At 66.3% G+C, this 111,286-nt stretch carries 119 protein-coding genes and 1 riboswitch (2 of these 120 only partly in view); of the genes, 53 read left to right on the top strand and 66 right to left on the bottom strand.

Annotated elements, in window-relative coordinates; translation table 11 throughout:
- The 4 genes from metH to EEB18_RS15690 all read right to left on the bottom strand — a co-directional run.
- Positions 1-535, bottom strand: partial view of a methionine synthase gene (metH, locus tag EEB18_RS15705; protein ID WP_187140956.1) — the start only. The gene continues 2,093 nt to the left of window position 1, outside the view; 535 of the gene's 2,628 nt are visible here — the first part of the coding sequence; the start codon lies at positions 533-535; the stop codon falls past the left edge of the window.
- Positions 536-656: 121 nt separating this feature from the next.
- Entirely contained in the window at positions 657-1,709 is a 1,053-nt protein-coding gene (locus EEB18_RS15700; protein WP_187140880.1) for a homocysteine S-methyltransferase family protein, read from the bottom strand.
- On the bottom strand, positions 1,706-2,647 hold the full coding sequence (gene metF, locus EEB18_RS15695) for a methylenetetrahydrofolate reductase [NAD(P)H] (RefSeq protein WP_187140881.1): 942 nt from the start codon (positions 2,645-2,647) through the stop codon (positions 1,706-1,708). The genes EEB18_RS15700 and metF overlap by 4 nt, the downstream gene beginning before the upstream one ends.
- Positions 2,644-3,630, bottom strand: a complete 987-nt coding sequence (locus EEB18_RS15690) for an ArsR/SmtB family transcription factor (protein ID WP_187140882.1) — start codon at positions 3,628-3,630, stop codon at positions 2,644-2,646. Before EEB18_RS15690 ends, metF begins: the two co-directional genes overlap by 4 nt.
- 236 nt (positions 3,631-3,866) lie before the next feature.
- Between EEB18_RS15690 and EEB18_RS15685 the strand changes: the two genes are divergently transcribed.
- The 4 genes from EEB18_RS15685 (at position 3,867) to EEB18_RS15670 (ending at position 5,791) form a co-directional block, all read left to right on the top strand.
- The gene (locus EEB18_RS15685) at positions 3,867-4,184 is read left to right on the top strand and encodes a hypothetical protein (RefSeq protein WP_056346370.1); all 318 of its coding nucleotides are present in this window, start codon (positions 3,867-3,869) and stop codon (positions 4,182-4,184) included.
- Positions 4,185-4,371: 187 nt separating this feature from the next.
- Positions 4,372-4,668 (top strand): hypothetical protein, encoded by a 297-nt coding sequence (locus tag EEB18_RS15680; RefSeq protein WP_056346368.1) that lies wholly within the window; start codon positions 4,372-4,374, stop codon positions 4,666-4,668.
- Positions 4,669-4,749: 81 nt separating this feature from the next.
- Complete coding sequence (locus tag EEB18_RS15675) at positions 4,750-4,962, top strand: hypothetical protein (RefSeq protein WP_187140883.1); 213 nt, start codon at positions 4,750-4,752, stop codon at positions 4,960-4,962.
- Between the two features lie 35 nt (positions 4,963-4,997).
- Positions 4,998-5,089: riboswitch (ZMP/ZTP riboswitch) on the top strand.
- Positions 5,090-5,110: 21 nt separating this feature from the next.
- Positions 5,111-5,791, top strand: a complete 681-nt coding sequence (locus EEB18_RS15670; protein ID WP_187140884.1) for a DJ-1/PfpI family protein — start codon at positions 5,111-5,113, stop codon at positions 5,789-5,791.
- On the opposite strand, the gene EEB18_RS15665 is transcribed toward EEB18_RS15670, so the two are convergent.
- The 7 genes from EEB18_RS15665 to EEB18_RS15635 form a co-directional block, all read right to left on the bottom strand.
- Positions 5,788-6,600 (bottom strand): glutaminyl-peptide cyclotransferase, encoded by an 813-nt coding sequence (locus EEB18_RS15665; protein ID WP_187140885.1) that lies wholly within the window; start codon positions 6,598-6,600, stop codon positions 5,788-5,790. The two genes, EEB18_RS15670 and EEB18_RS15665, sit on opposite strands and share 4 nt — an antisense overlap.
- Positions 6,597-7,781, bottom strand: coding sequence for an aspartyl beta-hydroxylase (locus EEB18_RS15660; protein ID WP_187140886.1), 1,185 nt, complete (start codon positions 7,779-7,781; stop codon positions 6,597-6,599). The genes EEB18_RS15665 and EEB18_RS15660 overlap by 4 nt, the downstream gene beginning before the upstream one ends.
- A gap of 122 nt (positions 7,782-7,903) precedes the next feature.
- Complete coding sequence (groL, locus tag EEB18_RS15655) at positions 7,904-9,547, bottom strand: chaperonin GroEL (RefSeq protein ID WP_056346359.1); 1,644 nt, start codon at positions 9,545-9,547, stop codon at positions 7,904-7,906.
- Between the two features lie 78 nt (positions 9,548-9,625).
- Positions 9,626-9,916: a co-chaperone GroES gene (gene groES / locus EEB18_RS15650; RefSeq protein ID WP_056346358.1), complete on the bottom strand. Its 291-nt coding sequence runs from the start codon at positions 9,914-9,916 to the stop codon at positions 9,626-9,628.
- Between the two features lie 133 nt (positions 9,917-10,049).
- A complete protein-coding gene (locus tag EEB18_RS15645) occupies positions 10,050-11,447 on the bottom strand; it encodes an MATE family efflux transporter (protein WP_187140887.1) in 1,398 nt (465 codons plus the stop codon).
- 99 nt (positions 11,448-11,546) lie between these two features.
- Complete coding sequence (locus EEB18_RS15640; RefSeq protein ID WP_187140888.1) at positions 11,547-12,740, bottom strand: TIR domain-containing protein; 1,194 nt, start codon at positions 12,738-12,740, stop codon at positions 11,547-11,549.
- Between the two features lie 23 nt (positions 12,741-12,763).
- Positions 12,764-13,354: a Pycsar system effector family protein gene (locus EEB18_RS15635; RefSeq protein ID WP_187140889.1), complete on the bottom strand. Its 591-nt coding sequence runs from the start codon at positions 13,352-13,354 to the stop codon at positions 12,764-12,766.
- Between the two features lie 162 nt (positions 13,355-13,516).
- Here EEB18_RS15635 and EEB18_RS15630 point away from each other — a divergent pair, with 162 nt between their 5' ends.
- The 3 genes from EEB18_RS15630 (at position 13,517) to EEB18_RS15620 (ending at position 17,125) form a co-directional block, all read left to right on the top strand.
- On the top strand, positions 13,517-13,753 hold the full coding sequence (locus EEB18_RS15630) for an acyl carrier protein (protein WP_077148728.1): 237 nt from the start codon (positions 13,517-13,519) through the stop codon (positions 13,751-13,753).
- Positions 13,754-13,847: 94 nt separating this feature from the next.
- Positions 13,848-15,050, top strand: a complete 1,203-nt coding sequence (gene spt / locus EEB18_RS15625; RefSeq protein WP_187140890.1) for a serine palmitoyltransferase — start codon at positions 13,848-13,850, stop codon at positions 15,048-15,050.
- Between the two features lie 113 nt (positions 15,051-15,163).
- Positions 15,164-17,125: a response regulator gene (locus tag EEB18_RS15620; RefSeq protein ID WP_187140891.1), complete on the top strand. Its 1,962-nt coding sequence runs from the start codon at positions 15,164-15,166 to the stop codon at positions 17,123-17,125.
- Between the two features lie 206 nt (positions 17,126-17,331).
- On the opposite strand, the gene EEB18_RS15615 is transcribed toward EEB18_RS15620, so the two are convergent.
- Genes EEB18_RS15615 through EEB18_RS15605 form a run of 3 tightly spaced genes read right to left on the bottom strand, consistent with a single transcriptional unit; the run spans position 17,332 to position 19,658 of the window.
- Positions 17,332-18,195, bottom strand: coding sequence for a hypothetical protein (locus tag EEB18_RS15615; protein ID WP_187140892.1), 864 nt, complete (start codon positions 18,193-18,195; stop codon positions 17,332-17,334).
- An 8-nt stretch (positions 18,196-18,203) separates the two neighbouring features.
- Positions 18,204-19,178 carry a diacylglycerol/lipid kinase family protein gene (locus tag EEB18_RS15610; protein ID WP_056346343.1) on the bottom strand — a complete coding sequence of 325 codons (975 nt, stop codon included), beginning with the start codon at positions 19,176-19,178 and terminating at the stop codon, positions 18,204-18,206.
- A gap of 6 nt (positions 19,179-19,184) precedes the next feature.
- Entirely contained in the window at positions 19,185-19,658 is a 474-nt protein-coding gene (locus EEB18_RS15605) for a DUF2141 domain-containing protein (protein WP_056346341.1), read from the bottom strand.
- 121 nt (positions 19,659-19,779) lie between these two features.
- Between EEB18_RS15605 and lptF the strand changes: the two genes are divergently transcribed.
- Genes lptF through EEB18_RS15590 form a run of 3 tightly spaced genes read left to right on the top strand, consistent with a single transcriptional unit; the run spans position 19,780 to position 22,468 of the window.
- Entirely contained in the window at positions 19,780-21,000 is a 1,221-nt protein-coding gene (gene lptF / locus EEB18_RS15600) for an LPS export ABC transporter permease LptF (protein ID WP_187140893.1), read from the top strand.
- Positions 21,000-22,097, top strand: coding sequence for an LPS export ABC transporter permease LptG (gene lptG, locus EEB18_RS15595; RefSeq protein ID WP_187140894.1), 1,098 nt, complete (start codon positions 21,000-21,002; stop codon positions 22,095-22,097). Before lptF ends, lptG begins: the two co-directional genes overlap by 1 nt.
- Before the next feature lie 23 nt (positions 22,098-22,120).
- Positions 22,121-22,468, top strand: coding sequence for a hypothetical protein (locus EEB18_RS15590; protein WP_187140895.1), 348 nt, complete (start codon positions 22,121-22,123; stop codon positions 22,466-22,468).
- On the opposite strand, the gene EEB18_RS15585 is transcribed toward EEB18_RS15590, so the two are convergent.
- Positions 22,465-23,571: a fatty acid desaturase family protein gene (locus tag EEB18_RS15585; RefSeq protein WP_187140896.1), complete on the bottom strand. Its 1,107-nt coding sequence runs from the start codon at positions 23,569-23,571 to the stop codon at positions 22,465-22,467. The two genes, EEB18_RS15590 and EEB18_RS15585, sit on opposite strands and share 4 nt — an antisense overlap.
- A gap of 118 nt (positions 23,572-23,689) precedes the next feature.
- Between EEB18_RS15585 and EEB18_RS15580 the strand changes: the two genes are divergently transcribed.
- The 4 genes from EEB18_RS15580 to EEB18_RS15565 all read left to right on the top strand — a co-directional run bounded on the left by EEB18_RS15580 (position 23,690) and on the right by EEB18_RS15565 (position 28,500).
- Positions 23,690-24,859 (top strand): N-acetyltransferase, encoded by a 1,170-nt coding sequence (locus EEB18_RS15580; RefSeq protein ID WP_187140897.1) that lies wholly within the window; start codon positions 23,690-23,692, stop codon positions 24,857-24,859.
- A gap of 93 nt (positions 24,860-24,952) precedes the next feature.
- Positions 24,953-26,383: a DUF1800 family protein gene (locus EEB18_RS15575; protein ID WP_187140898.1), complete on the top strand. Its 1,431-nt coding sequence runs from the start codon at positions 24,953-24,955 to the stop codon at positions 26,381-26,383.
- 3 nt (positions 26,384-26,386) lie between these two features.
- Complete coding sequence (locus EEB18_RS15570; RefSeq protein ID WP_187140899.1) at positions 26,387-27,505, top strand: DUF1501 domain-containing protein; 1,119 nt, start codon at positions 26,387-26,389, stop codon at positions 27,503-27,505.
- Positions 27,506-27,573: 68 nt separating this feature from the next.
- Positions 27,574-28,500: a class II glutamine amidotransferase gene (locus EEB18_RS15565; RefSeq protein ID WP_187140900.1), complete on the top strand. Its 927-nt coding sequence runs from the start codon at positions 27,574-27,576 to the stop codon at positions 28,498-28,500.
- Between the two features lie 59 nt (positions 28,501-28,559).
- Here EEB18_RS15565 and EEB18_RS15560 read toward each other — a convergent pair whose 3' ends face one another.
- The 6 genes from EEB18_RS15560 to EEB18_RS15535 all read right to left on the bottom strand — a co-directional run bounded on the left by EEB18_RS15560 (position 28,560) and on the right by EEB18_RS15535 (position 33,957).
- Positions 28,560-29,111, bottom strand: a complete 552-nt coding sequence (locus EEB18_RS15560; protein WP_187669013.1) for a hypothetical protein — start codon at positions 29,109-29,111, stop codon at positions 28,560-28,562.
- A 13-nt stretch (positions 29,112-29,124) separates the two neighbouring features.
- Entirely contained in the window at positions 29,125-29,856 is a 732-nt protein-coding gene (locus EEB18_RS15555) for a peptidase (protein ID WP_056346325.1), read from the bottom strand.
- 37 nt (positions 29,857-29,893) lie between these two features.
- Entirely contained in the window at positions 29,894-30,697 is an 804-nt protein-coding gene (locus EEB18_RS15550; RefSeq protein WP_056346324.1) for a transglutaminase domain-containing protein, read from the bottom strand.
- Between the two features lie 12 nt (positions 30,698-30,709).
- The gene (locus tag EEB18_RS15545; RefSeq protein ID WP_187140902.1) at positions 30,710-31,651 is read right to left on the bottom strand and encodes an alpha-E domain-containing protein; all 942 of its coding nucleotides are present in this window, start codon (positions 31,649-31,651) and stop codon (positions 30,710-30,712) included.
- Positions 31,651-33,048: a circularly permuted type 2 ATP-grasp protein gene (locus EEB18_RS15540; RefSeq protein ID WP_187140957.1), complete on the bottom strand. Its 1,398-nt coding sequence runs from the start codon at positions 33,046-33,048 to the stop codon at positions 31,651-31,653. The genes EEB18_RS15545 and EEB18_RS15540 overlap by 1 nt, the downstream gene beginning before the upstream one ends.
- 174 nt (positions 33,049-33,222) lie before the next feature.
- A complete protein-coding gene (locus EEB18_RS15535) occupies positions 33,223-33,957 on the bottom strand; it encodes a sulfite exporter TauE/SafE family protein (protein WP_187140903.1) in 735 nt (244 codons plus the stop codon).
- Positions 33,958-34,032: 75 nt separating this feature from the next.
- Between EEB18_RS15535 and EEB18_RS15530 the strand changes: the two genes are divergently transcribed.
- A complete protein-coding gene (locus tag EEB18_RS15530; RefSeq protein ID WP_187140904.1) occupies positions 34,033-34,461 on the top strand; it encodes a hypothetical protein in 429 nt (142 codons plus the stop codon).
- Between the two features lie 183 nt (positions 34,462-34,644).
- On the opposite strand, the gene EEB18_RS15525 is transcribed toward EEB18_RS15530, so the two are convergent.
- The 4 genes from EEB18_RS15525 to EEB18_RS15510 all read right to left on the bottom strand — a co-directional run bounded on the left by EEB18_RS15525 (position 34,645) and on the right by EEB18_RS15510 (position 39,243).
- On the bottom strand, positions 34,645-34,989 hold the full coding sequence (locus tag EEB18_RS15525) for a winged helix-turn-helix domain-containing protein (RefSeq protein WP_187140905.1): 345 nt from the start codon (positions 34,987-34,989) through the stop codon (positions 34,645-34,647).
- Positions 34,989-37,724: a preprotein translocase subunit SecA gene (secA, locus tag EEB18_RS15520; protein WP_056346314.1), complete on the bottom strand. Its 2,736-nt coding sequence runs from the start codon at positions 37,722-37,724 to the stop codon at positions 34,989-34,991. Before secA ends, EEB18_RS15525 begins: the two co-directional genes overlap by 1 nt.
- A 115-nt stretch (positions 37,725-37,839) precedes the next feature.
- Complete coding sequence (locus tag EEB18_RS15515; RefSeq protein WP_262407953.1) at positions 37,840-38,106, bottom strand: hypothetical protein; 267 nt, start codon at positions 38,104-38,106, stop codon at positions 37,840-37,842.
- Between the two features lie 96 nt (positions 38,107-38,202).
- The gene (locus tag EEB18_RS15510) at positions 38,203-39,243 is read right to left on the bottom strand and encodes an energy transducer TonB (protein ID WP_262408247.1); all 1,041 of its coding nucleotides are present in this window, start codon (positions 39,241-39,243) and stop codon (positions 38,203-38,205) included.
- A 159-nt stretch (positions 39,244-39,402) separates the two neighbouring features.
- Here EEB18_RS15510 and EEB18_RS15505 point away from each other — a divergent pair, with 159 nt between their 5' ends.
- Positions 39,403-40,206, top strand: coding sequence for an SDR family oxidoreductase (locus EEB18_RS15505; RefSeq protein WP_187140907.1), 804 nt, complete (start codon positions 39,403-39,405; stop codon positions 40,204-40,206).
- Between the two features lie 33 nt (positions 40,207-40,239).
- Here the strand turns inward: EEB18_RS15505 and EEB18_RS15500 are convergent, their stop codons facing one another.
- Genes EEB18_RS15500 through EEB18_RS15465 form a run of 8 tightly spaced genes read right to left on the bottom strand, consistent with a single transcriptional unit; the run spans position 40,240 to position 45,325 of the window.
- Positions 40,240-40,950 (bottom strand): head GIN domain-containing protein, encoded by a 711-nt coding sequence (locus EEB18_RS15500; RefSeq protein WP_056346309.1) that lies wholly within the window; start codon positions 40,948-40,950, stop codon positions 40,240-40,242.
- Between the two features lie 43 nt (positions 40,951-40,993).
- Entirely contained in the window at positions 40,994-41,758 is a 765-nt protein-coding gene (locus tag EEB18_RS15495) for a head GIN domain-containing protein (protein ID WP_187140908.1), read from the bottom strand.
- A 58-nt stretch (positions 41,759-41,816) separates the two neighbouring features.
- The gene (locus EEB18_RS15490) at positions 41,817-42,467 is read right to left on the bottom strand and encodes an NrsF family protein (protein ID WP_187140909.1); all 651 of its coding nucleotides are present in this window, start codon (positions 42,465-42,467) and stop codon (positions 41,817-41,819) included.
- A 1-nt stretch (position 42,468) separates the two neighbouring features.
- The gene (locus EEB18_RS15485; protein WP_187140910.1) at positions 42,469-42,990 is read right to left on the bottom strand and encodes a sigma-70 family RNA polymerase sigma factor; all 522 of its coding nucleotides are present in this window, start codon (positions 42,988-42,990) and stop codon (positions 42,469-42,471) included.
- Positions 42,987-43,445: a DoxX family protein gene (locus EEB18_RS15480; RefSeq protein WP_187140911.1), complete on the bottom strand. Its 459-nt coding sequence runs from the start codon at positions 43,443-43,445 to the stop codon at positions 42,987-42,989. Before EEB18_RS15480 ends, EEB18_RS15485 begins: the two co-directional genes overlap by 4 nt.
- Positions 43,433-44,155, bottom strand: a complete 723-nt coding sequence (locus tag EEB18_RS15475; RefSeq protein ID WP_187140912.1) for a putative DNA-binding domain-containing protein — start codon at positions 44,153-44,155, stop codon at positions 43,433-43,435. Before EEB18_RS15475 ends, EEB18_RS15480 begins: the two co-directional genes overlap by 13 nt.
- A complete protein-coding gene (locus EEB18_RS15470) occupies positions 44,148-45,017 on the bottom strand; it encodes a DUF692 family multinuclear iron-containing protein (RefSeq protein ID WP_187140913.1) in 870 nt (289 codons plus the stop codon). Before EEB18_RS15470 ends, EEB18_RS15475 begins: the two co-directional genes overlap by 8 nt.
- Before the next feature lie 11 nt (positions 45,018-45,028).
- Entirely contained in the window at positions 45,029-45,325 is a 297-nt protein-coding gene (locus tag EEB18_RS15465; protein WP_056346295.1) for a DUF2282 domain-containing protein, read from the bottom strand.
- A 159-nt stretch (positions 45,326-45,484) separates the two neighbouring features.
- Here EEB18_RS15465 and EEB18_RS15460 point away from each other — a divergent pair, with 159 nt between their 5' ends.
- From EEB18_RS15460 to EEB18_RS15440, 5 genes are all read left to right on the top strand, one after another.
- The gene (locus EEB18_RS15460; RefSeq protein WP_187140914.1) at positions 45,485-45,961 is read left to right on the top strand and encodes a GreA/GreB family elongation factor; all 477 of its coding nucleotides are present in this window, start codon (positions 45,485-45,487) and stop codon (positions 45,959-45,961) included.
- The gene (locus tag EEB18_RS15455) at positions 45,958-46,137 is read left to right on the top strand and encodes a hypothetical protein (RefSeq protein WP_082545001.1); all 180 of its coding nucleotides are present in this window, start codon (positions 45,958-45,960) and stop codon (positions 46,135-46,137) included. Before EEB18_RS15460 ends, EEB18_RS15455 begins: the two co-directional genes overlap by 4 nt.
- A 6-nt stretch (positions 46,138-46,143) precedes the next feature.
- Entirely contained in the window at positions 46,144-47,322 is a 1,179-nt protein-coding gene (locus EEB18_RS15450; RefSeq protein ID WP_187140915.1) for an NAD(P)/FAD-dependent oxidoreductase, read from the top strand.
- 128 nt (positions 47,323-47,450) lie between these two features.
- Complete coding sequence (locus EEB18_RS15445) at positions 47,451-49,295, top strand: DEAD/DEAH box helicase (RefSeq protein ID WP_187140916.1); 1,845 nt, start codon at positions 47,451-47,453, stop codon at positions 49,293-49,295.
- A 182-nt stretch (positions 49,296-49,477) separates the two neighbouring features.
- Positions 49,478-50,455, top strand: coding sequence for a quinone oxidoreductase family protein (locus tag EEB18_RS15440; protein ID WP_187140917.1), 978 nt, complete (start codon positions 49,478-49,480; stop codon positions 50,453-50,455).
- A gap of 90 nt (positions 50,456-50,545) precedes the next feature.
- Here EEB18_RS15440 and fghA read toward each other — a convergent pair whose 3' ends face one another.
- A complete protein-coding gene (gene fghA / locus EEB18_RS15435; RefSeq protein ID WP_187140918.1) occupies positions 50,546-51,409 on the bottom strand; it encodes an S-formylglutathione hydrolase in 864 nt (287 codons plus the stop codon).
- 71 nt (positions 51,410-51,480) lie between these two features.
- Here fghA and EEB18_RS15430 point away from each other — a divergent pair, with 71 nt between their 5' ends.
- Positions 51,481-52,614: a serine hydrolase domain-containing protein gene (locus EEB18_RS15430; protein ID WP_262407952.1), complete on the top strand. Its 1,134-nt coding sequence runs from the start codon at positions 51,481-51,483 to the stop codon at positions 52,612-52,614.
- Between the two features lie 214 nt (positions 52,615-52,828).
- A complete protein-coding gene (locus tag EEB18_RS15425; RefSeq protein WP_187140919.1) occupies positions 52,829-53,071 on the top strand; it encodes a hypothetical protein in 243 nt (80 codons plus the stop codon).
- Positions 53,072-53,132: 61 nt separating this feature from the next.
- On the opposite strand, the gene EEB18_RS15420 is transcribed toward EEB18_RS15425, so the two are convergent.
- The 13 genes from EEB18_RS15420 to EEB18_RS15360 form a co-directional block, all read right to left on the bottom strand.
- Positions 53,133-53,636: a prolyl-tRNA synthetase associated domain-containing protein gene (locus tag EEB18_RS15420; RefSeq protein ID WP_187140920.1), complete on the bottom strand. Its 504-nt coding sequence runs from the start codon at positions 53,634-53,636 to the stop codon at positions 53,133-53,135.
- A gap of 9 nt (positions 53,637-53,645) precedes the next feature.
- A complete protein-coding gene (locus tag EEB18_RS15415) occupies positions 53,646-54,026 on the bottom strand; it encodes a VOC family protein (RefSeq protein WP_056346275.1) in 381 nt (126 codons plus the stop codon).
- 32 nt (positions 54,027-54,058) lie between these two features.
- Positions 54,059-54,535: a hypothetical protein gene (locus tag EEB18_RS15410; protein ID WP_187140921.1), complete on the bottom strand. Its 477-nt coding sequence runs from the start codon at positions 54,533-54,535 to the stop codon at positions 54,059-54,061.
- A gap of 54 nt (positions 54,536-54,589) precedes the next feature.
- On the bottom strand, positions 54,590-55,450 hold the full coding sequence (gene purU, locus EEB18_RS15405; RefSeq protein WP_187140922.1) for a formyltetrahydrofolate deformylase: 861 nt from the start codon (positions 55,448-55,450) through the stop codon (positions 54,590-54,592).
- Positions 55,451-55,457: 7 nt separating this feature from the next.
- Positions 55,458-56,570, bottom strand: a complete 1,113-nt coding sequence (locus tag EEB18_RS15400; RefSeq protein ID WP_187140923.1) for an S-(hydroxymethyl)glutathione dehydrogenase/class III alcohol dehydrogenase — start codon at positions 56,568-56,570, stop codon at positions 55,458-55,460.
- A 232-nt stretch (positions 56,571-56,802) separates the two neighbouring features.
- The gene (locus EEB18_RS15395; RefSeq protein WP_187140924.1) at positions 56,803-57,360 is read right to left on the bottom strand and encodes a T6SS immunity protein Tdi1 domain-containing protein; all 558 of its coding nucleotides are present in this window, start codon (positions 57,358-57,360) and stop codon (positions 56,803-56,805) included.
- Between the two features lie 63 nt (positions 57,361-57,423).
- Positions 57,424-58,803 carry an L-serine ammonia-lyase gene (locus tag EEB18_RS15390; RefSeq protein WP_187140925.1) on the bottom strand — a complete coding sequence of 460 codons (1,380 nt, stop codon included), beginning with the start codon at positions 58,801-58,803 and terminating at the stop codon, positions 57,424-57,426.
- The gene (locus EEB18_RS15385; RefSeq protein ID WP_056346265.1) at positions 58,800-60,668 is read right to left on the bottom strand and encodes an acyltransferase family protein; all 1,869 of its coding nucleotides are present in this window, start codon (positions 60,666-60,668) and stop codon (positions 58,800-58,802) included. The genes EEB18_RS15390 and EEB18_RS15385 overlap by 4 nt, the downstream gene beginning before the upstream one ends.
- A gap of 116 nt (positions 60,669-60,784) precedes the next feature.
- A complete protein-coding gene (locus EEB18_RS15380) occupies positions 60,785-61,396 on the bottom strand; it encodes a superoxide dismutase (protein WP_187140926.1) in 612 nt (203 codons plus the stop codon).
- Between the two features lie 200 nt (positions 61,397-61,596).
- Positions 61,597-63,165, bottom strand: a complete 1,569-nt coding sequence (locus EEB18_RS15375) for a cisplatin damage response ATP-dependent DNA ligase (RefSeq protein ID WP_056346260.1) — start codon at positions 63,163-63,165, stop codon at positions 61,597-61,599.
- Positions 63,162-64,175, bottom strand: coding sequence for a ligase-associated DNA damage response exonuclease (locus EEB18_RS15370; RefSeq protein ID WP_187140927.1), 1,014 nt, complete (start codon positions 64,173-64,175; stop codon positions 63,162-63,164). The genes EEB18_RS15375 and EEB18_RS15370 overlap by 4 nt, the downstream gene beginning before the upstream one ends.
- Entirely contained in the window at positions 64,175-65,590 is a 1,416-nt protein-coding gene (locus EEB18_RS15365; RefSeq protein WP_262407951.1) for a UdgX family uracil-DNA binding protein, read from the bottom strand. Before EEB18_RS15365 ends, EEB18_RS15370 begins: the two co-directional genes overlap by 1 nt.
- Positions 65,591-65,598: 8 nt before the next feature.
- A complete protein-coding gene (locus EEB18_RS15360) occupies positions 65,599-66,849 on the bottom strand; it encodes a putative DNA modification/repair radical SAM protein (RefSeq protein WP_187140929.1) in 1,251 nt (416 codons plus the stop codon).
- On the opposite strand from EEB18_RS15360, the gene EEB18_RS15355 reads away from it, so the two are divergent.
- The gene (locus EEB18_RS15355; RefSeq protein ID WP_187669012.1) at positions 66,848-67,456 is read left to right on the top strand and encodes a hypothetical protein; all 609 of its coding nucleotides are present in this window, start codon (positions 66,848-66,850) and stop codon (positions 67,454-67,456) included. The two genes, EEB18_RS15360 and EEB18_RS15355, sit on opposite strands and share 2 nt — an antisense overlap.
- Positions 67,457-67,463: 7 nt before the next feature.
- Here EEB18_RS15355 and EEB18_RS15350 read toward each other — a convergent pair whose 3' ends face one another.
- Together EEB18_RS15350 and EEB18_RS15345 are read right to left on the bottom strand one after the other, a co-directional pair.
- Complete coding sequence (locus EEB18_RS15350) at positions 67,464-68,201, bottom strand: Crp/Fnr family transcriptional regulator (protein ID WP_187140931.1); 738 nt, start codon at positions 68,199-68,201, stop codon at positions 67,464-67,466.
- Positions 68,202-68,220: 19 nt separating this feature from the next.
- Positions 68,221-69,696, bottom strand: coding sequence for a GAF domain-containing protein (locus EEB18_RS15345; RefSeq protein ID WP_262407950.1), 1,476 nt, complete (start codon positions 69,694-69,696; stop codon positions 68,221-68,223).
- 254 nt (positions 69,697-69,950) lie between these two features.
- On the opposite strand from EEB18_RS15345, the gene EEB18_RS15340 reads away from it, so the two are divergent.
- Complete coding sequence (locus tag EEB18_RS15340) at positions 69,951-70,745, top strand: response regulator (RefSeq protein WP_187140933.1); 795 nt, start codon at positions 69,951-69,953, stop codon at positions 70,743-70,745.
- Between the two features lie 41 nt (positions 70,746-70,786).
- Here the strand turns inward: EEB18_RS15340 and EEB18_RS15335 are convergent, their stop codons facing one another.
- Both EEB18_RS15335 and EEB18_RS15330 read right to left on the bottom strand, forming a co-directional pair.
- Positions 70,787-71,401 (bottom strand): sigma-70 family RNA polymerase sigma factor, encoded by a 615-nt coding sequence (locus tag EEB18_RS15335; RefSeq protein ID WP_262407949.1) that lies wholly within the window; start codon positions 71,399-71,401, stop codon positions 70,787-70,789.
- A 136-nt stretch (positions 71,402-71,537) separates the two neighbouring features.
- Entirely contained in the window at positions 71,538-71,933 is a 396-nt protein-coding gene (locus EEB18_RS15330) for a BLUF domain-containing protein (RefSeq protein WP_262408246.1), read from the bottom strand.
- 242 nt (positions 71,934-72,175) lie between these two features.
- Here EEB18_RS15330 and EEB18_RS15325 point away from each other — a divergent pair, with 242 nt between their 5' ends.
- The 5 genes from EEB18_RS15325 to EEB18_RS15305 all read left to right on the top strand — a co-directional run bounded on the left by EEB18_RS15325 (position 72,176) and on the right by EEB18_RS15305 (position 75,571).
- A complete protein-coding gene (locus EEB18_RS15325) occupies positions 72,176-72,376 on the top strand; it encodes a NepR family anti-sigma factor (protein ID WP_187140935.1) in 201 nt (66 codons plus the stop codon).
- Entirely contained in the window at positions 72,373-73,005 is a 633-nt protein-coding gene (locus EEB18_RS15320) for a sigma-70 family RNA polymerase sigma factor (protein WP_056346241.1), read from the top strand. The genes EEB18_RS15325 and EEB18_RS15320 overlap by 4 nt, the downstream gene beginning before the upstream one ends.
- 67 nt (positions 73,006-73,072) lie before the next feature.
- Positions 73,073-74,251 carry a PQQ-dependent sugar dehydrogenase gene (locus EEB18_RS15315; RefSeq protein WP_222943107.1) on the top strand — a complete coding sequence of 393 codons (1,179 nt, stop codon included), beginning with the start codon at positions 73,073-73,075 and terminating at the stop codon, positions 74,249-74,251.
- A gap of 118 nt (positions 74,252-74,369) precedes the next feature.
- Positions 74,370-75,110: an esterase/lipase family protein gene (locus EEB18_RS15310; protein WP_187140936.1), complete on the top strand. Its 741-nt coding sequence runs from the start codon at positions 74,370-74,372 to the stop codon at positions 75,108-75,110.
- Entirely contained in the window at positions 75,107-75,571 is a 465-nt protein-coding gene (locus EEB18_RS15305) for a hypothetical protein (protein ID WP_187140937.1), read from the top strand. The genes EEB18_RS15310 and EEB18_RS15305 overlap by 4 nt, the downstream gene beginning before the upstream one ends.
- Positions 75,572-75,613: 42 nt before the next feature.
- On the opposite strand, the gene EEB18_RS15300 is transcribed toward EEB18_RS15305, so the two are convergent.
- Both EEB18_RS15300 and EEB18_RS15295 read right to left on the bottom strand, forming a co-directional pair.
- A complete protein-coding gene (locus tag EEB18_RS15300) occupies positions 75,614-76,126 on the bottom strand; it encodes a GNAT family N-acetyltransferase (RefSeq protein ID WP_187140938.1) in 513 nt (170 codons plus the stop codon).
- 195 nt (positions 76,127-76,321) lie between these two features.
- Positions 76,322-77,671: a hypothetical protein gene (locus tag EEB18_RS15295; protein WP_187140939.1), complete on the bottom strand. Its 1,350-nt coding sequence runs from the start codon at positions 77,669-77,671 to the stop codon at positions 76,322-76,324.
- Between the two features lie 131 nt (positions 77,672-77,802).
- Between EEB18_RS15295 and EEB18_RS15290 the strand changes: the two genes are divergently transcribed.
- Positions 77,803-78,261, top strand: coding sequence for an RrF2 family transcriptional regulator (locus EEB18_RS15290; protein ID WP_187140940.1), 459 nt, complete (start codon positions 77,803-77,805; stop codon positions 78,259-78,261).
- Positions 78,254-78,949, top strand: a complete 696-nt coding sequence (locus EEB18_RS15285; protein WP_187140941.1) for a class I SAM-dependent methyltransferase — start codon at positions 78,254-78,256, stop codon at positions 78,947-78,949. The genes EEB18_RS15290 and EEB18_RS15285 overlap by 8 nt, the downstream gene beginning before the upstream one ends.
- A gap of 6 nt (positions 78,950-78,955) precedes the next feature.
- Here the strand turns inward: EEB18_RS15285 and EEB18_RS15280 are convergent, their stop codons facing one another.
- Positions 78,956-79,384 carry a VOC family protein gene (locus EEB18_RS15280; RefSeq protein ID WP_187140942.1) on the bottom strand — a complete coding sequence of 143 codons (429 nt, stop codon included), beginning with the start codon at positions 79,382-79,384 and terminating at the stop codon, positions 78,956-78,958.
- Positions 79,385-79,551: 167 nt separating this feature from the next.
- Here EEB18_RS15280 and EEB18_RS15275 point away from each other — a divergent pair, with 167 nt between their 5' ends.
- Positions 79,552-80,871 (top strand): S41 family peptidase, encoded by a 1,320-nt coding sequence (locus EEB18_RS15275; protein ID WP_187140943.1) that lies wholly within the window; start codon positions 79,552-79,554, stop codon positions 80,869-80,871.
- Complete coding sequence (locus tag EEB18_RS15270) at positions 80,855-81,334, top strand: MarR family winged helix-turn-helix transcriptional regulator (RefSeq protein WP_187140944.1); 480 nt, start codon at positions 80,855-80,857, stop codon at positions 81,332-81,334. The genes EEB18_RS15275 and EEB18_RS15270 overlap by 17 nt, the downstream gene beginning before the upstream one ends.
- Here the strand turns inward: EEB18_RS15270 and EEB18_RS15265 are convergent, their stop codons facing one another.
- From EEB18_RS15265 to EEB18_RS15255, 3 genes are all read right to left on the bottom strand, one after another.
- Positions 81,335-81,823 (bottom strand): GNAT family N-acetyltransferase, encoded by a 489-nt coding sequence (locus EEB18_RS15265; protein WP_187140945.1) that lies wholly within the window; start codon positions 81,821-81,823, stop codon positions 81,335-81,337. It abuts the gene before it with no gap.
- The gene (locus EEB18_RS15260) at positions 81,820-82,221 is read right to left on the bottom strand and encodes an acyl-CoA thioesterase (protein ID WP_187140946.1); all 402 of its coding nucleotides are present in this window, start codon (positions 82,219-82,221) and stop codon (positions 81,820-81,822) included. Before EEB18_RS15260 ends, EEB18_RS15265 begins: the two co-directional genes overlap by 4 nt.
- A 150-nt stretch (positions 82,222-82,371) precedes the next feature.
- The gene (locus EEB18_RS15255) at positions 82,372-83,622 is read right to left on the bottom strand and encodes a threonine ammonia-lyase (RefSeq protein WP_187140947.1); all 1,251 of its coding nucleotides are present in this window, start codon (positions 83,620-83,622) and stop codon (positions 82,372-82,374) included.
- A gap of 60 nt (positions 83,623-83,682) precedes the next feature.
- On the opposite strand from EEB18_RS15255, the gene EEB18_RS15250 reads away from it, so the two are divergent.
- The 5 genes from EEB18_RS15250 to EEB18_RS15230 all read left to right on the top strand — a co-directional run bounded on the left by EEB18_RS15250 (position 83,683) and on the right by EEB18_RS15230 (position 89,547).
- Positions 83,683-84,561 (top strand): NAD(P)-dependent oxidoreductase, encoded by an 879-nt coding sequence (locus EEB18_RS15250; RefSeq protein ID WP_187140948.1) that lies wholly within the window; start codon positions 83,683-83,685, stop codon positions 84,559-84,561.
- The gene (locus tag EEB18_RS15245) at positions 84,558-86,204 is read left to right on the top strand and encodes an amidohydrolase (protein ID WP_187140949.1); all 1,647 of its coding nucleotides are present in this window, start codon (positions 84,558-84,560) and stop codon (positions 86,202-86,204) included. The genes EEB18_RS15250 and EEB18_RS15245 overlap by 4 nt, the downstream gene beginning before the upstream one ends.
- Positions 86,205-86,208: 4 nt before the next feature.
- A complete protein-coding gene (locus tag EEB18_RS15240; protein WP_187140950.1) occupies positions 86,209-87,027 on the top strand; it encodes a class I mannose-6-phosphate isomerase in 819 nt (272 codons plus the stop codon).
- Complete coding sequence (locus EEB18_RS15235; RefSeq protein WP_187140951.1) at positions 87,024-88,280, top strand: FAD-dependent oxidoreductase; 1,257 nt, start codon at positions 87,024-87,026, stop codon at positions 88,278-88,280. Before EEB18_RS15240 ends, EEB18_RS15235 begins: the two co-directional genes overlap by 4 nt.
- A 118-nt stretch (positions 88,281-88,398) precedes the next feature.
- Positions 88,399-89,547 (top strand): alpha-hydroxy acid oxidase, encoded by a 1,149-nt coding sequence (locus EEB18_RS15230; RefSeq protein ID WP_187140952.1) that lies wholly within the window; start codon positions 88,399-88,401, stop codon positions 89,545-89,547.
- A gap of 94 nt (positions 89,548-89,641) precedes the next feature.
- Here the strand turns inward: EEB18_RS15230 and creD are convergent, their stop codons facing one another.
- Positions 89,642-91,045: a cell envelope integrity protein CreD gene (gene creD / locus EEB18_RS15225; protein ID WP_262407948.1), complete on the bottom strand. Its 1,404-nt coding sequence runs from the start codon at positions 91,043-91,045 to the stop codon at positions 89,642-89,644.
- A 215-nt stretch (positions 91,046-91,260) separates the two neighbouring features.
- Between creD and EEB18_RS15220 the strand changes: the two genes are divergently transcribed.
- Positions 91,261-92,823, top strand: a complete 1,563-nt coding sequence (locus EEB18_RS15220) for a toll/interleukin-1 receptor domain-containing protein (RefSeq protein WP_187142099.1) — start codon at positions 91,261-91,263, stop codon at positions 92,821-92,823.
- 200 nt (positions 92,824-93,023) lie between these two features.
- Here the strand turns inward: EEB18_RS15220 and EEB18_RS15215 are convergent, their stop codons facing one another.
- Positions 93,024-93,758 carry a TorF family putative porin gene (locus EEB18_RS15215; RefSeq protein ID WP_056346198.1) on the bottom strand — a complete coding sequence of 245 codons (735 nt, stop codon included), beginning with the start codon at positions 93,756-93,758 and terminating at the stop codon, positions 93,024-93,026.
- Positions 93,759-93,988: 230 nt separating this feature from the next.
- Entirely contained in the window at positions 93,989-94,717 is a 729-nt protein-coding gene (locus EEB18_RS15210) for a TorF family putative porin (protein ID WP_187142100.1), read from the bottom strand.
- Between the two features lie 215 nt (positions 94,718-94,932).
- Here EEB18_RS15210 and ispG point away from each other — a divergent pair, with 215 nt between their 5' ends.
- The 8 genes from ispG (at position 94,933) to EEB18_RS15170 (ending at position 100,855) form a co-directional block, all read left to right on the top strand.
- Positions 94,933-96,084, top strand: a complete 1,152-nt coding sequence (ispG, locus tag EEB18_RS15205; RefSeq protein ID WP_056346194.1) for a flavodoxin-dependent (E)-4-hydroxy-3-methylbut-2-enyl-diphosphate synthase — start codon at positions 94,933-94,935, stop codon at positions 96,082-96,084.
- Positions 96,081-96,296 (top strand): hypothetical protein, encoded by a 216-nt coding sequence (locus tag EEB18_RS15200; protein ID WP_262407947.1) that lies wholly within the window; start codon positions 96,081-96,083, stop codon positions 96,294-96,296. Before ispG ends, EEB18_RS15200 begins: the two co-directional genes overlap by 4 nt.
- Entirely contained in the window at positions 96,293-96,739 is a 447-nt protein-coding gene (locus tag EEB18_RS15195) for a hypothetical protein (RefSeq protein ID WP_187142101.1), read from the top strand. Before EEB18_RS15200 ends, EEB18_RS15195 begins: the two co-directional genes overlap by 4 nt.
- Entirely contained in the window at positions 96,736-97,485 is a 750-nt protein-coding gene (locus EEB18_RS15190) for a polysaccharide deacetylase family protein (protein WP_187142102.1), read from the top strand. The genes EEB18_RS15195 and EEB18_RS15190 overlap by 4 nt, the downstream gene beginning before the upstream one ends.
- A complete protein-coding gene (locus EEB18_RS15185) occupies positions 97,482-98,228 on the top strand; it encodes a hypothetical protein (RefSeq protein WP_187142103.1) in 747 nt (248 codons plus the stop codon). Before EEB18_RS15190 ends, EEB18_RS15185 begins: the two co-directional genes overlap by 4 nt.
- The gene (locus EEB18_RS15180; RefSeq protein ID WP_222943106.1) at positions 98,225-98,662 is read left to right on the top strand and encodes a hypothetical protein; all 438 of its coding nucleotides are present in this window, start codon (positions 98,225-98,227) and stop codon (positions 98,660-98,662) included. The genes EEB18_RS15185 and EEB18_RS15180 overlap by 4 nt, the downstream gene beginning before the upstream one ends.
- A 313-nt stretch (positions 98,663-98,975) precedes the next feature.
- Positions 98,976-100,268, top strand: coding sequence for a murein L,D-transpeptidase catalytic domain-containing protein (locus EEB18_RS15175; RefSeq protein WP_187142104.1), 1,293 nt, complete (start codon positions 98,976-98,978; stop codon positions 100,266-100,268).
- A 107-nt stretch (positions 100,269-100,375) separates the two neighbouring features.
- Positions 100,376-100,855: a GNAT family N-acetyltransferase gene (locus EEB18_RS15170; protein WP_187142105.1), complete on the top strand. Its 480-nt coding sequence runs from the start codon at positions 100,376-100,378 to the stop codon at positions 100,853-100,855.
- A 96-nt stretch (positions 100,856-100,951) separates the two neighbouring features.
- Here EEB18_RS15170 and EEB18_RS15165 read toward each other — a convergent pair whose 3' ends face one another.
- The 5 genes from EEB18_RS15165 to EEB18_RS15145 form a co-directional block, all read right to left on the bottom strand.
- On the bottom strand, positions 100,952-101,704 hold the full coding sequence (locus tag EEB18_RS15165; RefSeq protein WP_056346180.1) for a class I SAM-dependent methyltransferase: 753 nt from the start codon (positions 101,702-101,704) through the stop codon (positions 100,952-100,954).
- A 198-nt stretch (positions 101,705-101,902) separates the two neighbouring features.
- Positions 101,903-102,970, bottom strand: coding sequence for a S41 family peptidase (locus EEB18_RS15160; protein WP_162248560.1), 1,068 nt, complete (start codon positions 102,968-102,970; stop codon positions 101,903-101,905).
- Between the two features lie 128 nt (positions 102,971-103,098).
- Entirely contained in the window at positions 103,099-103,299 is a 201-nt protein-coding gene (locus EEB18_RS15155) for a hypothetical protein (RefSeq protein ID WP_056346175.1), read from the bottom strand.
- A gap of 12 nt (positions 103,300-103,311) precedes the next feature.
- Positions 103,312-104,445 carry an acyltransferase family protein gene (locus tag EEB18_RS15150; protein WP_187142106.1) on the bottom strand — a complete coding sequence of 378 codons (1,134 nt, stop codon included), beginning with the start codon at positions 104,443-104,445 and terminating at the stop codon, positions 103,312-103,314.
- Between the two features lie 93 nt (positions 104,446-104,538).
- A complete protein-coding gene (locus EEB18_RS15145) occupies positions 104,539-106,056 on the bottom strand; it encodes an acyl-CoA carboxylase subunit beta (RefSeq protein WP_187142107.1) in 1,518 nt (505 codons plus the stop codon).
- Positions 106,057-106,112: 56 nt separating this feature from the next.
- Here EEB18_RS15145 and EEB18_RS15140 point away from each other — a divergent pair, with 56 nt between their 5' ends.
- From EEB18_RS15140 to EEB18_RS15125, 4 genes are all read left to right on the top strand, one after another.
- Entirely contained in the window at positions 106,113-106,619 is a 507-nt protein-coding gene (locus tag EEB18_RS15140) for a thioredoxin family protein (RefSeq protein WP_187142108.1), read from the top strand.
- Between the two features lie 10 nt (positions 106,620-106,629).
- Positions 106,630-107,409 (top strand): SDR family NAD(P)-dependent oxidoreductase, encoded by a 780-nt coding sequence (locus tag EEB18_RS15135; RefSeq protein ID WP_187142109.1) that lies wholly within the window; start codon positions 106,630-106,632, stop codon positions 107,407-107,409.
- Positions 107,409-107,963 (top strand): hypothetical protein, encoded by a 555-nt coding sequence (locus tag EEB18_RS15130; RefSeq protein ID WP_187142110.1) that lies wholly within the window; start codon positions 107,409-107,411, stop codon positions 107,961-107,963. Before EEB18_RS15135 ends, EEB18_RS15130 begins: the two co-directional genes overlap by 1 nt.
- A gap of 70 nt (positions 107,964-108,033) precedes the next feature.
- Positions 108,034-108,936: a DMT family transporter gene (locus tag EEB18_RS15125; protein WP_187142111.1), complete on the top strand. Its 903-nt coding sequence runs from the start codon at positions 108,034-108,036 to the stop codon at positions 108,934-108,936.
- Positions 108,937-108,965: 29 nt separating this feature from the next.
- Here the strand turns inward: EEB18_RS15125 and EEB18_RS15120 are convergent, their stop codons facing one another.
- The gene (locus tag EEB18_RS15120; RefSeq protein WP_187142112.1) at positions 108,966-109,925 is read right to left on the bottom strand and encodes an L-threonylcarbamoyladenylate synthase; all 960 of its coding nucleotides are present in this window, start codon (positions 109,923-109,925) and stop codon (positions 108,966-108,968) included.
- Positions 109,926-110,244: 319 nt separating this feature from the next.
- Here EEB18_RS15120 and EEB18_RS15115 point away from each other — a divergent pair, with 319 nt between their 5' ends.
- A protein-coding gene (locus EEB18_RS15115; protein ID WP_187142113.1) for an acyl-CoA dehydrogenase crosses the window boundary here: on the top strand, positions 110,245-111,286 show its 5' portion. It continues 692 nt past the right edge of the window; the window shows 1,042 of its 1,734 coding nt (coding positions 1-1,042); the start codon lies at positions 110,245-110,247; its stop codon lies off the right edge, out of view.

Genomic DNA, 111,286 nt, shown 5'->3' with positions numbered 1-111,286 from the left:
TGGGATCGAAGATGATGTCCTCGGGCGGAAAGCCGATACCCACGAGCAGCTTGTAGGCGCGCTCGCAGATCTCGATCTTGCGTTCCATCGTGTCGGCCTGCCCGACCTCGTCGAACGCCATGACGACGACCGCGGCGCCATAGGCCATGCATTTGCGCGCATGTTCCAGGAAGGGTTCTTCGCCCTCCTTCATGCTGATCGAATTGACGATCGGCTTGCCGGGGACGCATTTCAGCCCCGCCTCGATCACGCTCCATTTCGAGCTGTCGATCATCACCGGAACCCGCGCGATATCGGGTTCGGCGGCGATGAGCTTGAGGAAGGTCGTCATCGCATATTCGGCGTCGAGCAGCCCTTCGTCCATGTTGACGTCGATGATCTGCGCGCCATTCTCGACCTGCTGGCGCGCGACCTCGACCGCCGCGGTATAGTCGTCGGCGAGGATCAGCTTCTTGAACGCCGCCGAGCCGGTGACGTTGGTGCGCTCGCCGATATTGACGAAATTGGTGGCGGAGGAGGAGGCGGTTTCGGTCATCTGATCCATCTTCTCCCCTCCCGCTTGCGGGAGGGGTCGGGGGAGGGCTTGTTCAATCATCGTCGGTCGGTGCGGGGTGAGACAGGCCCTCCCCTAACCCCTCCCGCAGGCGGGAGGGGGACTATGCCGCCATCGTGAAGGGTTCGAGGCCGGCGAGGCGCGTGCGCACGGGCACCTGCGGCAATGCGCGCGGCGTGAGGCCGGTCACCGCCTTTGCCATCGCCGCGATATGCGCCGGGGTCGAACCGCAGCAGCCGCCGAGAATATTGACCTGGCCGTGCTCGGCCCATTCGCCGACAAGGCCCGCGGTGGTATCGGGCATCTCGTCATATTCGCCAAGTTCGTTGGGCAGGCCGGCGTTGGGATAGACCATCACCAGCGCGTCGGCGATTTCCGATAGCACTTTCACATGCGGGCGCAGCTGCGCCGCCCCGAACGAACAGTTGAGCCCGATCGTAAGAGGCTTGGCGTGGCGCACCGCGTACCAGAAGGCCTCGACCGTATGCCCCGACAGGTTGCGCCCCGACAGGTCGGTGAGCGTCATCGAGATCATCAGCGGCAGCTCGCGCCCGACCTTCGCCTCGGCCTCGATCACCGCGGCGATGCCCGCCTTGGCGTTGAGCGTGTCGAAGATCGTCTCGATCAGGATGAAGTCGGCGCCGCCCTCGGCCAGCGCGATCGTTTGCTCAAGATAGACGGTCTTGAGATGGTCGAAGTCGATCTCGCGAAACCCGGGATCGTTGACGTCAGGCGACAGGGACAAGGTCTTATTGGTCGGCCCGATCGCTCCGGCGACAAAGCGCGGGCGCCCGTCCCTCGCGGCATATTCGTCGGCGAGCCGCCGCGCTATCTTTGCACTCTCGACATTGATATCGCGGACCAGATGCTCGGCCCCGTAATCCGCCTGGCTGATCATATTGGCCGAGAAGGTGTTGGTCGAGACGATGTCCGATCCGGCGTCCAGATAGGCGCGGGTGATCGTCTCCGGTACCTCGGGCCTGGTGATCGCGAGGATGTCGTTGTTGCCCTTCTGGTCGTGGCTCAGCCCGAGCGACCCGGCATAATCCGCCTCGGCCAGCTTCCAGTTCTGAATCTCGGTCCCGAACGCACCATCGGTGAGCAGGATGCGTTTCTTGGCGGCAGCGATCAGGGCTTCGCGGGCGGTGGTCGTCATGCGGCTTTCTCCGTCGCGGGCGCCGCCGGACGAACCCCCAGCATATGGCAGATCGCATAGCTGAGTTCGGCGCGGTTGAGCGTGTAGAAATGGAAATCGCGAACCCCGCCCGCGTACAGCCGGCGGCACAATTCGGCGGCGGTCGTCGCGGCGACGAGCTGGCGCGCGGCGGGGAGGTCGTCGAGCCCCTCGAACAATGAAGCCAGCCAGCGCGGCACGTCGGTGCCGCACATCGCCGACATGCGCTGGATCGCGGCGAAATTGCTGACCGGCATGATCCCGGGCAGGATCGGCGCGGTGATCCCCGCCGCCGCCGCGGCATCGCGGAAACGGAAGAAGGTATCGGGTTCGAAGAAGAATTGCGTCATCGCGCGGGTCGCCCCGGCGTCGAGCTTGCGCTTGAGATTGTCCAGATCGGCCTGCGGACTCAGCGCCTCGGGGTGCATCTCGGGATTGGCGGCGACCGAGATCTCGAACGGCGCAATCTCGAGCAGGCCCGACACCAGATCGGCGGCGCAGCCATAACCATCGGGGTGGGCGCGGAAGCTCTCGCCCTTCACCGGCGGGTCGCCGCGCAGCGCGACGATGTGGCGGATGCCGGCATCCCAATAGGCCTGGGCGACCTCGGCGATCTCGCCGCGGCTGGCATCGACGCAGGTCAGGTGCGCGGCGGCGGGGATGCCCGTTTCCTGAACGATGCGCGCGACGGTCGCGTGGGTGCGCTCGCGCGTCGACCCGCCCGCGCCATAGGTCACCGATACGAAGCGCGGACCGAGCGGTTCGAGCGTGCGGATCGAGTCCCACAAAGTCTCGCCCATCTTCTCGGTCTTGGGCGGGAAAAATTCGAAGCTGATGCCGATGTCGCCGGCGAGTCCGGCAAACAGGGGCGACGCGGCGGCGCGATGCGCCTCTGCCAGCGAGTTGAGATTGGTCGTCATGCCGCAAGCCTTTTGCGCTGCCCGTCCTCGCGAACGGGGGATTGATCTTCGTCCGAGCGGCGGCGGCCGAGCCAGAGCTTGACCGCCAGATCGCCGCCTTCGAGCGTTTGCGAATTTTCGAGCACCATGCCCGCCGAGGCAAACCAGCCGCGTATCTGCGCGTCCGAAAAGCCGAGGCGCGCGTGCGCGGCGACGTTGCGCATTTCCTCGTCCTCGTGCGGCGCGAAATCGACGATCAACAGATGCCCGCCGCCCCGCAGCACCCGGCTGGCCTCGGCGATCACGCGGTCGGGTTCGTGCGCGAAGTGCAGCGCCTGATGGATCACGATGCTGTCGATCGTCGCGTCGTCGAGCGGCAGGTTCAGGAAATCGCCCTGCACCAGGTCGATCGGCACCGGCTGGTCGGCGAGCTTGGCGCGTGCGATGCGCAGCATTTCGGGGCTGCGGTCGAGCGCGGTGATACGGCGCACGCTCGGCGCAAAAATCTCCGCCATCCGACCCGTCCCGGTGCCGATATCGAGCAGATGGCCGAGCCGGCGGCCCGCCACCAGCGCGAGCATCGCCGCCTCGACTTCGCTTTCGGGAATATGGCGCGAACGGATCGCGTCCCATTCGGCGGCATGATCGGCGAAATAGCGTTCGGCAACCGCGGCGCGTTCGGTGCGCACCGCAGCAAGCCGCTGCGCGTCATAGCCGATGATCAGCGCCTCGCGCGGCGAGAAGGGCCAGAGTTCGGCGCGCGCCAGGATTTCGCCGACCGGACCACCCTCGGCGATACGCAGGAACACCCAGCTCCCCTCGCGGCGGCGCTCGATGATCCCGGCGTCGGCAAGGATACGGACGTGGCGCGATACGCGTGGCTGGCTTTGTTCGAGGACGACCGCAAGCTCGCCGATCGCCAGTTCCATCTCGCGCAGCAAGGCGACGACTCGCAGGCGGGTCGGGTCGGCCAAGGCACGGAAAATGTCGATAAGCTCGGTCACATACGCACATATAAAGATTTCTTTATATCCAGTCAACCGAGCGCGGCGCCGCATTTCCGGCGCCTTTCCCAAAGATGAACGACCGCCTCGTCTCATTTGCGCCAGACCACGCAAAAAGCCCGTTGCACCGGATTCTGCGAAATTGTAGCGGTAAGGGCGGTTGGCAACTCGCCGGGTTCGGAATGGACCGTCTCCGGAATGCTACCGATCAGTTCAATCGAGAGGGGTATTCCCATATGAAAAAGTCGATCACTCTGTCGCTCGTCCTCGCCGCCTCGCTGGGCCTCGCCGCTTGCGGCGAAAAGAAGGCTGACGAAGCCGCAACCCCCGAAGCGACGACCGAAGCCACCACCGAAGGTGCTGCCGACGGTGCGATGGACGCCGCTGCCGGTGCCGCCGACGCGACCGCCGCTGCCGCTGGCGAAGCTGCCGACGCCGCGACCGGCGCCGCCGACAAGGCTGGTGAAGCTGCCGACAAGGCCGGTGAAGCTGCCAAGGCCGCTACCGAAGCGACCGACGCTGCCAAGGCTGCTGTCGACGCTGCCAAGAAGTAAGCGTTCCGCCAGTCTTTCGACTGAAGGAATAAGGGGTCGCCGGCGCAAGCCGGCGGCCCTTTTCCGTTTTGGAACAAGGACCAGCGCCCCGCACCGCTGCTCTACGGTTGCCAAGCGCGCGACGGGGGGTTAGTCCTTGCCGTCAGGGACCGGATGCCGGTCACCTTGGCATTCGAAAGGAATTACCATGCGTAAACTCATCATCGCGTCGATCGCCGCTGCGGCTTTCAGCCTGACCGCCTGCTCGGAAAAGGCGAAGGAAGAAACCTCGGAAGCCGGCGCCGCCGTGGCCGATGACGCCGCCGCTGCCGGCGATGCCGTTGCCGCCGGTGCAGCCGATGCCGCCGACGCGACCGCCGCTGCCGCCGACAAGGCCGGCAACGCCGTCGAAGGCACCGTGAACGCCGCCGGCGACGCCGCTGCCGCCGCTGGCGACAAGATCAAGGACGAAACCGCCAAGGCAGAAGCCAACGACAAGAAGTAAGTCGTTGGCGCGCTGACGCGTGCATCAAAAAGAGGGCTCCATTCCAAAGCGGATGGAGCCCTTTTTTGCGGGAGAGAGACGATGCCGAACCGCAGGACCGCCACGCTGGCCCCCGTTGCCGCGGCGCTGATGCTGATGACCGGGTGCGGCGGCACCGACAATGAACCCGGCCCGGGCGGCGTGACCGTCGGCGAAGCCAAGGCGCTCGACGATGCCGCCGAGATGCTCGAAAGCCGCGATGGCACGGCGCCCCCCGACGCGACCGCCGCCGATCAGGATCAGGCGAAGAAATAACCGCCTTCCGTCCGCGCCACCGCGGCGCTAGAATGGAGGCGTCCCGCGACTGGCGCTGAAGATGGAGTCCCATCGGGAAGCGGGACGGACCGGTTGGTCCTGCGAGCCGCGCGCCTGGGTGATCCATCGCCAGCGCAAGGACACGCCCATGACCGATATCCGGCCGACCACCATCGTCTTCCTGCTGTTCCCCGGCATCACCCAACTCGATTTCACCGCGCCCGCTCAGGCCTTGAGCCGCATGCCCGGGGCCACACTCGTCGGTGCGGCGGCGAACCTCGATCCGATCGTCACCGACAGTGGCTTTTCAATCCTGCCGACGCATGATTTCGCCTCGGCGCCGCAAGCCGACATTCTCTGCGTTCCCGGCGGCCACGGCGTGGTCGACGCTTTGGGCGATCAGGCAACGATCGCTTTCATCGCGCGGCAGGCGGCGGGCGCGGCATGGGTGACGTGCGTGTGCACCGGCGCCTTCCTGCTCGGCCGCGCCGGGCTGCTCGCGGGCAAGCGCGCGACGACGCATTGGGGCTACACCCATCTTTTGCCGCGCGTCGGCGCCGAACCGGTGAAGGCACGCGTCGTCGAACATGGCAATATCGTCACCTGCGGCGGCGTGACCTCGGGCCTCGATTTCGCGCTCACCCTGATCGCGCGGCTGAAGGGCGAGGCGGTCGCACAGGCGATCCAGCTCGCGATCGAATATGACCCCGCACCGCCCTTCGCCGGCGGCCATCCCGACCGGACGCCCGCCGCGATTACCGCCGACCTGAAGACGCGGGTCTATGATGCCGCAGCGGCAAAGATGGAGGAAGCGCTGACGCCGCCCTAGCGGCAGTCGGTCAGCGCAATCTCGAACAGCTTCGACCAATATTTGCCCGTGACGAACAAGCGCTTCTTGTTCGCGTCCCACGCGATGCCGTTGAGCACCGCGTCGGGATCGCCAGCGCCTGCGGTCGCGCTCAATCCCGTCAGGTCGACATATGATTTGACGGTTCCCGTTGCGGGGTCGATGCGCACGATCGCGTCGGTCATCCAGACATTGGCCCAGATTTCGCCCTTGATCGTTTCGAGTTCGTTGAGCATCGCCAGCGGCCGGCCGGCGAAGCGCACCGTAACCTTGCCCTTTTCGGTCATTGTCGCGGGATCGAAAAAGCGCAGGTCGGGCGTGCCATCGCTGAGAACGAGATCGTCGCCGACCATCGTGACCCCCCAGCCCTCGCCCTTGTAGCAGAAATCGCCGATCGGTTTCAGGTCCTGAAGCCGCCAGCGATGGCCAACGCCGCCCTGCCAGGTGACGCCGATGATCTGGTCGCGCCAGCGCGTGATGCCCTCACCGAACTCGTCGACGGGCAGCTTCGTTTCGGCGAGCGCCTTGCCCGTCGCAAGGTCGAGCCGCGCGAGGCGCGAGCGGCCATATTGGCCGGTACCTTCGTAAAGATAGCCATCGTGCCAGAAGAGCCCCTGGGTGAAGCTGTCCTTGTCGTGCGGATAGGTCTCGACGATGCGATAGCCGCAGCGCGGCACCGTCGGCAGTGCGGGCTCGGCCACGGCGGGCGCGGGGGCCGGCGCGGGCGGGGTGGCGACGGCGGGCAGCGCGAGCGCCGCCGCAGCGATCAGGAGCACGCGCGACGCGATCATGCCACCGGCTCCGACGGCGTCTTGGCCGCGAGCCGCAGTTCCTCGATCCGCGCATGAGTCGCGAGCAGGGGTGCGGCGGCGGCGCGCAGCGCGGGCGACGCCTCGCGCTGCTTGGCCGCGGAATCGCCGGTGAAGGCCTGTCCGGGCGCCTTCGAATAGCGCCCACCCGCCGCGACGATCTTGTCGAGCGAGGCCGCATCGGGCGCGACCCCGAAATGCGGCAGGAGCGCGTCGGTCAAGGCGGCGGGAAGCTGGTCATAGTTGAGCAGCAGGCAATCGCCGTCGACCGCGTCCGCCGCGGCCGAGCAGATTTGTCCGAGGATCCACGCGGGATAATCCTCCGCCGCCGCGCCTTCCGCCGGATCGACACCATAGGCCTCGAGCGGCAGCACCCCGGGCCGGCAATGCATCCCCGGACGGCGCTGCTGCGATACCAGTACCTCGACGGGATCGCGGTAGAGAAAGGTCCACGGCGTGCCGGGCCATATACCGCGGAGCAGCGGCAGCACGAGAGCGTGCCAGGCGTCGAGCTTGATGAAGCGATGCCGGGCATCGCCGCCGCGGTCGCGGGTCAGCGCGCCGGCCATCGCGCGGATCGCAGCGGGCGACACCTGCCCCAGTCCGACAAGCTGGATCACCGTGTCGAGGACCGGCGGTTCGGCGAGGACGATATGGTCGGGCGCCGCGCCGAGCATCTGGCCGACGAGCGTCGAACCGCAGCGCGACATGTGGAAGACGAGTCCGTCGGGCGGCGGCGCCTCGACGAAAGGCTCGATCGCCGACAGCGGGGTCGCGGTGCGCATCAGCCGGTTGAACGGCAGCAGCCGGACCTTGCGCCATGTTTCCTCGAAAAAGGGATCGGTCAGCGGCAGGCCGGCGAAATGCAGCCATTCGATGACGATCGCACCCTGATAGGGTTTGAGTTCGACCGGCAACCAGTGGCGCGGCGGCGCCTCGGCCAGCCGCAGCGCGGGCAGTTCCTGCTCCATCTGCGGCGTCGCGGCGCGGGCAAGGCCGGCGGCAAAGGCATCGCGTGTGATCGGCAGGCCGAGCTCGGCAGCATAAGCCGTGATCGCGTCGAGAAAGGTCGCCGTATCGGCAAGCGGAGCAAGCCGGAGCTGCGCCGCCTCATCGGCCAGCAGCGCGGCGCGGAGGCGGTCGATGGGGGTGGCGGTTGTCATGCCCCTTCCATGCCCTTCCCTCGCTTGTCCCGCAAGCGCGAGGGACAAAGGGAAAGGGCCGGAGAGTTTCCTCCCCGGCCCTTCCTGTCAGCTTGCGCCGAGCGATGGGTGCAACAGGGACTTTAGAAGTCCATGCCGCCCATGCCGCCCATGCCGCCGCCGCCCATGGGCATGGCGGGCTTGTCGTCGGGCGTTTCGGCGATGCCGGCTTCGGTGGTGATCAGCAGACCGGCAACCGAGGCGGCATCCTGAAGCGCGATGCGGACGACCTTGGTCGGGTCGATGACACCGGCCTTGACCAGGTCTTCATAGACGTCGGTCGAGGCGTTGAAGCCGAAGCTCGTGTCCTTCTGGTCGAACAGCTTGCCCGCGACGACACCGCCGTCGAAGCCCGCGTTTTCGGCGATCTGGCGAACCGGAGCCTGCAACGCGCGACGGATGATGTCGATGCCGCGGGTCTGGTCTTCGTTGATGCCCGACAGGCCTTCGAGGGCCTTGGTCGCGTACAGCAGCGCCGTACCGCCGCCGGGGACGATGCCTTCTTCGACCGCAGCGCGGGTCGCATGCAGCGCGTCGTCGACGCGATCCTTGCGTTCCTTCACTTCGACTTCCGAAGCGCCGCCGACCTTGATCACCGCAACACCGCCGGCGAGCTTCGCCAGACGTTCCTGCAGCTTTTCCTTGTCGTAGTCGCTGGTCGTCGTTTCGATCTGGGCGCGAATCTGTTCGACGCGGCCCTTGATCGTCGCGGCTTCACCGGCACCGTCGACGATGGTGGTGTTGTCCTTGTCGATGGTGACGCGCTTGGCCTGGCCGAGCATGGCGAGCGTGACGGTTTCGAGCTTGATGCCCAGGTCTTCGCTGATCATTTCACCGGCGGTGAGGATCGCGATGTCCTGCAGCATCGCCTTGCGACGATCGCCGAAGCCCGGTGCCTTGACGGCCGCGACCTTCAGGCCGCCGCGCAGGCGGTTGACCACCAGCGTCGCGAGCGCTTCGCCTTCGATGTCTTCGGCGATGATCAGCAGCGGGCGACCCGACTGAACCACGGCTTCGAGGATCGGCAGCATCGCCTGCAGGTTCGAAAGCTTCTTTTCGAAGATCAGGATGTACGGATCGGCCAGCTCGACGAGCATCTTTTCCGGGTTGGTGATGAAGTAGGGCGACAGGTAACCGCGGTCGAACTGCATGCCTTCGACGACGTCGAGTTCGAAATCGAGGCCCTTGGCTTCCTCGACGGTGATCACGCCTTCCTTGCCGACCTTTTCCATCGCTTCGGCGATCTTCTCGCCGACTTCGGTGTCGCCATTGGCCGAGATGATGCCGACCTGGGCGATTTCAGCGGTGCCCGAAACGGGCTTCGACTGTGCCTTGATCGTTTCGACAACCTTGGTGACCGCGAGGTCGATGCCGCGCTTCAGGTCCATCGGGTTCATGCCGGCGGCAACCGACTTCATGCCTTCGCGCACGATCGCCTGGGCGAGAACGGTCGCGGTGGTGGTGCCGTCGCCGGCCTTGTCGTTCGCCTTCGATGCGACTTCGCGCAGCATCTGGGCGCCCATGTTTTCGAACTTGTCCTTGAGTTCGATTTCCTTGGCGACGGTGACGCCGTCCTTGGTGATGCGGGGCGCGCCGAAGCTCTTGTCGATCACGACGTTGCGGCCCTTGGGACCGAGGGTGACCTTCACCGCGTCGGCGAGGGTGTCGACACCGCGCAGGATGCGTTCGCGCGCGTCGCGCGAGAATTTGACGTCTTTAGCAGCCATGGGCTTGTTCCTTTGAAATGCACGGAAAACCGCGCAACTTTACACTGAAATCGCATCCGCAAGGGACGCGGGGACGGTTCAGGCGATGACGCCCAGAATGTCCGATTCCTTCATGATCAGCAGCTCTTCGCCGTCGACCTTGACTTCGGTGCCCGACCATTTGCCGAACAGGATGCGGTCGCCCGCCTTGACGTCGAGCGGGGTCACCTTGCCATCATCGGCGCGGGTGCCGGTGCCGACCGAGACGACTTCGCCTTCCTGCGGCTTTTCCTTGGCGGTGTCGGGGATGATGATGCCGCCGGCCGTCTTTTCTTCGGCTTCGATACGGCGGACAAGCACGCGGTCGTGCAGCGGACGAAATTGAGCCATGGGACTCCCTCCAAATGATACGAACTATAGTCCTTTAGCACTCGCCACGGGGGAGTGCTAACAGGCGGGCATATGGGTGGGAGTCAGATAGGCGTCAAGGCGACTCCCACAAGATTCTTGCGAAGTTTTTGCGTCAGGCCGGTAACAGGCCGAGCCGGGCGCGCATCCGCCACCGCAGCAGCAGCAGCCCGGCAACGAGCACCAGCCCGACCGCCAACCCGATCCACACCCCGACTCCGGCCCATGGCGTCCAGAAGCCGAGGTAGATCGCGGTGCCATAACCGCCGATCCAGTAACCGCAGATCGCGATGATCATCGGGGTGCGCGTGTCCTGCAATCCGCGCAGCGCGCCCGCCGCGACCGCCTGCGCCCCGTCGAACAGCTGGAAAGCGGCGGCGACGACCAGGAACTGCATCGCGAAGCCGACGAGCGCGGCGTTCTTCGCGGCATCGACGTCGACATAGATCGACAGCACCAGCGACGGGAACAACCACATCGTCAGCGCGGTGACGCCCATGAAGCCGATGCCGAGTATCATCGCCGCGGTACCGGCATAGGAAATGCCGCGATGGTCGCCCGCGCCATAGGCCAGGCCGACACGGATCGTCGCCGCCTGCGCGACGCCGAAGGGAATCTGGAAAGCCAGCGCCGCGACCTGCAGCGCGATCGTGTGGCCGGCAAGCTGCGCCTCGCCGATGCGGCCCATCAGGAAAGCGGCGCCGGTGAACAGCCCCGCCTCCGCCAGGATGGTCAGTGCGATCGGCGCGCCGATGCGCAACATTTCGAAAAAGCGCGTCCATTCGCTGCGCCACCAGTTGCCGAACAGGTGATAGCGCCGCAGCCGCCGGTCGGACTGGATGATGAAGACATAAGCGAGCAGCATCAGCGTGCTGGTGATCACACTGGAGATCGCCGAGCCATGAAGGCCGAGCGCGGGCATGCCGAGATTGCCGAACACCAGCATCCAGTTGCCGAGCGCGTTGACCCCGAGCGCACCAAAGGTGATCGCGGTCGCGATCGTCGGCCGGCCGAGCGCCGAGACGAAGATCCGAAGCACGCTCGCCGCGATCATCGGGAACATGCCCCACATCAAGATGAGCAGGAACCCGGCGGCGCGCGTCGACATGTCGGCGCCCTGCCCTGTCGCGATCATGATCGGCCCGCCCGCCGCACATATCCCCATGAAGACCGTGGCAACGAGCGCGCTGAGCCACAGCGCCATGCGCACCGTGCGCCGCACCTCGCGCACCGCATGTTTGCGGCGGCCGAGTTCGGCGGCGATCAGCGGCGCCGACGCCCCGACCAGTCCCGAGCCGGTCCACAACAGCAACCCGAAGATCGAAACGCCGAGCGACGAGGCGGCGAGCGCCGCGTCGCCGAGCCGCGCCACGAAGATCACGTCGATCGCATGGACGAGCATCTGCAACAGGTTCGCCGCCGCCAGCGGCCAGGCGAGCGCCAGCGTCGCCCGAAATTCGGTGCGAAGACCCGACGGAACATCCGCGGTCAGGGGGGCGGCGGTCTGCAACACAGCCGGCCCGAATAGGCGCGGCCGCAGGGGGTTTCAATCGAGCGTTGGTGCCGGGCCCAAGATTGTCGGCGATGGTGGCATATTGGCCACATTCAGCGATCAGCGCAGGCCGGGGTGATAGGGCTCCATCAGATAGATTTCGACGCGCCGGTTCGCCGCATCGCCTGGGTCGCGGCCTGGCAGCGGTGTCTCCGCGCCTTTGCCGGTCCAGGTCAATGTTCCTTCCGGAATCCCCTTCAGCGCGAGTTGTTCCGCCATTTTAATGGCCATGTTCGATGCGTCGCGGCTGTTACCGCCCTTTTCCACATGACCCTCGACAACGACCAGACCCGGACAATTCCGCCATGCGAGCCAGGCGCTGTCGGCCGCCTGCTTCCATTGCGGTTGCAGATCGGTACGCCCGGGCAAGGCGGCGATGCGAAAGGGATTGGTTCCGGGGCACCGCGCGGGTTTGTCCTTTCCCGCCACCCCGGTCGCGGCCGGGGCGGCGGCGGGATTGTTCGGCACAGGCACGCCTTGCGACGGACGTTCGGACAGCGGGCCGTCGATTGCCGCATTCTGTGCCTTGTCGCTGGTCGTGAAACGATCGAAAAGCGCGATCGTACCGAACAACAGCAGCACGGCGATTGCGACGGTCCAGCCGTGACGACCTATCCATGATAGCGGGGATACGGCGGCGGATTCGGCTGGTGCCGGTGTCGGGATGGAGGTCGCCGGCGGCGCGATATCGGCTGCGGGCGCCGTGGCTTGCGCCAGGGATAAGGCGGGCTCGGGCCGGATCAGCAGCGCCAGCCGCTGCTTCGCCTTGTCGACCAGCGGGTCATCGGGGTTGGCGGCGATCCAGCCGCGCCAGCGATCGGCGTCGGCATCCTGTTCGCAGCGAACATAGTCACCAAGTCCCGGCCGCCCGGCAAGCCGTCCGATCCGCGTCACGATCTGCCGCCAGCCCTCACCCGACTGGAAGTCGGGCGCGTCGAACAGGTCGATCGCCTGCACCGACGCGAATTCGAGCGGCGGCAGGCAATCGTCGAGCCGGATCGCGACCAGCCGGTTCGTCTGCCGCCCGGTCCGCGCCTCGGCGCGGATCCAGTCGCTGTCGGCGGCGCGTTCGGACCAGAGCACGAGCACCGCGCTGGCTCCGCGCACCTCGCGCTCGATCTCGCGGTCGAAATCGGTACCGGGTTCGATATGCGCGTCGAACCACACCGATAGTTTCAGGTCGACGAGCGCGTTGTAGATCGCGACGCAGCGCGCCCGCTCCTCGCGCTTGTAGCTGATGAAGACGTCGGTCATCTTTGGCCTAATGCTTCACGCCGTCATTTGCTCCACAGCATCGCCATTTCGACCGCAAAGGCGATGAAGGTCGCGGTCAGCCCGACAACGAACAGCCGATAGGCATAGGCCAGATAGCGATATTTGCGCCGCGCCAGCACGATGCCGTTCTGATAGGTGTCGCGCAGCATCGTTTCGTAAATATCTTCCTCGGTGCGCAGCCGCGTCTTCACCGCGTCGATAAACTCATCCTCCTCCATCTGCGAAAAGCGCCCGAAGAACAGGATATTGCTGTGGTCCTTGCCGTCGCGATAGACGATCGGCGGCGCCTTTCCCACGCGCGGCAGCACCGCCGAGATCGCGAGCAGCGCCGACAGGAAGGAAAAGGTCGCGAGGATCGCCAGCGGCACCGCGAGCGCGCCCGCCCCGGCGCGCGCCTGCCCGATCGCGAGGGTGAAGACGACGAAGGTCGCCCCCATCAGGATCGACGCCTTTTGATCGGCCATCTGCGACAGCGTCAGCGTGATCTGCTGGTTGGTGCGCACCAGATGGACCGCGTTCGGCGGAAAGCTGATCGCGGGCGGCGGCGCTGCCGCCCCGGTCGGGTTCCTGGTCTCGCTGGCCTTGTCGTCCATCGGCTTGCCCCTGCCATGCCTGTGTGGTGCGACCCGCAGCAGCGATGGCACGTCCGTCCGGCGCGGGCAAGATGCTGCCCGAATCCCGCCGCATTCGCTTGCCAAGCAGGGGACAGCGCGGCATGCCCGCGCGCAAGTTTATTTCCTTAAAGGGACGCACCCATGAGCACCGCCCTCACCGACCAGATCCACGGCCTGATCGAACCGTTCAACAAGAAGGGCGTCGAGCTGACCGACGCCACCACCTTTGCCGGCGATCTCGAATGGGACAGCCTGACGGTGATGGATTTTGTCGCCGAGGTCGAGGACACCTTCGACATCATCATCAGCATGAACATGCAGGCAGAGATCGAAACCGTCGGCCAGCTGATCGCCGCGGTCGAAAAGCTGCAGGGCTGATAGCTTTGTGTTCCCCGGAGAACGCCGGGGTCCATGCGATATCGCGCCACTCATCTGGACCCCGGCTTGCGCCGGGGAACACGGAAGACCAAAAATGACCGACCTTTTTTCGAAATTCGATCCGCTGATCCAGCAGCGCGAGGATCTGCTCGCGACCGGCGTCACCGATCCGTATAATCTGGTGATGGAGAAAGTCGTCTCGCCGACCGTCGCGATCTGCAACGGGCGCGAGACGATCCTGCTCGGCACCTATAATTATATGGGCATGACCTTCGACGAGGACGTCATCGCCGCGGGCAAGGATGCGCTCGACAAGTTCGGCAGCGGCACCACCGGCAGCCGCGTCCTCAACGGCACCTATCAGGGCCACAAGGAGTGCGAAGAGGCGCTCAAGGAATTTTACGCCATGGATCATGCCATGGTGTTCTCGACCGGGTACCAGGCGAATCTCGGGATCATTTCGACGATCGCGGGCAAGGGCGACTATGTCATCCTCGACATCGACAGCCATGCGTCGATCTATGACGGCTGCGCGATGGGCAATGCCGAAATCGTCGCGTTCCGCCACAACGACGTCGAAGCGCTTGAAAAGCGCCTGAAGCGCCTGCCGCCCGAGGCAGGCAAGCTTGTCGTGCTCGAGGGCGTCTATTCGATGCTCGGCGACATCGCGCCGCTGAAAGAGATGATCCGCGTCTCGAAGGAAGCCGGCGCGATGGTGCTGGTCGACGAGGCGCATTCGATGGGCTTCATCGGCGAACATGGCCGCGGCGTCGCCGAGGCGCAGGGCGTGCTCGACGACGTCGACTTCGTCATCGGCACGTTCAGCAAGAGCGTCGGCACCGTCGGCGGCTTCTGCGTGTCGAACCATCCGAAGTTCGAAATCCTGCGGCTCGTCTGCCGTCCCTATGTGTTCACCGCCTCGCTGCCGCCGAGCGTCGTCGCGACCGCGGCGACGAGCATCCGCAAGCTGATGCACGGGTCGAACAAGCGCGCCCATCTGTGGGAAAATTCGAAGCTGCTGCACAAGGGTCTGCGCGATCTCGGCTTCACGCTCGGCACCGAAGAGCCGCAGTCGGCGATTATCGCGGTCATCATGCCCGACCTCGAACAGGGCGCGATGATGTGGGAAGCACTGCTCGAAGAGGGGCTCTACGTCAATCTCGCGCGTCCGCCCGCAACCCCGGCGGGCATGACCTTGCTGCGCTGTTCGCTCTGCGCCGAGCATAGCAGCGAACAGGTCGGCGAAATCCTCGGCCGCTTCGAACGTGCGGGCAAACGCGTCGGCATTATCAGCTGAATCGAGTGGGCTGGCCGACCAGCGGACTCATTTTCGGGGCGAGTTGACGAGGCCGACGCCCGGCGACTCGTTCGCGGCTTTTCCACGCGGCGCTTGTCCGGTACAAGCGCCGGGTGTTCGAGCGGGATTATGACAGCGAAAACGATGGCCGGCGGGAGCGTCTCCGCTTCTGGCTGACGATCGGCGTCGGCGCGATCCTCGTCGGGGTCGTCGTCGCGCTCGTCCTGCTCGTGACCCGCGCCAACGACAATTACGACCGCTCGCTCGGCTGGCAGGCCCACAGCCTCGAAGTCATATCGCAAACGCGCAGCCTCGACGCCGCGCTCGCGCGGTCGGAGGCGGCGCTCGGGCGTTTCGCGGTCGGGCTGCAGAAAGAGGATGGCCGCGTCTATCAGCAGCAATGGGGCCTCGCGCGCCAATATCTGACATTGCTGCGGCGCAACGTCCGCGACAATCCCAAGGCGGCCGAACTGGTCGGGCAGTTGACGACCGAACTCGACCGCCGCGGCGCGCAACTCGGCGACGCGGCGCTCAGCGCCAACTACCGGCAGACGATCGCGGCGATCTCAAAATATAACGCCGCGGGCCACGACGTCGCGCTGATCCGCATCGACCGCTTGCTGACTCAGTTGATCCAGAACGAGCGCACCCTGCTCGCCGAGCGCAATCGCCTTGCCGCCTCGGACCGCGACAGCCTCAACCAGGCGATCCTGCTATTTTCGCTGCTCGGTGCCGCCGCCGCGATCATCGCCATCGCCGCAACCTTTTCGCTGATCCGCGCCGAGGGCGATCGCCGACTGGCGCGCCGCGAACAATTCGCCGAGACCGACCGCGCAACCCAGCTCGAAGCCGCAGTCGCCGACCGCACCGCCGAGCTGGCTCAGGCGAACCTCGCGCTGCGCAACGAGATGACCGAGCGCGCGGTGGCCGAGGACCAGCTGCGCCAAGCCCAGAAGATGGAGGCGGTCGGCCAGCTGACCGGCGGCATCGCACACGACTTCAACAATATGCTGGCGGTCGTCGTTGGCGGGCTCGAACTCGCGCAGCGCTGGCTCGCCGACGCGCCCGACAAGGCGCAGCGACACATCCACAATGCGCTCGACGGCGCCAACCGCGCCGCCGACCTGACCCGCCGCCTGCTCGCCTTCGCGCGGTCGGAACCCGCACGGCCCGAGATGATGGTGGTCGACGACAGCATCGCCGCCTTTGCCGAACTGATCGAACGCACGATCGGCGACCGCATCGCGCTGACGCTCGACCTGCAGGCGCCGGGACTCGCGGCGTGGCTCGACCGCCAGCAGTTCGAAAATGCGCTGCTCAACCTCGCGGTCAATGCGCGCGATGCGATGGAGAGCCATGGTTCGCTGACGATCCGGACGCTCGGCGACGGCGAGGATGAACCCGCAGCGCTCGCGGTGCAGGTAATCGATACCGGCTGCGGCATGTCGCCCGATGTGCTCGAACGCGTCTTCGACCCCTTCTACACCACCAAGCCTGCGGGACAGGGCACCGGCCTCGGCATGAGCCAGGTCTTCGCTTTCTGCCGCCAGTCCGACGGCGAGGTGCAGATCCAGTCGACCGAGGGCGAAGGCACCAGCGTCGCGATGCTGCTGCCGGTGATCAAGCGGCCCGAAGCCATGCCGACCGAAATCGTCGCATCGCCGGTGGCCGCGACCGAGGCCGCAAGCGAAGCGCTGCATATATTGGTCGTCGAGGACGATCCGCGCGTGCTCACCGCGACGGTCGAGGCGGTCGAGGAACTGGGGCACCGCGCGGTCGCGTGCAACGATCCGCGCGACGCCGCGGCGCTGGTCGAAAAACACGGCTTCGACCTGATCCTGTCCGACGTACTGATGCCCGACCTCACCGGCCCCGAACTCGTCGCCGAACTGAAGGAGCGCTGGCCGGCGCTGGCGGTGCTGTTCGTGACCGGCTTCGCCGGCGACGCGAGCGAGGTCGCCGCGTTCGGCGACCATGACGTGCTGCGCAAGCCCTTCACCCTGACCCAGCTCGATCAGGCGATCCGGCGGAGCGGTGAACCGCGGCCGACGGAAAAGATCGCGGCATTCGGCTGAGGTTGGGTCGCTGGTCGGGGGTGGAGAGCGGACATTGGCGATCCTCCCTGTCGCGCAGCGATGGGGAGGTGGCAGCCCGTAGGGCTGACGGAGGGGCCGACGCCGTCAGGCGTCGGTGCGGCGCCGCGGCCCCTCCACCACCGCTTCGCGGCGGTCCCCCTCCCCACGGCTTCGCCGCAGGGAGGATCTACGCCCGCTAGCGGCCGCTACCGTATCGCCCCGCTCTTCATCAATCGCGGCACCAGCGTCAGCGCCGCGACCAGCGGCCATCGCCGCTGCCAGGGCTTGATCTCGATCTTGGTTCCCGCGTGGCGGTTGATCTTCCACGCCAGATAATCGATCCCGCCGGCATAGGTCAGGCTCGCCTTGGCGAGGCGGACGATGCTGAGGGCCTTGCCTTCGGCGCGGCGGCGCATCCAGCCGCCGGCGCGTGCATTCGCCGGGATCGCGGCCATCGCCGCGGTGCTGAAGCGCGCATAGCGTTCGGGGGTCGCGTCGACCACCGACTGCGCCCGGCTGGTGCGTTCGGCGCGCAGCTCGGCCGAGTAAGTGAGCGCGAAGGCGCGGCGCCACCAGTCGAGCGGTTGCTCGCCATCGACCGCGCCAGCGGCGGCAAGCAACGTCGGCGCGGCGCGCGACACCGCGGCGATCGCGCGGTCGCGCGCGGTGTCGTCGACCACCCACACCAGCCGCGACGGCTGGGCGAAGCGCGCCCAGACCGACACGTTGCGCGTCTCGGACCCGTTCAGGCGGTGGAAGTCGGCTTCGCTCAGCACCGCATATTTGGCGATCAGCCCGTCGTGCTGGAACGGAAAGACGTTCGGCGGGATCAGCCGGTTCGCCGCCGCCATCCAGCGCCGGCCATAGGCGTCGCCATAGTCGGACACGATCAGGTAGAAATCGAGCATCAGCCCGTCAAGCTGGGTTTCGCGCAGGCAGCTGCCGTAAAACAGCACCGCGCGCGCCGAGCCGGGATATTGCGCCGCGATCGCCGCGGCCATCACGCGCGCGCGCGGATCGACGGGGGTGGCGAGTTCGGCGCGGACCAGATCGGTCAGGCTGTCGTGCATGACGAGGCTCAGGCGGCGAGCCGCAGGAAGGGAACCGGCTGGGTCGAGGTCAGGACGATCGGGCGCCCCGACTTGGCGATAAAAATCTCGCCGTCGAGGATGACGTTCGACCGCTCGCCCTCGATCCGGATTTCGTCGCCCTGCTGGAAATGCACGCCTTCGAGCGGATTTTGCCCGAGCGTTCCGCGCAAGGTCGCGCCAAGCATGCGGAACAGCGCGCCGGCGCCGCGCTCGACCGCGAGCAGCTTCATCTGGCCGCGCGGGCCCGGACTGTCGTTGGTGCGGATGCTGAGCAGCAGCTTTTCGAGCGTGGTGACGATCAACAGCGAGAATTTGCCGTGAAGTTCGCCCTGGCGGATCAACGACACGATCATCGGCTGCGGCTTGGGCGGCAGCCGCCCGCCGCCGATTCCCAGCAGCATCGCGAACAGCCCGAGGACCGCTGCCAGAACGTGCGACAGCCCGTTGGGCAGGCCGAGCGGATAGATGCGGTTGCGGCAATAGAGCATCACATCGGCCAGATAGGCGCCGCCGAGGAACATGCCGAGCACCGGCCGCGCTTCGCCGCCGCTGTCGAGCGAGATCAGCTGGCGCTGGATCACATGATCCTCGATCCGGCCGGTCTCGACCAGTTCGATCACGCGTTCGAGCGCCTTCAGCGGATCGCCCTCGGCGCCCAGGTCGAGCGCGATCAAATTGGTCTTGCCGTTGGGCAGCACCGCGACCGGCGGCGGCGAACCGCCGAAATAATCGCCCGAATAGAGTTCGGTCAGCGCCGCCTGGACCGTGCCGTCGCCGCCGTTGACGACGATGATGCGCGGGGACACCATCGCGATGGTGCGGATCGCCTCGCCGATCTGGTCGACGTCCTCGACCTCATAATGGAATATGTCGGGATGCGCCGCGCAGATTTCCCGCACCCGCGGCAACAGAGCACGGTTGCCGGTCGAGCGTGGATTGGAAAGGAGCGCGACGCTGGCCATAGTTCCTTACATATATTTCATGGTGATCGAGATCGTCTTTGGCGCATCGCCCACCGCGAACGCCGTCTTCTTGTAGCTCGGCTTGCCGAGGTTGAAGATGTTGATGCTCGGGTTGTTCGACATGCCGCCGCCGTCCGATGACAGGTCGGTCTTGCCGTTGCCATTAACGTCGTGGCGCACCGCGATGCCATAGCTGCCGGCGGCCGGCAGCGGCACGCACACGGTCATCGACGCGGCGCGCACGGGCACCTCGATCCGGTTGATCCAGCGGCCCTTGGCCAGCCAGTCGGCCGATGTGGCGCGATAGGCCTGGACGCGCACCCGGCCCGTTCCGGCCTTGAGGCCGCTGATCTGGACAAGGGTGGACGGACCGCTCCGGCATTTCGACAGGTCGTTCGACAGGACCTGCCCCTCTGCATGTGCCGGTCCCGTGACCGCCAGCAGAATGATGCAGAGTGACGTCGATACAAATTTCGACATGACGCATTAGCTCCCAGTGGCTATAGCCATGCCAGCCAAAGCCGGCACGGGTCCCTGTCGCCCTTGAATCGGCATATCGGAATCATTTGCGGCCAAATCATGGTGATGGGGCGACGAAAGCTTGAATAGATTGCCCGCCATCGACCGCTACATCGCGCGGCTCATCTTCTTCCCCATGCTCGGCACGCTGGTTTTGTCCGCGATGCTGCTCGTGCTGGAAAAGATGCTGCGGCTGTTCGACTTCGTCGCGAACGAAGGCGGCCCGGTCAGCGTCGTCTGGCGCATGCTCGCCAATCTGATCCCAGAATATCTGTCGCTCGGCATTCCGATCGGGCTGATGCTCGGCATTTTGCTGGCTTTTCGTCGCCTCGCGACGTCGAGCGAACTCGATGTGCTGAAGGGCGTCGGCATGAGTTTCGGGCGGCTGATGCGCGTGCCCTATGCCTTTGCGCTGGCGCTGGCGCTGCTCAACCTCGCGATCGTCGGTTTCATCCAGCCGCTCGCCCGCTACGCCTATGAAGGGCTGCAGTTCGAACTGCGTTCGGGGGCACTCGGCGCGTCGATCAAGGTCGGCGAGTTCAATAAGCTGGGCGAACGCATGACGCTGCGGATCGAGGAAAGCTCGAACGAAGGCCGCAGCTTGCGCGGCATCTTCGTGCGCGGCGAGCAGAAAGACGGGCAAAGCGTGTCGGCAACCGCGGCGCAGGGCCAGTTCCTCGCCACCGACGATCCCGACACAATCATCCTGCGGCTGACCCGGGGCGTACTGATCCATGAATCGCCCAAATTCGCGGTGCCGCGCGTCCTGACCTTCGACAATCATGACCTGCCGATCCCGCTGCCCAAGATCGACGCCTTTCGCACCCGCGGCGGCGCCGACCGCGAAAAGACGATCCCCGAACTGTTCGTCGCCGGCAAGGATCAGCGCGAACCGTTGAAGACCCGCCTCGAATCGCGCGCGAATTTCCATTTTCGCATCGTCGAGGTGGTGTCGATGTTCCTGATTCCGCTGATCGCGATCGCGCTCGCCATCCCGCCGAAACGATCGACTTCGTCGCTCGGCATCTTCCTGTCGATCGTGCTGCTGGTGACCCAGCACAAGATCAACGAATATGCCGAGGATATGGGCGCGCGCGGCACCGTCGATCCGCTGATCGCGCTATGGGTGCCCTTCCTGCTCTTCGCGGGCCTCGCGATCTGGATGTATTATACCGTCGCGCATGTGCCTGGCGGCCAGCCGATCGGCGCGCTCGAACGCGTCGCCGCCAAGGCCGGCCAGCGCATCCGCGGGCTGATCACGCTGTTCCAGCGCAAGCCGCGCGCGGTGTCGGCGGCCGACTGATGCACCAGCTCTCCTTCTTCCCCTCGCGCACCATGGCGCTTTATGTCGGGCGCCTGTTCCTCGTCCGCACCTTCGCGATCCTGTTCGCGCTGGTGCTGATCCTGCAGACGCTCGACCTGCTCGGCGAGAGCGGCAAGATCCTGGCGGTCGCGGGCAATGGCGATGCCGAGGTCTGGCGTTATGTCGGCATGCGTATTCCGCAGATCATCGAGACCTTCCTGCCCTTTTCGGTGCTGCTCGGCACGATCCTGACCCTCGCGACGCTGAACCAGAACAGCGAGGTCATCGCGATGAAGGGCGCCGGCATGTCGGCGCATCAGGTGCTCGCACCGCTGTTCCTCGCCGCCTTCCTCGTCGCCGGCATCAGCTTCGCCTTCAACGAACGCATCGTCGCGCGTTCGACCGGGGCGCTCGCCGCCTGGCAAAAGGTTCAATATGCAAAGGTGCCGATCGACAATGGCGTGCGCAGCAACATATGGGTGCGCGCCGGCAACGACCTGATCAACGCGGGCACGGTGCAGACCGGCGGTCCGGTGGTCATATTGAACAAGGTCACCATCTATGAACGCACCGGCGGGGTGCTGTCGTCGATCCTGTCGGCGGACAGCGCGCGCGCGGTCGATGGCGGCTGGGAACTCACCAACGCCAAGCGCTTCCTGCGCCGCTCGGGAACGATCCAGCCGCTCGGCACGATCGTCGCGGCCAAGGGCGTCGCCCCCGACCAGTTCACGCTGGCGCAGGTCAAGGGCGACCAGATGCCCTTCCTCCAGCTCAAGAGCGCGATCGCCGACCTCGAGGCCGCAGGCCGCCCGGTCGACGCGCTAAAGGGCGTGCTGTGGCACAAGATTTCGGGACCGCTGTCGGCGATCCTGATGCCGCTGCTCGGCGCCGTCGCGGCGTTCGGCCTCGCGCGCTCAGGCAAATTGTTCGTCCGCGCCATCCTCGGCATGGCATTGGGCTTCGCCTATTTCGTCGCCGACAATTTCGCCCTCGCGATGGGCGACCTCGGCGCCTACACGCCCTTCCTCGCGGCGTGGGGACCGTTCATCCTCTTCGCGCTGATCGGCGAGATGATTTTGATACGGACCGAGGAATAGCCACTTCCGAGACGGGGCTGACGATGGACGTAAAAAGCATAACTGAAGCAATCTCGGTTGAGGACGGAGTGGTTCAGATTGCTTTCGACCTGTCGGGATCGGACGTCGGTTATCTGATTATCACGATGCCGGAAGCTGGCCATGAAACGGACGACGACTTCTTCGGCCACAACCATTATGTGGAACTGAAGGATCAGCTTTTTGGGCGCTATGGCGGCCTAAGCGGCCTCGACCTTCACGCCGACGATAAACTGGAGATTAGATTGAATTACGGCGTTCCAGAGGTGGGAAATTCGATCCTGATTTTCACAAGCACATCCATCGACGCACCGATGCGTACGTGCCTCCAGCAATTGAAAGAGGTTATTTAAGCAACCCCGCCCCGCGCGGAACCCTGTACCAGCCGCACGACCAGCCCGGGCAGGCCGTCGTAATTCGCGCCATGATATTGCGAATCTGCGGGCAGCGCGTCCTTCAGGCGGCGGTGCGCCTCGGGCAGCGCATGATACGGCACGCCCGGCAGCAGATGGTGCAGCGCGTGATAGCGCAGGCCCACCGGTGCCCAGATTTCGGGCAGGATTCCCGGCGGCGGCACATTGACGCTGTCGAGGAACTGCGCGGTGACGGTCAGTTCGCCGCCGTCATTTTCCCACAGATGCGCGACCAAAGTACGGATCTGGTTGAACACCAGAGTGGTCGACGCGATCGCGCCGAAGATCAGCAGCGCGCGCAACGGGATCCAGCCGAGCACGCCCGCGGCGATCAGCAAGGTCGACCAGGCCCAGGCGCCGCCCTCCTGCCACGCCCATTGGCGGCGGAACTCGCCCTCGGGCGGGCGGCGACGGAACAGCGGGTTGATGATGAGGCCCGAATAGCGCTCCATCACCGGCTTGCGCAGCGGCGGGATCAGAAAGGACAGCGGGGTCAGCACCGCGAAACGGAACAGCAGCGCGATCGGCGCGAACGCCGCGACGATCACGAACAAGGGTACCGTCCACGGCTTCATCAGCGCGAGCGGCAGATATTCGGGATCCTCGACCGTGCCATATTTGGTGCGGTTGTGGTGCAGGCTGTGGATGCCTTCATACAGGAAGGAGGGGATCAGCATCGGCACACCGACCAGCGCATTCCATGCGAGGCGAAAGCCCGGCAGCGCATTCTTGCGGATATGCGTGAGTTCGTGAATGAAGCTGCCCGCGCGATAGAGCGCGATCACCGCGATCACCGCCGACACGATCGCCCAGCCGATCGACGGCGACAGGATCGCCCCCGCAACGCCGGCATAGCCGAGCAGGGTCGAGACGAGGAAATCGGTCCAATAGATGCGTGCGCCGGGGTTCACCAAATCGCGCGTCAGTTCGGACGCCGCGCGCAGCATCGCCTTGTCGTCGGCAATGGCGGACTTGGGGATCTTTGCCGCACCGGACACGAAGGGAGTCGCGAGCCGATCGGCGGGGGGATTGATCGTCGTCATAAGCGTTCACAAACCAGAATTTCGTGGCAGCAAAATGGCCGAATGCGGGTCGCCAGCGCCACAGCTATGCCCTAATGCCTCGCCACAGATATAGGACACATCGTTCAGGAAACCAGCCATGGCCGCACATCATCAGGGCCCCGTCACCATCCACCCCGTCAAGACCAAGGCCGACACGCGCGAATTCGTCGAGCTCGCCTATCGGCTCAATCGCGGCGATCCGGCGTGGGTGCCGCCGCTGAAGGGCGAGGTTTTCGACCTGCTGACCCCGGGCAAGAACCCCTGGTACGAACATGGCAAGGCGCAATTCTTCACCGCGCGCCGCGACGGCCGGACCGTCGGGCGCATCTCCGCCCATATCGACACCCTCGCGCTCGAACAGCCGGCCGAACAGGGCATGGGTCCGGGCACCGGCAACTGGGGCCTGCTCGAGGCCGAAGATGAAGAGGTGGCGCGCGCGCTGCTCGTCACCGCCGAGGACTGGCTGCGCGGCCAGGGCATGACACGATCGCTCGGCCCGCTGTCGATTTCGATCTGGGACGAACCCGGACTGCTGATCGAGGGCTTCGACGACATCCCCACTATCATGATGGGCCACAACAGCCCGCTCTATCGCGGCTGGATCGAGGGCGCGGGCTACAACCCGGTCAAGCAATTGCTCAACTATGGCGTGCGCGTCGACGACGGCTTTCCACCGCTGGTCAACCGCATCGTCGCGGCGGGCGAAAAGAACGAACGCATCCGCATCCGCAAGGTGAACAAGAAAAGGTTCGACGCCGAGGCGAAGCTCATCATGGGGCTGCTCAACGACGCCTGGTCGGACAATTGGGGCTTCGTCCCGCTCACCGACAGCGAGATCGCCTTCATTGGCAAAAAGCTCAAAGACATCGTCTTCGAGGACCTGATCCGCGTCGCCGAACTCGACGGCGAACCCGTCGCGTTCATGATCGTGCTGCCCAATATCAACGAGCTGCTGATCGACATGGAGGGTTCGCTATGGCCCTTCAACTGGGCGCGGCTGCTCTGGTGGCTGCGCAAGCCCAAGAGCCGCACGCTGCGCGTGCCGCTGATGGGCGTCGCCACGAAATTGCAGAACAGCCGCATGGCGAGCACCCTCGCCTTCATGATGATCGAATTCATCCGCCGCGACGCGGTGCGCGACTATGGCACGCAATTTGGCGACATCGGCTGGGTGCTCGAAGACAATCAGGGGATGAATGCGGTCGCCGGGGCGATCGAGGCCAAGGTCAACCGCGTGTACCAGATCTACGACAAGCCCCTGGCCTGAGACGAACCGTGCCGCACGCCGCACGGCCGGTACAGCTTTGCGACATCTTGCCGCGATTATAGGCGGTGGCGAGAGGGGCTGGAAAGGTGCCGCATGGCGATCGACTATCTTGCCGCCAACCGCTTCGGGCTCGGCCACCATCCCGATGACGCGGTGTCGACCTCGGCGCGCGCGGCACAGGCGGCGCTGGAGCGGCAACTGGGCGCCTTCGAGCCGTCGCCGCAAGCCATCGCGGCACTCCCCGGCCCCCGCGAGATCGCCGAGACCTACATCCTCTTTCGCGAGCAGGGCGACGCGATGGCGGGCAAGGCCGGCGCGGCGACCACCGCCGACGAGCGTGGCAGGGAGCCCGCCGCCCGGCGCGAGGCGCGCGAGGCGATCCGCCTCTTCTACATCGACGCCGCAGCCGCGCGCTTCGCCGCCGCCGTCGCCTCACCGACCCCCTTCGCCGAACGCCTCGTCCATTTCTGGGCCAATCATTTCGCCATCTCGACCGAAAAGCAGTTCGTGTCAGGCCTGGCGGGTAATTATGAGTTCGGCGCGATCCGCCCGCACATCATGGGCCGCTTTTCGGACCTGCTGATCGCCGCGATCCGCCATCCCGCGATGCAGCTCTACCTGGACCAGGTGCTCAGCGCCGGGCCCGACAGCCCCTTCGCCGTCCGCCAGAGCCGTCCGCGCGGCCGGCCGGGGCTCAACGAAAATCTCGCACGCGAAATCCTCGAACTCCACACGCTCGGCGTGCGCAGCGGCTATACGCAGGCCGACGTCACTGCTTTCGCCCGCGCGCTCACCGGCCTGTCGGTCGCCGGCCTCGGTCGCGGTGCGCTGCGCCAGCTGGTCCCCGACGGCTCGCAGCCCGGCGACAGCATCTATATCGCCGAGCGTCACCAGCCCGGCGAGCAGATGATCCTCGGCAGGCGCTACCCCGACACCGGCCCGCAACAGGCCGAAGCGGTGCTGCGCGACCTCGCGGCGCATCCCGCGACCGCGCGCCACATCGCGACCAGGCTCGCGCGCCATTTCACCGCCGACGACCCGCCACCGCCTTTGGTCGACCGCCTCGCCGCCGACTTCCTGCGCAGCGGCGGCGATCTCCCGTCGCTCTACCGCACCCTCATCGCTTCGCCCGAACCCTGGCAGGGCGGCCCTGCGATGTTCAAGTCGCCGTGGGACTGGGCGGTGTCGATGGCTCGCGGACTGCCCGTGCCGATGTTCGGCGAGCGCCAGAATGTCCCGGACCTCCTCGGCCAGCTCGGCCAGCAGATATGGCGGCCCGAATCGCCCGCGGGCTTTGGCGATACCGTCGCGACATGGGCCGGATCGGGCGGGCTGATGCAGCGCGTCGACCTCGCCAGCCGCATCACGGCCCGGATCGGCGATCGAGTCGACGCGCGCACGCTCGCGCCGCAAATCCTCGGCGACGCGCTCACCGCCGATCTGGCCGGGGCGATCGCAGGCGCCGACAGCCCGGCACAGGGTCTCGCGATGCTCTTCGCCAGCCCTGCCTTCTTGCGGAGATAGACGATGATCCTGACCCGCCGCACCGTCATCGCCGCCGGCATCGGCGCCGCCGTCTTCCCGGCAATGGCGTTCGCCGCCGCGCCCACCGACCGGCGGCTGATCTTCGTCATCCAGCGCGGCGCCGCCGACGGGCTGGCGATCGCGGCGCCGACCGGCGACCCGGCCTTCGCCGGGGTCCGCGCCGCGCTGGTCGAGGAAGCCGCGACCGGCGCGCGACTCGACGGCCTGTTCACGCTGCATCCCGCACTCGAAAGCGCCGCCGCGCTGTTCGCGGCGCGCGAGGCGCATGTCGCGCATGCGGTCGCGACCGTCTATCGCGACCGGTCGCATTTCGACGGACAGAATATGCTCGAAAGCGGCGGTACGCGCCCCTATGGCCGCGCGGACGGCTGGATGAACCGGATGCTGTCGCTGCTGCCGGCGGACGGGCGCAGCGCGCTCGCGGTGGCCCCGTCGGTCCCGCTCGCCCTGCGCGGCGCCCTGCCCGTCGCCACCTACGTCCCCAGCCGCCTGCCGCAGGCCAATGCCGACCTGATCGCGCGGCTGTCGGCGCTCTACGAAAAGGACGCGCTGCTGCACCCCTTGTGGGAAAGCGCGATCCGCACGCAGGAGTTGGCGGGCGAGATCGGCGGCAACAACGGCCGCAACGGCGCCGACCTCGGCCGGCTCGCCGCCTCGCTGATGCTGCCCGCCGACGGCGCGCGGGTGATGATGGTCGAAACCGGCGCCTGGGACACGCACAGCGCCCAGCGCAGCCGCATCACGGCGCAGTTGCGCGGGCTCGATCAGCTGGTCGGCGCGCTGAAGGCGGGGCTGGGGCCGGCGTGGAAGGACACGCTGGTCATTGTCGCCACCGAATTCGGCCGCACCGTCGCGATTAACGGCAGCGGCGGCACCGACCATGGCACCGGATCGGCGGCTTTGCTCTTCGGCGGCCGGCTGGCGAAGGGCGGCACGATCGCGGCCGACTGGCCCGGGCTGGGCACGGCGGCGCTGCTCGACGGGCGCGACCTCAAACCGACGCGCGGCCTCGAAAGCATGATCGCCGACGCCGTCGCGCATCATTATGCGCTCGACCCGATAGAGGTGAAGCGGACGCTCTATCCTGGGGTGCTGGCCTGAACGAGGCCCTCTCGCCAGGTCCTCTGCCCTCGTGTAGCATCCCTCCCGGTGGGGCAAGGGGATAGCCGATGTGCCGGGCGATGATGTATCTGGGCGAGCGGGTCACGCTCGACGACCTGCTGTTCAAGCCCGATAGCAGCCTCGTCAATCAGGCCTATATGCCCAAGATGCTGCACATGCTGAACCTCGCGGGGTTCGGGATGATGGCGTGGGACGCCGCGTCGCACGCCCCGCACGAGCCGCACCGCTACCGCTCGCCGTCGCTGCCGATCTTCGACGGCAACCTCAAATCGCTGGCGATCAAGACCCGCGCCGAATGCGTGATCGCGCATGTCCGCGGCGTCGCTTACTCGACGACGGTCAAGGTCAGCGAGCAGAACACCCACCCCTTCCACTTCCCCGGCGCCGCGGTCGCGATGGCGCATAATGGCGACATCTATCGCATCGGCGAGATGAAGGGGATGCTGATGGCCGACATCGCCCCCGAACTGCTCGCGCAGATATCGGGATCGACCGACAGCGAATGGGTCTATGCGCTCTTGCTCTCGCAGCTTCCCGACTGGCGCGTCGAGCCCGAGGGCGACACGCTGATCGCGGCGGTTCAGGCGACCGTCGATATCCTCGAGCGCGCGCGGCGCCACCATGGCATCGCCATCTCGTCGAGCTGCAACCTGTTCCTGACCACCGGGCGCCAGATCCTTGGCCTGCGCCACTGTTTCGACTTCGGCCATTACCGGACCGGGTCGCCCGACCAGGTGCATGAGGCGAACATGAATTTCCTGTCGATGTGGTTCACCACCGGCCGCGATTACGGCCTGCACGACGGCGAGTGGCAGATGGTCGGCGGCGAAGAGGAGCCGCGCGCGATCATCGTCGCGTCCGAGCCGCTGTCGTCGAACAGCGCGACATGGATGCCGGTGCCCGAATATGCGATGCTCCACGCCGAAATGCACGGCGACCGGCCGAAATTCCGGGTGGTGCCGCTGGCGCGGTAGAACGATAGAGCGGTCCCCTTCGAAAGCCGATATCACCCATTATTAGTGGAACAACCCGCCTATCGGACAGGCGGCGGCGTTCGCTGACGACAGCGTTGAGAATCGCCGTTTTCATCTTGTACTTCAACGATCTGAAACATGACCGCCATATGGTCGGGCGAAAGGTCTCGCGGCGGAAAATCGACTATGCCGGCATGACATATTCCTCGCCTCGTCAAATCGGCGAGCGCCTCCCTCACGCCATTTGAGTCAGCTTGCGTATCCATCGTGAAAACGAAATATGTTCTCACAAATGCATCCGGCCCTTCCCAATTATCGACCATATGCTTTGAGAGATCGGCTATTTCCCGATGCCGCACAGTCCATTGTCTTTTGACCGGATCGAAACGCGGAATATTCTCCATATTCTCCGGCAGCACCCAATGCGTCTGCTCGGTCGTTTTTATGACATAGGATGGGCTCTGGCTGCCTGCTCGCGCAATCTGAAAAATGACGAGAGCGATGATCGTCAGCAAAGCCAACAACATCGCGCTGATCCATCCTTGACGCCAACTAATCATATCTGAAGGTGAGCCAATATCCGAAACGTCTGATGGCGACCAAACGTTCACCGTTAGCCCGCCGCTAAAAATGAAAATCCGGCAATTCCGCCAGCGCGATGCCCAGCGCCTCGGCCCAGCCGTCGGCGACGCTCTGAAAATAGGCGTCGTTGCGCTCGAAGCGGCGTTCGTGGACCCCGACATAATCGTCGCGCTCATGGATCTTGAGGTCGATCGGCAGGTCGACCCCGGCATTGGCGCGGATCGTGGAATCGAACGAGACGCACAGCAGCTTCACCGCATCCTCGAACGACATCGCGGGATCATAGGAACGCACGATGATCGGGCGGCCGTATTTGGTCTCGCCGATCTGGAAGAAGGGATTGTCCTCGCCCGCCTCGATAAAATTGCCCTCGGGATAGATCAGGAACAGCCGCGGTTCGGACCCCTTGATCTGGCCGCCGACAATGAGCGAGGCGCGGAACAGCGATTCGGCGGCGGGCCCGGCGGGATTGTGGCGGGTGACGATCTGGCGCAGCGTTTCGCCGACGATCGTCGCGACCGCGAACATCGACGGCGCGGCGAGGATCGACGGATGCCGTTCCTCGGGCGCCTTGGTGCGTTCGTCGAGCAGACTGACCACCGCCTGCGTCGTCGCGAGATTCCCCGCCGACATCAAGGTGATGACGCGCTCGCCGGGCAGGTGCCAGCTGCGCATCTTGCGGACCTGCGCGATGTCGTCGACGCCCGCGTTCGTGCGGGTGTCCGACATGAACACCAGCCCCTTGTTCAAACGCATGCCGACGCAATAGGTCATATAATTTTCGGCCCCCCAATCCTGCTCGGGCTATCGCTTATTGCTGCACCTGCAATTGGACAACCATATTTTCTTGCGCTGCACCATAGCGCATGCCGCGAACCGGGGCGGCGTCGTGATAATCGAGACCGGTGGCGACGCGGATATAGCGCTGATCGGGCGAATGGCCGTTCGACACGTCGAAGCCGACCCAGCCGATCGCGTCGAAATGCGCCTCGGCCCATCCGTGGGTCGCATCCTGGTGCGTGCGGTCGTTCATCATCAGATAGCCCGACACATAACGCGCCGGATGCCCAAGGTGGCGCATCGCCGCGATGAAGATATGGGCATGGTCCTGGCACACCCCGCCCGCACCGCCGAGCGCCTGTTCGGCGGTGGTGTCCGCGCCGGTGACCCCGATGCTGTACGGCAATTTTTCCAGGATCAGCGCCGACAAGGCGTGCGCGCGCTCGATGTCCGATCCGAAATCCCGCCGCAGTTCGGCCGTCAGCGCGCGGACATGGCGCCCGGCGCGGGTCAGCGGGGTCGGGCGCAGGAAGGTCCACAGCGGCATCGCACCGCGATGGACCCCGATCACCCCGTCCCAGGTGATCAGCTCGACCTCGCCGACGCAGTGGATGACAAGCTCGCGCGCGCCGGCATCGACCGCGACCAGATCAACGCCGTTGCCGTGATGGTCGGTGTAGTGAAGCTGGTTGGTGCCGCCCGCGATCTCGATCGCCCAATGGTGGATCAACTGCTGCCCCGGCCGCTCCTTCGGCGTCAGTTTCAGCTGCTGCAAGGCATAGCTGACGGGGCCATCATATTCATAACGGGTGGTGTGTTCGACGCGCAGGCGCATGATCGGAAAACCCTAAACCACAAATCGGTAATCGCGCTCGATCTGCTGCGCGAGCGCGGCATTGGCGCGGAGGAAGTCGGTGATATATTCGTGCAGGCCGCCGTCGAAGATCGCCTGGATCGGACCCGCGAGTTTTTTGTGGAGCAGCGCGTCGGCCATCCGTCCCGCCTCGGTCTCCTCGCCATAGCCGCGTTGCAACCAGCCGATATTGTCCTGCATCTTCTGCGCACAGAAGGCGAGGCTGCGCGGCATCTGTTTATAGAGGATCAGGAATTCGGCGATCTTGAGCGCGCTGATCTCCGCCCCATAGAGCCAGTGATAGGCGCGGTGCGCCGACACCGAGCGCAGGATCGTTTCCCACTGCACATTGTCGATCGAACTGCCAATGTGCGCGACCGAGGGCAGCAGCAGATAATATTTGACGTCGAGGATGCGCGCGGTGTTGTCGGCGCGTTCGAGGAAGGTGCCGAGGCGCGCGAAATTATAGCCGTCGTTGCGCAGCATCGTGCCGGTCCAGGCGCCGCGCACCTGCGCGCTCTGCTGGCGGATCGCCGAGAGGACATCGGGCAGATCGTCGTCGCGCACCTGCCGCTTGAGCAGCGCGCCCAGCGTCATCCAGCTGGTGTTGACCGCCTCCCATACCTCACGGGTGAGATAGGTACGCGCGGTCCGCGCATTGTCGCGCGCCTGTTTGACGACCGAAATGATGCTCGACGGATTGTGCGGATCGCGGAGCATGAAATCGACGACCTTCGCCGAACTATATTCCTGCCCCGTTGCGGCATAGGCCTGGTTCGACCCCGCAGTGATCAGGATCGATTTCCATTCGGCCTTGGCGGTGCTCGACCGGGTCAGCGCGATGCGGAACCCCGCGTCGATCAGCCGCGCATTATTCTCGCTGCGTTCGAGGTAGCGTGCCATCCAGAAGAGGCTGCCTGCGGTTTTGCCTAGCATCAGTCTTCCAGCACCCAGGTGTCCTTGGTCCCGCCGCCCTGGCTCGAATTCACCACCAGCGATCCCTTGGTCATCGCGACGCGGGTCAGCCCGCCGGGGGTGATGGTGATGCCTTGCGGCGACATCAGGACGAAGGGGCGCAGGTCGACGTGGCGCGGCGCGAGCCCGCTCTTGGTGAAGATCGGGACCGTCGACAGCGATAGCGTCGGCTGCGCGATATAGTTGCGCGGGTTCGCCTCCAGCTTGGCACGAAAGGCGGCGATCTCCTTCTTGCTCGCGGCGGGGCCGACGAGCATGCCGTAACCGCCCGATCCATGGACTTCCTTGACCACCAGCTCGGGCAATTTGTCGAGAACCTCGCGCAGATGCTCGGGCTCGCTGCAGCGCCAGGTCGGCACATTGGGCAGCAGCGCGCGCTCGCCGGTGTAGAATTCGATGATGTCGGGCATGTAGCTGTACAGCGCCTTATCGTCGGCGATACCGGTGCCCGGCGCATTGGCGATGGTGATGCCGCCGGCGCGATAGACGTCCCAGATCCCCGGCACCCCGAGGACCGAATCGGGCCGGAAATTCAGCGGGTCGAGGAAGTCGTCGTCGACGCGGCGATAGAGGACGTCGATCGCCTTATAGCCCTGCGTCGTTCGCATCGCGACGCGGCCGCCGACGACGCGCAGATCATGCCCCTCGACCAGCTCGGCGCCCATCTGGTCGGCAAGGAAGCTGTGTTCGAAATAGGCGCTGTTGTGGATGCCCGGGGTCAGCACCGCGACCGTCGGTGTGCCGCCGCACATCGGCGGCGCACAGGCGGCGAGCGAACGCAGCAGGTTGATCGGATAATCGCTGACCTCGCGCACCGGCACTTTCGCGAACAGCTCGGGGAACATCTGGAGCATCGTCTCGCGATTTTCGAGCATGTAGGACACGCCCGACGGGGTGCGGGCATTATCCTCGAGCACATAGAATTCATTCGCCCCGGTACGGACGATGTCGGTGCCGCTGATATGGGTATAGACGCCGCCCGGCGGGTCCATGCCCATCATCATCGGCAGAAAGGCCTCGTTGCGCGAGATCAGCTCGATCGGCACGCGGCCAGCGCGCAGAATCTCCTGCCGGTGATAGATGTCGTGAAGGAAGGCGTTGAGCGCGCGCACGCGCTGCTCGATGCCGCGCGACAGCCGGCGCCATTCGCTCGCCGAAATGATCCGCGGCACGACGTCGAAGGGGATGAGACGCTCGTCGGCGTCGTCCTGGCCATAGACGTTGAAGGTGATTCCGGTGGTTCGGAAAAAGGCCTCGGCCTGCTGCGCCTTGCGGTGGATGCGCGCGGGTTCCTCGGCATCGAACCACTCGCAAAATTCGCTGTAGGGCGTCCGGACGTCGCCCCCCTGGCCCTGCATCTCGTCAAAGAAATTAATGGAGCCGGCCCTTTCCACGCAACACGCCTTCGCTCACCGCAACGGGTGCGGCGCCCTCGAGTTCCAGCTGCTGCGCGCCTGTCGGCTACATGGCCGCCAAGCTTGTAGGCGCGATGCTAGCACTCCGGCGCGGGAAGGCAAGATGGGTAAAAGGCGTCAGAAACCAAAGAGCAGCCGCACGGCGACGAAGCCCACCAGCAGCGCCGTCAGTCGGCGGATCAGAGCCGCAGGCCCCGTCTTCACCGCAATCTGCGTCCCGACCGCGCCGCCGATCAGCACCGCGACCAGCAGCGGCCAATGATCGGCCACGGCATGCAGCATCTCGCCGCCCTTGCCCTTGATCAGCTGGCCGGTCAGCCCGAACAGGCTGTTGACGAGGATGAACAGGCTCGCGGTCGCCGCGACCTGCCGCGCCTCGGCCCAGCGCACGAGGTGCAGGATCGGCGCGAGGAAGATGCCGCCGCCGATGCCGACGACGCCCGCGAGATAGCCGAGCCCCGCCGCGATCGGCAGCAGCAGTTTCGGCGAGAGCTTGACCGGCTTTGCCGTCTGCGGCTGGACGAGCAGCGCGATCGCCGAAGCCAGCAACGAGACGCCGAGCAGGATCACCAGCACCCCCTGCTTGACCGGGGTCAGCCCGCCGAGGAACGCCAGCGGCGCCGCCACGGCGATGAGGGGAAGCGCCTTGGCCCAGGGCATCGCCCCCGATCGCGCGAAGCGGATCGTGCCGCCGGTGACGACGATGACGTTGCACGCGAGGCTGATCGCCGGGACCAGTCCCACCGCGACCCCGCCGAGCAGCAGCAGTGCGGTATAGGTCGACCCGCCGCCAAACCCGACCGCGGCATAGAGCAGCGCGGTCACCCCGAATGCAAATGCCAGCCAGCCCATGAAATCCCCCTTGCCTGTAGCGCCAAGCCATATACATCGAAATATAGATTTGCCAGACCGAAGGACCCCGCCCTCATGTACCGCGCCGCGCTTCTCGCCCTGTTGCTATCCACCGCCGCGCCCGCGCTCGCGGCGGACCCTGCGGCCTGCGCCGCCCCCGCCGACCTCGGCGCCACGCCCTATGCCGCCTGGACCGCTGCCGACGGCGATGCGGCGGCGATCGCGATCGGGACGCCGGTGACCCTGCCGCTCGGCGATGGCGCGGCATCGCGGCCGCTGACGATCGCGACCGCCGGGCGTTACGGCCTCGCGGCTGGCAGCAAGGTGTGGATCGACCTCGTCGCGGGCGGCGCCACGCAGACATCGGTCGAGCATGGCCACGGCCCCGCCTGTTCGGGCATCCGCAAGGTGGTGTGGTTCGACCTCAAGCCCGGGACCTATGAGCTGGCGCTGTCGAAGGGCGAAGCCGCCAGCGTGCGCGTGCTGGTGGTGCGGGCGCCGTAGCGGCTTTGCAGGCCCGGGCCGGTTGACCGGTCGGGGGTGGAAACGAGACCGCCCTCTCTTTCCATTCGTGTCGAGCGAAGTCGAGACACCCATCAGAAGCACTTGCCTTCGGGGTGTCTCGACTTCGCTCGACACGAACGGGAGATGCTGCGAATTTTTCGCCTCCTACCCCCAATCCCGTCGTCACTCCGGCTTGAGCAACTCGCCGACCGCCGCCAGCTCGCGCTCGGCCGCCTCGACCGCCGCCGCCTCGGCCCGCCGATATGCAGCCAGCACGGCCCGCGCGCCCGCGCTCACCTGCGCGCCCGCGCCCGGCCGCGTTTCGACCAATGGCGCCGCGAAGCAGGCGTTCATTTCCTCGACGAGCAGCCAGGCGCGGCGATAGCTCATGCCAATCGCGCGCGCCGCGGCCGAGATCGATCCGTGCGCGTCGATCGCGCCCAGCAGGTCGGCCTTGCCCGGCCCCATCGCGATGGCGTCGCCGAGCCGGATGCGCAGCCGAAGCTCGATCCGGCCGGCGCCCGCCATCACAGCGCGCCGTGGCAGTGCTTGTACTTGCGGCCCGATCCGCAAGGACATGGCGAATTGCGGCTGATTTCCAGTTCCGCATAGGGGTTTTCCCCCTGCGGCAGGTCGGGGCGCGGAATCTGCATCGGCGGCAGCGTATTGGCGATCGCCCCGAACGACCCGCCGTCGATATCGGCGCTGTTGTCGTCGCCGGTGAACGGGTCGATGTGCGTCGTCAGGAAATCGGGCAGGTCGGGCAGCGGCATCGGTTCGGGTTCTTCGAAGCGCAGGTCGATCCGCGCGATCGTGCGCGTCACATCCTCGCGGATCGTCGACAGCATGCGTTCGAACAATGCGAACGCCTCCTGCTTATATTCGTTGATCGGCTGTTTCTGCGCATAGGCGCGCAGGAAGACGACCTGGCGCAGCGCGTCGAGGGTCGCCAGATGCTCTTTCCATTGATGGTCGAGGGTCTGCAGCAGCACCGATTTCTCGATGCTCTTCCAAGTGTCGGCATCGACCAGCGCCGCCTTTTCGGCCGCGGTGGCGTCGGCGCGTTCCTGGATGCGTTCCTCGAACACCTCGGGGTCGACCGCATCTTCCTCCATCCACGCCTCGATCGGCAGGTCGAGGTCGAGCACGTTGAGCGCGCGCTCCTTCATGCCCTCGACATTCCACTGTTCGGGATAGCTGCCCGGCGGGCACGCGTCGGCGACGATCGCGTTCACCGTCTCGGCGCGCATCGCGTACATCACTTCGTCGACGGTCTCGCTGTCGATGATCTCGCCGCGCTGTTCATAGATGACCTTGCGCTGGTCGTTCATGACGTTGTCATATTCGACGACCTGTTTGCGAATGTCGTAGTTGCGCGCCTCGACCTTCTTCTGCGCGGTCTCGATCGCCTTCGACAGCCATTTCGACCCGATCGCTTCGCCATCCTCGAGATTCTTGTTCATCATCTTGGAAAAGAGCGTGTCGGGGCCGAAGATGCGCAGCAGATCGTCGTCGAGGCAGAGGTAGAATTTCGACAGGCCCGGGTCGCCCTGGCGCCCCGAACGGCCGCGCAGCTGGTTGTCGATGCGACGGCTTTCGTGGCGTTCGGTCGCGAGCACGAACAGTCCGCCCGCGGCCTTCACCGCCTCGCGCTCGGCGGCGACCTCGGCCTGGATGCGCGCGATGCCGGCGTCGCGCTCGGGACCTTCGGGCAGGTCCTTGAGTTCGTCGTCGATGCGGAATTCTTCGTTACCGCCCAGTTTGATGTCGGTGCCGCGGCCCGCCATGTTGGTCGCGATGGTCACCGCGCCGGTGCGGCCCGCCTGCGCGACGATATGCGCCTCGCTCTCATGGAAACGCGCGTTGAGCACGCTGTGCGGCACGCCTTCCTTTTCGAGATAGGAGGAAAGCAGCTCGGACTTTTCGATCGACACGGTGCCGACCAGCACCGGCTGGCCACGCTCGTTCGCTTCGCGGATCGTCTTGGCGATGGCGCCGAACTTGTCGGTGATATTCTTGTAGAATTCGTCCTCGTCGTCCTGCCGCGCGATCGGGCGGTTGGTCGGGATAGTGACGCAGTTCATCTTGTAGATGTCGAAGAATTCGGCTGCTTCGGTCGATGCGGTGCCGGTCATGCCGCTGAGCTTCGGATACATGCGGAAATAATTCTGGAAGGTGATCGACGCGAGGGTCTGGTTCTCGGGCTCGATCTGCACGCCTTCCTTCGCCTCGACCGCCTGGTGCAGGCCGTCGGACCAGCGGCGTCCGTCCATCATGCGGCCGGTGAATTCGTCGATGATCACGACCTTGCCGTCCTTGACGATATAGTCGGTGTCGATGCGGAACATGATGATCGCCTTCAGCGCCTGATTGACGTGATGGACGACCTGGGTGTTTTCGATGTCGTAGAGGTTGCTGCCCTGCAGCAGGCCCGCGGCCTCGAGCAGGCGCTCGACATGCTCGGTGCCGTCCTCGGTCAGGCTGATCGACTTGGACTTTTCGTCCTTTTCATAGTCGTCCTCGACGAGTTGGTGGACCACCTCGTTGACGCGGATATAGAGTTCGGACTTGTCGTCGGTCGGGCCCGAGATGATCAGCGGCGTGCGCGCCTCGTCGATCAGGATCGAATCGACCTCGTCGACGATGCCGAAGTTGAAGGTGCGGTGGACCATCTGCTGGCGGTCGAACTTCATATTGTCGCGCAGATAGTCGAAGCCGAGTTCGTTGTTCGTCGCATAGGTGATGTCGCTGTTATAGGCGTCGCGGCGCTGCATCTCGTTGAGGTTGGGGACGATGATCCCGGTGGTCAGGCCGAGGAAGCTGTAGACGGTGCCCATCCATTCGGCATCGCGCGTCGCCAGATAGTCGTTGACGGTCACGACGTGGACGCCCTTGCCCTCGAGCGCGTTGAGATAGCAGGGCAGCGTCGCCATCAGCGTCTTGCCTTCGCCGGTCGCCATTTCGGCGATCTCGCCGCGGTGGAGGACGACGCCGCCGACCAACTGGACGTCGAAGTGGCGCATGCCGAGCGTGCGGACCGCCGCCTCGCGCACCGTGGCAAAGGCTTCGGGCAGGATGTCGTCGAGCGTCTCGCCGGCTTCGAGCCGGTCGCGGAATTTCTGGGTCTGTGCCTGCAGCGTGGCATCGTCGAACGACTGCATCGTCGGTTCGAAGGCATTGACCTTGTCGACGATCTTGCGGATCGAATTGACATAACGGTCGTTGGACGAGCCGAACAGGCTCTTGGCAATGCTGCCGAACATAGCGGATTTCCTTGGGATATGATGAAGGGGCGGACCGCGATTGCGGTCGTCCGGCCGCACGCAAAGCGCACGGCCGCAATAGGGGTCGGGCGCCGAAGCGCCCGGAGGTCAGACGCTATTCGAGCGCGCGGTCGCTGCCGATGAGCAGGCCGGGAAGGTGCGGCGGCGCGGTCTTGCGCGGTTTGCGTCCCGAGGTGACGGTCCGCCGGGGCGGCGTCGTGGTGACGGGGCGGCGGTCATTGTCGGTCGTTTCGCTCTGTTGCCCGCTTTCGGCAAGCAACAGCATCGACCCCATCGCAGCCGGCGTCGCGGGCGCCGCCATGGCGCGATCGGCGCCGGCGAGTCCGGTAAGCAAAGCCAACAGGGTCAGCAACAAACGCAAAGAAATAAGCCCCTTTTTCGTCCAGTGCGCGGTTTATAGCACGCTGGATGCTGAACATAGGGTGAAAGGCCCGCGACGTCTAGGGGTTAGCCGGTGTCACTTCGTCGTCGCCTCGACCGTCGGCACGTCGCCGATACTAAGGTCGGTGGTCAGGACGATGCGCCGCGCGACCGGCTTGCCCGCAGCGTCGAGGAACGGCGCATAGCGATTCTTGCCGCCCAGCAGGTCGCAAAGATTGGCGCCCTGCGGCATCGCCGCATTGGCGCCCTTCACCGCAAAATCGCAGGCGCCGACGCTGCCGTCGGCGTTGATCACGATCGAGAATGAGCCCGTGGCGGGTTCGCTCATCGGGAATTGCGGGACCCGCTTCCTGGGCAGTTCACCGAGCGCGTCGGCCAGTTCGGCCTCGTCCGGCGTCGCGACGACAGGCAGCTTCCACTGGTAATCCATGACGAAGCGGCCGGCCGTCGGCTTTCCATTGCCGTCCAGCGCCGGCACGAACTTCGCCTCGCGCCGCATCAGCGCGCAGGCCGCATTGTCGAGATCGTCCGACCCGCTGCCGCCGGTGACCATGCAATCGGTGACCGCCCCGCCCGCATCGACCGACAGCATCATGCGCACCTCGCCCTCTTCACCCGCGGCGAGCGCGGCTGCCGGATAATGGTCGGCGGGCCTGATCGTCGTCGTCTCGGGCGTCGGCAACGCCGGTCGCGGCCAGCCCTCGAGCATCGCGTTCAGCCCGACCCCGCCGCCGTCGGGAAAATGGCGATGCCCGGCAGGAATCTGCCAGCGGATGCGGTTGCTATAGGTGCCGCCCACCGGCTTGCCGCGCGCGTCGGCACCCGGCTTGAAGCGCGCCCGTTCGAGGACGAGCCGGCACGTCGCCGCATCGAGGTCGGCATGACCGCTCGGGCTGACGATCTCGCAGGCCGTCGGCTTGCCGCTGCTGTCGATCGTCAGGCGGAACCCGCTCGTCCCTTCGCGCCCCTCCAGCATCGCGCCGGTCGGATAATCGTCGTTGGTGGCCCAGCTTCCGGGGTTGCCCGCAGGAGCCAGCGGCTCCGACAGGTCGGTGATCCGCGCGAGCGGCGGCGCATCGCCCGGTGCCGCGATCGCGGCGGCACCGCCGGCCAACATGGTCAAAACCCCCAGGAAAATTCGCACGCCATACCCCCATTTGCCCTGGGCACCGGATTGCCAGTCCCGCCCCGCCTTGCCAAGCCCGCGATTGCCGCTTGACCTCGCCGCCGGCATCGCATCATCTGTCGCTGACAAGAATGTAAGGAGAGGGCGCGGATGAGCAGGAAGGCGATTTTCATCACCGGCGGCGGATCGGGCATCGGCCGCGCGACCGCGCGCCATTTCGCCGCGCAGGGCTGGTTCGTCGGCATCGCCGACGTCAATGCGCAAGGGATCGACGAGACCGCCGCGCTGCTTCCCGAAGGCGCCTCGTCGCGCCATATCATGGACGTGCGCGACCGCGACCAATGGGCGGCGGCGCTCGCCGACTTCGCCAGGGCCAGCGGCGATCGCCTCGACGTGCTGTTCAACAATGCCGGCATCGGCACCGGCGGCCAGTTCGTCGACATGCCGCCGGCCGAGGCCGACCGGCTGATCGCGATCAACTTCGGCGGCGTCGTCAACGGCATCTACAGCGCCTTGCCGCTGCTCCGCGCGACGCCGGGATCGACAATCCTCAACACCGGCTCGGCCTCGGGCTTCTATGGCGTCGCGGGGCTCGCCATCTATTCGGCGACCAAATTCGCGGTGCGCGGGCTGACCGAGGCGCTCGAGATCGAGTTCGCTAAATATGGCATCAAGGTGCGCTCGCTGATGCCCGGCTTCATCGACACACCCCTGCTCGACCAGGTCAGCGCCGACAGCAACGAACCCGCACGCGACCGCCTGTCGTCGAGCGGGTTCGAGATCGTCCCCGTCGAACGCGTCGGCGAAGCGGCGTGGGAAGCGGTGCATGGCGACAAGGTCCATGTCACCGTCGGCAAGATGGCGAAACGCCTGTCGCGCCTCGCGCGCTGGTTCCCCGGGCTGATCGCGAAGCAGTCGAAGAAGATCGACGGGCTGGGGACGGCGGGGCAATAGCATCTCCCCTCCCGCAAGCGGGAGGGGAACCGTTTATTTCTTGACCCCGCACCGCACCGTCCCGGTCCCGGCATTGCGCACGGTGCACACCGGCTTGCCGAGGACCACCGTGCTGCCGACCCCGCGCGTCGTGATCGCGGCGCTCTTCACGGCGCTGAAGACATGGTCGCCGGTGCCTTCGCTGTCGGTGATCAGTTCGTCGACCGTCAGGCCGCCCGCGTCGACCACACCCGCCCCCGACAGCGACATCTGCGCCGTTTTGGCAGCGCCGCCCAGCGTCATCGTGCCGTTGCCGACCATCGCGACCGCCAGCCGGTCGCTGGTCACCGCGCCGACGATGAGCCGCCCCGGCCCGCGCAGCCCGATCGTCACCCTTGTCCCCTTGAGCTTGTCGATCTGCAGCGATCCCGCGCCGACGAGCGTCGCCGACCGCAGGTTCGCGGCGTTGATGCGCAGCGTCAGCGGGCCGAGCGGCTGGCGCCGATTCTCGTCGCCGGCATAGATTTTCTGCCCGACCACCAGCCTGCCGTCGCGCGCCTCGACGGTCAGCCGGTCGAGCGCGTCAGGCGATCCGCTCGCGACCGCGCCCACCGGCGCGCGCGTCACCACCTCGACGACGACGTCGGCATTGACCTCGATCGCCTCGAAACTGGTCAGGCCGAAACGCTTCTCCGCCGCCGATGCGGAGGCGACGGCGAGCAGGGCGGAGGCCGCGAGCGCGGCGCATCGGATCATCGAAGCCATGGCGCCGTCCTACCCCGTCCGGGCGGGCGGCGCCAGCGGCCGATCATTTGCAGGTCGCGGTGCCCGATCCCATCGTCTTGGTCGAACAGGTCGCTCCGCCCGTCAGGTCGACGTCGCCCGAACCGAGGATACGGATATCGGCCTTGCCCGTCGCCTGCGCACCGACGTTACCCGATCCGGTGACCGAAATGTCGAGCGTCTGCGCGACCAGTCCGCCCGCATCGACGTCGCCCGACCCGGTGACACCGATCTCGCCCGAGGTGATCGCGCCGCCCGCGATCCCGATGTCGCCCGACCCCGATACGGTCAGGTCGGCGCTCTTTCCGGTCAGCTTCGCGATCTTGAGGTCGCCCGATCCGGTCAGCCCTGCCTCGACCTTGTCGCCGTCCACGGCATCGGCATCGACCGACCCCGATCCGGTCAGCCGCACCGTGTTCAGCCGCGGCATGGTGATCGCGATCTGGACCCCGTCATGGTCGCCGCGGCGGAAACTGAACCCCTCGCGCTTGCGCCCGACCGACAGCGTCGGGCCGTCGAGCTTGATCTCGAGCTCCTCGACCTCGGCCTTCGGCCCCTTGGCGGTGATCGAAAAGGCGTCGCCCTGGCGGATGGTGACATCATCGGGACCGGTCACCTCGACCTCGGTGAAACCGGTGAGCGCATAGCTTTGCGTCGTCGGCGGACCGGCGTCGCCCGAACGCATCTCGACCTTGTCGCTGTTCTCGGTCGTCACCGTGCCGCTGCACGCCGTCACTGTCATCGACAGGGTCAGGGCCAAAGCCAGCGGCGTCATCGTCGAGTTCCGCATCGTCCAATCTCCTTTGTGTATTGCATGAATAACACACAGGTTCGGACCTGTCCAGATGCTACCAGCGCAGCAGCGGCGCCAGCAGGATACGCCCGGCGACCCCCGACAGCGCGACCGCAAGGCCGTGCCACAGCGCGATATGCATCATGTCGTTCGACGCGCAGTGGAGCGCGACGATCGTCGCCCCGGCGGCCCCGGCGGCGATGCCGATCGCCCAGCCCGCACGCGTCGGTGAGGTCGGCGCGGCGCGCTTCAGCCAGGCGAACAGCGCCACGCCGACGCCCAGCCCCGACACCACGCCCTCGATCATGCAGCGCATGCCGTTTTCGGGCCGCGCCGCCTCCATCGCAGCGTGATGGTCGCCGAAACCGATAACGATCGCGGTGACCGGCAGCGCCAGCGCGGCGAGCCCGGCCCAGTGCCAGCCGCTGTAATCGCGGCCGACCCCGGGCAATCCCATGCGCAGCGCGCTCCACGCCGCCGCGACGCCGAGCGCGACGATCGTCCAGAAGGCGAGCAGCGGCAACGCGGGCATCATCGTGCCCGCCGCAAGGTCGTGGCGCATCCCGGTCAGCCACAACAAGGCGGCGGCCCCGACCAGCCAGCCCGCGGCAACCCAGAGCGAGCCGCGCACGATCCGGCGCGGCTTCACCGGCCGCAGGTCGCCGGCCAGGCCGTCGATCAGCGCGTCGATCGATGCGTCGGTCATCTCATTCACTTTCAATCAGGAGCGCCAGCTTCTTGAGCCCGCGATGGATATTCACTTTGACCAGCGATTCGCTCTGGCCGCAAATCTGCGCGGCCTCGGCGATCGAGGCGCCTTCGATCTTGACCAAAGTGATCGCCTGCGCCTGCCCCGCGGGCAGCTGCATCAGCATGCGGTCGAGGCTGAGCCGCGCGTGGACCGCCTCGTCCTCGGCGTCGACAAAGGCGTCGTCGTCGTGGAGTTCGGCGGCATCGCGCTGGCGGCGCAGCGCATCGATCCAGCGATAGCGCGCAATCGCCGCGAGCCAGGGCAGGAAGGCGCGGCGGCTGTCCCAAGTATCGAGCTTGCGGTGCATCGACACGAGCGTTTCCTGCACCAGATCGTCGATCTGATGCGGCGCGATGCGGCGCGCGAAATAGCGCGACAGCCAGCGCCGGCAATCGGTCAGCAGCGCGCGATAGGCGGCGCGGTCGCCGCGCTGCGACGCCGCCATCAACCGCGCCAGCGACGGTTCGTCGATACTCACCGGCCGCGCAGCTTCAGCGCCAGCGCGTCGAGCGAGAACAGCCCGCCGCCGCGCACGATCAGCACCGCCGCCATCGCTGCCCACAGGCTGTGCACCGGCCACCAGGCATCGGGAAAGACGAAAATCTGGATCACCAGCGTCATCACCAACAGCGCGCCCGCAGAAAAGCGCGTCGCCAGCCCTAGCAGCAACAGCATCGGAAAGACATGTTCGGCAAAGCTGGTCAGCGGCACCGCGATCGACGGGGCGAGCGGCAGGCCGGAAAATTCGGTGCGGAACAGGTCATAGGTGTCGGGGTTGATCCGGAACCAGCTGCCCTCGACCACCTTGGTCCGGCCCGAACGCCAGAACACCCCGGCCAGCGCGACGCGCAACAGCAACAGCGCCAGGCCCTCCGGGACGCGCGCGCCCGCGATGCTCACCGCGCGGTCGTACAGCGTCATCATTTTCGCCATCGTCGGACCCTCTCCAATGCACCCGCCGCGATCAGCGGCACGACGGCAGCGCCGTCTCCGTCCTGATGTTCGGCAAGGCGTTCGATCAGGTTACCGAGAGGTGTGATCTTTTGTGCAACCGCAAGCGTGGCGAGGGTCGCGAGCGTGGTGGGCAACAGCCGCACCTCTGCCTCTGGCCGGGTGATCAGCAGCGCGGCGGTGCCGGCGAGCAGATCGGGATCGAGGATCGGCGCGGCATCGCTCGTCAGCGCCACGGTCATGGCAGCGGGATGAAGCCGCACCGGCAGCGCCAGCAGGCTCGCCTCGTCCTGCCCGGCGAGGTCGGCGAGCGTCAGCGCTGGGGCGTCGGCGGCGTGATAGGCGGTAAGCCAAGCCCATTCGACACGCGCCATATCCGCCGCGAGCGCGCCGCTTTCGCGCGTCAGGAAATCGGGGAAGCCCGCCCCGATCTGCGCAGGCGCCCTTCCCTTCGCTCCGCCACGCTCGACGAAATCGCGCGACAGCCGGTTGAATTCGGGCTCGCCCAGCCAGGCGCGGGTACGCGGGAATGTGCCTTCGAGCGCGACGAGTCGCGCGTGCGAAATATTGTTGGCGTGCACCGTCATCGCGCGCAGCACGTGCGCCCATTCGCCCGCGAACAGGTCGGGCGGCAAATGCGCGGGTCCTGCAACCAGCGCCGCCGCGATCACCGCCTGGTCGCGTTCAAGCACCGACACGCATTTCGGTCAGCAACGTGTCGGCGGTCGCGACTTCGGCCATCAGCGTCGCGAAATCGGGGACGTTGCTGTCCCATTCGACGAGCACCGGTTTCGGCCCGGCGCGGCGCAGGAAGCTGGCGAGCCGGTCCCGGCAGCTGGCGCGTACCGCCGAGCCATGATCGTCGATCGCGATAAGGCCGCCCCAGCCGTCGTCCTTCACCGCATGGCCCGCGACATGGATTTCGCCGACCAGCGCGGAATCGACGACGGCGAGCCATGCGTCGGGATCGAGCCCGAGATTGTGCGCCGACACCTCGACATTGTTGATGTCGAGGATCAGCCCGCAACCGCTGCGGCGGCAGAGTTCGTGAAGGAAATCGACCTCCGCCCAATCATCCCCGGCATAAGCCACATAGCGCGACGGATTTTCGATCAGCATGGGGCGCCCGAGCCGGTTCTGCACCTGGACGACCTGCGTCACAAAATGGTCGAGCGCGGCGTGGCTGTAAGGAACTGGCAAAAGGTCGGGGAATTTGTCATCGCCGCCGTTGCTCCAACTCAGATGGTCCGACACCATCGCCGGTTGATAGCGGTCGCACAGCAACGCAAGCGCTTCGAGTTCGTCCGCATCGACCCCGGCGGCCGAGCCGAGCGACAGCCCGACCGAATGGAAACTCAGCGGCAGATGCGCGGCAATCGCGGTCAGCCAGCGATGCGGAGGCCCGCCTGCGCCGAAATAATTTTGGGGGTGGATTTCGGCCCAGGCGGGCAGGGTCGCCCGCTCCGCCGCCGCCAACACATCGGCATAATGCTCGGGCTTGAGCCCGAAGCCGGCGCGTGGCGGCAGGTCGCGGAACGAGCGGGGGGGTGTCATGATCAGACCGGTCAGCCCTTGCTGGCGACCGGTTTGGCGTTGCCCTTGTGCGCGGTCAGCGTGCCGCCCATCTTCACGCAACTGCCCTTGGGGACATTCTTCCAGGCATTGCCCTGATAATCGACGGTCGAAGTGCCGGCGCAGCTGGTGCCCGGGCCCGCGGCGCAGTCGTTCTTGCCCTTCAACGCGACGCCATAGCATTTTTCCTTAGCGCCATCGGCGGCGAAGGCGGGGCCGGAAAGCGAGGCACCGGCGGCCATGGCAAGGACGGCCGAGGCGGCGAGCGAGAGTTTAAGGCTGTTCGACATGCTGGATACTCCGTTTGAACCCTTGATGCGGGGGATGGCATCATGCTGCTGTTCGCAAGACCACCGCGCCCGGTTACGCCCGCGCCGGAATTTCGCGCCATCTTGTCGCCACCTTCGTGGGGCAAAGGCGCCCTTCCCCCTGGACCAGAGAGACTGACGATGAGCGTCGCATTCCGTCGCGAAAGCGACGACGAGCATATGGAACCCGCGTTCGAATGGCCGATCCCGGTCGGCCCGAACTTGGTCACGCCGCGCGGCTTGCGGCTGCTCGGCGAGGAAGCGGCGCGGCTCGCGGATGCGATCGCGGGCGCGACCGAAGAGGAAGCGCGCAAGAAATTGCTGCGTCGGCAACGCTATGTCCACACCCGCCAGTCGACCGCCGAGGTGCAGCCCGCGCCCGCCGCCGATGTCGTCGGCATCGGCAGCAAGGTGATTTTCGCGCTGAACGGCAACGAACGCACGCTGACCATCGTCGGCCATGACGAGGCCGATCCGGCGCAGGGCACCATCGCCTTTTCGGCGCCCATCGCGCGCGCGCTGATGGGCGCCGAAGTTGGCGAGACGCTCGAATATCAGGGCCGCGAGGACGCATTGACGATCATCGCCGCCGCGACCGATCCGGAGACATGGGCATGAAAGACAAGTTCGAACGCCACAAACAGCCGTGGACCGCGGCCGAGATCGACAAGCTGCACACGCTGGCGAAGAAGGGCATAGCGCTCAAAGCCATCGCCAAGGCGCTGACCCGCAGCGAGGAATCGGTGAAGACCCGCGCCAAGGCCGACGGCCTGCCGATCGCCAAGCTGCACTGATCCGCCATGTCCGCCGCCAACTATGATGCCGTCGTGCTTGGCGCCGGCGCGGCCGGGCTGATGTGCGCCGCGGTCGCGGGGCAGCGCGGCAAGCGCGTGCTGCTGCTCGACCATGCCGATGCGGTCGGCAAGAAAATCCTCATTTCGGGCGGCGGGCGGTGTAACTTCACCAACATCCACACCAGCGCCGACCGCTATATCTCGGCGAACCCGCATTTCGCCAAATCGGCGCTCGCGCGCTACACCCCCGCCGATTTCATCGCGCTCGTCGATGCCTATGGCATTGCTTATCATGAAAAAACCCTCGGCCAGCTGTTCTGCGACGGCTCGGCGAAACAGATCGTCGCGATGCTGCTGGCGGAGTGCGCCAAGGGCGGCGTCGACATCCGCTGCGGCGAACCTGTAAGACAGGTCGAGCATAGCGACGGCATTTTCCGCGGCACTTTCGGCAACTTCCACTTCTCCGCGCCCGCCCTCGTCATCGCCACCGGCGGCCCCTCGATCCCCAAGATGGGCGCCACCGGCTTCGCCTACGACCTCGCGCGCCAGTTCGGCCTGAAAGTCGTCGAACCCCGCCCCGCGCTCGTCCCGCTGACGCTCGGCGGCGACGATGTGCTGTTCCGCACCCTCTCGGGCATCGCCGCCCCGGTCGAGGCGCGCGCGGGCAAAGCGGCGTTCCGCGAGGCGGCGCTGTTCACCCACAAGGGCCTCTCCGGCCCCGCGATCCTGCAGGTCAGCAGCTATTGGCGGCACGGCGAGCCGGTGACGATCGACTTCCTGCCGGGCGCCCCGCAAGGCTGGCTCACCGAAGCCAAACGCAGCCGCCCGCGCGCCACCTTACGTGCAGCGCTCGGCGCCCACCTTCCTGACCGTCTCGCCGAAACGCTCGCCGACCAGCTGGCCCTTCCCGGCGAACTCGCGGCGCAGACCGACCGCAAACTGACCGATGCCGAAGCCCGCCTCGCGCGATGGGCATTCCGCCCCAACGGCACCGAAGGTTTCGCCAAAGCGGAGGTCACGATCGGCGGAATTGCAACCGCCGGGCTGTCGTCGCAAACAATGATGGCCAAAAGCACCCAAAACCTCTATGCGATCGGCGAAGCCGTTGACGTCACCGGGTGGCTGGGCGGCTATAATTTTCAATGGGCCTGGGCCAGCGGACACGCTGCCGGACAGGCGCTTTAGGAAAAAACCAAGAATATTCCTCGGGATGCTGGCTGGGCGATGGCCCGGCCGCTTTGCATCAATTGCCTGATGGCGGCGAGGATACCCAAGAAAACGGCATATCGCCGCACAGGATAAGAAGAACAATAATGCCTTTCGAAACGATGTCTCCCGTCCTTGCGGACGCTCTGACCGCGCGCGGTTACGAAAATCTCACCCCCGTCCAGACCCACGTCGTCGAACCCGAAGCGGTTGGCCGCGACCTGCTGGTCTCGGCGCAGACCGGCTCGGGCAAGACCGTCGCCTTCGGCCTCGCGATGGCCGACCAGCTGATCGAGGACGGCCGCCTGCCCTTCGCGACCTCGCCGCTTGCGCTGATCATCGCCCCGACCCGCGAACTCGCGATGCAGGTCAGCCGTGAACTCAGCTGGCTCTATGCCAAGGCCGGCGCGCGCATCGCGACCTGCGTCGGCGGCATGGACGCCAGCAAGGAACGCCGCACGCTGAACCAGGGTGTGCAGATCGTCGTCGGGACCCCCGGCCGCCTGCGCGACCATCTCGAACGCGGCGCGCTCGACCTCACCGCGCTGCGCGTCGCGGTGCTCGATGAGGCCGACGAAATGCTCGATATGGGCTTTCGCGAAGACCTGGAAGAAATCCTCGACGCGACCCCCGAGACGCGCCGCACCCTGATGTTCTCGGCGACCATCCCCAAGCCGATCGCGAACATGGCGAAGCGCTATCAGCGCGACGCACTGCGTATCTCGACCGTGGGCGAGGATCGCGGTCACGGCGACATCAGCTATCAGGCGGTGACCGTTGCCCCCGCCGATATCGAGGGCGCGGTGATCAACCTGCTGCGCCTCCACGACGCCGAAACCGCGATGCTGTTCTGCGCCACGCGCGACAATGTCCGCCGCCTCCACGCCAGCCTGACCGATCGCGGTTTCGCCGCCGTCGCGCTGTCGGGCGAGCATAGCCAGAACGAACGCAACGCCGCGCTGCAGGCGCTGCGCGATCGCCGCGCCAAGGTCTGCGTCGCGACCGACGTCGCCGCACGCGGGATCGACTTGCCCAGCCTGTCGCTGGTGATCCACGTCGAAATCCCGCGCGACGCCGAAACCCTCCAGCACCGCTCCGGCCGCACCGGCCGCGCGGGCAAAAAGGGCACCGCAGTCATCATCGTTCCCTATCCGCGTCGTCGCCGCGTCGACGGCATGCTGCGCGGCGCGCGGATCAACGCCGAGTGGATGGAAGCGCCGACCGCCGCCGATGTCCGCCTGAAGGATCAGGAACGGCTGATCGAGAAATTGCTCGCCCCGGTCGAGCATGAGCCCGAGGATATCGAACTCGCGCAGCGCCTGATGGCCGAACGCTCGCCCGAGGACATCGCCGCGTCGCTCGTCCGCGCCCACCGCGCGCTGATGCCGGCGCCCGAGGATCTGATCGACAACAGCGCGCGCGGCCGCGACAGCGCCGGCCGCCCCGAACGCGGCGAGCGGTTCGAGCGTCCCGATCGCGGCGAAGGCGGCGGCGACCGCCGCGAAGGGTTCGAGGATAGCGTCTGGTTCCGCCTCAACATCGGCCGCCACCAGAACGCCGACCCGCGCTGGATCCTGCCGTTGCTATGCCGCCGCGGTCATGTGACCAAGGGCGAGATCGGCGCGATCCGTATCGGGCCGAAGGAAACGATGTTCAACATCCCCCGCGCGATCGCCGACCGCTTCGCCGAAGCGGTGGTGCGCAGCGCCAACGAGGATGGCGAGGACGACAGCGGCGTCGCGATCACCCCCGCACCCGACGGCCCGACCTACCCGCCACGCCGCGACAAGGGATCGGGCGACCGGGCACCGCGCGCGACGCTTGGTCGTGCCCCCGGCGGTGATCGATCGGGTCCCCGCGGACCGCGTAGTCCGGGCGGCCCCGGCGGCAACACCGAACGCTACAAGCCCAAGCCCTTCGGCCAGCGCAGCCCGCGCCGCCCGTCGAAGTAAGCGGCAGGCTATGATCTAGAACATCGTCCTTTCGAGCGTAGCGAAGCAATCCAGGGGCGGCCCTGTACCGCTCTGGATTGCCGCGTCGCCTTCGGCTCCTCGCAATGACGATGGCAATGAACGACTGCCCTTGCACTCCCCAGCCCGCCCCACCAGATGGGCGGGACAGCAGGAGCGCGATCATGCAAGCAGTCCAGGCCTTCATCGAAACGCAGGGCGGCCCCGAAGTCATCGACTGGCGCGAGGTGACGCTCGGCGCACCCGGGCCTGGCCAGGTGCTGCTGCGCCAGACCGCGGTCGGGCTCAACTATCTCGACACCTATCACCGCGACGGCACCTATCCGATCGCGCTACCCAGCGGTCTCGGCGTCGAATCGGCGGGTGAAATCATCGCCGTCGGCGAAGGCGTGCTCGGCCTCCAGCCCGGCGACCGCGTCGCGACCTTCGGCCCCGATCGCAATGCTTATTCCAGCGCCCGCCTCCTCCCCGCTGCGTCGTTGTTCAAGCTGCCGCCGGGCATCGACGACGAAACCGCCGCAGCGGGCCTGCTCAAGGCCTGCACCGTCGAGATGCTGATCGAACGCTGCGCCAAGGTCGAGGCGGGCTGGCCGGTGCTCGTCCATGCCGCTGCGGGCGGGGTCGGGCTGATCCTCGTCCAATGGCTGAAGGCGGTCGGCGCGACGGTGATCGGTACCGTCAGCACCGAGGCCAAGGCGCAGGCGGCACGCGAGGCGGGCGCCGACCATGTCCTGCTGTACAAATCCGACGATGTCGCGGCGCATGTCCGCGAACTGACCGACGGCCAGGGCGTACCGGTGACCTTCGACGGCATCGGCATGGCGACGTGGGAGGTATCGCTCAAGGCCACCGCGCGGCGCGGACTGATCGTCAGCTATGGCAATGCCGGCGGCCCGGTGACCGGCGTCAACCTCGGCATCCTCGCGCAGCATGGCTCGCAATTCGTGACCCGGCCGACCCTGTTCGACTATTACCTCCACCCCGGCGAACGCGCCGCGGGTGCCGCGCGGGTGTTCGAGATGATCGAAAGCGGCGCGGTGAAGATCACCGTGGGCCAGCGCTACGGGTTGCAGGACGCGGCGCGCGCGCATGCGGACTTGCAGGCCGGGCGGACGACGGGGTCGACGGTGCTGATTCCGTGACGTCCCCCCGCGAAGGCAGGGGCCGCTGGCGGCCTTGCCCAGCGCGGCAGCGTAAATAGCTAGCGGCCCCCGCCTTCGCAGGGGCGACGGTTACGCCTTCAACCGCTCCGCATGCCAGGCGACATGCTCGGCCAGAAAGGTCGAGATGAAATAATAGCTGTGGTCATACCCCGGCTGCATCCGGATCTCGGCCTTTTGCCCGTTGCGCTCGCAGGCATCGACCAGCAATTCGGTCTTGAGCTGTTCGACGAGAAAATTGTCTGCATCGCCCTGATCCACCAGCAGGTCGGGGACGCGCAGCCCCTGATCGAGCAGCGCACAGGCATCATAGGCGTGCCAATCCTCGCGCGCGTCGCCGAGATAGTTCGACAGCGCCTTCTCGCCCCACGGGCATTGCAGCGGCGCGACGATCGGCGAAAAGGCCGAGACCGAGCGGAACCGGTCCTGATTGCGCAGCCCGATGGTCAGCGCGCCATGCCCGCCCATCGAATGGCCGGTGATCGCCTGCCGCGTCAGGTCGGCGGCCGGAAAATTGCGCAGCACCAGCGAAGGCAGTTCGTCCTCGATGTACGAGCGCATCCGATAATGTTGCGCCCAGGGCTCCTCGGTGGCATCGACATAGAAGCCCGCACCGAGCCCGAAGTCCCACGCTCCCTCGGGATCGTCGGGCACGGCGTTTCCGTTCGAATCGGGCCCGCGCGGGCTCGTATCGGGGGCGATGAAGATCACGCCATGTTCGGTGCAGGCGGCGCGATATTCGCCCTTTTCCATCACATTGGCGTGGGTGCAGGTCAGCCCCGACAGATACCAGAGCACCGGCAGCTTCGCGCCCTCGGCATGATCGGGAATGAAGACCGCGAAGGTCATGTCGGTGCCCGTCGTGGTGCTGGCATGTTTGTACACACCCTGCGTACCGCCATGGCTGCGGACGGAGGAGAGGGTTTCGATGGTCATATCTTTGTCCTGCTTGTCTTTTCGCGAGCCTAGTTCATGCTGGCCCGAAATCAAAAGGGGGAGAGCGCCGAGTGTTCGATAATAGCATCCACGGAACGTGTCAGGACCGCTTTGGCGCCGTCCGCCTCGCCATGGCCGCCAGCCTTGCGGCGGGAAGCGACGTCGGCCTGTCCTTTTGCGCGACGATCGAGGGCGAAACGGTGGTCGATCTGTGGGGCGGCCACGCCGACGCGGCGAAGACGCGGCCGTGGCAAGCCGACACGATCGTCAACGTCTATTCGACCACCAAGACGATGACCGCGCTGACCGCTCTGCTGCTTGCCGATCGCGGCGACCTCGATTTCGCGGCGCCGGTCGCGCGCTACTGGCCCGAATTCGCCGCCAACGGCAAGGACGGCGTCACCGTCGCGCATCTGATGAGCCACAGTGCCGGCCTGTCGGGCTGGGAAGCCCCCATCACGACCGAGGATTTCTACGACTGGGACAAGGTTACCTCGCTGCTCGCGGCGCAGGCACCCTGGTGGCAGCCCGGCAGCGCGCCCGGCTATCATGCAATCACCCAAGGCTATCTGGTCGGCGAAGTCGTTCGCCGCATCACCGGCAAGTCGCTCGGAACCGTCTTCCGCGAGGAGATCGCCGAGCCGCTTGGCGCCGACTTCCACATCGGCCTGCCCGCGTCGGAGGATCACCGCGTCGCCGACCTGATTCCGCCGCCCGAAATGACGATCGATTTCACCGGCGACGTCCATCGCAAGACTCTCGTCAATCCCGGCATCGACGTGTCGGCAACCCGCACCCGCGCCTGGCGCGGCGCCGAAATTCCGGCGGCGGGCGGTACAGGCAACGCGCGCAGCGTCGCCGAAATCCACGCGCTGCTTGCCAACGGCGGCGTCGCCAAGGGCAAGCGTCTGCTGTCCGAAGCGGGGTGCCGCAAGGCGCTCGAGCTCCAGATCGCGGGCACCGACATGATCCTCGGCGTCCCGATCCGCTATGGCATGGGTTTCGGCCTGCCGAGCGAACTGGTGCCGCTGCCCAATCCGAACACGATCTTCTGGGGCGGTTATGGCGGCTCGCTGATCATCATCGACATGGATGCCCGCGCGACCTTCAGTTACGTGATGAACAGGATGGAGGTGGGGCTGACCGGCGACCCGCGCTCCTTCGCGCTGATCGGTGCGATGTGGATGGCGATGGCGGCGGGCTGAAATCCGCGGACCACCGGCCGAACCGTTGCGGGACGGCTCGGCTCGCCCCGCGTTCGAGTGCGTTCGTCCTGCGAACGGACATTTTGCGGCGAAGCGAGCAACTTTCGAATGATGCCAAGGCTTTGCCCTATGCCACAGTCTGCGGGAAACGGCGGGCATGGTCATTGCGGGCCGGTCGTTCGGCCCCTTCCATCATTCCACGATAGGGGAATTTATGCGTAAGATTTCGATTGTGACCGCTGCGGCGGCAAGCCTGTTCATCGCGCCGCTGGCGAGTGCCCAGGAACCCGACGCGCCGGCACCGAAGGAAGAACCGGCACCGGCACCGGCACCGGCACCGGCCCCCGCACCCAGCGAAGAGCCGACCGCCGACCCGGCCCCGGCCCCGACCGACGAACCCGCGCCGGGCGACGAACCGGCCCCCAGCGAAGAGCCGGCGCCCGAACCCCAGGCTTAACAACGCCGCCGGGACTTCCCGGATGAAAAAGCCGTCGAAGCCCAAGCGCTTCGGCGGCTTTTCACTGTCCGTCTTGCATGGGAATCCCGGCAACCAATGGCTGGTGCCCCCAATGGCGCAGCAAATCCAGGATCGCGGCGCCCGACAGCCCCAACGTGCCGGTGTTGCGCAGGGGATGGACGTTGACCGTCTCCGCATCCGCCAACCCGGCGTCGATCACGACGGTTATGCTGCCCGGCGACGCGTTGATCGCCGCGAGCGGCGTGACCGACCCCGGCGCGATGCCGAGCAGCCGTCCCATATCCTCGGCTTTGCCGAAGCTGACGCGCTTGCTGCCGATCGCGTCGGGCAGCGCCTTCAGATCGACGCGCGCCTCCCCCGGCACGGTGACGAGCCAATACGCCCCGCCATTGTCCTTCAGGAATAGATTCTTGGTGTGCGCCCCCGGTATCGCGGCGTTCACCCCGTCGCTCTCGGCGACGGTGAACACCGCGACATGATCATAAGAGGCGAAGGGAATGGCAAGCGCATCCAGATCCGCCAGCAATCCCGCTTCGCCCCGCATGACTCCTTCTCAGACGACGCGATGCAGCGCGCAGAGCTTGTTGCCCGACGGATCGCGCAGATAAGCGAGATAGAGCTGGCCGAAGCCGCCTTCGCGAACGCCCGGCGGGTCTTCGATCGAGGTGCCGCCGTTGGCGACGCCGGCATCGTGCCACGCCTTTGCCTGTTCGGGGCCTTCCATCGCGAAACCGATGGTGCAGCCGTTGCCGACCGTCGCCGCTTCGCCGTCGATCGGCGCCCCGACGAGGAACAGCCCGCCATTGTGCATATAGATCAGGCGGCCCTTGTCGTCCTGGATCGCCGGCTTGCCGCCGATCGCCTGAAAGGTCGCGTCATAGAATTTCCGGGCGGCCTCAAGGTCGTTCGACCCGACCATGTTGTGACTGTACATGTCTCTCTCCTCTTCGTTGATTTTGTGGGGCGCTACGGCGTGCTACAGCCGCCGGCGCGCACCGGGTCCCACACGCGGATGCCGCCGCTCCAGCCGAGATCGGCGCTCTCGCGGTTCGCCATCGAGTGGGTGACTCCGATGATCTTGAAATACCATTCGCCGGGTTTCAGATAATGCGCCTTGTTCGCGCCCCATTCGATCAGCTGGCCGGGGCGCACCTCGTCCATCCGCATGTCGAGCATGAAGCACACCGGCTTTTTGCTCAGGTTGCGCGCGTGATAGAGCAGGCCCGGCAGTTGCGCCGGCGTCACGCACTCGGGGCAGATCAGCGTGGCGATATTGTCCTGCTGCACCGCGACGCGCCCGTCCTTCGATTCGAAGCGCGCGGCGCTATGCTTGGTCGTCACATAGCTGGTGTCGGGTGCCGGGCCGGCGTCGAGCTTTTCGGCGGCGAACGCCGGCCCGGCGAGCAACAGCGCGAGGGCGGTGCCCAGCAATCTCTCGGTCATCGCGTGAAGTCCCGTTATGCGTTGCGAATCCAGACGGACATGCTGCCCGCTTTGTCAGCGAAATACCACCGTCTTGCGGCCGTCGATCAGCACCCGCTGCTCGGCGACCCAGCGTACCGCGCGTGCCAGCACCTGTGCCTCAACGTCGCGGCCGATGCGGATCAGGTCGTCGATCCCGTCGCGATGGTCGACGCGCTCGACCGCCTGTTCGATGATCGGCCCCTCGTCGAGGTCGCCGGTGACGAAATGCGCGGTCGCGCCGATCAGCTTGACCCCGCGCTCGTGCGCGCGGTGATAGGGTTTGGCGCCCTTGAAGCCCGGCAGGAAGCTGTGGTGGATGTTGATGCAGCGCCCCGCGAGCTTTGCCGACAGGTCGCCCGACAGGACCTGCATATAACGCGCGAGCACCAGATATTCGGCGCCCGCATCGGCCATCACCTGCAGGATCGCCGCTTCCTGGCTTGCGCGATTGGCGTCGCTCACCGGCAGATGATGGAACGGCACCCCGTGCCATTCGGTCAAGCGCCGCTGATGCTCGTGGTTCGACACCACCGCGGCGATATCGATCGCCAGATTGCCGGTCGACCAGCGGTGGAGCAGGTCGTTGAGGCAATGGCTGCCCTGCGACACCGCGATGACGAAGCGCGGCTTGACCGCGCTGTCGCTGATCCGCGCATCCATCGCGAAGCGCTCGACCACCGGAGCGAACGCCGCCTGCACCTCGGTAAACCCGTCGGGAAAGCGCAGCCCGGCGCCGCGAAAGGCGACGCGCATGAAAAAGCGCCCGGTGTCGAGGTCGGCATATTGCTGGCTGTCGAGGATGAAGCCGTCACGCTCCGCGAGCAGCCCCGTCACCGCCGCGACGATGCCGACCGCGTCGCCGCAGCTGAAGGTCAGGACATAGGGTCCGGTCATGCCCGGATCAGAACACCACGACGCTGCGAATGCTCTCGCCCGCGTGCATCAGGTCGAAGCCCTTGTTGATCTCTTCCAGCCCCATGACATGGGTGATCATCGGGTCGATCTCGATCTTGCCGGTCATATACATGTCGACGATCTTTGGCACGTCGGTGCGGCCCTTGGCGCCGCCGAACGCGGTGCCGCGCCAGTTGCGCCCGGTGACGAGCTGAAACGGCCGCGTCGCGATCTCCTTGCCCGCCTCGGCGACCCCGATGATGATCGAGGTGCCCCAACCGCGGTGACAGGCTTCGAGCGCGGTGCGCATCACTTCGGTGTTGCCCGTCGCGTCGAAGGTATAGTCGGCGCCGCCGTCGGTCAGTTGGACGATCGCGGCGACCGTGTCTTCGCGGCTCATGCCCCTGGTGTTGAGGAAGTCGGTCATGCCGAACTTGCGGCCCCATTCCTCGCGGTCGGGGTTGATGTCGACGCCGATGATCTTGTCGGCGCCGGCGAGGCGCGCGCCTTGGATCACGTTCAGCCCGATGCCGCCGAGGCCGAAGACGACGACATTGTCGCCGACCTGGACCTTCGCGGTGTTGATCACCGCACCGACCCCGGTGGTGACGCCGCAGCCGATGTAGCAGCTCGACTGGAACGGCGCGTCCTCGCGGATTTTCGCGACCGCGATCTCGGGCAGCACGGTGAAGTTCGAGAAGGTCGAGCAGCCCATATAATGGAAGATCGGCTGGCCCTTGTAGCTGAACCGCGTCGTGCCGTCGGGCATCAGCCCCTTGCCCTGCGTCGCACGGATCGCGATGCAGAGGTTGGTCTTGCCCGACAGGCAGCTTTTGCACTGGCGGCATTCGGGGGTGTAGAGCGGGATGACATGGTCGCCGGGAACGACGCTGGTCACCCCCGCGCCGACTTCGCGCACGATGCCTGCGCCCTCATGACCGAGGACGCTCGGGAAGATGCCCTCGCTGTCGAAGCCGTCGAGCGTATAGGCGTCGGTGTGGCAGATGCCCGTCGCCATGATCTCGACCAGCACCTCGCCCGCCTTCGGGCCTTCGAGGTCGAGTTCGACGATTTCGAGCGGCTTCTTCGCTTCGAACGCAACGGCGGCGCGGGTCTTCATGGGCGGGTCTCCTTCTCGGCGGCTCCAATCAGGCAAATGGGGCGGCAATGCAAGACGCGAGGAAGCTTCGGCGACGGAGATTACCCGAAATGAGCGCGCGAAACTCGCATAACCGTCACCCCGACTGGAGGCGCGGTTGCTGATCGGCAAGCGGCCAGAATTGCTGGGGGCGTTGCAGCGGAGTGAAGGGGCCTGATAAACCAAGCATTCAGCCGGTTGGCCGAAAGATAGCCTAGTCCGCGATTTTGAAACCGCTGATACGCGTGCCCGGTGGTAAGTCCTTCACCTGTTCGTGAAGCTGCCCGGCGATATGCACTTTGACCACGAACGAAATCTTATGCACTTTATCGAGCGACATCGGTCCGCCGACTATTGGCGCTATTTCGAAGTCGTAACACTCGCCAGCAGTTAGATTAATGCCTTTGTTGCGCGCGCCGATCACCATCCCCGCCAACAGCAATTCATCTCGACGATCAGTCTCTTGAAGGGTGGCGGTAAAGTCGGCGAGATTATCGCCCACCTTCGACAAGCGACCCTCAATCATATCAAGAAACTGGATTGAACCGTCTTCAGCACGAAAGAACACGTCGCCAAAAGCAGAGACTGCAATCACGGCAAGGTTGTTCAGTCCGATCCAAGCCCAACCATCAAGCGCTCGCTGAACATCGTTCGCGGCCACATCGATGAAAAGAAACTCAAGCTCGGGAGGGCCGCCAATCTGCGTCAAATCCACCGCGACAACCTCCGGCACCTGCTCAGACTGTTTTCGCCGAAAAAATTTTCCGAACATCGCGCGCCCTCGCAGTTTTGGATAGTCTAACGACGAAACGTCTGTCGTCGCAATCACTACCCCTCAACACTCTACCACGCTGACCGCCAGCCCGCCCTTAGACGTTTCCTTATACTTATCCCGCATGTCGCGGCCGGTCTGCAGCATCGTCGCGATCACCGTGTCGAGGCTCACCACGTGCGTGCCGTCGCCGATCATCGCGATGCGGCTCGCATCGATCGCCTTGATCGACCCCATCGCGTTGCGCTCGATGCACGGAATCTGCACCAGCCCGCCGATCGGGTCGCAAGTGAGGCCCAGATTATGCTCCATGCCGATCTCGGCGGCGTTCTCGACCTGCGCATTGGTGCCGCCGAGCGCCGCGGTCAGCCCCGCCGCCGCCATCGAGCAGGCGACGCCGACCTCGCCCTGGCAGCCGACCTCGGCGCCCGAGATGCTGGCGTTGCGCTTATAGAGCGCACCGACCGCGCCCGCAGCGAGCAGGAAGGTCCGCACCCCCGCATCATCGCCGCGATAACCGCGGCGGTAGAAGCGGATCACCGCGGGAATGATCCCCGCCGCGCCGTTTGTGGGCGCGGTGACGACCTTGCCGCCCGCGGCATTTTCCTCATTCACCGCCATCGCCCACAGGTTGATCCAGTCCATCATCGCCAGCGGATCGGTCAGATTCGCTTCGTGGCGATTGCGGATATCGGCGGCGATCTGCGGCGCGCGGCGCTTGACCTTCAACCCGCCGGGCAGGATTCCGGTGCTGCAGCAGCCCGCGTCGATCGACGCATCCATCGCCCCCGCGATCGCGTCGAGCCCGGCGTTCACCTCGTCGAGGCTGCGGTGGACCAGTTCATTCTCGAGCATCATTTCGGCGAAGCTCTTGCCCGCCGCGGCGCCCATGCTCAGCAAATCGGCACCCGAGGTGAAAGCGAAGGGCAGGCTCACCTCGTCCTCGGCGCCGCGACTGTTGCGCCCCGCTTCCTCCTCGTCGACGACGAAACCGCCGCCGATCGAGAAATACATGCGCTTCGCCAAAATCTCTCCGCCCGCATCGCGCGCGGTGAAGCTCAAGGCGTTGCTGTGGAACGGCTGGCGCTGGCGCATCTGGAAATGCAGGTCGCGCGCGGGCTGGAAACGGACGCGCTGGCGCCCGAGCAGATAGAGGAAACCCTCGCCCTCGGCGCGGTCCCAATGCGCCTTGATCGCGGCGAGGCTGGTCGAGGCCGGGATTTCGCCCGCGAGCCCAGCGACCACCGCGGTGTCGGCGGCGTGGCCCTTGCCGGTCAGCGCGAGCGAGCCATAAAGGTCGGCTTCGACATGCGCGGTCTTCGTCAGCAGCCCCTGCTCGTCGAGCCACACGGTAAAGCGCCGCGCCGCGACCATCGGGCCGACGGTATGCGAACTCGACGGGCCGACGCCGATCTTGAACAATTCGAACAGGCTGATGGTCATGGTTTTGCCGGGGCAATCGCTTCGAGGGGGAATTTCGCGACGATCTCGCGCGAGGCCTGCAGCGTATAATGGCCGTAGTCGAAATGGAAAGGCGAACCGTCCGACGCGAACAGCGGGCAGACGGTTTTCGGACATTCCAGATCCTGCAAGGACACGTAGGTCGCACCCGCCGCCCCGACGCGCCGCGCCATCTCGCGATCGAGCGCCATCCGTTCGGGGTCGCGGCCGCTGCGGACCAGCGCGAAATCGTCGCGGGCGATCGCGCGCGCGAGCAGGCGCGGCATCGGCTCGTCATATTCGACCGTCGGACCGATGACGGTGACCGGCACGCCCTTGGCGCGAACATGCGCGATGGCGCGAAGCAGGCCGTCCATCTCATCGGCGCGCCAGCGGCCCGAGAGGATCACCCGGTCGAGCCGGCCCGTACCCGGAAGCGTGCCGAAGCCGATCTCCATCACTTCGGTGCAGCGCTTGTCGCCCGCCGTCGGCCAGACCGGGCGGCACCCCGAAGCGGTCACCTGCATCACATTCATATCCGCGAGGCGCTCGCCCAGCGCGCGCGCCAGATGCCCGGCGTGACTGTCGCCGAGGATCATGATGTTCGGCCGGTCGGGACGCAGCGTCGCACACCGCGCAACGTCGAAATGCGGCGTGTCGCTGTTCGCCATGCAGATGCCGTTGCGGAACTGCAAAATTCCTTCGGGCGCATAGTCATAGTCGAGATAGGTCAGCACGCGCGCGATGCGCGGATCGGCGATCCGCTCCTTCGCCGCCTGCACCGCGAGCAGTGCCGCGGCGCCCGCGACGAGCAGCATCGCGGCGAGCGCGGCCCACAACACGCGCGGCGTCGCCCACGCCCTGCCGCGCCGAAGGAAGGGCTGTTCGATCAGGCGATAGCTGAGGATGGCGAGCGCAAAGGAAATCGCGATCGTCGCGGCCATTTCGCCCGCGTCGAGCGTCAGCCCGCGCTCGAAGCGCCAGAAGGCCATCACCGGCCAGTGCCACAGGTAAAGCGAATAGCTGATATCGCCGACGAAGCGCATCGGCGCGAGCGACAGCAGCTTCGCGGTGCCGCCGGTCTCGCCATAGGCGATGAGCAGCGCAGTGCCGATGCACGGCAGCAACGCCCAGGGCACCGGGAACGCCATCTCTTCCTCGATCACGAACAGCGCCGCGACGACCATCGCAAGGCCCGTCCAGGTCGCGACGGCGCGCAGCCGCGGGCCAAGCGTGGGGAAGCCGCCGGTGGCGACCAGCCCGCCGAGCGCCAGTTCCCAGGCGCGCGACGGCAGGAGATAGAAACTCGCCTGCGCCTTGTTGATGTGGATCAGCCCATAGCCGATCGCCAGCGACACCGCGGCGATCACCCATAGTGCCGCGACGATATGACGCGGCAGCCAGCGGCGCAGCGCGATCAGCAGCAGCGGGTAGAAGATATAGAATTGCTCCTCGACCCCCAGCGACCAGGTGTGGAGCAAGGGGGTGAGTTCGGCGTCCCCGAAATAATTGACCGTGCGCCAGAACCAGATGTTCGACCCCGACAGCGCGGTGGCCGCGGCGCTCCACGACAGGTCGCGCATATCCTGCGGGAACAGGCGCCACCAGCCGACCGCGAGCACGACCGCCAGCATGACGAGCAGCGCGGGCAGGATGCGCAGCGCACGGCGGCGATAGAAACCGGTCAGGGTGAAGCGATCGGCGTCCATCTCCTTCAGGATGATGCGGCTGATCAGATAGCCCGAGATGACGAAAAAGATGTCGACGCCGACGAACCCGCCGGGGATCGCGGTGAGCCCGGCGTGGACGAGCAGGATCGGCAGGACGGCCAGGGCGCGCAGTCCGGCGATGTCGTTGCGATACTGCATGATCCCCCAAATAGGCTGGCCGGCGCGCGCGCCGCGCGGCGGCCCGGACCTAGCCGCTTGGCGTCATTTGGGAAAGGGGGGATGGGCGGACGGCATGCGCCGCCCGCCCGATCGGATCAGGGATAGGTCCAAGTGCCTTCGCGTGCGAAATTCTCCGCCGCGAAATCCCAGTTCAGCAGATTGTCGACGGTCGCATTGACATAGTCGGGGCGGACATTCTTGCGATCGATATAATAGGCATGTTCCCATACATCGACGACGAGCAGCGGCTTGATGCCCGCGGTCAGTTCGGTGCCCGCGTCGTGGGTGTCGGTGACCGACAGCGTGCCGTCGCGCGAGACGAGCCACGCCCAGCCCGACGCGAAATGGTTGATCGCGGTTTCCTTGAGCTTCTTCTTCAGATCGTCGAGCGACCCGAAATCGCGGTCGATCGCGGCGGCGAGGTCGCCCTCGGGCGCGGTCGCATTCGGGGTCAGGCTGTTCCAGTAGAAACCGTGGTTCCACGACTGGGCGGCGTTGTTGAACATGCCCTTGTTGCCCGACCCTTCGGCATGGTGGATGATTTCCTCGAGGCTCTTGTCGGCGAGTTCGGTGCCATCGATCGCGGCGTTGAGCTTGTCGACATAGGTCTTGTGATGCTTGCCATGGTGCGTCTGCAGCGTTTCGGCCGAAATATGCGGCGCGAGCGCGTCCTCGGCATAGGGCAGGACGGTGAGAGCGATCGTCATGGCAGTCTTCCTTTTTTATCGGGGAGTATGGGCCCCTTAACTCGGGATAGCGCGCCGCGGTTGCAAGGTTTGAGGGGCAAATTTTCAGAACCTTGGCTCCCAAAACATCGTCATTGCGAGCGAGGCGAAGCGATCCAGAGCGGTTTACGCGGGCTCTGGATTGCCGCGTCGCCTCCGGCTCCTCGCAATGACGATGTGAATCAGGTCGCCATCGCCAGCAATGTCGCCACCCGGTCCGCCTCCTCCGCCGGCTTATCGCGCCGGATCCGCGATATCCGCGGGAAACGCATCGCCAGCCCCGACTTGTGGCGCTTCGACACGTGGATCGAATCGAACGCCACCTCGAGCACCAGCGACTTTTCGACCTCGCGCACCGGGCCGAAGCGGTTCAGCGTGTGGTCGCGCACGAACTTGTCGAGCCATTTCAGCTCCTCGTCGGTGAAGCCCGAATAGGCCTTGCCGACCGGCAGCAATTCGCCCGCGTCGGACCAGCAGCCGAAGGTATAATCCGAATAGAAGCTCGCGCGGCGCCCGTTGCCGCGCTGCGCATACATCATCACGCAATCGGCGGTGAGCGGGTCGCGTTTCCATTTGTACCACAGCCCGGCGCGGCGCCCCGCGACATAGGGCGCGTCGCGGCGCTTGAGCATCACCCCCTCGATCGCCGCATCGCGCGCGCCGGCGCGGCGCTCGGCAAGGTCGTCGAAGTCGGCGGCGTCAATGACCTGCGACAGGTCGAAATGGCTGTCGGCGAGTCGCGGCACAAAGGCCTCGAGTTGCCGCCGCCGCTCGGTCCACGGCAGGGCGCGCAAATCGGTGCCATCGACCGCGAGCAGGTCGTAGACGCGCACGAAGGCCGGATAATCGGCGAGCATCTTTTTCGACACCGTCTTGCGTCCGAGCCGTTGCTGCAACGCATTGAAGCTTGCCGCCTCACCCCCCTGCGCATCACCCCGCACGAGCAATTCGCCGTCGATCACCGCATCCTGGTCGAACGCCGCGACCAGTTCGGGAAAGGCGGCGCTGATCTCCTCGCCGCCGCGGCTGTAGATGCGCGTCTCGCCGCCGCCATGGACGATCTGGACGCGAATGCCGTCCCATTTCCACTCGGCGGCATAGTCGGCGAGATCGACACTTTCTTCCTCTAGCGGATGCGCGAGCATGAAGGGGCGGAAAAAGGCGACGTCGGCGAGATCGGGCCGCTCGGCGCGGCCTTCGCCCCAGGCGAAGAGCGGTGCATAGGGTGGCGGGATCGCGTGCCACAGTTCCTCGACGTCATCGACCGGCACATCGAACGCCAAAGCGAACGCCTGTTTCGCGAGCCGCGCCGACACCCCGACGCGCATGCCGCCGAGCGCCAGCTTGAGCAGCGCATAGCGTCCGTCAGCGTCGAGCCGGTCGAGCAGCGATGCGACGACGGCGGGCGCATCGCTGCGGCTGGCGCCCGCGAGCGCATCGACCACTTGCGATACGCTGAGATCACCCTCCACCCCCGGCGCATCGGGCCACAGCAACGCCGCCGTCTCCGCGGTATCGCCGACGAAATGCCGCGACAACCGGAACAATTCCTCGTCGACCCGCGTCGCCAGCAATGTCCGCACCATCGCCGACTTCACCGCCGGAAAATCAAGGCTCTCGGTCAGCGCGGCGATTGCCCAGCCGCGATCGGGGTCGGCGGTGTGTTTCAGATAATCGGCGATCAGCGCCAGCTTGCTGTTGCGCGAGCGGGTGTAGATCAACCGGTCGATCAGCGCCGCGAAGCGCTTCACCCCTCCTCCTCCAGATCACGGCCCACCAGATGCAGCGCGCGCGCTTTCCGCTGATGCAGCTCGCACCAGCGCAGCAGCCCGTCCTCGCTGCCATGGGTGATCCACGTCTCGCGGGGGTTTACCTCCGCGATCGTCGTCGTCAGTTCGTCCCAGTCGGCATGGTCCGAAATCACCAGCGGCAGTTCGACCATCCGCTGCCGCGCGCGCTGGCGCACCCGCATCCAGCCCGACGCCATCGCGGTGACCGGATCGGGCAATCGCCGCGACCAGCGGTCGTTGAGCGCCGACGGCGGCGCGACGATGATCTGTCCCGCCATTTCGGTCTTGTCGGTTTCGCTGACCAGCCGCAGTTCCCCAAGATCGACACCGTGCATCGCATAAAGCTGGCACATCTTTTCGAGCGCGCCGTGGATATAGATCGGCGCGTCCCAGCCCGCGCCGCGCAGTTCGGCAATCACCCGCTGCGCCTTGCCGAGGGCATAAGCACCGACGAGTACCGAGCGATCAGGCTCGGCACGCACCGCGCCGATCAGCTTGGCGATCTCGTCGGTCGTCGGCGGATGGCGGAACACCGGCAGGCCGAAGGTCGCCTCGGTGACGAAGATGTCGCACGGCACCACCTCGAACGGCGCGCAAGTTGGATCGGCGCGGCGCTTGTAGTCACCGGTGACGACGATGCGCTCGCCGGCATATTCCATCAGGATTTGCGCACTGCCCAGCACATGCCCCGCCGGATGAAAGCTGAAGCGCACCCCGCCGCGCTCGAATCCGTCGCCGTAGGGAAAAGCCGCATTGTGGCTCGCCTCGACATCGACGCCATAGCGCAGCGCCATGATCGCCAGCGTCTCGGGGGTCGCATAGACCGAAGCGTGGCCGCTGCGCGCATGGTCGGCGTGGCCGTGGGTGACCGCGGCGCGTTCGACCGGACGCGACGGGTCGATCCACACATCGGCGGGCTTGACGTAGATGCCGCTCGGGTGCGGCTCGATCCAGGTCCTGGCCTTCGCCATCAGGCAGCGAGCTTTCGCGCCCGGGCCAGATCGGCCACGAACGCCGTCCGCTCCTCGGCCGCGCGATCGTGGTCGGGCAGGCGCAGCAAGAAGGAGGGGTGGATCGTCGCGATCAATTTCGTGCCCCCTGCCAGTTCGTGCACCGTGCCGCGCATCGATGTGATGCTCGCACTCTTCCCCGTCACCCCGCGCAGCGCGCTGCCACCCAAGGTGACGATCAGGTCGGGCTGCACCAGCGCGCGCTCCTTGTCGAGCCACCAGCGGCAGCTGTCGATCTCGCCCGTCGTCGGATTCTGGTGCAGCCGGCGTTTGCCGCGCGGTTCGAACTTGAAATGCTTGACCGCGTTGGTGAGGAAAACCGACGTGCGGTCGAGCCCCGCCTCTTCAAGTACCTCGTTCAGCAATTGCCCCGCCGGGCCGACGAAAGGCCGCCCTTCGAGGTCCTCGCGATCGCCCGGCTGTTCGCCGACGAGCATGATCCGCGCCGCGCCGGGACCCTCGCCCGTCACCGCCTGCGTCGCGTTGCAATGAAGCGGGCAGCGTGTGCAGCCGCCGATGGCGCGCGCGAGGTCGGCGAGCGTATCGATATCGTCGGTCAGGGCCAAGTCGTCGATCACGCGGGTTCGCCATTTGTCGGTTTGCGGGTTTGCTAGCGAAACGGCGGTCTCACGCATCCGTTCCACCCGCGCCCCGGCCCCGGCAAGCAAGGACGCGATATCCTGCGCCTCGGGCAGATTGTGCCAATATTTCTTCGGCATCTCGGCGCGCATCGCGGCGATCTTGACGCGCGCCGGGTTGAAGATCGCGCCATAATAAGTGCGCCACTGATCCTCGACGACGTCGCTGCCCGGCACCTCGTCCTTCGTCCCGCCATCGCCATAGCGCAGTATCTCAGCCTGCCAGATCGCGCGCGCGTCGGGGGTAACGATCGCCCAATCCATCCCGGTGAAGCGGCGCTGAAAGAAGGGTGCGGTCAGCCGCAGGATGCGATGATCGGGCTCGAACCATGCGGCGAAGCTTTCGCGACCGCCTTCCTCGCCGAGCCGCCGGAAACGTACAAAGGCGTGCATCTTGTGAATGTCGCGGCGGATCGCCTTGTCGGTCTTGCGGAGCCAATCAACATCGGCGTCGGTCGTCCGCGCCAGCAATTGTCGCTCGCGCGCCGTGCGCCAGACGAGGCGATACAGCCGCGCCGGGACTTGCGGGTCGCGGTGACAGATCACCCGGTCGGCCATTTCGAGCAGTTCGCGCGGCAGCGACACCGTACCCGCCGATGCGTGCACCTCGTCACCACCGAACAGCGAAGCCCCCTCCTTCGCGCCGCGCCAGTTCACATCCTCAGGCGCGATGCCGCCCGCCAGCAACCCGCGGGCCACCGCGCGCCATTCGGCGAAATCGCCGGGGGTCCGCAGCACCGCCTCCCTCACAGCGCTAGCGCCAGCTGCTCCGCGGGCGGCGCGAAACGCGCGCGCAAATCGGCGCTGTCGGTGAGCTTCCCCGGCCGCCAGTCGAGCGTGACGATGAAAGGCAAGAGCTTCTTCACCGACGACGTCAGCTTCGCCAGATCGCCGAGCCGCAGCGCGCCGGTACGCCGCACGGCGACGATGCGCTCGACCGCGCGCGTCCCCAGCCCCGGCACGCGCAGCAGCAATTCGCGCGGCGCGCGGTTGATATCGACGGGGAAAATCTCACGCCGCATCAGCGCCCAGGCAAGCTTCGGATCGATGCTCAGGTCGAGCATGCCCTCGCTCGCCCCCTCCATGATCTCGCTGCGCGCAAAACCATAGAATCGCAGCAGCCAGTCGGCCTGATACAGCCGATGCTCGCGCATCAAGGGCGGGCGCACCGGCGGCAGCGCGCTGCTCGCGTCGGGGATCGGGCTGTACGCCGAATAATAGACGCGGCGCAGGTGATAGCCCGAATAGAGATTGTCCGCCGCCGCGAGAATATCGTCGTCGCGCGCGGCGTCGGCGCCGACGATCATCTGCGTCGATTGCCCCGCCGGCGCGAAGCGCGGCGGTGCCGCCTTGCCGATCAGCCGGCTCTTCGCAGCCTCGATCGCGTCGTCGGCGCCGACTCGCACCGACGCCATCGTCTTGCGGATCGTCGCGGGTTTCTTTTCAGGCGCGAAACTCTCCAGCCCCGCCTCGGTCGGCAGCTCGACATTGGTCGAGAGGCGATCGGCATAGAGACCCGCGAGTGCGACCAGCGCCGGGTCGGCGCCCGCGATCGTCTTCAAATGGATATAGCCCTGAAAGCGATGCTCCTCGCGCAATATGCGCGCGACCTCGACCAATTGCTCCATCGTATAATCTTCGGAACGGATGATTCCCGACGACAGGAACAGCCCCTCGATATAATTGCGCTTGTAGAAATCGAGTGTCAGCGTGACGACCTCTTGCGGCGAAAACCGCGCGCGCTCGACATTGCTCGACGCGCGGTTGATGCAGAAGCGGCAGTCGTAGATGCAGAAATTGGTGAGCAGGATTTTCAGCAACGAGATGCAGCGCCCGTCGGGGGCATAGCTGTGACAGATGCCCATGCCCTCGGTCGACCCGATGCCCCTGGTCGCCAGCGAATCGCGTTTGACCGTCCCCGAGGACGCGCAGGACGCATCATACTTCGCAGCGTCGGCGAGTAGCGCGAGCTTCTGGAGAATCGTCTTGCGGCTCATGCGGACCGGCATAGCATATGGAACAAAGAAGGAACAAACTTGGGTTAAGGATGATCGGCAGGCCGTGCTTGTCGGTTTGCCCCGCCTGCGGCATGATGCCCGCAACGACAATTTTTCGGGCGGAGCAGGGGCTTTGGCGTCGAAGGTGAGACGATATATTCTGGCCCCGTTGCTGCTGATGGGGTTCATGGCGTTCTGGAGCCTGATCACCGGACGAACCCCGGATCTATCGCTGGTGCTGTTCGTGTTGATCGTCAGCTGGACATCGACCTATTTCGGCAATCGCGATCCAATCGATGGCGATATCGATTTCGATGCACCGCCGACACGCAACGAAATGATCCGGGCTGTCGCCTGCGCGCCGTTGGGTCTCCTAGGGCTTGGCGTCTTCATCTATGAGCTGGTCACAGGGTTAGATCGAGGGATTATCGAGATCTCATCGGCGCGCGATTGGACGGTGTCGTGGGCCGGGCATCCCTTCGGCTTTGTCTTCACCATCGCCATGTATCTGGTCTTCGCGGTGCTGATGCTCGCGGTGCTCTGTTATTCCTGGTTCACCATCCGCGAGTGGATCGACGAGCGCCGCGTCGCGACGGATCGCCGCTAAGCACCGATCACCCCCGCCCCAGCCGCATCCGGAACGCGTCGAGGTGAAAATAGCTCGGGTCGAAATCGCACATCGCCGCCAGCGCATCGGGATCGAGGAAACGGATCCACTGCCGGCTCATCTCGATATAGCCCTCGCGGACCAGCCGCCGCAGCACGCGGTTGGTGTGGATCGGGGTCAGCCCCAACGTGTCGGCGATCTGCGTCTGGGTCATCGGCAGGCGCAGCGTATCGTCGCCCGCCAGCTTCACGATCTGCGCGCGGCGATGGAGTTCGAGCAGCAGGTGCCCGATCCGTTCCTGCGCGCTCTGGCGCCCGTTGCGCACGATCTGTTCGCGCAGGAACGCCTCCTCCTGCACCTGCGTCCACCAGAAGGCCATGGTCAGAGCGCCCGACCCCGACATCAGGTCGCGCACCGCTTGCGGCGCGATCGCATAGGCCGACCCCTGGGTGATCGCGAGCACGCTGTGGTCGGCCTCGGCCGCCACCAGCACCTGCAGGTCGAAGATGTCGCCGGGGAGCAGGATGTTGAGGATCTGGCGCCGACCGTCCTCGAGCTCCTTATAGCGCGCTGCCCAGCCTTCGCGCATCACCAGCACCGCGTCCATCGGCTGGCCGGCGGTCACGATCTCGCTGTTCGCGGCAAAGCTGCGCACCTTGCCGCCGAGCGCGAGCATCTGCTCTCGCTCGTGCGCGCCGAGGTCACTGTAAAACTGCAAGCGCGCCACCAGCGCTTCCAACGTCATAAAGCCCCCGCCTCGATCGTTAAGCTTCGCGCCACCGCGCGGGCAATGTGATGGTACAGACCAGGCCGCCGGGTTCCCAGCGTCGCTCGATCGTCCCGCCAAGGTTATTACGCACACTGCGCTCCATCAACAAGGTGCCAAAGCTGGTACGCTGCGGCGGACCGGCGATCGGCGTGCCGCCGCTCTCGGTCCAGATCAGGCGGAACTGCCGGTCGGCGTCGCCCTCGGCATCCTGCGACCAGGCGACATCGACACTCCCGGTCTCGCTGGCGAGCGCGCCGTGCTTGACCGCATTGGTCGCGAGTTCGTTGAACAACAGCGCCATCGCGACCACCGCATTTTCGGGCAGCTCGAGATCGGGACCAGACCAGGTGATGCGCGGGAACGCCGCCTCGACCTCACGCAGCAGCGCGTGCATCGACCCGGTCAGGAAATTGGCGCCGAGCAGGACATTCTGTGCGCGGTTGAGCGCATCGAGCCGGCTGCTGATCCGCTCGACATAATCGTCGACATCGACCGCGGCATGGCGGGTCAGCGAAATGATCGCGCCGACGGTCGCGAACAGATTGCGCATCCGGTGGTGCAACTCGCGCATCAAGATCGTGTCGTTGTCGCGCCGGTTGCGCTGTTCGGTGATATCGATGCTGACCCCCGTCAGCATCGCGTCGTTCGACCGCACGTCCCAGTCGCCGCGGATCGACAGCCAGCGAATGCCGTGTTCGGGGTGCAGGATGCGATGCTCGACCGAATAGGGGGTGCCGTTCGCGATCGAATCGTCGAGCACCGCGTGCACCAGCGCATGATCTTCGGGGTGGATGCGCTCGAAGGCCAGCGCGGCGGTGGCGAGCGCCGTGTCATGATCGGCGCCCCACAATTCGGCGACCGCACCGTGCCATTGCAAAACATCGGTGCGCGGGTCGAGCTGCCAGGTCGCGACCCCCGAAAAATCGAGCGCGCGCTCGAGCATGTGGCGCGCGGCGTCGCGCTCCATGCCGATCCGCCGCAGATCGGCCTCGGCCATGATGATCGAGGCGAAATCCGCGAGCCGTTCGAGCTCCTTGGGCGTCAGCGCCGAGCGCGGCTTGCGGTCGATGATGCACAGCGTTCCGAGTATGGCCCCGTTATAGGCGTAGAGCGGCACCCCGGCATAGAATCGGATGTCAGGCGCCCCGGTGACCAGCGGATTGTCGCGAAAGCGCGGATCGGTCGAGGCGTCGGTGACCACCACCGGCCGGCCCTCGGCGACGACGAACTGACAGAAGCTGATGTCGCGCGGCGTTTCAGGCACGTCGAGGCCGAAGGCCGATTTGAACCATTGGCGGCAGTCGTCGATCAGCGACACGAGCACGATCGGCGCGTCGAACAGGTCGGCGACGAGTTTGGTCACCCGGTCGAATGCCGGTTCGGGCGCCGTGTCCAGGATGCGATATTCGCGCAGCGTCCGCAGCCGCCGGCTTTCATCGTGCGCGAGGTCCCTGTCCTCACCGTCCGCCAAATTTGCCCCCCTGTCGTCCCCTGGCGTCATCGCGCCGTGCCCTGGGGTCGCTGTGCCATGAAACCGGTCCTCAAAAAAGCATGGTGGCCACCCGGATCAAAGAAAGGCGGAAATCCGCCCCTTCGCGCCGCAGCCTGATAGCGTCCCGCGGTGTCTTACGCATTGCGCGCCAACAAGTTGCGCAGATTTAGCACAGCAATCGGAACCCGATCGCGCGGCGCGGCGTATGACGTCATTGAGTGGGAGGTCTTTGCATGAGCCTGGGTGATGAAATTCGTGGCCATCTGCCGTTTCTGCGCCGCTACGCGCGCGCGCTGACCGGTACCCAGCAGCATGGCGACAATTTCGTCCACACGATGCTCGAAGTCATCGTCGCCGCTCCCGACGAGTTCCGGTCCGAAAACGGCATCCGCATCGACCTCTACCGCACCTTTCACCGCATCTGGGAAAGCGCCTTCATCGACGATGGCGAGGGGAGCGAGGATGCGGAAGACCCCATCGTCCGCGCCGCCAACCGCCGTCTCGCGCGCATCACCCCGCTCGGCCGCCAGATATTGCTGCTCACCGCGCTCGAAGGCTTTTCGACCGAGGAAGCGGCGATAATCACCGGCACCGACGGACCGACCGTCGAAAGCCTGCTCGCCGAAGCGGTCGGCGACCTCGACCGCGAATCGCGCACCTCGGTGCTGATCATCGAGGACGAACCGCTGATCGCGATGGAGCTCGAAGCGATCGTCCGTGCCCTCGGTCACGAGGTCGCCGGCATCGCGACCACCCACGACGACGCCGTCGCGGCGTTCGAGGCGACCGACGCCGGGCTGGTGCTCGCCGATATCCAGCTCGCGGACGGATCGTCGGGGATCGACGCGGTGCAGGACATATTGGCTCTGGCGCCGGTGCCGGTGATCTTCATCACCGCCTTCCCCGAACGGCTGCTCACCGGCAACCGCGTCGAGCCGACCTTCCTGATCTCGAAGCCGTTTCGCGAGAATACGGTGCGCGCCGCGATCAGCCAGAGCCTGTTGTTCACCCCGCAACTGGCGATTTAAGCACGGACGCCGCTTCTCCTCTCCCGCGAGGGGGGACCTTCTTACCCCGCGCTCGGTCCCTCGCTGGTCAATTTGTCGACGCCGTCCATGATATCGCGAAAGGCGTCGCTCGCCGCCGTGGTGTCAGCGCTGCGCAGCGGCATCTGCCCACCCTCCAATATCTCCTGCAGCGCGGTGCGGGCGCGCGACACGCGGCTCTTCATCGTCCCCACCGCGCACCCGCAGATCGCTGCCGCTTCCTCATAGGATAATTGTCCCGCGCCGATCAGCACCAGCGCCTCGCGCTGGTCGACCGGCAGCATCAGCAACCCGCGCTGGACGTCGGCGAGATGCAGGCTGTCGTCCTGGTCGTCGGGCGCGACGAGCAGCCGCTCGGCGGCGAGTTCGTCATAGTCGGCGGTGAATTTCTTGCGCCGCATCTGCGACAGGAAACAGTTGCGCAGGATGACGAAGGCCCAGCTCTTCATGCTCGACGGCCCGGGAATATATTGCGCGCGCGCCTTCCACGCCTTCAGCATCGTTTCCTGCACCAGGTCGTCGGCGAGGTCGGCGTTGCCGCACAGGCTGCGGCCGAAGGCGCGAAGATGCGGGAGCATCGCGGCGAGTTCACGCTTGAAGGTCGCGTCGTCGAGCGGCTGGGCGGTGTCGCTGATCATCCGGCGCGTCGTTCCCGACGCTTGGGCATTGCCTTGAAGAATAACATCATCTTGTCCCGGCTTACCCCGTTCGGTGACCGATGCAAACCGATATGGCGCACGGGCGGCGCGGGCGGCGCATCCCGACCGGGTGCGATCACCCCGCCCCGCTGCGCCGGCCGAGCGCAAGGAAGTTCGCCATCAGCCGCTCATCCTGCGGGTCGAGCACGCCGCGCGCCGCCAGCCGAGCCAGATCCTGGTCGTGGTTGCGGAACAAGGGACTGTACAGCATCGAAAAGTCGGCGAACTCGCGCTCCTCGATCCGGCGGCGGCGGATCTCGATCATGCCATTGTGGCGCAGGTCGGCGCGAATCCGCGCGAGGCAGGCCTCGACCTTCGGTACCGGTCCTTCGAGCAGCTGCATGAAGTTCTGGCCATTGTAGATCAACGCGCCGGTCAGCGCGTCGCGGGCATTGTTCGCCTGCGCCCCGCCCACCATCGCGGTGATATCGCCGGGCGCCAGTCCGGGGTCAGCCACGCTGACGTAAATCACAGAAAGCAAGAAACGACCCTCCCACGTGCCGGGGCGATGCCCCGCTGCATCGCCGACCCCTACACGCCCGCCGGTTGGCTTATGCTAACTTGCGTTAATCGCGCGAATCTTTTGTCGCTGCCGCGATCCGTCGCAAAAAACGACCTTACCCGGGAACTTGGGGCCTTCTTCTTCGTTCCTCGGGCATGGCAACGCACGGCGAACATAGGACAAAAAGCGACGGCGCCCCGCAGCGTGTTCCGATGGAGCGCCGGTCGGGCCCGGGCAGTTTTCCCGGAACCGGCAGCGACCAATGGTATCGCGCGCTTACCGGGCGGCAGGCGCCCGAGCCGGTCAGCAACAAATTGCGCATCATCTACGGCAATATCGTCGCCGAACCACTGCCCGACGGCATGCTCGACCTTCTCTCGCAGATCGATCAGAAAGCGCCCGATCAGGAATGACCCAGGCCAGTGCCGTTTCATCGCGGGAGGGGGGAAGCCTGTCCGACCGCGAATTCAAGACTCTGCTCGCAGGCGTCATCCCCCATTTGCGCGCCTATGGCCGCAGCCTGTCGGGCAATCCCGACCTCGCCGACGACCTGACGCAGGACACGATGGTCAAGGCCTGGGCGTCGCGCGAACGGTTCGAGGCGGGAACCTCGATCAAGGCCTGGACCTTCGTCATCTTGCGCAACACTTTCCTGTCGCAGATGCGCCGTAACAAATTCGTCGGCGACTATGACGAGACCGCGGTAGAACGCACGCTGTCGACCCCCGCCAGCCAGGAAGAGTCGGGCGAAATGGCAGATCTCCAGCGCGGGCTGATGGAATTGCCGCAGGACCAGCGCGAGGCGCTGATCCTCGTCGGCGCCGGCGGCATGTCGTACGAGGAGGCGGCGAGCATCTGCGGCTGCGCGCTCGGCACGATGAAGAGCCGCGTGTCGCGCGCGCGACACGCGCTCGAGGAAATCATGAACAGCGGCCATTTCTCGCAAAAGCGCGCCGAAGCCGCGCCGGCCAGCGAGGCGATCGACGCGATCATGGACAGCGTCGAGACGATCGCCGCGCGCCACGAAGCGCTGGGCCGCTGACCCCTCGACTTTGCGGGCCGGGCGCGCCAGATTGTCCGCCCCTCCCCCCAGCCAAGCGAGCTCAGCCATGAAAACCGCCTCTCATTTCGTCCTTGCCGCCGCAATGCTGGTCGGTGCTTGCACCTCGGGCGCCACGCCTAGCGACGCCGCCGCGACCGACACGGCCACGATCGACGCCAATGGCGCGCAGCCCGCGACCCCGCTCGCCGATGCCCCCTTCACGGTGCAAGAGGTCGCGAGCTTCAACGAACCCTGGGCGATGACCTTCCTGCCCGGCACCCCCTTCGCGCTCGTCACCGAAAAGTCAGGCAAGCTGAAATTATGGAGCGAGCGCGGCGCGCCCATCGACGTCGCGGGCGTACCGACCGTGGCCTATGGCGGCCAGGGCGGCTTCGGCGATGTGATCGCCGCGCCCGATTTCGCGACCAGCGGCACCATCTATCTCAGTTGGGTCGAGGAAGGCAGCGGCGGCACCTATGGCGCGGTCGTCGGCAAGGCCCGGTTCGACCAGAGCGGTGCCCCTGCCCTGAAGGACCTGCAGATCATCTGGAAACAGGATCCGAAGGTCAGCGGCCGCGGCCATTTCTCGCACCGCCTCGCTTTCTCGCCCGACGGCCAATATCTGTTCATCGGGTCGGGCGAGCGTCAGAAATTCGACCCCGCGCAGGACATGAAGGCCAATCTCGGTAAAATCCTGCGCCTCAATCCCGACGGCAGCGTCCCCGCCGACAATCCCTTCGCGTCCGAAGGCGGCGTAACGTCGCAAATCTGGTCGCTCGGCCACCGCAATATCCTCGGCCTCGCCTTCGACGGGTCGGGCAAACTCTGGAACCAGGAAATGGGGCCCAAGGGCGGCGACGAGGTCAATCTGGTCGAGGCGAAGTCCAATTACGGCTATCCGATCGTGTCGAACGGCGACCATTATGACGGCAAGGATATCCCCGACCACCCGACGCGCCCCGAATTCGCGGCGCCGAAACTGTGGTGGAACCCCTCGGTCTCGCCCGCCGGACTCGTCTGGTATGACGGCGACCTCTATCCGGGCTGGAAGAACAGCCTGCTGATGGGCGCGCTGTCGGGCGAAGGGCTGATCCGCATGGCCATCGACGGCGACAAGCTCCACAAATCCGACCGCTGGGACTTCGGCAAGCGCATCCGCGAGGTCGAGGTGCGCGGGGACGGGTCGGTCTGGCTGCTCACCGACGGCAGCGACGGCAAGCTGGTGAAGCTCGTCCCCAAGGGTTGAATGTTCCCCGGCGAACGCCGGGGCCCAGGAAAGTTTGCGCAATCCTGCTGGACCGCGTCCGGAGTCCCGTGCCTCCGGACGCCTTTCGCCGGGTAACAGTAATGACTATATCGCCCGCATGCTCCGCGACCTCCTCGCCCGGCGCGCCGAATGGCCGGCGCGCATCGCCGATCCCGACGCGCCGCCGTCGCTCGGGCTGCTGTGGCGCGAGGCGACGTCGCTGCTGCGCGCGCTGTGGGGCCGCATCCGCGCGATGCCGCCCGAACCCAATCCCGACAGCGAGCATCCGCCGGTGATGGTGCTGCCGGGTTTCCTGTCGGGCGACTGGGCGACCAAGGCGCTGCGCGGCGACCTCCGCCGCTCGGGGTTTCGCTGTTACGGCTGGGGTCTGGGCTTCAACCGCGGCGCGACGGCGGACATCATCGAGCGCATCGACACGCGGGTGCAATGGATCATCGATCGCACCGGCCATGCGCCCGCGCTGGTGGGGTGGAGCCTTGGCGGCATTTACGCGCGCGAATATGCCAAACATCATCCCGGCAAGGTCGCGCGCGTCGTCACCCTCGGCTCGCCCTTTTCGGGTAGCCGCCGCGCCAACCGCGCCTGGCGGCTCTATCATCTGATCGCGCGCCACCCGGTCGACAATCCGCCGATCGACTTCCATCCCGCGCCGCGCCCCGAAATGCCGACCTTCGCCCTGTGGTCGGCGCACGACGGCGTCGTCGCGGTCAACAGCGCGCGCGGCGCCCCGCACGAAAGCGACCGCCAGGTCGAGGTCGACTGCGGCCATATGGGCTTCGCTTACGCCCCGACCTCGGTCGCGGCGATCGTCAAGGCGCTGAAGGAAGAGGTAGCATGAGGCGGCCGCTTCGCGCTTGTCTATGTGCATTGATCCTTTCGGCGCCGCTGGCCACGCAGCCCGCCGCCGCGACAGAAACCATGTGTTCCGATCCGGCGAGAGCCGGGCCAAAGGCATCGGGTATCCTTACTCTCGACCCGGAGGCCTTTGCGAAACTCCAGAGCGTGTTCGAGCGCGCCGAGCCTGATCTCGGGATGAGCACGGCCAGCGTCGTTGGCGACACAATCGAAATCTACATCCTGCAAAGTCCGCGGGTCAGCGTGATGATCCAGACGATCCGCAAACCTGGGTCCGACAGCGCTTTTGTCAGCGTCGAACGGACCTGTATCACGGACGCACTGGAGGATTGGCAGCCCTATTGGGATCGCTTCCTCTCGGCGCTTTCCGCGCGAGGCTTGCGACTGGAAGCAGATCCCCAGCCACGCTCGGGGGACGACATTCTTGAGACATCGCTGGACTGAGACGCCAATTCGCTAGTCGAAGTCGTATCGTCCTTCACCTGATCAGCACACGTCGATCCCCGATCCCGGGCGCCATTTCATCAGCACCCGGCCCGGCCGCCGTCCGATCTGCCCCGTCGCGAGGAAACCGACGCGCCGCAGCAGCGCGCGCGACCGTTCATTGTCCGGATGGCATTCGGCCACGATCGCCGCCCCCGGGCGCGAGCCGGCAATTTCGCGCACCACCGCATTGACCGCCTCGGTTGCCAAACCCCGACCGCGCGCCGCGGCAGCGAACCAGTAACCGACCTCGACCTCGCGCGCGTCGCGGCGGTGGACGCCGATCACGCCCTGCAGCCGTCCCTCGCCGCGGTCGCGCACCGCATGGAACACATCGCCGCCGCCCGACCCGGCGATCAGCGCGCGGGCATCGGCCTCGGTGAAGGGCGTTGGCAGGAAATGTACCTGCGCCGTCACCGACGCATCGGTGATCGCGGCGAGCGCGGCGGCATCGTCGGCGTGGAGCGGTGCGATACGGCACCGGTCGGTCGAGAGGGCAAGCAATGTATCGGTCATGTCGCGTCTTCCAGAATGCGCGCGCCGTGACCGGATGGGGGAAAAGATGGATAACCATTCGCCTGTCCGAACACGGCGGCGATGGTCAAAGGTGATGCCATGCCGCTCCTATGTAAAGGAGCGCCAATATGCCTTGAATCGGGGTTGCAGGGCGTCGGTCATCGCGGGCGTGGCTAACCGCTTTGCCTGCCCCGGTCAATCGCCAAGCAAGTCCGCGATCACCGGCGCCGCATCGAGCATCCCTGCGCGCAGCGTTTCGATCCGCGCGATCTGTTCGGACGGCACCCCGAATTTGCGCGCGGCGGTCAGCCACTCCTGTGCGGTCAGCTTGCCGTCCTTGTCGGTGGCGATCAGCCCGCGCACGAAATCGGCGAAGCCCTTGCCGCGCGGCCGCCGCGCGACCTCGACCGCCGCCGCGAACAGCGACCCGCAGGCATAATAGGCGCGCTGATCATTGCGACGCCTTGCATCGGCGAGCGGCCCCTTGGCCAGCGCGGCCGCACAGTCGCTGCGCGCCTTGGCCAGGAAGTCGACCGCATCGAACCCGGCATTGGCGCGCAACGCGGCGCCCATCGCCAGATAATCGGCACCGCCCTCGGTGATCCACGCCTCGTCGGGGGTCGCATAGCCGACCGTCTGCCCCAGCCAGAAATGCGCCGCCTCATGCGCGATGAACCAGCGCATCCGGTGAAGCGCGCCCGGCGTCTCCTTCAAGAGCTGCGTGCCTTCGAGCCGCATCGTGATCAGCCCGGGCGACACGCTGCCACCGGTGCTGGCCCCACGAAACTCCGAGCCCGCCCAGCTCGCGATCACCATCGGCCGGCTGCTCTTGTGCGCGCCCATCATCGCCTCGAAATCGCGGAACACCGACGGGGTGAAATCGCGCAGCTGCCCCGAAATCCAGCCCGGCAGGCCAGGGTCGAGGATCGTCGCGACCGGGTCGCCCGGCGCCATCGCGACGTCGCCGACATAGACATAACGATCGCCCACCGCCTCGGCGCGCGTCACCCGCTGGCCGTCGAACAGCAGGGGCGCGCCCGCCGCGGTCAGCGCGATCCGCGTCGGATATTCCTTCGGCTCGCGCAGCGCCGCGACCGCCTCGCGGCTGTCCATCGGGAAAGCGTTGAAATGCCCGCCGTAGATAGCGAGCGAACCGTCCGACAGGATGATCGCCGGATCATAATCGGCGATGATATCCTCGGCGAGGGGGCGGAAACGGATCACCACCTCGCGCGGGACGGTCCCCGTGTCGGCGACCAGCGCGTCAAAGTCGCCGATCCGGACCAGCGACACCCCCGGCGTCGCCACCTCCCAGCTTTTCGGGCGCCAGGGCGTCTCTTCGCGGCGCAGCAGCGCCGACCGCTCGAACGCCCAGATCGGGGCATCTTCGGCGAAACGGAAACGCGCCTGCCACCCCGCATCGTCGCGCACGATCTCGACTTCGGCGCCAGCGGGCGCCGCGACCGAAACAGAAGCCGGAACGGCGGGATTTGCGGCGCAAGCCGACAGCGCGGCGAGCATCGCCAATATCGCTGGAATCTTCATCGCATCAGCGCCCCAATGAAAATCCCCGGGCGGGAGCATCTATGCGATTCGGCCCGTGCCGGTCAACAACTGTATTATTCTAACAACTCAGCTTGGTTGACATTGCCCAATCACGCACTATTTAAAGTTACATGAATCGAGACAGCCGACTCTCGGGCGTCCTGCACGTCCTGCTCCACATGGCGGAGCATCAAACGCCGATGACGTCGGAACAGCTCGCCAGAGCGATGCAGACCAACCCGGTCGTCATCCGCCGCATCCTCGGCGGGCTGCGCGACGCGGGGTTCGTGCATAGCGAAAAGGGCCATGGCGGCGGCTGGACAATCGCGCGCGATCTGTCGGCCATCACGATGCGCGACGTCTATGATGCGATCGGCCGCCCCGGGCTGATGGCAATGGGCAATCGCAGCGAGGCGCCCGGCTGCCTCGTCGAACAAGCGGTCAACGCCGCGCTCGACCCCGCCTTTCGCGATGCCGAGGGCTTGCTCCTTGATCGTTTCGCCGGCGTCACGCTGGCGCAGCTCAGCGCCGATTTCCACGCGCGCATGGCGGAGCGATCCCATCTTGCACAGGAGCATAGTCATGGCTGAAGGCGCGCAACATTTCCTCGACAGCTTCAAGGATCCGGCCGCGGTCGCGCGCTACACCGAAGGGCCGCGGCGTTTCGTCCCCGGCCTCGACGCGCTGCACCGCATGACCGGCCTGCTGCTCGCCGAGCGCGTGCCCGCTGATGCGCATATCCTCGTGCTCGGCGCGGGCGGCGGACTTGAGCTGAAGGCGCTGGCCGACGCCTATCCCGGCTGGACCTTCACCGGCGTCGATCCCGCCGGCGCGATGCTGCGCCTGGCCGCGCAGACGCTTGGCGCGAACGCCGATCGCGCAGAGCTGGTCGAGGGCGTGATCGACGACGCCCCCGCCGGCCCCTTCGACGGCGCGGTGTGCCTGCTCACCCTCCACTTCCTCGCAACCGATGAACGCATCCGCACCGTGTCGGAAATCCGCCGCCGCCTGAAACCCGGCGCGCCGTTTGTCGCCGCGCATGGCAGCTTCCCGCAAGGCGCGGGCGAGCGCGACCGCTGGCTCGACCGCTATGCCGCCTTCGCCATCGCGTCGGGCGGCGATCCCGATCAGGTCGCAAAGGGCCGCGAGGCGGTCGCCACCCATGTCGCGATGCTCAGCCCCGAGGCCGACGAAGCCGTGCTGCGCGCGGCGGGCTTCACCGGGGTCGAGCAATTCTACGCCGCCTTCACCTGGCGCGGCTGGGTGGGCTATGTCTGAGGCGAGCTAGAAACGGATCTCCACCGACAGCGCGCTTCGCTCATGGTCCCCATGATAGACCGCTTCGATATTGTTGCCGTCGGGGTCGAGCAGGAAGGCCGCGTAATAGCCGGGGTGATAGGGTCGCTCGCCCGGCGCGCCATGGTCAGTGCCGCCTGCCGCCAGCCCCGCGTTGTAAAAGGCGTCGACCATCGCGCGATCGGCGGCTTGGAAAGCCAGATGGTGCCGCCCTGTCAGCTTGCCCTGCGCGGCGTCGCTGTCGGCGGTCGAGACGAACAATTCGTCGATCCAGAAATAATCCTCGCCCGCGCCGCCGATCGGCACCCCGAGCGCGTCGAAGATCGCGTCGTAAAAAGTCCGGCTCGCCTTGAGGTCGGCGACCACCAACTGGATATGGTCGATCAGCCGGCCGCGGTGCAGCAATTGCGTTTCCATGGCGATCACTCCTCTTTCACGCCCGCCTGCTGCCCCCGAAAACCCGCCGCTCGCGGCGATGGTTCCCGCGTCTTTGCCTGTCCGTATCGACAACGCCCCTTGCGCCGAGGCATTATACAATATATTGCGCAATATATTGTATAAATCGAATCGCAGGTGCAATCTCCATGAAGACCAAGCGTTGGACCATCCTCCTTGCTGCCACGACCGCATGGCTCGTCACGCCGGCCATGGCCGACGAAGCTCCGCTGACCGCCGCCGACAAACGCGCCGTCGTCGAACAGCTGGGCGCGACGCTCGAGGCGAATTATGTCTTTCCCGACAAGGCGAAGACGATCGCCGCGACGCTGCGTCGCAATCTCGACGCCGGCGCCTATGATGCGGCGGCCGACCGGCGCAAGCTGGCGAGCGAGCTCACCGACGACCTGATCGCCGCCAGCAACGACCTGCATTTTTCGGTCGGGGTCGATCCCGAATGGGTCGCCGACTATGCCGCAAAGCAGGACCCGGCGCGCGCCGCCGCGCTGCGCGAACAAGACCGCCGCGACGAGGCGCGAACCAATTTCGGCTTCACCGGACTGCGCTACCTCGACGGCAATATCGCCTATGTCGACCTGTCGCATTTCGCCGACCCCGAACTCGGCTACGACGCCGCCGCGGCGGCAATGCGTTTCGTCGAGAATGGCGACGCCGTGATCTATGACCTGCGCTACAACAATGGCGGTTATCTGGAGATGGCGCAGTTGCTCGCGAGCCAGCTGTTCCCCGGCGACAAGGACCAGGAGCTGTTCGATTATGATTACAACCTCGACGGTCGCCGCGTCGCGCGCGGCCAATGGGTGCTCCCCGCGCTGCCCGCCAAGCGGCTGACCGGCAAGCCCGTCTATGTCCTCACCGGTTCGACCAGCTTCTCCGCCGCCGAATGGTTCGCCTATACGCTCAAGAAGCTCGGCCGCGCGACGCTGGTCGGCGAGCGCACCGCGGGCGGCGCGCATCCGGTCGACCGCAAGCCCGTCGGCACCGACTTCTTCCTGCAGGTCCCGATCGGCCAGATCCGCGATCCCGTCGACCGCGGCGATTTCGAGGGACAGGGCGTGACCCCCGACCATCTCGTCCCCTCCGCCGACGCGCTCGCCGTCGCGCACCGCCTCGCGCTCACCGACCTCGCCAAAGCCGATCCGGCGAAACAGGCCGAAGCCGACTGGCTCGCGCCGATGCTCGCCCCACGCCCCGCGCCGACCGCCGCAGCGCTGAAAGCGATCGCCGGCCGTTATGAAGGCCGGCGCATCGACCTGGTCGATGGCAAATTGCTCTATACCTGGCGCGAACGGCTCCGCCTCACGCTCGAACCGCTGGGCGGCGACCTGCTGGCGATCGAAGGGGTGCGCGACTTCCGCTTTCGCATCGCGCGCAAAGGCGGCAAGATCGTCGCGCTCACCCGCATCGACCGCGACGGAACGACGACCGACTATGCCCGCCTCCCCTGATACCGCGTCCGATCTCGACGACATCTCGTTCCTCGGCCGCCTCAGCGAAGCGCTGAGCACGCGAATCGAGGAACAGACGCGTCCGCTGTTCGACGCCGCCGGCATCGTCGTCCCGGTGCGCTCCTGCTCGCTGCTCACCGCGCTCGGCGAGGCGGGCGAGGCGTCTGCAGCCGAACTCGCACGCACGCTTGGGCAGTCGCACCAGCTGGTGATGCAGAAATGCCCGGCGCTGCTCCGCCTCGGGCTGGTCACCCAGCACCCCGACCCCGGCGACGCGCGGCGCAAGATGTTTCGGCTCACCGACGCGGGCCGCGACCAGCTTGCGCGCATCGACGCCTATAGCGAGCGGATCAGCGACGTGTATCGCACGCTCTTCGAAGAGGTTGGCGATGTTCATGGCGCGATATTGAGAGCGCTGAACGCGCTCGAGGCAAGGCCGCTCAGCGAACGCGCCAGAGAATAATCACAGCGCCCGAAACATCACCAGCGCATCGACAAAGCCCCGCGCCGGATGGTCGAACGCCCCCGGCAACCGCCCGACGATGTCGAACCCCAAAGATTGCCACAGCCCGACCGCGCGGGCGTTGCTCGCGACGACGAAGTTGAACTGCATCGCGCGAAAGCCGCGCACCTTTGCCTGCTCGAACGAATGCAGCGCCATCGCCCGCGCCACCCCGCGCCCGGTCGCGGCGGCGCCGGTCATATAGCCGCAATTGCAGACATGCGCCCCGCCACCCGCCTGGTTGGCGCGGAGATAATAGGTGCCGAGGATGAAGCCGTCCTCCTCGGCGACGAACACCGCCTTGTCCGCCGCGAACCAGTAAGCGAGCGCTTCGGCCTCAGGCATGTCGCGGTCGAGCGTATAGGTCTCGCCCGCGCGGATCGTCGGTTCGATAATCGCCCAGATCGCCGCGGCATCGTCGGACGTGGCGGGGCGGATCGAAAGCGTCACGCTTCCGGACCGAGGAACGGCGCCACCACCTCCGCCGTCACGCGCAGCGGTCGGCCGCTTGCCTTGTCGAGCAGCGCCCACACGGTGCGCGCGCGGACATGGACTTTGCCGTCGGCGCCGGTGAATTCCATGAAGCGGTCGAACTTCGCCCCCTGCGGCTTGTCGGCGACCCACGTCCGCGCGGTCACCGTCTCGCCGGGGCCGAGCGCGCGGAGGTAATCGATCTCGTGGCGCACCACGACCCAGATATAGGCGTCCTTATGCGATGGCGGCGCCGCGGCGTCCCAATGGCCGGTCGCGACCTGCTGGATCCACTGGACCCAGACGGCATTGTTGACATGGCCGAGCTCGTCGATGCTGTCGGGGGTGGCGGTGAGGGAGAGGGTGAAGGATTTCATGGGTAGAGCATAGCAAGCCCCTCCCCTTTAGGGGAGGGGTTGGGGTGGGGACTCGCAACCTTGTGCAAGGCCGATGGCCCCCACCCGCTGCGACTAACGAACAAGTTCGTAAGTCTCGCTGCCCTCCCCTGAAGGAGAGGGCGTCGAAGCTTACGCCAGCTCGACCGTCGTCACCATATAGCCCGCATCGCGGAGCGCGGTCACCAGGCTGTCGAGATGCTCGCGGTCGCGTGCTTCGCATTCGATGTCGGTGATCAGGCCCTTCGCCGGCAAGGTGGTAAAGATGCGCTGGTGATAGATTTCGATGATGTTGACCTGCTTCTCGTCGAACAGCTTCATCACCTTGAACAGCGCGCCCGGACGGTCCTGCAAGCGAATGCGCAGCCGCGCGATCCGCCCCGAGCGCGCGAGATCGCGCAGCAGCACATTGGCGAGCAGCCGCGTGTCGATATTGCCGCCGGTCAGCACGAGGCCAACCTTGCGGCCCTTGAACTCCTCGGGATGCGCGAGCATCGCCGCGAGCCCCGCCGCGCCCGCGCCCTCAACCACGGTCTTTTCGATCTGGAGCAGCAAGCTCACCGCGCGCTCCAGATGGCGTTCCGCCACCAGCACGATATCGTCGTTGAGCTGCGCGACGAGCTTGCGCGTGTACGACCCCGGCTCCTTCACCGCGATCCCCTCGGCCAACGTGTCGCCCTCGCACGCCATGTCGACGCCGTTCAGCTCGGCGTACATCGACGGATAAAGCTCGGCCTGCACGCCCACCAGGCGCATGTCGTTCTTGATCCCGCGCGCCGCGGTGCCCATGCCCGCGAGCAGCCCGCCGCCGCCGATCGGCACGATCAGCGTGTCGAGTTCGGGGACATCCTCGAGCATTTCGAGCGCCACCGTCCCTTGCCCCGCCGCGACATGCGGATGGTCGAAGGGATGGACGAAGGTCAGCCCGCGTTCGATTTCCAGTTCGCGCGCATAAGCATAGGCGTCGTCGAACTTCTCGCCATGGAGGACGATCGTCGCGCCGTGGCTCGCGGTCTGCGACACTTTCACCTGCGGCGTCGTGCTCGGCATCACGATCGTCACCGGCACACCGAGGCGCTTGCCATGATAGGCCAGACCCTGGGCATGATTGCCCGCCGACGCCGCGATCACGCCGCGCGCGCGCTGCTCGTCGTCGAGCAGCAGCAGCGCGTTGAGCGCCCCGCGCTCTTTATACGCCGCGGTGAACTGCAGATTTTCGAACTTCAGCCACACCTCGGCGCCGACCATTTCGGACAGCGTCTGCGAATGAAGCGTCGGCGTGCGCACCACCGCGCCGTTAATTCGTCCCGCCGCCGCGCGCACATCGTCCAATGTGATCGCCGGATAATCGGCGGCGGAGGTCAGGGTGAGTTGCTCTGTCATAACGCGGCTGGCCCTAGCCTATCTGGCGCGCCGCGCAAACCGCCGTTATGACCCCACCCCATGAGCGAAGAAACATTGCGCATCAGCTTCATCGGGACCGGCGTCATGGGCGGACCGATGGCGGGCCATCTGGCGAAAGCCGGCCACGCCCTCACCGTCTACAACCGCACCCGCGCCAAGGCCGACGCCTGGGTCGCGCTATATGGCGGCGCCGCGGCGGCGACCCCCGCCGAGGCGGCCGAAGGCGCCGACGTCGTGCTGACCTGCGTCGGCAACGACGACGATCTGGCGCAGGTGACGCTCGGCCGCGACGGCGCCTTCCGCGCGATGCGGCGCGGGGCGCTGTTCATCGACCACACCACCGTCTCCGCCCGCATAGCGCGGCAATTGTCGGTCGAGGCCGAGGAACCCGGTCTGCTCGTCGTCGACGCGCCGGTCTCGGGCGGTGAAGCCGGCGCGCAAAACGGCACGCTGTCGATCATGTGCGGCGGCAGGAAGGCGGCGTTCGAGGCCGCGGCGCCGATCATGCAGGCTTATGCCGCGCGCATGGTCCATATCGGCGGCCCCGGCGCGGGGCAGACGACCAAGATGGTCAACCAGATCGCGATCGCCGGCGCGCTGCAGGGCGTGTCCGAAGCCTTGCGCTTTGCACAAGCCTCGCGGCTCGACACCGACAAGGTGTTCGAGGCGGTGTCGGGCGGCGCCGCGGCGAGCTGGCAGATGCTCAACCGCTGGGGCACGATGGCGAAGGACGAATTCGACTTCGGCTTCGCCGTCGACTGGATGCGCAAGGATCTGGGGCTGGCGCTCGAGGAAGCACGCTCGAACGGCGCGACGATCCCGGTCGCAGCGATCGTCGACCAATTTTACGCCGATGTCCAAAAGGCGGGCAACGGCCGCCGCGATACCAGTTCGCTCGTGACGAGGCTGCCGAAATGAAGCGCCTCCTCCTCGCATCGCTCGCCCTCCTCCTCACCGCCCCCGCCCACGCCGATACGCTGGTCGACAATGTCAACGGCATCACGCTCGACAAGGACGGCAAGCTCGTCCGGTTCACCGGGCTCGTCATCGACAGCCAAGGCAAGGTCAAGCAGCTGCTCGACCGCAAGGACAAGCGCCCCGAACGCCCCGATTTCAAGGAAGACGGCAAGGGCAAAACGCTGATCCCCGGGCTGATCGACGCGCACGGCCATGTCATCGGCATGGGGTTCCAGCTGATGCTGCTCGACCTCAGCGAGACGAAATCGCTCGCCGAGGCGCAGGCGGCGATCCGCAAATATGCCGCCGACAATCCCGAAATGCCGTGGATCATCGGATCGGGGTGGAATCAGGAGAAATGGGGCCTCGGGCGCTTCCCGACCGCCGCCGACCTCGACGCCGCGGTGCCCGACCGCGCGGTCTGGCTTTCGCGTGTCGACGGCCATGCCGGTTGGGCCAACACCGCCGCGATGAACGCGGCGAAGATCACCGCGACCAGCAAATCGCCCGCGGGCGGCCGCATCGAGATGGAGGGCGGCAAGCCCAGCGGGGTCTTCGTCGACGCCGCGATGGCGCTGGTCGACAATGCCAAGCCGAAACCGCTGGCCCGCGACGTCGACCGCGCACTCTATCTCGCGCAGCAGAAATTGCTCGAACAGGGGATCACCGCGATCGCCGACATGGGCACGACGATCGAGGAATGGCAAGCCTATCGCCGTGCCGGCGACAAGAAACAGCTCGCGGTGCGGATCATGAGCTATGGCGGCGACATCGACAATATGACGCTGATCGCCGGCGGCGAACCGACGCCCTGGCTCTATGACGACCGGCTGCGCATGGTCGGGGTGAAGCTCTATCTCGACGGCGCGCTCGGCTCGCGCGGCGCCTGGCTGAAACAACCCTATAGCGACGCGCCGGGGCAGAAGGGCCTGCCGTTGCTCACCCCGGCGCAGCTCCGCAACAAGATGGTGCGCGCCTCGATGGACAAGTTCCAGGTCGCGATCCACGCGATCGGCGATGCCGCCAATGCCGAAGCGCTCGACGCGATCGCCGACCTCAACGCCGATCTGCCCGGCGAGCGGCGCTGGCGCATCGAACATGCGCAGATCATCGACCCGATCGACATTCCGCGCTTCGCGCAATTGAAGGTCATCGCCTCGATGCAGCCGGTCCACCAGACCAGCGACCGGCTGATGGCCGAGGCGCGGCTCGGTCCCGACCGGCTGAAGGGCGCCTATGCCTGGCGCAGCCTGCAGACCGCGGGCGCCCGCCTCGCTTTCGGGTCGGACGTCCCTGTCGAAAGCGCCAACCCCTTCCCCGGCATCGCCGCCGCGATCTCGCGCACCGACGCGAGCGGCCAGCCCTTCGGCGGCTGGCGCCCCGAGGAAGCGGTCAACCGCGAAACCGCGCTCGACGGCTTCACCCGCACTGCCGCTTATGCGGGCTTTGCCGAGGACCGCATCGGCACGCTGATGCCCGGCATGCGCGCCGACTTCCTGATCGTCGACAGCGACCCGATGCTCGCCAGCCCCGACGAGATCCGCCGCATGACGCCGCTCGAAACCTGGATCGGCGGCTATCGTTATTACAAGAAGGGCAACTGACGGCGTGCCAGCGACCCGCCTGATCCCGCGCCGCGTCGCCAAGCCATGGGGCCGCGACGACATCGGCCCGCTGTTCGATGCAGGCGGCGAGCGGATCGGCGAAATCTGGTTCGAACTGCCCGCGGGCTCGCCCGAACCCGCGCTGCTCGTCAAATATCTCTTCACCTCCGAAGCGCTGTCGGTGCAGGTCCACCCCGACGACGCGCAAGCACGCGCCGCCGGCGCGCGGCAGGGCAAGGAGGAGGCGTGGGTGATCCTCGACGCCGAGGATGACGCGGTGATCGGCCTCGGCCTCGAACAGCGTGTGTCACCCGATCGGCTCCGCGCTGCCGCGCTCGACGGCAGCATCGAAGACCTCATCGACTGGAAAGCCATCGCGCCGGGCGATCATTTCCACGTCACCCCCGGCACGATCCACGCGATCGGCGGCGGGCTGACGCTGATCGAGGTGCAGCAATATGCCGACATTACCTACCGCCTCTACGACTATGGCCGCCCGCGCGACCTGCATCTCGACGAAGCGATGGCCTGTGCCGAAGCCGGTCCCTATCTCACCGCGAACCTGCGCACGCCAATCGCGGTCGGCATCGACCGCCTCGTCGACGGCCCGAAGTTCGTGCTGATCGATGCGCATAGCGAGGATTTCGGCGCGCTGCCCCAACTCGGCGCCCATGGCCCTATCTGGTTCATCCCGATCGACGGCGGCGGCACGGTGGGCGCCGGTCGATGGCAGCCCGGCGAATGCTGGTTGCTCGACGACATCGCCGATCTGGCGACACTCGGCGGCGCCGGCCGCGCGCTGATCGCCTGGGCGACGCGATGACGACGCGCCGCGCCCTCCTCACCGGTCTCGCCGCGCTCCCCGTGGCGACCGCCGTCGCGGCGGCCGAGCGCAAGGAGCGCCGTTCGAAAAAGCGAAAGGACGCCAAACCGACCGTCCAGCATGTCGATGTCGCGGTGATCGGTGCCGGGGTGTTCGGCGCCTGGACCGCCTGGCACCTGCTGCGCGCGGGCAAATCGGTGCGTCTGTTCGACGCCTATGGCGCCGCCAATGCGCGCGCCTCGTCGGCTGGCGAAAGCCGCGTCATCCGCATGGGCTATGGCGCCGACACCATCTATTCCGAGATGGCGCGCGAATCCCTGCCCTATTGGAAAGAGCTGTCCGACAGCGCGAGCGCGCCGATCTTCCACAACACCGGCGTGCTCTGGTTCGCGCCGCAGGGCGACGCCTATACCGCGCAGTCGCTCGCCTGGCTCCAGGCGAACCGCATCGGCCACGAACAGGGCGACGTAAGCTGGCTCCAGAATAAATATCGCCAGATCCAGTTCTACCAGGGCGAAACCGGCATCCTCGAAACCGAAACCGGCGCGCTGATCGCCGCACGCGGCGTGCAGGAAGTGATCGCCGACGCACAGATTACGGTCGAGCCCGTGGTCATGCCCGCGCCGCTCTTGTCGAAGAAGATCCAGCGCCACACGCTGCCCGACGGCGGCACCGCCGACCATCTCGTCTATGCCTGCGGACCCTGGCTCGCCGAAATCTTCCCCCAGCATCTGATGGGCAAGATCGTCGCAACGCGGCAGGAGGTCTATCATTTCGGCGCACCGCAGGGCGACACCCGCTTCGCCCCGCCGAACCTGCCGGTGTGGGCCGATTTCAACAACGGCCGTATCGTCTATGGCATCCCCGACCTCGAAGGCGCGGGGTTCAAGATCGCGATCGACGTGCATGGTCCGGTGGTCGACCCCGACACGCAGGAGCGCGCCCTCACCCCCGCGGGCATCGCCGAGGCGCGCGCCTATGTCGCGCGCCGCTTTCCCGGCCTCGCGACCGCGCCGCTGATCGGCGGGCGCGTCTGCCAATATGAGAACAGTTCGAACGGCGACTATCTGATCGACCGCTTCCCCGGCCAGCCGCATGTCTGGCTTGTCGGCGGCGGCTCGGGTCACGGCTTCAAGAACGGCCCCGCGGTGGGCAAGCGCGTCGCCGCGCATATCCTCGACGAAAACCTGCCCGTCGAACCGCGCTTCAGCTTCGCCAGCAAGGGCACCGTCGCGGCGCGGACGGTTTTCTAATTCCTTGTCATTGCGAGGAGCGAAGCGACGCGGCAATCCCCAGTCCCCGGCCTTGCGCGACATTGAGGGCTGGAGATTGCTTCGCTACGCTCGCAATGACAAAAAAAGCGGGGCCCCAATGAAACTCACCGACTGCCACAATATCGACGATTTCCGCGCCCTCGCGAAGCGGCGCCTGCCCTGGCCGGTGTTCGACTATATCGACGGCGCCGCCGACGACGAGGTCACCCGCCGCCGCAACCGCGCCGCCTTCGACGATTGTGACCTCATCCCCCGCGTCCTCGCAGGGGTGGAGAGCGTCGACATGCGCACCACCCTGTTCGGGCGCGAGATGGCGATGCCGCTCTTCCTCTCGCCGACCGCGCTCCAGCGCCTCTTCCACTGGCAGGGCGAGCGGGCGGTGCTGCGCGCCGCGGCGAACGCCGGCACCGTTGCCGGCATCTCGAGCCTCGCGACGATCAGCCTCGCCGAAGCGGGCGCGCTCACCGACGGCCCCAAGCTGTTCCAGCTCTACGTCCACCATGACGAAGGCCTCAACACCGCGATGCTCGACGCGGCGCGCGCCGCGAAGTTCGACGCCGTCGCGCTCACCGTCGACACGATCGTCGGGGGCAACCGCGAACGCTGCCTGCGCTCGGGCTTCACCTCGCCGCCGCGCTTCACGCCGGGCAACATGCTCAGCTATGCGATCAAGCCCGGCTGGGGCCTCAACTATGTGCTGCGCGAGAAATTCAGCCTGCCCAACCTCGCGACGCATGTCTCCGAAGGGTCGAGCGTGCCCAAATCGGTCGCCGAATATTTCACCTCGATGCTCGACCAGAGCCTCGACTGGAAGCGCGCCGAGGCGATCCGCAAACAATGGGACGGCCCCTTCTGTTTGAAGGGCATCGTCGCGGTAGAGGATGCGCGCCGCGCGGTCGACATCGGCGCGAGTGCGATCATGGTGTCGAACCATGGCGGGCGCCAGCTCGACGGCAGCCGCGCACCCTTCGACGCGCTCGCCGAGATCGTCGACGCGGTCGGCGACAGGATCGAGGTGATCTGCGACGGCGGCATCACGCGCGGGACGCATGTGCTGAAGGCGCTGTCGGTCGGCGCGAAGGCCTGCTCGGGCGGGCGGCTTTATCTCTACGCGCTGGCGGCGGCGGGTGAGGACGGCGTGAGCCGCGCGATCGCCCTGCTCCGCGCCGAGATGGAGCGCGGGATGAAGCTAATGGGGGCGAAGAGCCTCGCGGACCTGTCACGCGACAACCTGCGCTGGCGGTAACCCGGCTCGTCATTGCGAGGAGCGAAGCGACGCGGCAATCCAGAGCTCGCGTAAACCGCCCTGGATTGCTTCGCTTCGCTCGCAATGACGAGGTTTAGGCCGCCACCTCGCTCTTCTTCCCGACCCCGCCCCAGTCGATATTCCGCGTCATGTACATCACGCCCGCGAGCGCGAAGAACATCAGCACCGACCCGATCAGCAGCGAATAGGCCTCGAGGTTGAGCAGCACATAGAGCAGCGCATAAAGCCCGAGCAGCATCGCCGCGAGGAACCGCGCGCGTTTCCAGCTCTTGAGCACCGCCGCACTATACGCCGCGAGCAAGCCGATGATCGCGCCCGCCGCGAGCAGATAGGCGAACAGGAAACCGATCACCTCGGCGAAGGCGAGCAGCAGCACGAAGAACAGCACGAGCGCCACACCGGTCAGCAGATATTCGGCCGCCGCGACGCGCGCACCGGCGATGACATCGAACATCAGGAAGGCGACGAAGGTGAAGCCGATGAACAGGAAACCATATTTGATGCTGCGATCGACCTGGCTGTAGAGGTCGACCGGCTCGATCAGGCTGATCGCGATCGCCTTGGCGGTACCGCCCGACGCCTCGCTCGCGCCGTCGGCGGCCGCCGCGACGGCTTCGACCGCGGCGGTTTCGACATATTGGTCGCGCCCGCCGCCATAACTCACCTCCGGCGCCGACAGGTCGCCGGTCAGCACCTGCGCCTGTCCGAGCGCGAGGTTCGGGATCGCATAGGTCGCGGTGAAGCCGTTCCCCGTCACGCTGCGCGTCGCGGGCAGGAAATCGCCGCCGAAGCTGGGGTTCGGCCAGCTCGACTTAACCGTCCAGCGCGTATCGACCCCGCGCGGGACCAGCCGGAAATCACCCAAGCCCCGCACCCCGATCTTGTAATCGACCTTCATCGGCGCGCCGCCGGTCCAGTCGACGAAGGCGAAGGTTCCCGAATTGCCGGTCGAGAGCAGCCCCTTGCCGGGCTGCAGCGGCACCGCGGTGCCGTTCACCGCCAGGCTGTTGCCGTCGACGAGGCCGCGCGCGTCGCTGACGCCGAGCCGCAGTTCGGCGCGGTCGAGCAACAGCGCCTCGCGCGCCACGCCATAGCGCGCGATGTCGGCGGGCAGCACGAAATCGGCGCTCCCCGAAATCTGGCTTTCATAGACGACGGTCTCGTAAATCGCCTTCTTGCGCGTCTCGGGCTTGATGACGACGTCGGCCTTGTTCGCCTGCGGCGAGAGATAGAGGTTTCGAAGAACGGTCACCGACCGCGTCACATCGCGGCCATTTTCGGTCACCGTCTGTGTCTCGGTCGCCCGATAGGGGATGACGATCACCGGCCCGGCGATCGTCTGTTGCCCGCCCCAGCCCTGCCCGATCGACGCCTGCGCGGTCTGCGCCTGTTCCTGCCGGTCCCACAGCAGCCCATAGACCATCAGCAGCGGCACCATCAGCGCAACCGCGATGAGCACCGCGATCACCAGCTTCACGCCCGGCGAGCGTTCGCCCTTTTCGCGGGGCGGATTGGGGGATGACGGGACGGGGGAACGGACGCGGCTTGGGGCATGGGGGACTCCTCTCGCTCAACTCGTCGCTGGAAATAAACGGTTCATCGACAGCGTCAAGCGACTTGCGATGTGTCGCGGGAATGCTATCGCTGCATCGGGGTATCGCGACGCACGGGGGACAGAAGGTTGCGACGACCATGACTGCGCAAGAGGGGGACGCGTCGAACGAGCGCCCCTACGACATCTTCGTCAGCTACAGCCGCGCCGATGCGGACAAGGCGATGCAACTGCGCGACCTGCTGCTCGCGCGCGGCCATCATGTGTTTTTCGATGCCGAGGGGATCGACGCCGGCGCCGAATTTCCCGACGTCATCGACCGCGCGGTCAAGGGCGCCGGGGTCGTGCTCGGTTGCTGGACCCCCGCCGCGATCCAGCGCCGCTGGGTGCGCATCGAAAGCCGCATCGGGCTCGACCGCGGTTCGCTCGTCGCGATCGCGCTCGACAAGATCGATCCCGAGGCGCTGCCCGCCGAATTCTATAACGTCAACGTCCTCGACATGTCGGGCTTCGACGGCAGCGAGGCGCATCCGGCGTGGCAGCGCGTGCTCGTGGCGATCGACCGGCGGCTGAAGAAGACCGGCGCCGCGCCGCCAACCGACGACATTCGCCCCGCAGGCCCGCAGAAGCGCCGCTTCTCCCCGCTCGCACTCGGCGGCGCAGCCGCGCTCGCGATCGCCACGGTCGCGGGCGGCGGCTGGTATTTTGCCGGCAGCGGCCCGTCCTTCGACCAGGCCGCCACCGCCGCGAGCTTCGACAAGACGGTCAAGACCACCGAACCCGTCATGGCCAACGCCCTTGTCAGCGCGCTGAACGACGTCGAGACCACCAACAACGGCAAGGTCTTCTGGGCGCTCGCCCAGCTCATCGCGGTCGAAAAATCGCCGAGCGCCGAGGAACTCGCGCGCTTCGAGGCGGCGGTGACCAAATTCCTCGGCGGCTCCTGCCATTGCGTGATGGTCGAGGGCGCGCCCTTCACCATCGTCTCGACCTGGACGCTGACCGCTTATGGCGTGATGGACCGCGCGCCCCCTGCACCGGTGGTCGACGCGCTGCTCGCCGCGCAAAATCGCGAAGGCTGGTGGTCGAGCACGATGGACGCCGCCGACCGCCCCGACAATGCCGCCACTTATATCACCGCGCTGTCGGTCATCGCGCTGCGCGACATCGACCCGGTGCTGAAGGCCGATCCGGCGTTGCAGGCGAAGGTCAGGGCGGCGCGCGCCCGCGCGGTCGAATGGCTCAAGAAACGCCGCCCGCGCGCCGGGGTCAACTGGTCCGACTATCCCGACAACAGCCTGCGCACCGAGGCGCCGTCGGTGTCGGCGATGGCGACGCTCGCGCTGTTGCCCGAGGTTGGCGCGGCCGAGGCGAAGGAGATCGCCGAAACCTATGTCGCGGGGATCGACAAGCTGTCGCCGGTCGACCAGAATATCTCGAACGACGTCAACGTCATCCGCGCCGGCGGCGACACCTATGTCGACACCTATCGCCACGTGCCGTTCGGCTGGGAAGTCTATGCGCTGGGGAAAAGCTATCCGCTGTTAAGCGGCGAGGCCGCGACCAAGGCGGCCGGTCTGCTCGATCAGGCGAAGGCGGTCAGCCTCTCCGACCCCAAGCTCGCACGCCAGGACTGGATGCTCGCCGAACAATTCCTCGGCCTGCGCGGCGCGCGCGACGCGCTGGCGGCGAAGAAGCCTTAGCCTGGAAGCACCGACCGGTCCGGGGTGGCTTCCCCAGACCGCCCCCTCTTCCGTTCGTGTCGAGCGAAGTTTATATGGCGGCTTGCCCATTTCCGCCCATTGTCACTCCTAAACAGAAAAAGGCCGGCGAACGCCGGCCCTTTCCGTCGAGAGAGAAAAGGGAGGCGGCCTCCCCCCAGAGGCCGCCTCCGGGCCCGGCGTCAGAAAGAGGCGCCGAGCGAGAAGAGGACCGCACCGTCGGCACCCACGGCTTCCTTGTAGCCAAGGGTCTTGGGGGCGTCGGTGTTGACGTAGGAAATGCCGAGCGTCAGCATCTTCCAGGTGAAGTCGACCCCGACCGAATAGTCGAACACTTCGCCGTCGAGCCCGCCGAGGAAGCTGTCGCTCTTGGCATAGCCGAGATGGCCCTTCAGCTTGATCGGGGTATCGGGGATCGCGACGCCGACATCGCTGTACAGATAGATGCCGCTGGCGTCGCCGAGCGAATCCTGGCCGCCGGGCGCCCAGGCGACGCCGCCCTTGATCGACGCCGGGCCGACGGTGCCGGTCAGCGACGCATAGGGTTCGATCACGGTGGTGTTGCCGACGCCGGGATAGAGATAGAGCGTCGCGCCGATGTCGCCGACGAGGCCCGAGGTCAGTTCGGTCGAATAGCCGCCATAGACGTCGATTTCGGTGCCGTTGTTAAAGCCGATGCTCGAACCCCAGGTGCCGACATAGAGGCCGCTTTCATGCGTGATCGTGAAAGTGCCCTGGATCGCCGCTTCTTCGTTCGACTGGCTGAAACCGCGGAAACGATAGTCGCTGACCACCGTTGCACCACCGGTGATGGTGATGCCGTCGGTGTCTTCTTCTGCGTCCTGGGCGTAGGCGGCCTGCGGAACGGCAACGGCGGCGAGAAGCATGCCGAGGCATGCGCGGGAGAGTTTCTTCATGGACAGATCCCCAAATGGAAAAACGGATCGTCCCTGCCTGCTGCGTGACAGCCAGCCTCTGTATCGGGCCGGTCCGGTCATGCGTGCGTCTCTTTTGGGCAAGTTGCTGCGCCGCACAATCGAAAAAGTTACGGCCCCTGTCTTAAAAAGGGCCGATGTGACAATTATGCAACAATTACCTTGCGTCAGACCGGTTTCACCCGAAACAATATTACGTCGGCCAGAAGGAGCTAGAAGGAAAAACCGAGCGAGGCGACGACCGTCGCGTCATAGCGCCGGTCGATCGCCTTCACCCCGGTCTTGCGCACATCGGTGTCGACATATTTCAGCCCGAGGGTGAAGCGGTCGAAGGTTGCGCTCGCGCCGAGCGACCAGTCGCGATAATCGCCCCCCGGTGCCAGCGCACCGTCGCTATGACCGACGCTGGCCTTCAGCGTCACCGGCGTGTTCGGAATGCCCGACGACAGGCCGAGCCTCAGATAGAGATTGTCCGCATCGCCGAGCGCCGCCTGGTCCCAGGCATAAGCCACCATCCCCGTCGCCTCGACCGGCCCCAGCATATAGGACAGGCGCGCACTCGCTTCGCCGAAATCGCTCGGTCCAAAAGCCTTGTCGCCGTAGGGATACCAATAATAGGTGGCCCCCAGGTCGAGCCGCGTGCCCGACGCGATCTGGGCCTCATAGCCGCCATAAAGCTGCGCCTCGACATCGCCCCGCGCCGGCCCGGCGTCGATATTCGACCCCCAGGCGCCAAGGTAGAAGCCGCTGTCGTGGGTGACCGTGATCGTCGGCTGCACCGCGACGTCCTTGTCCGACAGCGAGAGGCCGCGGAAGCGATAGTCCGACACCAGATCGACCCCGCCCGACACCGACAGCGCGCTCGACGGCGGGTCGGTGATCTCCTGCCCGGCGGCGGGAACGGCGAACAGGAGCGCCGGGACGGCAAGCAGGCGAAGCATGGAAAATCCTTGGGGTGTTTGGGGGGAGCGCGACCTTGGCGGCGTGCGATGGCCGACGCAACCTAATCCGTCGCCCCCGCGCAGGCGGGGCCGCAATCGGCCTTGCGCTACTCCTCCAGCGGCCCCCGCCTGCGCGGGGGCGACGATGAATAGAAAGCTTCATCCCGCCACAATCCTGCTCTAAAGACCTCCCACCCCCTCCCGAGGACCGAAGAATGAGCGATCACAACCCCGGCCTGCGCCCCTGGCGCGACATCGCGCGGCGCACCAGCCGCCAGATCATGGTCGGCACCGTCCCCGTCGGCGGCGGCGCGCCGATCACGGTGCAGACGATGACCAACACGCTGACCAGCGATGCGGTCGCGACGATCGACCAGATCCGCCGCTGCGAAGAGGCCGGCGCCGACCTGATCCGCGTCTCCTGCCCCGACACCGATTCGACCGCCGCGCTCGGCAAGATCGTCCGCGCCGCACGCGTACCGATCATCGCCGACATTCATTTCCACTATAAGCGCGCCTTGGAAGCCGCCGACGCCGGCGCCGCGTGCCTGCGCATCAACCCCGGCAACATCGGCAGCAGTGAACGCGTCGGCGAGGTCGTCCGCGCCGCCAAGGCCAATGGCTGCGCGATCCGCATCGGGGTCAACGCGGGCAGCCTCGAAAAGGATCTGCTCGAAAAATATGGCGAGCCCTGCCCCGAGGCGCTGACCGAAAGCGCGCTCGACCATATCAAGCTGCTCCAGGACCATGATTTTCACGAATACAAGGTCGCGGTGAAGGCGAGCGACGTCTTCCTCGCCGTCGCCGCCTACATGCAGCTCGCCGATGCGGTCGACTGCCCGCTGCACCTCGGCATCACCGAGGCGGGCGGCCTCATCGGCGGCACCGTCAAGTCGGCGCTCGGCATCGGCAATCTGCTCTGGGCCGGCATCGGCGACACGATCCGCGTCAGCCTCTCGGCCGAACCCGAGGAGGAAGTGCGCGTCGGATACGAGATTCTGAAATCGCTGGGCCTGCGCACCCGCGGCGTCCGCGTGGTGTCGTGCCCCAGCTGCGCGCGGCAGGGCTTCGACGTCATCCGCACCGTCCAGGCGCTCGAAGAGGCGCTCGGCCACATCAAGACCCCGATGTCACTCTCGGTCCTCGGCTGCGTCGTCAACGGCCCCGGCGAGGCGCGCGAGACCGATATCGGCATCACCGGCGGCGGCAACGGCAAGCATATGGTCTATCTCTCGGGCGTCACCGACCATCATGTCCAGGACGCCGACATGATCGCGCATGTCGTGAAGCTCGTCGAAGCCAAGGCCGCCGAGATCGACGCGGGCAGCGCGGTGAGCATGGACACCCTCCACGGCAAGGCCGCGTGAAGGCGAAGACCGACATCGTCATCGAACCTCCGGTCGCGCGAAAAGCCGCCGCCACCGGCGCGACGGCGACCGGCGCCGCAGCGCTCGGCGCGGGCCATGTCGCCGCGCTCGCCATCGGTCGCCTCCGCATCGGCAAGGCGCGCATCCGCAAGCTGCGCATCGACGAGCTCGAGGTCGGCAGGGTCGTCCGGCTCGGCGAGGACAAGCCTTGATCCTGCGCGGCGCCGTTCCGCTGATGCTCGCTGTCACGCTGGCGGGATGCGGCAGCGGTGAAACGGAAAAGGCAGCGATCCCGACCTATATCGACCCGGCGCTGGTTCCCCGGATTCAACAAGCCGTCACGACAGCCTGCCTCTGCGCGCGCTCGAAGGGCCCGAGCAGCGAAGCATCCTGCTGGGCGGAGGTCAACGAGACGATCGCCAAATACCGGCACGACGGCGGCGCCGATTCGGCCTGCGCCGCGGGATCTTCGTCGATCCTGACCTTCGACCGCAAGGGACAGCCGGCACCCGACGATACGACGGTGGTGCATACAACCGCGGGTCCGTCGATGACGATCACGACCACATTCCCTTACGGCGCCTGTTCATGGGACGAAGTCCCGGCCAAAAAAGCCGAATATGAGCGCCAAACTGGCAATCCGGGCTGCGGATGACGGCGCGCGCTAGGCCGCAACGCGGTCCTGTACGAAGACCGTTCCGGATCGCCCTCCTCGCGCTCCTGCTCCTCCTCGTCATCACGATCGCGCTCTGGCGCATCACCAAGCTGCCCTGCTGGCAGATGGTCGGCGAGGTCACCTGCCGCATCGAGACCGGCGAGAAGATCGTCGCCCTGTCCTTCGACGACGGCCCGACGCCCGAGGGGGTCGATGCGGTCATCGACGAACTGGCGAAGCGCCGGGTCCATGCGACCTTCTTCCTCATCGGCAGCAAGATGGCGCGCTACCCCGAACTGGCGAAGCGCCTGCTCGCCGCGGGGCACGAACTCGGCAACCACAGCTGGTCGCACAAGCGGATGATCGGGCGGTCGCAGGCGTTTTACCGCGAAGAGATCGCGCGCACCGACGCGCTGCTGCGCGCTGCCGGAGTGGCGCATCCGACCTTGTTCCGCCCACCCTTCGGCCGCCGCCTCGCCGGCCTGCCGCTCGCGGTCGAGCAGGAAGGGTATCGCAGCATCACCTGGGACGTCGCCGACGACGCGGTGCACAACATCACGCCCGAAACCTATGCCCGCGACATCGTGTCGCGCGCACGGCCGGGGTCGATCATCCTGATCCATCCGATGTACCGCGGCAACAGGGTCGAACGTGCCGCGGTGCCGCTGGTCCTCGACGGACTCGCTGCCAAAGGCTATCGCATCGTCACGGTCGGCGAATTGCTGAAGGGGGAACAGCCCGAATGACCACCGCATCCAAGGCCATGACGATCCTTCGCACGATCCTCTCCGCCGTCGCCCAATATCTCACGCTCAGCGCCAGCCTGTTCTGGGTCGGCCCGATCGTCGTCGCACTCGTCGTCGTTCCCGAATTCGCGCAGCATGTCGCCGAAATCCACCTCGGCATGTTCGACAGCGTCGCCGCCGCGAAGCTCGCCGGCAACGATCCGCTGCGCTGGGCCTTCGGCTATGCGAAGATCGCCGGACTCGTCCTGACCTTCATCGCCTCGGCGCGCTTCTGGTGGTGCCGCGCGCACGGCGGGCGCTGGTACGATATTCGCCGGCTCGCATGGGTACGGTTGGTGATCGGTTTTGTGCTGTTCATGGCGATCGGATCGATCGGCGAGCTTTTTGCGCTGATCGCCGACCGGAAAGCGCCGGTCGCGGTCTCGATCGTCTTCAGTCTGCTCTCGCTGCCCTTCCTGTTCGTGATGCTCGCGGGGCTGTTCGGCGACCGTATCACCCCGATGAAGGCGCTGATCGCCAAAAGCTGGCCGTGGCTCCTGTTGCTCGCCTTGCTCCTGCCGCTCGTCTTCGCGCCGCTATCGTGGCTGCACGGGATGAACCACAAATGGGCGCTTGGCGCGCCCGATGCCATGGTTTGGGCGCTGATGATCTTCGACTCGCTCGTCGTCGGGCTGATGGCGTCGTCGGTCGGCGCGGCGCTGTTCGTCGCCTATGATCGGTTTCACCGGGGGAATGCCTCATGACAAATTCAAAGCTCGACGCGCTAGACCGTCTCGCCCAGCTGCTCCTGCTGGTCGCGGCGCTCACCACCCTCGCCAACGGCCTCTTCATGTTGGCGAGGCCGCTCGACTGGTATGTGTTCGTGCCCACCGTCGTCACCACCGGCCCGCCGAACCAGCATTTCATCCGCGACATCGGCCTCGCCTATATCGGCTCGGGCCTGATCCTGCTCTACGCGACCGCCAACCCGATCCGCCGCTGGCGCGCCGCGATCGTTGGCGGGCTGTGGCTCGCGCTCCACGGCGCGCTCCACATCTATGAGGTCGCCACCGGCATCTGCGGCCCCGCGACCTTCTGGGCCGACGCCCCGGCCGTGATCGGCCAGCCCGCACTCGTCATCGCCGCGCTCGCGATCCTTGGCGCACGCGGGCGCATCGGGCGCGGCAGCCAAGGCTGAGCGAGGCGGCCAAGCCCCACCACCGGAAGGTCCGTTACCGACCGGATATTTCTTGCAACGCAAGCCATCCGGATTAATATTCGGAAGTATTCATAATCATAATGTGGGTCGAATCGAATATTTCCGGCACCGATTGCCGGAAGTGGAAGAGTGGTGCGGCCCGCGCAGACGCAAGTCGGCATGAAATGCCTGACCGATTGCGCGCCACCCGCCTTCCATTTCCTGCATTTCGTGCGCGCCGTTCGCAAGGAACAACATTGGCGGAAAAATGAGAAAGCATAAGGAATTGCAACTTTAACCCGGGAGAAAGCTGATGAAACTGACGGCTGGCCAACGCTTGATCTGTGATCGCGTCATCAATGTTTTCGAAACCGGGACAGTCGGCGGCAAATATGGCGCGATCAGCATCTTCAAGGATGGCCCGGGCGATATCCGGCAGATCACCTATGGGCGGTCGCAGACGACCGAATATGGCAATCTGAAACGCCTCGTCGAAATGTATGTCGCGGCGGATGGCTCGCTGGCGGCGGAGTTTTCGCCCTATCTGCCCAAGATCGGTACTGTCGCGCTGGTCGATGACGAACGGTTCAAATCGCTCCTGCGCAAAGCCGGCAACGAAGACCCCGTCATGCGGCAGACGCAGGATCGTTTCTTCGACGAAATCTATTTCCAGCCTGCGCAAAAATGGGCCGATGCGAATGGCTTCACGCTGCCGTTATCGATGCTCGTCATCTACGACAGCTTCATTCATAGCGGACGTATTCGCAAGGAACTGCGCGATCGCTTTCCCGAGGCGACCCCCGCTGCAGGCGGACGCGAGAAGGTCTGGATCGAACAATATGTCAACATCCGCGACGAATGGCTGCAGACGCACCGAAATCCGGAGGTCCGACCATCGGCCTATCGCACGCGAGATTTTCAGCGCGAGGTCAGGCGGGGCAATTGGAAGCTCGACCAGATTCCGTTCATGGCCAATGGCACGCCCGTCAATGACGATGGCGCCGCGCCCCCGGCAACCCTCGTCGCGGCCGTGGCACCCGCCCCAATCGCAGCCCTGCCGAGCCGCACCGACATGTTGCGGCAGCTTGCCGGAAGCGTCGGTGCCATCGCCCCGGTCGAAAGGCTGATCGCCTATCGCGACAAATATCGGCCGACCAGCAATCCCCGCTATTGGGCAGTCGTCAATTTCGACCTCCATTCGGCCAAACCGCGCCTGTTTTTGTTCGACTGCGTCGGCGGCACGGTGTCGAAACATCTCTGTGCCCATGGACGCGGCTCGGAGGGGCCGGAGGACGACGGTTATGCCGAAGTCTTCTCGAACGCCGACGGATCGAATTGCACCTCGCTGGGTATTTACCATTGCGACCTCACCTATGTCGGCGCGCACGGCAAATCGCTCTACCTTGATGGGCTTGAGGCCACGAACACCAATGCCCGCCGCCGCCACATCGTCATGCACGGCGCCGACTATGTATCACCAAGCGTCATCGCGCAGACCGGCCGCATCGGCCGCAGCCTCGGTTGCCCGGCTATCGAAATGGGCGATGTGGCCAAGGTGATCCCCGCGCTGATGGGTGGCTCGCTGCTCATTCACTGGAAATCCTGAGCGGCGCACGGACCGCGCTCGGGCGGCGGAAATTTGCGTCTGGACGGTGAATTACGGGCCGGGCAAAGAGGCGGCGCGCGCCGTAGGCGACCATTCAGGAGACCGCTTTGACCCTCGCCATCCGCCCCGCCACGCCCGCCGACCTACCGCTGATCGCGCAGTTCATCCGCGACCTCGCCGATTATGAAAAACTCGCGCATGAGGTGCGCTTCGACGAGGCAGTGCTCGGCGACCGGCTGTTCGGCGCACGACCCTATGCCGAGGTGGTGATCGGCGAGATCGACGGGGCGCCGCAGGGCTTCGCGCTCTTCTTCCACAATTTCTCGACCTTCGAAGGCAAGCCGGGGATCTATCTCGAGGATCTGTTCGTCCGCCCCGCCGCGCGCGGATCGGGGCTCGGCAAGGCGCTGCTCGCGCATCTCGCGAAGCTCTGCGTGGAGCGCGACTGCGCGCGCCTCGAATGGTCGGTGCTCGACTGGAACGCCCCGGCGATCGGTTTCTACCAGAGCCTCGATGCGAAGCTGATGGACGAATGGACCGTGATGCGCGTCGACGGCGACGCGCTGACCAGGCTGGCACGCAGCTAACTCCCCTCCCTGCAAGGGAGGGGTTGGGGGTGGGTCGCGAGCAAAGCGAGCGTCCGCGCTGTCCGCCCTACCCACCCCTTGCAGGGAGGGGAAATCTCACCCCGGCTTCTTGAACCGCAGCACGAACTGGTCAGTCCTGCCCTTGATCGCATCGTCGAACACCGGCAGCGTGCGTGTATCAGCCTTGTTGATCAGCATCGGGCTTTCACCCTCAAGCACGAAGCCCGCCGCGAGCACCTCGGCCTTCACCGCCTCGGCGTCGATGCGGTGCAGCGTGTCGACGTCGCGCAGCCCCGATCCCGCCGCCGCGCTATGGTCGAGCACGACATAATAGCCGCCGGGCTTGAGCGCCGCGAACGCCGCCTTGTTGATCCGCGCGGCGCCATCGGCGGGGACCTTCGGCCCTTTCAGGTCGTGATAGTTGCGCGACGTCCAGACGACGTCGGCGACACCCGCCGGGGCAATGTCGTCGAGCTTGCCGGTGAACACCTCGATATTGCCGCGCCCCGGTTCGGCGGCGATCGCCTGCGCCTTCGCCGGGTCGCGCAGCTCGGTCGCATAGACCTTGCCCTTCGGCCCCACCGCGTTCGAAAAGATGCGGGTGAAATAGCCCTCGCCGGGCAGGATTTCGACGACGGTGTCGCCGCGCTTGATCCGCGCGAACTTGACCATCATCCCGGGCTTGCGATTCACATCCTGCGCCTTGTCGGCGGCGGGGCGGCCGGGCTCGACCGCCGCGACCTGCGCGTGCGCGGGTTCGACCGGCAGCGCGACCGCTACCCCGGCGACGGCGAGCCCGAAGGCGGCGAAAAAATAGCTGGTGCTGCGAAGCAGTGCCGGACGCGACATGATATTCCTCCCTTTGTGGCGACAGATGACAGCAGCTAGACGCCAGCAACCTGATGATCGGATGCACGCGCGGTATAGAGAATTTTCGCAGCGCCTAGGCGTGTTGTTAGACCAACACACTTGCCACGCCGACGAACGGACGAACGGCGCGGCGGGCCGCACCAACGACGCCAATCAATCCGGCAAATCGGGGTGCGGTCAGCCCGCGGGCTTGGGGCGCCGCCGCTCCATCGGCCAGCCCGGCTTGTGCGCGTCGGACAGGCGCTTCGCCTCGGCGGCATCGACGCCCAGCTCGGTCAGCGCGCGTTCGAGCGCCTCTGCGGGGGCGACCTGGATGTCGGGCAGCACGCCGCTGCCTTCCCAATCCTTGCCGGTCGTGGGATCATAGGTGCGCCCGACCGGGATGAAGGCGCCATAGCCGCCGCCCAGATCCTCGCCGAACCCGAAATGATTGGCACCCGCGGTCGGATCGCCGACCAGCACGCCGCGCCCGGTATGCTTCATCGCGAGCGCAAAATGCTCGGCCGCCGACGCGCTCGCGCCCGAGGTCAGCACATAGACCTTCGCATCGCGCAGCCGCGTGTCGCTATTCGGCGTCGCCCAATGTTCGCGCGTCACCATCGCCGCATCGCCCGTGACCGGCCGCATCGACGGCACCCCGTCGATCGGCGATCCGCCGCGCGCATCGACCGAGGCGCGCGTCGCCATCGTCACCAGCCGCGTCTCCTGGCCGAACAGCCAGGGAAAGATGACGTCCATCTGCGCGAGCCCGCCGCCATTATGCGTCCGGATGTCGAAAATGATCGCCTTCGCATCGGCATGGTCGGCCATGAACTTGGCGGCTTCGGCGGTCACCGCGGCATCGTCGGGAAAGACGTTGAAGCGGACGAAGGCGATGCCGGGGGCGATCCAGCCCGGCTGCTCGACCGGGACCTTTTTCGGGCGCGGCATCGGCGCGGGCGCGCCGGGCACTGCTCCCGCCGGCGGGGCGGCGAGCGGCGTGCGCAACCGCAGATGCCCGTCGGGCGACACCGCATTGATATCGGCGTCGATCGCGCGGCCGAGCGCCTCGCCGGTCAGCGGCGCATAGCGGCCCGCCTTGATCGCGGCGCGGATCGCGGCGGCATAACGCTCGCCGGTCTCGGGATAGACATAGTCGCGCGCCAGCAGCGCGGCATAGGCTTCGGCGACGGCATTGCCGCTCACCGGCGCGGCCTCGTCGGCGGCGAGCGCCGGGGATGACGCGGCAAGCGGTAACGCCGCCATCCCCGCAAGCAAAAGGGCAGGAAAAAGGCGCGGCGAACGAATCATCTTGGTCTCCAATCCAACCCCGGTCGGACGAAGGTGTATCACATCATCAATACAGATCAACTACATTTGTAGTCGAACGCGATTCACGGCTTCTTGCGCGCGAACCAGATCAGGAACACGCCGACCACCGCGAGCACCGTGCCGTTGCGCGTCCAGGTCGTGTCGCCGAGCATGAAACTGCTCGCCGGCCAGCGCACGATGTCGAGTCCCTGCAGGATCCACAGCCCGCCCATCATGATCGCCGCGATCCCGATGACCGCGATAATGCCCTTCGCTGCACCCATGCCCGCTCTCCCCTATCGGCGCTGCAGTCCGATCAGCGGCCGCAGCCAGGTGATGCTGCGCCCGATCCGGTAGAAAAGCCAGCATCCCGTGACGGTCGCCGCGAGCAGCACGAGGAACGACGGCAACGCACCGACCCCCGCCTGTAACAGCCACCAGCCGACCACAACGATGATCGTCTGGTGAATGATGTAGAATGGGAACACCGCCTCGGCGAGCATCGCGCGCTTCGGATGGTCGCGGTTCCACCAGCGATCGGCAATCCCGACCAGTGCGACGATCACCAGCCAGCCGTTGATATTGCGCGCGACATGATAGGGCAGGAACACCCAATCGGGCGCGACCGTGTCGCCCGGCCATGTTCCTTCGACCCACGCGACGGGAACGAAGGCGAGCAGCCCGACGACCAGCGCGACCTTCCACCAGCGCGCGACCGCTTCGAACAATATGGGCCGCACGCGCAGCAGCCAGCCGATGCCGAAGGCGGCGAGATAATGGAGGTGCGACGGCCCGTCGTCGAACAGCGCGTGCGTCTCGTCATGGTCGGGAAAGGCGAGGTAGAGCGCGATCCACCAGAAAGCCGGCACGACCAGCAGCCGCCACCCGCCGAGAAGGTGCGCCGCGCCGTCGGCGATCCGCGCCCGCGCTGCGGCGGGGATCAGCGCCAGCAACAGTGCCGCGAGCATCGTATAGACCCACAGGTACACGACGAACCACAGATGCTGCCAGGTCGGCAGCGCGATGCCGTCGATGAACCGGAAGCCGAAATAATCGTGCAGCCAGAAATACAGGAAGCCGTGCGGATAGCCGTGCTGGCCCTTGAGGTCGATCCATGGCTGCGGCGGGACGATCACCGCCATGCCGAACACTAGCGGGATCAACAGCCGCGCGCTGCGCGATTTCGCGAAACCGCCCGGACCGCCGAGCTTCGCGAACAGCGCCGCGCTCGCATAACCCGACACCAGGAACAGCAGCGCAAGCCGCCAGCTGTTCGTCGCGAGCATCGGGATCGCCACCCAGTCCAGCGGCTGGGCGATCTTCACATGCCAGCCCCACGGTACGAAATACATGCCGATATGATAGAGGATCAACAGCCCGAACGCCCCGATGCGGAGCCAGTCCATCCCGTAATGGCGTTGCGTGCTCATCGGCCCCCTCACCCCGTCATTGCGAGCGCAGCGAAGCAATCCAGAGCGGGTTACGCAACCCTGGATTGCTTCGCTGCGCTCGCAATGACGAATTTACCGGAGAACCCGCCACGCCAGTTCGGCAAACTCGCACAAGAGCGGCCGCGTATCGCGCGGGTCGATGATATCCTCCACCCCATATTTCTCCGCCGTGCGGAACGGCGATCGCACGCGGTTCAATCGTTCGCGGATCGCTTCCAGATGCGCCGCGGGGTCCGCCGCCGCCTCGAGCTCGCTCTTGTACGCGACCTCGACCCCGCCCTCGATCGGCAGGCTGCCCCAGTCGCCCGAGGGCCAGGCGAAGCGGTACTGGAAACGCTCGGCGTTCGACATCGCGCTTCCCGCGATCCCGTAGGCGCGGCGCACCACCACCGACGCCAGCGGCACCGTCGCGCGGTAAATGGCGTTCATCGCCTGCACCCCGTAACGGATCGTCCCCGTCCGCTCGGCCTCGCCGCCGATCATGAAGCCCGGATTGTCGACCAGATGCACGATCGGCAGCCGGAACTGGTCGGCCATCTTGACGAAGCGCTCGGCCTTCTCGCTCGTCTTCGCGTCCCACGACCCGCCAAGGAACGACGGATCGCTCGCCAGCACCGCGACCGGATAGCCGTCCAATCGCGCAAAGGCGGTGATCGCGGCTCGCCCCCAGCGCGCGCCCATCTCGAAAAAGCTGCCCTGATCGAACACCGCACCCGCGATGCGCCGCATCGAATAGACCTGCTTCGCCTCGCGCGGGACGATCGAGAGCAGGCTTTCCTCGCGCCGGTCGATCGGATCGCGGCATTCGGTCCGCGCCGCGCGGTCGTGGATCGACGAGGGCAAATACGACAAAAAGCGCCGCGCCGCCGCGAACGCCTCAGCCTCGCTCGCGACCTCGTCGTCGACCACGCCGTTGCGCGTATGCACGTCGACCCCGCCCAGTTCCTCGCGGTCGAGCGTATCGCCGATCGCCGCCGCGACCGCCGGCCCCGCCGCGAACAGCTGCGACAGCCCACGCACCATGATGCTGTAATGGCTCGCCACCACCCGCGCCGCGCCCAGCCCAGCGGTCGGTCCCAGCGCCAGCGCCACCACCGGCACGGTATCCAGATTGGCGATGATCTCATGCCACCCCGGAACATGCGGAATATAGGTATAGCCCATATCCTCGAGCGTCTTCACCGACCCACCGCCGCCGGTGCCGTCGATCATGCGGATCAGCGGCAGGCGATATTCATGCGCCATCGCCTCGCACTGGACGAATTTGCGGTGCAGCGCCGCATCGGCCGCGCCGCCGCGCACGGTGAAATCGTCGGCCGAGGCGACGACCGGCCGGCCGTCGATATTGGCGCGGCCGAAGATGAAGTTCGACGCCGCCAAGTCTTCGAGTTCGCCATCGGCGTCATATTTTCCACGCCCCGCGATCTTGCCGATCTCGCGAAAGCTGCCGGGATCGACGATCGCATCGAGCCGCGCCCGCGCGTCCATCTTGCCGCGCCCGTGCTGGCGCGCGACCTTTTCATCCCCGCCCATCTTCTCGGCCATGGCGCGGCGCGCGGCGAGTTCGTCGACTTCTTTTTTCCAGCTCATGGGAGGAAGGCTATCTTACGTTGACGGAAACGTCATGCGAAACCTATCGTCGGTCCATGACGCGCAAAATCGCCCTCGCTTTCGCCGCCCTGCTGCTCCCGCTGACGCCCGTTTCAGCCAACGAAGACGCGCCGCTCCGCAGTATTCCCGGCGTTGAACAACCCTATCAAACCACCGCCTTCGATCCCGATGCCGACGCGATGGCGGCGGTCGACGCAGCGCTCGATGCGGCACGCCGGTCGGGCAAGCGCGTGTTGCTCGTGATGGGGGCGAACGATTGCCACGACAGCGCCTGGCTCGCCAATGCGGTGACCAGCGCCGACCTCGCCGCCACCCTCGCCACCCGCTACCATATCGTCTTCGTCGATATCGGCATGCCGCAGGTCGGGCGCGGCCGGAACCCGGAAATCCCGACGCGCTTCGGCTTCAGGAAAATCAAGGGCACGCCTACGGTCGCGATCCTCGACGCGCGCGGCCATGTCCTCAACCGCAAGGCGGCGCCCAAATGGCGCAACGCCGCGAGCCGCAATATGACCGAAATCCAGACCGAATTGATGCAATAGGGAGAGAGACATGGCCGAGATCAACCTTGCGGGGCGCACCGCGCTCGTCACCGGCGCGTCGCGCGGCATCGGCCGCGGCATCGCGCTGGCGCTGGCGAGGGCAGGCGCCGACATCGCGGTCAACTACACCCGCGACGCCGACGCCGCCGCCGCAACCGTCGCAGAGATCGAGGCGCTCGGGCGCAAGGCCAAGGCCTATCAGGCGTCGGTCACCGACGAGGACGCGTGCGCCGCGATGGTCGCGGACATCGAAACCGACCTCGGCCCGATGTCGATCCTGATCAACAACGCCGGCATCGCCAGCCGCGGCCGCACCGTCGCCGACACCGATCCCGCCGAACTCGAACGCGTCATCGCGACCCACGCGCTCGGCCCGCACCGCGTCAGCCGCCTCGCGCTGCCGCAGTTGCGAACCCACAAGCGCAGCGACATCATCGTCATTTCCAGTGTCGCGACGCTCAGCCACAGCGCCAATGGCGCGCCGTACAACATGGGCAAGGCCGCGGGCGAGGCGCTCGCGCTGACGCTCGCCAAGGAAGAGATGGCGAACGGCGTCCGGGTCAACATCGTCTCGCCCTCGCTGACCGTCAGCGACATGGGCGACAAGCTGGCACGCGCGATCACCGGGCAGGACGACATCCATCACCTCGACGCCAAATTCCCCTTCGGCCGCGTCTCGCTGCCCGAAGATGTCGCCGCGGCGGTGCTGTGGTTCGTCAGCGATGCGAACCCCTATTGCTCGGGGCAAAAGCTCAACATCGACGGCGCGGGCATGGCGACGTTTCGGTGATGGCGCGGCGGTCGCTTCTCGCGGGACTTGCTGCGCTCGTAGGCGTGGGTGCAAAACCAGCGGCGACCAAGGAAGAGGCGTCCTTCCCGCCGGTTCCGAAATGGCGGCCGTCCTTCGCGCAGCCTCTCGATCAGATTGCCGATCGCATGTCCTATTATTGGAATCGTACGCGGGATTTTGCGATCCTGCGCCACGGGACATGTGTCATTCTCGAACCGGGCCTGACCGATGCGCAGGCATATGCTACCGGGCTGGGCGTCCTCAGTCGCATTTTCAATGCTCATCCCGACATGAACCCGACGTCAATGGATGACGGCAACATCCTCGTGTCGTACAATCATCCCGCCGCCAACGTGGTTCTAAGCGATGTCGCGCGGAGCCATTGGGCCGAAGTCGAAGCGCGGCACCTCGATGGCTTGGCTGCAGAAGAGGTACTCCTCACCCCGCTCGGACCGAACAAGTTCGACGATTTCGGCAAACAGGCACTGCTCGGCAGAGCCTATATGTTCATGGACGCACAGGCCCCCGAAATCATCTTGCTGCACCGGCATTAAGTGATCGGCCGCGGGGTTGAGGCGCGTATCCTTCTCCCCTCAACGGAGAAGGTGGACTAGAGCGACCGCCATGCGCCCCGATTCGCCCTCGCCACTCGTCCCCTTCCTGATCGCGTGCGCCGGCATCGCGACCTTCTCGGCGATGGACGTGCTCATGAAGGGGCTGTCGATCGACATCGGCGCGTATAACGCGGTGCTCTGGCGCACCGGCACCGGCGCGCTGGTCAGCGGCGCGATCTATGCCGTCAGTCGCCCGACGATGCCCGACCGCGCCACGATGAAAATCCACGCGGTCCGCTCGCTGTTCGTCGCGGGTATGGCATTGAGCTTCTTCTGGGGCCTCGCGCGGCTGCCGATGGCCGAGGCGATCGCGATCGCCTTCGTCGCGCCCTTGCTCACCCTCTACATGGCGGCGCTGTTCCTCGGCGAGAAGATCGGCCCGCGTTCGATCGCCGCGTCGCTGCTCGGCATCGCGGGGGTGCTCGTCATCGTCGCGGGCAAATTGGGCCGCGGCGACTATGCGCCCGAGGCGTTATGGGCGGTCGGCGCGGTGTTTTTCTCGGCGATGCTCTACGCCTATAACCTCATCCTCGCGCGGCGGCAGGCGAAGATGGCCGAGCCGCTCGAAATCGCCTTTTTCCAGAATTTCTTCGTCGCGCTGATCATCGCGCTGGGCGCGCCCTGGTTCCTCGCAGTGCCGGGCGGCGACCATGCGCCGCATATCCTCGGCGCCGCGATCCTCGCGACCCTGTCGCTGCTGCTGCTGAGCTGGGCCTATGCCCGCGCCGAGGCGCAGATCCTCGCGACCACCGAATATACCGGCTTCCTGTGGGCGATGATGTTCGGCTGGTTCTTCTTCGACGAACGCGTGACCTGGCCGACGATCGCCGGCGCGCTGCTGATCGTCGCAGCGTGTTTGATCGTGGCGCGCAAGGTCCCGCACGACGATCCCGTCGAGCCGGCGGCGGCTTAGTCCCCCTCCCGCTTGCGGGAGGGGAGAAGCTAGGCCGCCGCGCGCGACAGCCGGTCGTTGATCGCCGCGCCCAGCCCCTCGGTCGGAATCGCCGCCACCGCGATCTTCGTCTTCGCGCTCGCCGCCCCCGCGTGCAGCGCATCGAACAGCCGCGCCGCCGCTTCGGTCAGGTCGCCCGCCGCGCTCAACTGATAATCGCCCGCGAGCGCGCCAAAGCCGATGCCGAACTCGTCGTCCGCAAAACCCGTCGCGCCCAGCCGCACCGGCTTGCCCGGCGCATAATGGCTCGCGAGCATCCCCGGCGCGACGATCTCCGATCCCTCGACGCCGGTCACCGCCAGCCCCGACGCCTCGGCCAGCATCGCCGCCGTCACCGGCCCCGGCCGCAGGATTTCGACCGCGCCGTCGCGCACCCGCGCGATCGTCGATTCGACGCCCGCCGTCGTCGGCCCGTCGTCGATCACCATCGCGATCCGCCCGTCGAGCGTCGCGAGCACATGGCTTGCCTTGGTCGGACTCACTCCGCCGCTCGCATTGGCGCTCGGCGCCGCCAGCGGCGCGCCGCTTTCCGCCAGCAGCGCCTGCATCGCGCGGTGCCCCGGCACCCGCAGCGCAATCGTATCGAGCCCCGCCGTCGCGATGCTCGCGACCGGGCAGCCCGCCGTGCGCGGCACCACCAAAGTCAAAGGTCCCGGCCAGAAGCGATCCGCGAGCGCCCGCTCGACTTTGCCAAACACCCCCAGCTTTTCCGCCGCCGAGAGGTCCTGCACATGCACGATCAGCGGGTTGAAGTCGGGCCGCCCCTTCGCCGCGTAAATCCGCGCCACCGCCCCCGCGTTGCGCGCGTCGGCGGCGAGACCGTAAACCGTCTCGGTGGGCACCGCGACCGGCCACCCCTCCCCGATCAGCCCCCCGGCGCGCGCGATTGCATCCGCGGAGAAAGCGCGGGTATCGGTGATGGTAAGCGGTGTTGTTTGACCCTCGGCCATGCCGCGCTATAGCGCCGCCACCTGTGGAATCATCCCTAAAAGGGGAACGCAGGGTCACCATCCGTTGCTGGCGCGCTCGAGGTTTGAGGCGATTTTGTTCAGGGCAAGGAAGCGAGACGAAGGCATATAAACATATTCCAAGGCTCGCTGACGCAGCCATGGACAAAATCGACCAAATCCCGCAGGGACGCCGAAATGGCTTCGATCTCGCCTCCGTGCGGCCTTGCTGATGGAACCACCATCAGCAGCGGCCCCACGAAGGCGATATCTTCGCCATTTCGACGCCTCGAGCGTGCCAGCAACGGATGGTGACCCTCACATGACCTATACGCCGCCGACCACCGAGCAACTTTTCGTCCTCGACCATATCGCGCGCATCGACGCGATGGCGCAGCATGAACGTTTCGCCGACGCGACCCCCGACATGGTCGAGGCGATCGTCACCGGGATCGGCGAATTCGCGGCAGAGGTCTATGCGCCGCTCAACCGCGTCGGCGACGTCCAGAATCCCAAATGGGACAATGGCAAGGTCACTATGCCCCCGGGGTTCAAGGAGGCCTATCGGGCGTTCGTCGACGCCGGCTGGGGCAGCATCGACGGCCCGACCGAATATGGCGGGCAGGGCCTGCCCTTCACCCTCGCCACGGTGGTGATCGAGGCGCTCGGCAGCGCCGACATGGGCTTCACCCTCTGCAACATCCTGACCCCCGGCGCGATCCACGCGCTGATGGCCTATGGCACCGAGGATCAGCGCCGGACGTGGCTCCCGAACCTCGTGTCGGGCGCATGGAACGGCACGATGAACCTGACCGAACCGAGCGCCGGCAGCGATGTCGGCGCGCTGCGTTCGACCGCCGAAGCGATCACCGAAGGCCCCGACGCCGGCCTCTACAAGATCCGCGGGCAAAAAATCTTCATCACCTTCGGCGAGCATGACCTCACCGACAATATCGTCCACCTCGTCCTCGCCCGCACCCCCGGCGCGCCCGAGGGGACGCGCGGCATTTCGCTGTTCCTCGTCCCCAAATATCGCCTCGACGCCGCCGGCAATTCGACGATTTCGAACGGCGTCCATTGCGCGTCGATCGAGCACAAGCTCGGCATCCACGGGTCGCCGACCGCAGTGATGGTTTACGGCGAGGACGAGGATTGCCTCGGCGAGATCGTCGGCGCCGAAATGGGCGGGATGCGCGCGATGTTCGTGATGATGAACAACGCGCGCCTGATGGTCGGCTGCCAGGGGGTCCAGATCGCCGAGCGAGCGACGCAACAGGCCCAGACTTTCGCCGCCGAGCGCGTCCAGTCGGCGCTCGGCGGCGGCACCGACCGCAACCCCGTCCCGATCGACCGGCACCCCGACG

Origin of the sequence: Sphingopyxis sp. OPL5 (genome assembly GCF_003797775.2) — a bacterium.
Lineage (GTDB): Bacteria > Pseudomonadota > Alphaproteobacteria > Sphingomonadales > Sphingomonadaceae > Sphingopyxis.
The sequence above is the reverse complement of the archived record's forward strand: the minus strand, read 5'-3'. Positions and strand labels throughout refer to the sequence as shown.

Coding starts and splice junctions, on each gene's coding strand:
- EEB18_RS15700 (WP_187140880.1), bottom strand. CDS start 1,709: ATGACGACCACCGCCCGCGAAGCCCTGATCGCTGCCGCCAAGAAACGC.
- metF (WP_187140881.1), bottom strand. CDS start 2,647: ATGACGACCAATCTCAACTCGCTGGCAGAGGCGCATCGCGCCGCCGCG.
- EEB18_RS15685 (WP_056346370.1), top strand. CDS start 3,867: ATGAAAAAGTCGATCACTCTGTCGCTCGTCCTCGCCGCCTCGCTGGGC.
- EEB18_RS15680 (WP_056346368.1), top strand. CDS start 4,372: ATGCGTAAACTCATCATCGCGTCGATCGCCGCTGCGGCTTTCAGCCTG.
- EEB18_RS15675 (WP_187140883.1), top strand. CDS start 4,750: ATGCCGAACCGCAGGACCGCCACGCTGGCCCCCGTTGCCGCGGCGCTG.
- EEB18_RS15670 (WP_187140884.1), top strand. CDS start 5,111: ATGACCGATATCCGGCCGACCACCATCGTCTTCCTGCTGTTCCCCGGC.
- EEB18_RS15665 (WP_187140885.1), bottom strand. CDS start 6,600: ATGATCGCGTCGCGCGTGCTCCTGATCGCTGCGGCGGCGCTCGCGCTG.
- EEB18_RS15660 (WP_187140886.1), bottom strand. CDS start 7,781: ATGACAACCGCCACCCCCATCGACCGCCTCCGCGCCGCGCTGCTGGCC.
- groL (WP_056346359.1), bottom strand. CDS start 9,547: ATGGCTGCTAAAGACGTCAAATTCTCGCGCGACGCGCGCGAACGCATC.
- groES (WP_056346358.1), bottom strand. CDS start 9,916: ATGGCTCAATTTCGTCCGCTGCACGACCGCGTGCTTGTCCGCCGTATC.
- EEB18_RS15640 (WP_187140888.1), bottom strand. CDS start 12,740: ATGACCGACGTCTTCATCAGCTACAAGCGCGAGGAGCGGGCGCGCTGC.
- EEB18_RS15635 (WP_187140889.1), bottom strand. CDS start 13,354: ATGGACGACAAGGCCAGCGAGACCAGGAACCCGACCGGGGCGGCAGCG.
- EEB18_RS15630 (WP_077148728.1), top strand. CDS start 13,517: ATGAGCACCGCCCTCACCGACCAGATCCACGGCCTGATCGAACCGTTC.
- spt (WP_187140890.1), top strand. CDS start 13,848: ATGACCGACCTTTTTTCGAAATTCGATCCGCTGATCCAGCAGCGCGAG.
- EEB18_RS15615 (WP_187140892.1), bottom strand. CDS start 18,195: ATGCACGACAGCCTGACCGATCTGGTCCGCGCCGAACTCGCCACCCCC.
- EEB18_RS15610 (WP_056346343.1), bottom strand. CDS start 19,178: ATGGCCAGCGTCGCGCTCCTTTCCAATCCACGCTCGACCGGCAACCGT.
- EEB18_RS15605 (WP_056346341.1), bottom strand. CDS start 19,658: ATGTCGAAATTTGTATCGACGTCACTCTGCATCATTCTGCTGGCGGTC.
- lptG (WP_187140894.1), top strand. CDS start 21,000: ATGCACCAGCTCTCCTTCTTCCCCTCGCGCACCATGGCGCTTTATGTC.
- EEB18_RS15590 (WP_187140895.1), top strand. CDS start 22,121: ATGGACGTAAAAAGCATAACTGAAGCAATCTCGGTTGAGGACGGAGTG.
- EEB18_RS15585 (WP_187140896.1), bottom strand. CDS start 23,571: ATGACGACGATCAATCCCCCCGCCGATCGGCTCGCGACTCCCTTCGTG.
- EEB18_RS15580 (WP_187140897.1), top strand. CDS start 23,690: ATGGCCGCACATCATCAGGGCCCCGTCACCATCCACCCCGTCAAGACC.
- EEB18_RS15575 (WP_187140898.1), top strand. CDS start 24,953: ATGGCGATCGACTATCTTGCCGCCAACCGCTTCGGGCTCGGCCACCAT.
- EEB18_RS15570 (WP_187140899.1), top strand. CDS start 26,387: ATGATCCTGACCCGCCGCACCGTCATCGCCGCCGGCATCGGCGCCGCC.
- EEB18_RS15565 (WP_187140900.1), top strand. CDS start 27,574: ATGTGCCGGGCGATGATGTATCTGGGCGAGCGGGTCACGCTCGACGAC.
- EEB18_RS15555 (WP_056346325.1), bottom strand. CDS start 29,856: ATGACCTATTGCGTCGGCATGCGTTTGAACAAGGGGCTGGTGTTCATG.
- EEB18_RS15550 (WP_056346324.1), bottom strand. CDS start 30,697: ATGCGCCTGCGCGTCGAACACACCACCCGTTATGAATATGATGGCCCC.
- EEB18_RS15545 (WP_187140902.1), bottom strand. CDS start 31,651: ATGCTAGGCAAAACCGCAGGCAGCCTCTTCTGGATGGCACGCTACCTC.
- EEB18_RS15540 (WP_187140957.1), bottom strand. CDS start 33,048: ATGCAGGGCCAGGGGGGCGACGTCCGGACGCCCTACAGCGAATTTTGC.
- EEB18_RS15535 (WP_187140903.1), bottom strand. CDS start 33,957: ATGGGCTGGCTGGCATTTGCATTCGGGGTGACCGCGCTGCTCTATGCC.
- EEB18_RS15530 (WP_187140904.1), top strand. CDS start 34,033: ATGTACCGCGCCGCGCTTCTCGCCCTGTTGCTATCCACCGCCGCGCCC.
- EEB18_RS15525 (WP_187140905.1), bottom strand. CDS start 34,989: ATGGCGGGCGCCGGCCGGATCGAGCTTCGGCTGCGCATCCGGCTCGGC.
- secA (WP_056346314.1), bottom strand. CDS start 37,724: ATGTTCGGCAGCATTGCCAAGAGCCTGTTCGGCTCGTCCAACGACCGT.
- EEB18_RS15510 (WP_262408247.1), bottom strand. CDS start 39,243: ATGTTGGCCGGCGGTGCCGCCGCGATCGCGGCACCGGGCGATGCGCCG.
- EEB18_RS15505 (WP_187140907.1), top strand. CDS start 39,403: ATGAGCAGGAAGGCGATTTTCATCACCGGCGGCGGATCGGGCATCGGC.
- EEB18_RS15500 (WP_056346309.1), bottom strand. CDS start 40,950: ATGGCTTCGATGATCCGATGCGCCGCGCTCGCGGCCTCCGCCCTGCTC.
- EEB18_RS15495 (WP_187140908.1), bottom strand. CDS start 41,758: ATGCGGAACTCGACGATGACGCCGCTGGCTTTGGCCCTGACCCTGTCG.
- EEB18_RS15490 (WP_187140909.1), bottom strand. CDS start 42,467: ATGACCGACGCATCGATCGACGCGCTGATCGACGGCCTGGCCGGCGAC.
- EEB18_RS15480 (WP_187140911.1), bottom strand. CDS start 43,445: ATGGCGAAAATGATGACGCTGTACGACCGCGCGGTGAGCATCGCGGGC.
- EEB18_RS15470 (WP_187140913.1), bottom strand. CDS start 45,017: ATGACACCCCCCCGCTCGTTCCGCGACCTGCCGCCACGCGCCGGCTTC.
- EEB18_RS15465 (WP_056346295.1), bottom strand. CDS start 45,325: ATGTCGAACAGCCTTAAACTCTCGCTCGCCGCCTCGGCCGTCCTTGCC.
- EEB18_RS15460 (WP_187140914.1), top strand. CDS start 45,485: ATGAGCGTCGCATTCCGTCGCGAAAGCGACGACGAGCATATGGAACCC.
- EEB18_RS15455 (WP_082545001.1), top strand. CDS start 45,958: ATGAAAGACAAGTTCGAACGCCACAAACAGCCGTGGACCGCGGCCGAG.
- EEB18_RS15450 (WP_187140915.1), top strand. CDS start 46,144: ATGTCCGCCGCCAACTATGATGCCGTCGTGCTTGGCGCCGGCGCGGCC.
- EEB18_RS15445 (WP_187140916.1), top strand. CDS start 47,451: ATGCCTTTCGAAACGATGTCTCCCGTCCTTGCGGACGCTCTGACCGCG.
- EEB18_RS15440 (WP_187140917.1), top strand. CDS start 49,478: ATGCAAGCAGTCCAGGCCTTCATCGAAACGCAGGGCGGCCCCGAAGTC.
- fghA (WP_187140918.1), bottom strand. CDS start 51,409: ATGACCATCGAAACCCTCTCCTCCGTCCGCAGCCATGGCGGTACGCAG.
- EEB18_RS15425 (WP_187140919.1), top strand. CDS start 52,829: ATGCGTAAGATTTCGATTGTGACCGCTGCGGCGGCAAGCCTGTTCATC.
- EEB18_RS15420 (WP_187140920.1), bottom strand. CDS start 53,636: ATGCGGGGCGAAGCGGGATTGCTGGCGGATCTGGATGCGCTTGCCATT.
- EEB18_RS15415 (WP_056346275.1), bottom strand. CDS start 54,026: ATGTACAGTCACAACATGGTCGGGTCGAACGACCTTGAGGCCGCCCGG.
- EEB18_RS15410 (WP_187140921.1), bottom strand. CDS start 54,535: ATGACCGAGAGATTGCTGGGCACCGCCCTCGCGCTGTTGCTCGCCGGG.
- purU (WP_187140922.1), bottom strand. CDS start 55,450: ATGACCGGACCCTATGTCCTGACCTTCAGCTGCGGCGACGCGGTCGGC.
- EEB18_RS15400 (WP_187140923.1), bottom strand. CDS start 56,570: ATGAAGACCCGCGCCGCCGTTGCGTTCGAAGCGAAGAAGCCGCTCGAA.
- EEB18_RS15395 (WP_187140924.1), bottom strand. CDS start 57,360: ATGTTCGGAAAATTTTTTCGGCGAAAACAGTCTGAGCAGGTGCCGGAG.
- EEB18_RS15390 (WP_187140925.1), bottom strand. CDS start 58,803: ATGACCATCAGCCTGTTCGAATTGTTCAAGATCGGCGTCGGCCCGTCG.
- EEB18_RS15385 (WP_056346265.1), bottom strand. CDS start 60,668: ATGCAGTATCGCAACGACATCGCCGGACTGCGCGCCCTGGCCGTCCTG.
- EEB18_RS15380 (WP_187140926.1), bottom strand. CDS start 61,396: ATGACGATCGCTCTCACCGTCCTGCCCTATGCCGAGGACGCGCTCGCG.
- EEB18_RS15370 (WP_187140927.1), bottom strand. CDS start 64,175: ATGGCGAAGGCCAGGACCTGGATCGAGCCGCACCCGAGCGGCATCTAC.
- EEB18_RS15355 (WP_187669012.1), top strand. CDS start 66,848: ATGCGGACCGGCATAGCATATGGAACAAAGAAGGAACAAACTTGGGTT.
- EEB18_RS15360 (WP_187140929.1), bottom strand. CDS start 66,849: ATGAGCCGCAAGACGATTCTCCAGAAGCTCGCGCTACTCGCCGACGCT.
- EEB18_RS15350 (WP_187140931.1), bottom strand. CDS start 68,201: ATGACGTTGGAAGCGCTGGTGGCGCGCTTGCAGTTTTACAGTGACCTC.
- EEB18_RS15340 (WP_187140933.1), top strand. CDS start 69,951: ATGAGCCTGGGTGATGAAATTCGTGGCCATCTGCCGTTTCTGCGCCGC.
- EEB18_RS15335 (WP_262407949.1), bottom strand. CDS start 71,401: ATGATCAGCGACACCGCCCAGCCGCTCGACGACGCGACCTTCAAGCGT.
- EEB18_RS15325 (WP_187140935.1), top strand. CDS start 72,176: ATGGAGCGCCGGTCGGGCCCGGGCAGTTTTCCCGGAACCGGCAGCGAC.
- EEB18_RS15320 (WP_056346241.1), top strand. CDS start 72,373: ATGACCCAGGCCAGTGCCGTTTCATCGCGGGAGGGGGGAAGCCTGTCC.
- EEB18_RS15315 (WP_222943107.1), top strand. CDS start 73,073: ATGAAAACCGCCTCTCATTTCGTCCTTGCCGCCGCAATGCTGGTCGGT.
- EEB18_RS15310 (WP_187140936.1), top strand. CDS start 74,370: ATGCTCCGCGACCTCCTCGCCCGGCGCGCCGAATGGCCGGCGCGCATC.
- EEB18_RS15305 (WP_187140937.1), top strand. CDS start 75,107: ATGAGGCGGCCGCTTCGCGCTTGTCTATGTGCATTGATCCTTTCGGCG.
- EEB18_RS15300 (WP_187140938.1), bottom strand. CDS start 76,126: ATGACCGATACATTGCTTGCCCTCTCGACCGACCGGTGCCGTATCGCA.
- EEB18_RS15295 (WP_187140939.1), bottom strand. CDS start 77,671: ATGAAGATTCCAGCGATATTGGCGATGCTCGCCGCGCTGTCGGCTTGC.
- EEB18_RS15290 (WP_187140940.1), top strand. CDS start 77,803: ATGAATCGAGACAGCCGACTCTCGGGCGTCCTGCACGTCCTGCTCCAC.
- EEB18_RS15285 (WP_187140941.1), top strand. CDS start 78,254: ATGGCTGAAGGCGCGCAACATTTCCTCGACAGCTTCAAGGATCCGGCC.
- EEB18_RS15280 (WP_187140942.1), bottom strand. CDS start 79,384: ATGGAAACGCAATTGCTGCACCGCGGCCGGCTGATCGACCATATCCAG.
- EEB18_RS15275 (WP_187140943.1), top strand. CDS start 79,552: ATGAAGACCAAGCGTTGGACCATCCTCCTTGCTGCCACGACCGCATGG.
- EEB18_RS15270 (WP_187140944.1), top strand. CDS start 80,855: ATGCCCGCCTCCCCTGATACCGCGTCCGATCTCGACGACATCTCGTTC.
- EEB18_RS15260 (WP_187140946.1), bottom strand. CDS start 82,221: ATGAAATCCTTCACCCTCTCCCTCACCGCCACCCCCGACAGCATCGAC.
- EEB18_RS15255 (WP_187140947.1), bottom strand. CDS start 83,622: ATGACAGAGCAACTCACCCTGACCTCCGCCGCCGATTATCCGGCGATC.
- EEB18_RS15250 (WP_187140948.1), top strand. CDS start 83,683: ATGAGCGAAGAAACATTGCGCATCAGCTTCATCGGGACCGGCGTCATG.
- EEB18_RS15245 (WP_187140949.1), top strand. CDS start 84,558: ATGAAGCGCCTCCTCCTCGCATCGCTCGCCCTCCTCCTCACCGCCCCC.
- EEB18_RS15235 (WP_187140951.1), top strand. CDS start 87,024: ATGACGACGCGCCGCGCCCTCCTCACCGGTCTCGCCGCGCTCCCCGTG.
- EEB18_RS15230 (WP_187140952.1), top strand. CDS start 88,399: ATGAAACTCACCGACTGCCACAATATCGACGATTTCCGCGCCCTCGCG.
- EEB18_RS15220 (WP_187142099.1), top strand. CDS start 91,261: ATGACTGCGCAAGAGGGGGACGCGTCGAACGAGCGCCCCTACGACATC.
- EEB18_RS15215 (WP_056346198.1), bottom strand. CDS start 93,758: ATGAAGAAACTCTCCCGCGCATGCCTCGGCATGCTTCTCGCCGCCGTT.
- EEB18_RS15210 (WP_187142100.1), bottom strand. CDS start 94,717: ATGCTTCGCCTGCTTGCCGTCCCGGCGCTCCTGTTCGCCGTTCCCGCC.
- ispG (WP_056346194.1), top strand. CDS start 94,933: ATGAGCGATCACAACCCCGGCCTGCGCCCCTGGCGCGACATCGCGCGG.
- EEB18_RS15190 (WP_187142102.1), top strand. CDS start 96,736: ATGACGGCGCGCGCTAGGCCGCAACGCGGTCCTGTACGAAGACCGTTC.
- EEB18_RS15185 (WP_187142103.1), top strand. CDS start 97,482: ATGACCACCGCATCCAAGGCCATGACGATCCTTCGCACGATCCTCTCC.
- EEB18_RS15180 (WP_222943106.1), top strand. CDS start 98,225: ATGACAAATTCAAAGCTCGACGCGCTAGACCGTCTCGCCCAGCTGCTC.
- EEB18_RS15175 (WP_187142104.1), top strand. CDS start 98,976: ATGAAACTGACGGCTGGCCAACGCTTGATCTGTGATCGCGTCATCAAT.
- EEB18_RS15165 (WP_056346180.1), bottom strand. CDS start 101,704: ATGTCGCGTCCGGCACTGCTTCGCAGCACCAGCTATTTTTTCGCCGCC.
- EEB18_RS15160 (WP_162248560.1), bottom strand. CDS start 102,970: ATGGCGGCGTTACCGCTTGCCGCGTCATCCCCGGCGCTCGCCGCCGAC.
- EEB18_RS15155 (WP_056346175.1), bottom strand. CDS start 103,299: ATGGGTGCAGCGAAGGGCATTATCGCGGTCATCGGGATCGCGGCGATC.
- EEB18_RS15150 (WP_187142106.1), bottom strand. CDS start 104,445: ATGAGCACGCAACGCCATTACGGGATGGACTGGCTCCGCATCGGGGCG.
- EEB18_RS15145 (WP_187142107.1), bottom strand. CDS start 106,056: ATGAGCTGGAAAAAAGAAGTCGACGAACTCGCCGCGCGCCGCGCCATG.
- EEB18_RS15140 (WP_187142108.1), top strand. CDS start 106,113: ATGACGCGCAAAATCGCCCTCGCTTTCGCCGCCCTGCTGCTCCCGCTG.
- EEB18_RS15135 (WP_187142109.1), top strand. CDS start 106,630: ATGGCCGAGATCAACCTTGCGGGGCGCACCGCGCTCGTCACCGGCGCG.
- EEB18_RS15130 (WP_187142110.1), top strand. CDS start 107,409: ATGGCGCGGCGGTCGCTTCTCGCGGGACTTGCTGCGCTCGTAGGCGTG.
- EEB18_RS15125 (WP_187142111.1), top strand. CDS start 108,034: ATGCGCCCCGATTCGCCCTCGCCACTCGTCCCCTTCCTGATCGCGTGC.
- EEB18_RS15120 (WP_187142112.1), bottom strand. CDS start 109,925: ATGGCCGAGGGTCAAACAACACCGCTTACCATCACCGATACCCGCGCT.